The organism is Furfurilactobacillus rossiae DSM 15814, from assembly GCF_000428925.1.
GTDB classification, from domain to species: domain Bacteria; phylum Bacillota; class Bacilli; order Lactobacillales; family Lactobacillaceae; genus Furfurilactobacillus; species Furfurilactobacillus rossiae.
This window is the reverse complement of record NZ_AUAW01000001.1, coordinates 57,672-173,014: the sequence shown is the minus strand read 5'-3', so window position 1 is coordinate 173,014 and position 115,343 is coordinate 57,672. Positions and strand designations below refer to the sequence as shown.

At 42.9% G+C, this 115,343-nt stretch carries 117 protein-coding genes, 2 tRNA genes and 2 other annotated features (2 of these 121 cut by a window edge); of the genes, 20 read left to right on the top strand and 99 right to left on the bottom strand.

Annotated features, from left to right (window positions below; translation table 11 throughout):
* The 16 genes from G400_RS0100940 to G400_RS0100865 form a co-directional block, all read right to left on the bottom strand.
* Positions 1-266, bottom strand: partial view of an arginine repressor gene (locus G400_RS0100940; RefSeq protein ID WP_017261768.1) — the 5' portion only. It extends 190 nt beyond the left edge of the window; 266 of the gene's 456 nt are visible here — the first part of the coding sequence; its start codon is at positions 264-266; its stop codon lies off the left edge, out of view.
* Positions 267-280: 14 nt separating this feature from the next.
* Positions 281-1,099 carry a TlyA family RNA methyltransferase gene (locus G400_RS0100935; RefSeq protein ID WP_017261767.1) on the bottom strand — a complete coding sequence of 273 codons (819 nt, stop codon included), beginning with the start codon at positions 1,097-1,099 and terminating at the stop codon, positions 281-283.
* 14 nt (positions 1,100-1,113) lie between these two features.
* Positions 1,114-1,998: a polyprenyl synthetase family protein gene (locus G400_RS0100930; protein ID WP_017261766.1), complete on the bottom strand. Its 885-nt coding sequence runs from the start codon at positions 1,996-1,998 to the stop codon at positions 1,114-1,116.
* Positions 1,991-2,245 (bottom strand): exodeoxyribonuclease VII small subunit, encoded by a 255-nt coding sequence (locus G400_RS0100925; protein ID WP_017261765.1) that lies wholly within the window; start codon positions 2,243-2,245, stop codon positions 1,991-1,993. Before G400_RS0100925 ends, G400_RS0100930 begins: the two co-directional genes overlap by 8 nt.
* A 1-nt stretch (position 2,246) precedes the next feature.
* Positions 2,247-3,593: an exodeoxyribonuclease VII large subunit gene (xseA, locus tag G400_RS0100920; protein WP_017261764.1), complete on the bottom strand. Its 1,347-nt coding sequence runs from the start codon at positions 3,591-3,593 to the stop codon at positions 2,247-2,249.
* The gene (folD, locus tag G400_RS0100915) at positions 3,594-4,460 is read right to left on the bottom strand and encodes a bifunctional methylenetetrahydrofolate dehydrogenase/methenyltetrahydrofolate cyclohydrolase FolD (RefSeq protein ID WP_017261763.1); all 867 of its coding nucleotides are present in this window, start codon (positions 4,458-4,460) and stop codon (positions 3,594-3,596) included. It lies immediately after the preceding gene.
* Positions 4,461-4,646: 186 nt separating this feature from the next.
* Complete coding sequence (gene nusB, locus G400_RS0100910; RefSeq protein WP_017261762.1) at positions 4,647-5,078, bottom strand: transcription antitermination factor NusB; 432 nt, start codon at positions 5,076-5,078, stop codon at positions 4,647-4,649.
* Positions 5,078-5,545: an Asp23/Gls24 family envelope stress response protein gene (locus G400_RS0100905; protein WP_017261761.1), complete on the bottom strand. Its 468-nt coding sequence runs from the start codon at positions 5,543-5,545 to the stop codon at positions 5,078-5,080. The genes nusB and G400_RS0100905 overlap by 1 nt, the downstream gene beginning before the upstream one ends.
* Before the next feature lie 18 nt (positions 5,546-5,563).
* Positions 5,564-6,124, bottom strand: coding sequence for an elongation factor P (gene efp / locus G400_RS0100900; RefSeq protein ID WP_017261760.1), 561 nt, complete (start codon positions 6,122-6,124; stop codon positions 5,564-5,566).
* Positions 6,125-6,249: 125 nt separating this feature from the next.
* Positions 6,250-7,323, bottom strand: a complete 1,074-nt coding sequence (locus tag G400_RS0100895) for a M24 family metallopeptidase (RefSeq protein WP_017261759.1) — start codon at positions 7,321-7,323, stop codon at positions 6,250-6,252.
* A gap of 81 nt (positions 7,324-7,404) precedes the next feature.
* Positions 7,405-7,701 carry a 50S ribosomal protein L27 gene (gene rpmA / locus G400_RS0100890; RefSeq protein WP_017261758.1) on the bottom strand — a complete coding sequence of 99 codons (297 nt, stop codon included), beginning with the start codon at positions 7,699-7,701 and terminating at the stop codon, positions 7,405-7,407.
* 15 nt (positions 7,702-7,716) lie between these two features.
* On the bottom strand, positions 7,717-8,046 hold the full coding sequence (locus G400_RS0100885; protein WP_017261757.1) for a ribosomal-processing cysteine protease Prp: 330 nt from the start codon (positions 8,044-8,046) through the stop codon (positions 7,717-7,719).
* A gap of 27 nt (positions 8,047-8,073) precedes the next feature.
* Positions 8,074-8,415, bottom strand: a complete 342-nt coding sequence (gene rplU / locus G400_RS0100880; protein ID WP_017261756.1) for a 50S ribosomal protein L21 — start codon at positions 8,413-8,415, stop codon at positions 8,074-8,076.
* Between the two features lie 16 nt (positions 8,416-8,431).
* Positions 8,432-8,518: a sequence feature (ribosomal protein L21 leader region), on the bottom strand.
* Positions 8,519-8,691: 173 nt separating this feature from the next.
* A complete protein-coding gene (locus G400_RS16530) occupies positions 8,692-8,820 on the bottom strand; it encodes a hypothetical protein (protein ID WP_017261755.1) in 129 nt (42 codons plus the stop codon).
* A gap of 124 nt (positions 8,821-8,944) precedes the next feature.
* On the bottom strand, positions 8,945-9,454 hold the full coding sequence (locus G400_RS15585) for an LptM family lipoprotein (RefSeq protein WP_017261754.1): 510 nt from the start codon (positions 9,452-9,454) through the stop codon (positions 8,945-8,947).
* Positions 9,455-9,763: 309 nt separating this feature from the next.
* Positions 9,764-9,837 (bottom strand) — tRNA-Arg (locus tag G400_RS0100865).
* Positions 9,838-10,290: 453 nt separating this feature from the next.
* Here G400_RS0100865 and G400_RS0100860 point away from each other — a divergent pair.
* Positions 10,291-10,968, top strand: a complete 678-nt coding sequence (locus G400_RS0100860) for a TetR/AcrR family transcriptional regulator (protein WP_404825467.1) — start codon at positions 10,291-10,293, stop codon at positions 10,966-10,968.
* A gap of 90 nt (positions 10,969-11,058) precedes the next feature.
* Here the strand turns inward: G400_RS0100860 and G400_RS0100855 are convergent, their stop codons facing one another.
* The 7 genes from G400_RS0100855 to G400_RS0100825 all read right to left on the bottom strand — a co-directional run bounded on the left by G400_RS0100855 (position 11,059) and on the right by G400_RS0100825 (position 17,629).
* A complete protein-coding gene (locus tag G400_RS0100855) occupies positions 11,059-11,598 on the bottom strand; it encodes a dUTPase (protein WP_017261752.1) in 540 nt (179 codons plus the stop codon).
* A 22-nt stretch (positions 11,599-11,620) separates the two neighbouring features.
* Positions 11,621-12,748 carry a hypothetical protein gene (locus G400_RS14175; RefSeq protein WP_017261751.1) on the bottom strand — a complete coding sequence of 376 codons (1,128 nt, stop codon included), beginning with the start codon at positions 12,746-12,748 and terminating at the stop codon, positions 11,621-11,623.
* Positions 12,738-13,730, bottom strand: a complete 993-nt coding sequence (locus G400_RS0100845) for a hypothetical protein (RefSeq protein ID WP_017261750.1) — start codon at positions 13,728-13,730, stop codon at positions 12,738-12,740. Before G400_RS0100845 ends, G400_RS14175 begins: the two co-directional genes overlap by 11 nt.
* A 275-nt stretch (positions 13,731-14,005) precedes the next feature.
* Positions 14,006-15,346, bottom strand: a complete 1,341-nt coding sequence (glnA, locus tag G400_RS0100840; RefSeq protein ID WP_017261749.1) for a type I glutamate--ammonia ligase — start codon at positions 15,344-15,346, stop codon at positions 14,006-14,008.
* Positions 15,347-15,406: 60 nt separating this feature from the next.
* Complete coding sequence (locus tag G400_RS0100835) at positions 15,407-15,781, bottom strand: MerR family transcriptional regulator (RefSeq protein WP_017261748.1); 375 nt, start codon at positions 15,779-15,781, stop codon at positions 15,407-15,409.
* Between the two features lie 151 nt (positions 15,782-15,932).
* Positions 15,933-16,856, bottom strand: a complete 924-nt coding sequence (gene miaA, locus G400_RS0100830) for a tRNA (adenosine(37)-N6)-dimethylallyltransferase MiaA (RefSeq protein WP_017261747.1) — start codon at positions 16,854-16,856, stop codon at positions 15,933-15,935.
* Positions 16,853-17,629, bottom strand: a complete 777-nt coding sequence (locus tag G400_RS0100825) for a glycerophosphodiester phosphodiesterase (RefSeq protein ID WP_017261746.1) — start codon at positions 17,627-17,629, stop codon at positions 16,853-16,855. The genes miaA and G400_RS0100825 overlap by 4 nt, the downstream gene beginning before the upstream one ends.
* A 105-nt stretch (positions 17,630-17,734) precedes the next feature.
* On the opposite strand from G400_RS0100825, the gene G400_RS15980 reads away from it, so the two are divergent.
* Complete coding sequence (locus G400_RS15980; protein WP_017261745.1) at positions 17,735-17,911, top strand: DUF3042 family protein; 177 nt, start codon at positions 17,735-17,737, stop codon at positions 17,909-17,911.
* A 107-nt stretch (positions 17,912-18,018) separates the two neighbouring features.
* On the opposite strand, the gene G400_RS0100815 is transcribed toward G400_RS15980, so the two are convergent.
* The 6 genes from G400_RS0100815 to G400_RS0100795 form a co-directional block, all read right to left on the bottom strand.
* Entirely contained in the window at positions 18,019-18,447 is a 429-nt protein-coding gene (locus G400_RS0100815) for a rhodanese-like domain-containing protein (protein WP_042655394.1), read from the bottom strand.
* 46 nt (positions 18,448-18,493) lie between these two features.
* The gene (locus G400_RS0100810) at positions 18,494-18,736 is read right to left on the bottom strand and encodes a YqgQ family protein (RefSeq protein ID WP_017261743.1); all 243 of its coding nucleotides are present in this window, start codon (positions 18,734-18,736) and stop codon (positions 18,494-18,496) included.
* Between the two features lie 39 nt (positions 18,737-18,775).
* Positions 18,776-19,471, bottom strand: coding sequence for a rhomboid family intramembrane serine protease (locus G400_RS14170; RefSeq protein WP_017261742.1), 696 nt, complete (start codon positions 19,469-19,471; stop codon positions 18,776-18,778).
* The gene (locus G400_RS0100800; protein ID WP_017261741.1) at positions 19,471-20,025 is read right to left on the bottom strand and encodes a 5-formyltetrahydrofolate cyclo-ligase; all 555 of its coding nucleotides are present in this window, start codon (positions 20,023-20,025) and stop codon (positions 19,471-19,473) included. Before G400_RS0100800 ends, G400_RS14170 begins: the two co-directional genes overlap by 1 nt.
* An 89-nt stretch (positions 20,026-20,114) precedes the next feature.
* Complete coding sequence (rpmG, locus tag G400_RS15975) at positions 20,115-20,264, bottom strand: 50S ribosomal protein L33 (RefSeq protein WP_081495844.1); 150 nt, start codon at positions 20,262-20,264, stop codon at positions 20,115-20,117.
* Between the two features lie 98 nt (positions 20,265-20,362).
* Positions 20,363-22,438 (bottom strand): peptidoglycan D,D-transpeptidase FtsI family protein, encoded by a 2,076-nt coding sequence (locus G400_RS0100795; RefSeq protein ID WP_017261740.1) that lies wholly within the window; start codon positions 22,436-22,438, stop codon positions 20,363-20,365.
* Between the two features lie 170 nt (positions 22,439-22,608).
* Here G400_RS0100795 and G400_RS0100790 point away from each other — a divergent pair, with 170 nt between their 5' ends.
* Positions 22,609-25,248 carry a YfhO family protein gene (locus G400_RS0100790; RefSeq protein WP_017261739.1) on the top strand — a complete coding sequence of 880 codons (2,640 nt, stop codon included), beginning with the start codon at positions 22,609-22,611 and terminating at the stop codon, positions 25,246-25,248.
* 140 nt (positions 25,249-25,388) lie between these two features.
* Here G400_RS0100790 and G400_RS0100785 read toward each other — a convergent pair whose 3' ends face one another.
* From G400_RS0100785 to G400_RS0100740, 10 genes are all read right to left on the bottom strand, one after another.
* Positions 25,389-25,706: a HesB/YadR/YfhF family protein gene (locus G400_RS0100785; protein ID WP_017261738.1), complete on the bottom strand. Its 318-nt coding sequence runs from the start codon at positions 25,704-25,706 to the stop codon at positions 25,389-25,391.
* 114 nt (positions 25,707-25,820) lie between these two features.
* Complete coding sequence (locus G400_RS0100780; RefSeq protein ID WP_017261737.1) at positions 25,821-26,822, bottom strand: lipid II:glycine glycyltransferase FemX; 1,002 nt, start codon at positions 26,820-26,822, stop codon at positions 25,821-25,823.
* A gap of 227 nt (positions 26,823-27,049) precedes the next feature.
* A complete protein-coding gene (greA, locus tag G400_RS0100775) occupies positions 27,050-27,535 on the bottom strand; it encodes a transcription elongation factor GreA (RefSeq protein WP_017261736.1) in 486 nt (161 codons plus the stop codon).
* A gap of 186 nt (positions 27,536-27,721) precedes the next feature.
* Positions 27,722-28,402: a uridine kinase gene (udk, locus tag G400_RS0100770; RefSeq protein WP_017261735.1), complete on the bottom strand. Its 681-nt coding sequence runs from the start codon at positions 28,400-28,402 to the stop codon at positions 27,722-27,724.
* A gap of 17 nt (positions 28,403-28,419) precedes the next feature.
* The gene (gene mltG / locus G400_RS14165) at positions 28,420-29,538 is read right to left on the bottom strand and encodes an endolytic transglycosylase MltG (RefSeq protein ID WP_017261734.1); all 1,119 of its coding nucleotides are present in this window, start codon (positions 29,536-29,538) and stop codon (positions 28,420-28,422) included.
* A 244-nt stretch (positions 29,539-29,782) separates the two neighbouring features.
* Positions 29,783-32,194 carry a phenylalanine--tRNA ligase subunit beta gene (gene pheT, locus G400_RS0100760; protein WP_017261733.1) on the bottom strand — a complete coding sequence of 804 codons (2,412 nt, stop codon included), beginning with the start codon at positions 32,192-32,194 and terminating at the stop codon, positions 29,783-29,785.
* 9 nt (positions 32,195-32,203) lie between these two features.
* On the bottom strand, positions 32,204-33,250 hold the full coding sequence (gene pheS / locus G400_RS0100755; RefSeq protein ID WP_017261732.1) for a phenylalanine--tRNA ligase subunit alpha: 1,047 nt from the start codon (positions 33,248-33,250) through the stop codon (positions 32,204-32,206).
* A gap of 383 nt (positions 33,251-33,633) precedes the next feature.
* Positions 33,634-33,975, bottom strand: a complete 342-nt coding sequence (locus G400_RS0100750) for a winged helix-turn-helix transcriptional regulator (RefSeq protein ID WP_017261731.1) — start codon at positions 33,973-33,975, stop codon at positions 33,634-33,636.
* A 47-nt stretch (positions 33,976-34,022) separates the two neighbouring features.
* Positions 34,023-34,526, bottom strand: coding sequence for an HD domain-containing protein (locus G400_RS0100745; RefSeq protein WP_017261730.1), 504 nt, complete (start codon positions 34,524-34,526; stop codon positions 34,023-34,025).
* Positions 34,527-34,658: 132 nt separating this feature from the next.
* Positions 34,659-35,429 (bottom strand): TrmH family RNA methyltransferase, encoded by a 771-nt coding sequence (locus G400_RS0100740; RefSeq protein ID WP_017261729.1) that lies wholly within the window; start codon positions 35,427-35,429, stop codon positions 34,659-34,661.
* A gap of 98 nt (positions 35,430-35,527) precedes the next feature.
* Here G400_RS0100740 and G400_RS0100735 point away from each other — a divergent pair, with 98 nt between their 5' ends.
* Positions 35,528-35,803 (top strand): acylphosphatase, encoded by a 276-nt coding sequence (locus tag G400_RS0100735; protein WP_017261728.1) that lies wholly within the window; start codon positions 35,528-35,530, stop codon positions 35,801-35,803.
* An 80-nt stretch (positions 35,804-35,883) separates the two neighbouring features.
* A complete protein-coding gene (gene yidC / locus G400_RS0100730; protein ID WP_026017127.1) occupies positions 35,884-36,843 on the top strand; it encodes a membrane protein insertase YidC in 960 nt (319 codons plus the stop codon).
* Between the two features lie 196 nt (positions 36,844-37,039).
* Here the strand turns inward: yidC and G400_RS0100725 are convergent, their stop codons facing one another.
* From G400_RS0100725 to G400_RS0100645, 17 genes are all read right to left on the bottom strand, one after another.
* Positions 37,040-38,620 carry a HAMP domain-containing sensor histidine kinase gene (locus tag G400_RS0100725; protein ID WP_017261726.1) on the bottom strand — a complete coding sequence of 527 codons (1,581 nt, stop codon included), beginning with the start codon at positions 38,618-38,620 and terminating at the stop codon, positions 37,040-37,042.
* On the bottom strand, positions 38,617-39,333 hold the full coding sequence (locus G400_RS0100720) for a response regulator transcription factor (RefSeq protein WP_017261725.1): 717 nt from the start codon (positions 39,331-39,333) through the stop codon (positions 38,617-38,619). Before G400_RS0100720 ends, G400_RS0100725 begins: the two co-directional genes overlap by 4 nt.
* A 123-nt stretch (positions 39,334-39,456) precedes the next feature.
* Positions 39,457-40,323, bottom strand: coding sequence for a sulfite exporter TauE/SafE family protein (locus G400_RS0100715; protein WP_017261724.1), 867 nt, complete (start codon positions 40,321-40,323; stop codon positions 39,457-39,459).
* A 254-nt stretch (positions 40,324-40,577) separates the two neighbouring features.
* Complete coding sequence (gene rpmF, locus G400_RS0100710) at positions 40,578-40,763, bottom strand: 50S ribosomal protein L32 (protein WP_017261723.1); 186 nt, start codon at positions 40,761-40,763, stop codon at positions 40,578-40,580.
* 64 nt (positions 40,764-40,827) lie between these two features.
* The gene (locus G400_RS0100705; protein WP_017261722.1) at positions 40,828-41,379 is read right to left on the bottom strand and encodes a YceD family protein; all 552 of its coding nucleotides are present in this window, start codon (positions 41,377-41,379) and stop codon (positions 40,828-40,830) included.
* An 84-nt stretch (positions 41,380-41,463) separates the two neighbouring features.
* The gene (locus tag G400_RS0100700; protein ID WP_017261721.1) at positions 41,464-42,612 is read right to left on the bottom strand and encodes a nucleotidyltransferase; all 1,149 of its coding nucleotides are present in this window, start codon (positions 42,610-42,612) and stop codon (positions 41,464-41,466) included.
* Positions 42,613-42,616: 4 nt separating this feature from the next.
* Entirely contained in the window at positions 42,617-43,357 is a 741-nt protein-coding gene (locus tag G400_RS0100695) for a class I SAM-dependent DNA methyltransferase (protein ID WP_017261720.1), read from the bottom strand.
* Positions 43,354-43,716, bottom strand: a complete 363-nt coding sequence (rsfS, locus tag G400_RS0100690) for a ribosome silencing factor (protein ID WP_017261719.1) — start codon at positions 43,714-43,716, stop codon at positions 43,354-43,356. The genes G400_RS0100695 and rsfS overlap by 4 nt, the downstream gene beginning before the upstream one ends.
* Positions 43,717-43,742: 26 nt before the next feature.
* Positions 43,743-44,360 (bottom strand): bis(5'-nucleosyl)-tetraphosphatase (symmetrical) YqeK, encoded by a 618-nt coding sequence (gene yqeK, locus G400_RS0100685; protein ID WP_017261718.1) that lies wholly within the window; start codon positions 44,358-44,360, stop codon positions 43,743-43,745.
* Positions 44,353-44,994, bottom strand: a complete 642-nt coding sequence (locus tag G400_RS0100680) for a nicotinate-nucleotide adenylyltransferase (protein ID WP_017261717.1) — start codon at positions 44,992-44,994, stop codon at positions 44,353-44,355. The genes yqeK and G400_RS0100680 overlap by 8 nt, the downstream gene beginning before the upstream one ends.
* 37 nt (positions 44,995-45,031) lie before the next feature.
* On the bottom strand, positions 45,032-45,346 hold the full coding sequence (gene yhbY, locus G400_RS0100675) for a ribosome assembly RNA-binding protein YhbY (RefSeq protein WP_017261716.1): 315 nt from the start codon (positions 45,344-45,346) through the stop codon (positions 45,032-45,034).
* A gap of 17 nt (positions 45,347-45,363) precedes the next feature.
* The gene (yqeH, locus tag G400_RS0100670; protein ID WP_017261715.1) at positions 45,364-46,509 is read right to left on the bottom strand and encodes a ribosome biogenesis GTPase YqeH; all 1,146 of its coding nucleotides are present in this window, start codon (positions 46,507-46,509) and stop codon (positions 45,364-45,366) included.
* Entirely contained in the window at positions 46,506-47,033 is a 528-nt protein-coding gene (locus G400_RS0100665) for a YqeG family HAD IIIA-type phosphatase (RefSeq protein ID WP_017261714.1), read from the bottom strand. Before G400_RS0100665 ends, yqeH begins: the two co-directional genes overlap by 4 nt.
* A 75-nt stretch (positions 47,034-47,108) precedes the next feature.
* Complete coding sequence (locus G400_RS0100660) at positions 47,109-48,008, bottom strand: RluA family pseudouridine synthase (protein ID WP_026017125.1); 900 nt, start codon at positions 48,006-48,008, stop codon at positions 47,109-47,111.
* A 92-nt stretch (positions 48,009-48,100) separates the two neighbouring features.
* On the bottom strand, positions 48,101-48,664 hold the full coding sequence (locus G400_RS0100655) for a phosphoribosyltransferase (protein ID WP_017261712.1): 564 nt from the start codon (positions 48,662-48,664) through the stop codon (positions 48,101-48,103).
* A 461-nt stretch (positions 48,665-49,125) separates the two neighbouring features.
* Entirely contained in the window at positions 49,126-49,326 is a 201-nt protein-coding gene (locus tag G400_RS0100650) for a hypothetical protein (protein WP_017261711.1), read from the bottom strand.
* 213 nt (positions 49,327-49,539) lie between these two features.
* Entirely contained in the window at positions 49,540-49,989 is a 450-nt protein-coding gene (locus G400_RS0100645) for an OsmC family protein (protein ID WP_017261710.1), read from the bottom strand.
* A 407-nt stretch (positions 49,990-50,396) separates the two neighbouring features.
* Between G400_RS0100645 and G400_RS0100640 the strand changes: the two genes are divergently transcribed.
* Together G400_RS0100640 and G400_RS0100635 are read left to right on the top strand one after the other, a co-directional pair.
* The gene (locus G400_RS0100640; RefSeq protein WP_017261709.1) at positions 50,397-51,344 is read left to right on the top strand and encodes a glycosyltransferase family 2 protein; all 948 of its coding nucleotides are present in this window, start codon (positions 50,397-50,399) and stop codon (positions 51,342-51,344) included.
* A gap of 49 nt (positions 51,345-51,393) precedes the next feature.
* Positions 51,394-53,970: a YfhO family protein gene (locus G400_RS0100635; RefSeq protein ID WP_017261708.1), complete on the top strand. Its 2,577-nt coding sequence runs from the start codon at positions 51,394-51,396 to the stop codon at positions 53,968-53,970.
* Between the two features lie 101 nt (positions 53,971-54,071).
* Here the strand turns inward: G400_RS0100635 and G400_RS0100630 are convergent, their stop codons facing one another.
* The gene (locus tag G400_RS0100630; protein ID WP_017261707.1) at positions 54,072-54,293 is read right to left on the bottom strand and encodes a DUF5960 family protein; all 222 of its coding nucleotides are present in this window, start codon (positions 54,291-54,293) and stop codon (positions 54,072-54,074) included.
* Between the two features lie 263 nt (positions 54,294-54,556).
* Between G400_RS0100630 and G400_RS14160 the strand changes: the two genes are divergently transcribed.
* A complete protein-coding gene (locus G400_RS14160; protein ID WP_017261706.1) occupies positions 54,557-55,240 on the top strand; it encodes a YoaK family protein in 684 nt (227 codons plus the stop codon).
* A 223-nt stretch (positions 55,241-55,463) separates the two neighbouring features.
* Here G400_RS14160 and G400_RS0100620 read toward each other — a convergent pair whose 3' ends face one another.
* Positions 55,464-55,940, bottom strand: coding sequence for a nucleoside 2-deoxyribosyltransferase (locus G400_RS0100620; RefSeq protein WP_017261705.1), 477 nt, complete (start codon positions 55,938-55,940; stop codon positions 55,464-55,466).
* Positions 55,941-56,193: 253 nt separating this feature from the next.
* Here G400_RS0100620 and G400_RS0100615 point away from each other — a divergent pair, with 253 nt between their 5' ends.
* Positions 56,194-56,373, top strand: coding sequence for a hypothetical protein (locus G400_RS0100615; RefSeq protein ID WP_404825466.1), 180 nt, complete (start codon positions 56,194-56,196; stop codon positions 56,371-56,373).
* A gap of 135 nt (positions 56,374-56,508) precedes the next feature.
* On the opposite strand, the gene G400_RS0100610 is transcribed toward G400_RS0100615, so the two are convergent.
* On the bottom strand, positions 56,509-57,096 hold the full coding sequence (locus G400_RS0100610) for a TetR/AcrR family transcriptional regulator (RefSeq protein WP_017261703.1): 588 nt from the start codon (positions 57,094-57,096) through the stop codon (positions 56,509-56,511).
* Positions 57,096-58,043, bottom strand: a complete 948-nt coding sequence (locus G400_RS0100605) for an alpha/beta hydrolase fold domain-containing protein (RefSeq protein ID WP_017261702.1) — start codon at positions 58,041-58,043, stop codon at positions 57,096-57,098. The genes G400_RS0100610 and G400_RS0100605 overlap by 1 nt, the downstream gene beginning before the upstream one ends.
* Before the next feature lie 219 nt (positions 58,044-58,262).
* Here G400_RS0100605 and G400_RS0100600 point away from each other — a divergent pair, with 219 nt between their 5' ends.
* Positions 58,263-59,099, top strand: coding sequence for an SDR family NAD(P)-dependent oxidoreductase (locus G400_RS0100600; protein WP_017261701.1), 837 nt, complete (start codon positions 58,263-58,265; stop codon positions 59,097-59,099).
* A 13-nt stretch (positions 59,100-59,112) separates the two neighbouring features.
* Here the strand turns inward: G400_RS0100600 and G400_RS0100595 are convergent, their stop codons facing one another.
* The 17 genes from G400_RS0100595 to G400_RS0100515 form a co-directional block, all read right to left on the bottom strand.
* Entirely contained in the window at positions 59,113-59,514 is a 402-nt protein-coding gene (locus G400_RS0100595) for a MerR family transcriptional regulator (protein WP_017261700.1), read from the bottom strand.
* A gap of 180 nt (positions 59,515-59,694) precedes the next feature.
* A complete protein-coding gene (gene guaA / locus G400_RS0100590; RefSeq protein ID WP_017261699.1) occupies positions 59,695-61,254 on the bottom strand; it encodes a glutamine-hydrolyzing GMP synthase in 1,560 nt (519 codons plus the stop codon).
* A 31-nt stretch (positions 61,255-61,285) separates the two neighbouring features.
* Entirely contained in the window at positions 61,286-62,434 is a 1,149-nt protein-coding gene (gene guaB, locus G400_RS0100585) for an IMP dehydrogenase (RefSeq protein ID WP_017261698.1), read from the bottom strand.
* A 227-nt stretch (positions 62,435-62,661) separates the two neighbouring features.
* Positions 62,662-63,015, bottom strand: a complete 354-nt coding sequence (gene rplT / locus G400_RS0100580; RefSeq protein ID WP_017261697.1) for a 50S ribosomal protein L20 — start codon at positions 63,013-63,015, stop codon at positions 62,662-62,664.
* A 51-nt stretch (positions 63,016-63,066) separates the two neighbouring features.
* Positions 63,067-63,264, bottom strand: coding sequence for a 50S ribosomal protein L35 (rpmI, locus tag G400_RS0100575; protein ID WP_017261696.1), 198 nt, complete (start codon positions 63,262-63,264; stop codon positions 63,067-63,069).
* A gap of 26 nt (positions 63,265-63,290) precedes the next feature.
* Positions 63,291-63,821 carry a translation initiation factor IF-3 gene (gene infC / locus G400_RS0100570; protein ID WP_081495841.1) on the bottom strand — a complete coding sequence of 177 codons (531 nt, stop codon included), beginning with the start codon at positions 63,819-63,821 and terminating at the stop codon, positions 63,291-63,293.
* 32 nt (positions 63,822-63,853) lie between these two features.
* Positions 63,854-63,977, bottom strand: a sequence feature (ribosomal protein L20 leader region).
* A 49-nt stretch (positions 63,978-64,026) separates the two neighbouring features.
* Complete coding sequence (locus G400_RS0100565) at positions 64,027-65,307, bottom strand: uracil-xanthine permease family protein (protein WP_017261694.1); 1,281 nt, start codon at positions 65,305-65,307, stop codon at positions 64,027-64,029.
* Between the two features lie 247 nt (positions 65,308-65,554).
* Positions 65,555-67,204, bottom strand: a complete 1,650-nt coding sequence (locus tag G400_RS0100560; protein WP_017261693.1) for an ABC transporter transmembrane domain-containing protein — start codon at positions 67,202-67,204, stop codon at positions 65,555-65,557.
* 356 nt (positions 67,205-67,560) lie between these two features.
* Positions 67,561-69,510 carry a threonine--tRNA ligase gene (gene thrS, locus G400_RS0100555; protein WP_017261692.1) on the bottom strand — a complete coding sequence of 650 codons (1,950 nt, stop codon included), beginning with the start codon at positions 69,508-69,510 and terminating at the stop codon, positions 67,561-67,563.
* Positions 69,511-69,884: 374 nt separating this feature from the next.
* Positions 69,885-71,189 carry an NCS2 family permease gene (locus G400_RS0100550; protein WP_049973575.1) on the bottom strand — a complete coding sequence of 435 codons (1,305 nt, stop codon included), beginning with the start codon at positions 71,187-71,189 and terminating at the stop codon, positions 69,885-69,887.
* A gap of 459 nt (positions 71,190-71,648) precedes the next feature.
* Positions 71,649-72,584, bottom strand: coding sequence for a primosomal protein DnaI (gene dnaI, locus G400_RS0100545; RefSeq protein ID WP_017261690.1), 936 nt, complete (start codon positions 72,582-72,584; stop codon positions 71,649-71,651).
* A gap of 2 nt (positions 72,585-72,586) precedes the next feature.
* Positions 72,587-73,966, bottom strand: a complete 1,380-nt coding sequence (locus G400_RS0100540; RefSeq protein WP_017261689.1) for a DnaD domain protein — start codon at positions 73,964-73,966, stop codon at positions 72,587-72,589.
* A 29-nt stretch (positions 73,967-73,995) separates the two neighbouring features.
* Complete coding sequence (gene nrdR / locus G400_RS0100535) at positions 73,996-74,469, bottom strand: transcriptional regulator NrdR (RefSeq protein ID WP_017261688.1); 474 nt, start codon at positions 74,467-74,469, stop codon at positions 73,996-73,998.
* A gap of 37 nt (positions 74,470-74,506) precedes the next feature.
* Positions 74,507-75,112, bottom strand: coding sequence for a dephospho-CoA kinase (gene coaE / locus G400_RS0100530; protein ID WP_017261687.1), 606 nt, complete (start codon positions 75,110-75,112; stop codon positions 74,507-74,509).
* On the bottom strand, positions 75,109-75,993 hold the full coding sequence (gene mutM, locus G400_RS0100525; RefSeq protein WP_017261686.1) for a DNA-formamidopyrimidine glycosylase: 885 nt from the start codon (positions 75,991-75,993) through the stop codon (positions 75,109-75,111). Before mutM ends, coaE begins: the two co-directional genes overlap by 4 nt.
* Before the next feature lie 42 nt (positions 75,994-76,035).
* A complete protein-coding gene (gene polA / locus G400_RS0100520; RefSeq protein WP_017261685.1) occupies positions 76,036-78,738 on the bottom strand; it encodes a DNA polymerase I in 2,703 nt (900 codons plus the stop codon).
* Positions 78,739-79,045: 307 nt separating this feature from the next.
* Complete coding sequence (locus tag G400_RS0100515; protein ID WP_017261684.1) at positions 79,046-79,765, bottom strand: Bax inhibitor-1/YccA family protein; 720 nt, start codon at positions 79,763-79,765, stop codon at positions 79,046-79,048.
* A gap of 233 nt (positions 79,766-79,998) precedes the next feature.
* Here G400_RS0100515 and G400_RS0100510 point away from each other — a divergent pair, with 233 nt between their 5' ends.
* Complete coding sequence (locus G400_RS0100510; RefSeq protein ID WP_017261683.1) at positions 79,999-81,195, top strand: multidrug effflux MFS transporter; 1,197 nt, start codon at positions 79,999-80,001, stop codon at positions 81,193-81,195.
* Between the two features lie 83 nt (positions 81,196-81,278).
* Here the strand turns inward: G400_RS0100510 and murC are convergent, their stop codons facing one another.
* The 3 genes from murC to ytpR all read right to left on the bottom strand — a co-directional run bounded on the left by murC (position 81,279) and on the right by ytpR (position 86,065).
* Positions 81,279-82,613, bottom strand: a complete 1,335-nt coding sequence (gene murC, locus G400_RS0100505; protein WP_017261682.1) for a UDP-N-acetylmuramate--L-alanine ligase — start codon at positions 82,611-82,613, stop codon at positions 81,279-81,281.
* A 104-nt stretch (positions 82,614-82,717) separates the two neighbouring features.
* Positions 82,718-85,183, bottom strand: coding sequence for a DNA translocase FtsK (locus G400_RS0100500; RefSeq protein WP_017261681.1), 2,466 nt, complete (start codon positions 85,181-85,183; stop codon positions 82,718-82,720).
* Positions 85,184-85,423: 240 nt separating this feature from the next.
* Positions 85,424-86,065 (bottom strand): YtpR family tRNA-binding protein, encoded by a 642-nt coding sequence (ytpR, locus tag G400_RS0100495; RefSeq protein WP_017261680.1) that lies wholly within the window; start codon positions 86,063-86,065, stop codon positions 85,424-85,426.
* A 142-nt stretch (positions 86,066-86,207) separates the two neighbouring features.
* On the opposite strand from ytpR, the gene G400_RS0100490 reads away from it, so the two are divergent.
* The gene (locus G400_RS0100490) at positions 86,208-86,549 is read left to right on the top strand and encodes a hypothetical protein (RefSeq protein ID WP_017261679.1); all 342 of its coding nucleotides are present in this window, start codon (positions 86,208-86,210) and stop codon (positions 86,547-86,549) included.
* Between the two features lie 154 nt (positions 86,550-86,703).
* Here the strand turns inward: G400_RS0100490 and G400_RS14155 are convergent, their stop codons facing one another.
* The 5 genes from G400_RS14155 to G400_RS0100465 all read right to left on the bottom strand — a co-directional run bounded on the left by G400_RS14155 (position 86,704) and on the right by G400_RS0100465 (position 92,124).
* Positions 86,704-87,687, bottom strand: a complete 984-nt coding sequence (locus G400_RS14155; protein WP_017261678.1) for an alpha/beta hydrolase — start codon at positions 87,685-87,687, stop codon at positions 86,704-86,706.
* Complete coding sequence (locus tag G400_RS0100480; protein ID WP_017261677.1) at positions 87,677-89,029, bottom strand: PTS sugar transporter subunit IIC; 1,353 nt, start codon at positions 89,027-89,029, stop codon at positions 87,677-87,679. Before G400_RS0100480 ends, G400_RS14155 begins: the two co-directional genes overlap by 11 nt.
* Before the next feature lie 334 nt (positions 89,030-89,363).
* Positions 89,364-90,029, bottom strand: a complete 666-nt coding sequence (gene trmB / locus G400_RS0100475) for a tRNA (guanosine(46)-N7)-methyltransferase TrmB (RefSeq protein ID WP_017261676.1) — start codon at positions 90,027-90,029, stop codon at positions 89,364-89,366.
* Between the two features lie 144 nt (positions 90,030-90,173).
* Entirely contained in the window at positions 90,174-91,394 is a 1,221-nt protein-coding gene (locus tag G400_RS0100470; RefSeq protein WP_035143423.1) for an ABC transporter permease, read from the bottom strand.
* Positions 91,387-92,124, bottom strand: coding sequence for an ABC transporter ATP-binding protein (locus tag G400_RS0100465; RefSeq protein WP_017261674.1), 738 nt, complete (start codon positions 92,122-92,124; stop codon positions 91,387-91,389). The genes G400_RS0100470 and G400_RS0100465 overlap by 8 nt, the downstream gene beginning before the upstream one ends.
* 363 nt (positions 92,125-92,487) lie before the next feature.
* Here G400_RS0100465 and G400_RS0100460 point away from each other — a divergent pair, with 363 nt between their 5' ends.
* From G400_RS0100460 to G400_RS0100450, 3 genes are all read left to right on the top strand, one after another.
* The gene (locus G400_RS0100460; RefSeq protein WP_017261673.1) at positions 92,488-92,922 is read left to right on the top strand and encodes an HIT family protein; all 435 of its coding nucleotides are present in this window, start codon (positions 92,488-92,490) and stop codon (positions 92,920-92,922) included.
* Between the two features lie 3 nt (positions 92,923-92,925).
* Positions 92,926-93,186 carry a hypothetical protein gene (locus tag G400_RS0100455; protein WP_017261672.1) on the top strand — a complete coding sequence of 87 codons (261 nt, stop codon included), beginning with the start codon at positions 92,926-92,928 and terminating at the stop codon, positions 93,184-93,186.
* A gap of 205 nt (positions 93,187-93,391) precedes the next feature.
* The gene (locus G400_RS0100450) at positions 93,392-94,303 is read left to right on the top strand and encodes a peptidylprolyl isomerase (RefSeq protein ID WP_017261671.1); all 912 of its coding nucleotides are present in this window, start codon (positions 93,392-93,394) and stop codon (positions 94,301-94,303) included.
* Positions 94,304-94,443: 140 nt separating this feature from the next.
* On the opposite strand, the gene G400_RS0100445 is transcribed toward G400_RS0100450, so the two are convergent.
* The 13 genes from G400_RS0100445 to G400_RS0100385 form a co-directional block, all read right to left on the bottom strand.
* Complete coding sequence (locus G400_RS0100445) at positions 94,444-95,418, bottom strand: 3'-5' exoribonuclease YhaM family protein (protein WP_017261670.1); 975 nt, start codon at positions 95,416-95,418, stop codon at positions 94,444-94,446.
* Between the two features lie 61 nt (positions 95,419-95,479).
* Positions 95,480-97,990 carry an ATP-binding protein gene (locus G400_RS0100440; protein ID WP_017261669.1) on the bottom strand — a complete coding sequence of 837 codons (2,511 nt, stop codon included), beginning with the start codon at positions 97,988-97,990 and terminating at the stop codon, positions 95,480-95,482.
* Positions 97,991-97,993: 3 nt separating this feature from the next.
* A complete protein-coding gene (locus G400_RS0100435; protein WP_017261668.1) occupies positions 97,994-99,232 on the bottom strand; it encodes a metallophosphoesterase family protein in 1,239 nt (412 codons plus the stop codon).
* Positions 99,233-99,351: 119 nt separating this feature from the next.
* On the bottom strand, positions 99,352-99,696 hold the full coding sequence (locus G400_RS0100430) for a YlbF family regulator (RefSeq protein WP_017261667.1): 345 nt from the start codon (positions 99,694-99,696) through the stop codon (positions 99,352-99,354).
* A gap of 115 nt (positions 99,697-99,811) precedes the next feature.
* Complete coding sequence (locus G400_RS0100425; protein WP_026017120.1) at positions 99,812-101,944, bottom strand: PBP1A family penicillin-binding protein; 2,133 nt, start codon at positions 101,942-101,944, stop codon at positions 99,812-99,814.
* Positions 101,945-102,242: 298 nt separating this feature from the next.
* Entirely contained in the window at positions 102,243-102,695 is a 453-nt protein-coding gene (locus G400_RS0100420) for an arginine repressor (protein ID WP_017261665.1), read from the bottom strand.
* 14 nt (positions 102,696-102,709) lie between these two features.
* Complete coding sequence (gene argS / locus G400_RS0100415) at positions 102,710-104,401, bottom strand: arginine--tRNA ligase (RefSeq protein WP_017261664.1); 1,692 nt, start codon at positions 104,399-104,401, stop codon at positions 102,710-102,712.
* A 342-nt stretch (positions 104,402-104,743) separates the two neighbouring features.
* Positions 104,744-105,190, bottom strand: a complete 447-nt coding sequence (locus G400_RS0100410) for a GNAT family N-acetyltransferase (protein WP_017261663.1) — start codon at positions 105,188-105,190, stop codon at positions 104,744-104,746.
* Positions 105,171-105,713: a P-loop NTPase family protein gene (locus G400_RS14150; RefSeq protein WP_017261662.1), complete on the bottom strand. Its 543-nt coding sequence runs from the start codon at positions 105,711-105,713 to the stop codon at positions 105,171-105,173. The genes G400_RS0100410 and G400_RS14150 overlap by 20 nt, the downstream gene beginning before the upstream one ends.
* Positions 105,713-106,243 carry an isochorismatase family protein gene (locus tag G400_RS14145; protein ID WP_017261661.1) on the bottom strand — a complete coding sequence of 177 codons (531 nt, stop codon included), beginning with the start codon at positions 106,241-106,243 and terminating at the stop codon, positions 105,713-105,715. Before G400_RS14145 ends, G400_RS14150 begins: the two co-directional genes overlap by 1 nt.
* A gap of 599 nt (positions 106,244-106,842) precedes the next feature.
* Positions 106,843-107,544 carry a VIT1/CCC1 transporter family protein gene (locus G400_RS0100395; RefSeq protein WP_017261660.1) on the bottom strand — a complete coding sequence of 234 codons (702 nt, stop codon included), beginning with the start codon at positions 107,542-107,544 and terminating at the stop codon, positions 106,843-106,845.
* Between the two features lie 52 nt (positions 107,545-107,596).
* On the bottom strand, positions 107,597-108,325 hold the full coding sequence (locus tag G400_RS0100390; protein ID WP_042655402.1) for a VIT1/CCC1 transporter family protein: 729 nt from the start codon (positions 108,323-108,325) through the stop codon (positions 107,597-107,599).
* A gap of 302 nt (positions 108,326-108,627) precedes the next feature.
* Entirely contained in the window at positions 108,628-110,031 is a 1,404-nt protein-coding gene (locus tag G400_RS0100385; protein ID WP_017261658.1) for an NAD-dependent succinate-semialdehyde dehydrogenase, read from the bottom strand.
* Positions 110,032-110,344: 313 nt separating this feature from the next.
* Between G400_RS0100385 and G400_RS0100380 the strand changes: the two genes are divergently transcribed.
* The 5 genes from G400_RS0100380 to G400_RS0100360 all read left to right on the top strand — a co-directional run bounded on the left by G400_RS0100380 (position 110,345) and on the right by G400_RS0100360 (position 115,187).
* Positions 110,345-111,658, top strand: coding sequence for a Y-family DNA polymerase (locus tag G400_RS0100380; RefSeq protein WP_017261657.1), 1,314 nt, complete (start codon positions 110,345-110,347; stop codon positions 111,656-111,658).
* Complete coding sequence (locus tag G400_RS0100375) at positions 111,651-111,971, top strand: hypothetical protein (RefSeq protein WP_017261656.1); 321 nt, start codon at positions 111,651-111,653, stop codon at positions 111,969-111,971. The genes G400_RS0100380 and G400_RS0100375 overlap by 8 nt, the downstream gene beginning before the upstream one ends.
* Positions 111,964-112,350: a hypothetical protein gene (locus G400_RS0100370; protein ID WP_017261655.1), complete on the top strand. Its 387-nt coding sequence runs from the start codon at positions 111,964-111,966 to the stop codon at positions 112,348-112,350. The genes G400_RS0100375 and G400_RS0100370 overlap by 8 nt, the downstream gene beginning before the upstream one ends.
* A gap of 456 nt (positions 112,351-112,806) precedes the next feature.
* Positions 112,807-114,195, top strand: a complete 1,389-nt coding sequence (locus G400_RS0100365) for an amino acid permease (RefSeq protein ID WP_017261654.1) — start codon at positions 112,807-112,809, stop codon at positions 114,193-114,195.
* Between the two features lie 272 nt (positions 114,196-114,467).
* Positions 114,468-115,187, top strand: coding sequence for a hypothetical protein (locus tag G400_RS0100360; RefSeq protein WP_017261653.1), 720 nt, complete (start codon positions 114,468-114,470; stop codon positions 115,185-115,187).
* Between the two features lie 112 nt (positions 115,188-115,299).
* Here the strand turns inward: G400_RS0100360 and G400_RS0100355 are convergent.
* A tRNA-Gly gene (locus G400_RS0100355) sits at positions 115,300-115,343 on the bottom strand (it continues 27 nt past the right edge of the window).

Below are 115,343 nucleotides of genomic sequence, written 5' to 3'. Positions count from 1 at the left end.
ATAGTCATGTCAATAACATTGCCGTTTAAGTTTCGCCGCAACTTACTCTCACCATCAATTGGCCGATCAGTAGAAAACGTGTAATACGTGTGCCCATTTTCGTCAGGCACCTTGATCAATTGCATCTCAGTAATATCTCGCGAGATCGTTGCTTGTGTAACGTCAAGCCCCTCTCGGTCTAACAAAAGCACTAATTCCGTCTGTGTATGAACAGCATTATTAACGATAACGCGCCGAATGATTGCCTGCCGTTCCCGTTTTTTCATGAACGCTCCACCCTCTACTTTTGATTCAGTTGGGCATACGCTGACGTCAACGTTTCCTTCACGGACACATTTGGCGACAGTTTCCCCTCTCCGTCTGTATTCACAAGATGGATCAAGAACTCGATGTTTCCTTCGCCACCCTTAATTGGTGAAAAATCCAGTCCTGTCACAGAATAACCTGTTGCCAAGGCAAAGGAAACAATATCATTCAGAACTGATTCATGCACGCTTGGATCTTTAACAATGCCGTGTTTACCAACATTATTTTTACCTGCCTCGAATTGTGGTTTAATCAACGCAACCACTTCGCCTTGAGGCCGCAAAATTGATTTCAAGTTAGGTAAGATGAGATGTAATGAAATAAAGGATACGTCAATACTTGCAAACGTTGGCCGACCAAAGGTAAAGTCCGCCGGTTTTGAATAACGGAAATTCGTGTGCTCCATAACAACGACACGTGGATCTTCGCGTAACTTCCACACCAGCTGATTGCTACCAACGTCTAGCGCATATGAACGGACAGCACCATTTTGCAACATGACATCAGTGAAACCACCCGTGGAAGAACCGATGTCTAGCACCGTTTGGCCTGTGACGTCAATGTTAAACACTTTAAGTGCCTTGGCCAATTTAAAACCGCCTCGGCTCACGTACGGCATCGGATTGCCTTTAATATGCAATTCCGTATCTGTCGGAATTCGCTCTCCCGGTTTATCTAATCGTTCTTCGTTTTTTCCCAGCACCTCACCGGCCATGACTGCCCGTTTGGCCTGCTCACGAGACGTGAATACTCCCTGCTCAACAAGCAGGATGTCGACACGTTGTTTTTCCATGTGTTTTTCCCTTTCTAACCCTCAAAATAGCTCAAGAACGCGCTAAGGATGTTTCCATCGACACCACTGTCTAACAAGGCATCACAGGCCTGTCGTGCATCCTCAATACTGGCGTTTAACGCTTGCCGTGCAGCAGGTAACCCAATCAACCGTGGATAGGTGTTTTTACCCTCAACCTCATCCTTATTGGGCGTCTTGCCGAGCTGCTCGGCCGTTGCAGTTTCATCTAAAATATCATCATAAATTTGAAATGCCAAACCAAACGCTGCGCCGAAACGAGCAAAATGTTGACTTTGTTCAGCTGTTGCGTGGCCCATGGTGGCGCCCGCCATAACCGCGTATTCCAAGAGTGCACCCGTTTTACGTTTGTGCAATGCTTGTAATTGAACCAACGGAATTCGCTTGCCAGTAGTCGAAACGTCTTCCACCTGGCCTGCAACCATTCCTTTAGGACCCGCCGCGACAGCTAATTTTTGCACCAACCGAATTGTGATTGAGGCATCTAACGGTGCTGTCGCTAGCCAGTCAAAGGCCAAGGCCTGAAGTCCATCACCGGCCAAGATAGCAATGTCCTCGCCAAACACTTTATGATTTGTTGATTGACCACGACGTAAATCATCATTATCCATTGCTGGCAAATCGTCATGGATCAACGAGTACGTGTGCAATAACTCGACGGCCACCGCTGCTTGCATTTCAGCTGACGTAATTTCTTTATTCAAACTCACGATTGCCGCCAACGTCAATAATGGGCGTAACCGTTTGCCACCGGCCTTAACGGAATAAGCCATTGATTGACCTAGCAACGGCTGATTAGCACTAGTAGCTAATTTTTCATCCAATAGTTGATTAATTTTTGGCACATATTCTTGTTCGAAACTACGTAATTGTTTATTCATGATTGGTTTCCGAATCGGGAGCAGCCTCAAAGTCAACCTCTTGACCATTATCATTCATCATCTTGGTCAACGTTTTTTCTGCATTGTCCAAAGTATCCTGCAACTGCTTGCTCAACGTTACCCCTTGCTGAAATTGAGTTAGTGCTGTTTCTAGCGGTACGTCACCTTGCTCCAACTTTGTCACGATTGCTTGAAGCGCCGTAAGGTTCTCTTCAAACGTTGGTTGTGTCTTTTTTTCCTCTGCCATGTTAGTCTTTCTCCTTATCCACGCTATTGATTGTGGCCGCCGCTTGACCATCTGCTAAGTGTAACGTGACGGCCTGCTTTTCAGACAGCTGATCAACTGTTTTAACAACCTGACCTTCAACCGTCACATAACTATATCCGCGCGTCATAATTTTTAGTGGACTCAATAAATCCAATTGATTAATCAGACCACTTAACTGCGTTTTTTTCGCTTTGATCATGTTAACACTTACGCTCAGAAGCTCATGTTTTAACGCATCTGCCTGTTGACGACCGTTTTTCACACGGGCCGTTAATAAATGAGTGCTTAGGCGGGCCTGAACGGTTGCCACCTGCCGTTGTTTGCCATTCAATAACTGTCGTTGATCATTAATTAACTGGTCGGTAAGTTGTGCCACACGCTGCGTATAACCTTCGTACAGACGCTGTGGTTGCGTGAATACGTAAGATTGGCGAACTTGTTTCAATCGCTGACGATCTAACTGGATTTGGCTAGTCATCGCTTGAAATAATCGACCTTGTAATTGCGAAATGGCCAACAATGTTTCTGAAAGCACAGGTGTAGCTAACTCAGCGGCCGCAGTAGGCGTAGCTGCTCGCACATCCGCTACTAAATCGGCAATTGTCGTATCCGTTTCATGGCCCACTGACGAGACGACAGGGATTTCGCTAGCCGCAATTGCGCGAGCTACGCTTTCCTCGTTGAATGGCCACAAATCTTCTATAGAACCACCACCACGACCAATAATCAGGGTGTCAAATGTGCCAAGTTCATTCACCTGTTGAATGCGTCGGACAATATCATCTGCCGCTGCATCACCCTGAACTAGCGCTGGAAACAACACTAGCTGGACAATGGGATAACGTCGACGGGTAGTTGTAATGATATCACGAATGACAGCCCCAGATGGACTAGTAATAACCGCAATACGCTTTGGGTACTTAACCAACGGCCGTTGACGACGCTCGAACAAGCCCTCACTGGCTAGCTTACGCTTTAATTGCTCATAAGCTTGGTACAAGGCACCGACACCATCTGGTTCCATTCGCTCTACATAAATCTGATAACTACCGGATGGCTCGTACAGCGAAATCCGCCCGGTCACAAGAACTTTCATACCTTCTTCAGGTTGAAATTTCACTTTTGCAAAAGCGGATTTAAACATAATTGCATTAATTTTGGCATGGTCATCTTTCAAACTGAAATATTGATGGGCGTTCGGTCGCGGACGAAAATTGGAAATTTCTCCTGTTAGATACACACGACCAAGGTAAGGATCAGCATCAAATTTTCGTTTAAGGTAACGTGTCAACGTTGTAACTGATAGATAATCTTCACGATCTGCCATTTAATCCACCACTTGTCCGGTTTGCCATGCCGCTAACTGAATCGTTTGTTGCATTAAAGTCGCAATCGTCATCGGACCAACACCACCAGGCACAGGTGTTAAATAACCAGCAACGTCCTCAACATCCTTTGCAACATCACCAGTGAGTTGACCACTTGCGTCACGATTCATGCCCACATCAATGACGACGGCGCCCGGCTTAATCATTTCACGAGTAATTAAATCAGCCTGTCCAACCGCCACAATGACAATATCCGCAGAACGGGTTAGCTCCGCCAAATCTGTTGTATGCCGATGAGCCAATGTTACTGTGGCGTTAGCGTTATTAAGCAATGCCAATAGTGGCTTGCCAACTAATCGACTTCGTCCGACCATCACGACGCGTTTACCTGGTAGTGAAATCTGATATTGAGAAAGCAGCGTCATGATCCCCTTCGGCGTGCACGCAACAGGAAAGTCCTCACCAACCTGAGCAAACAATTGACCCAAGTTTTCGGGATGCAGACCGTCAACATCTTTGCGTGGATCAATCGCCATCACCACTGCTTCCTCATCAAGATGACTAGGCAATGGTGATTGAACCAAGATCGCATGAATTTGCGGATCCTCATTGTAGCGCTGGACTAGGGCAATGACCTCGGCTTGTGAAGCATCGGCCGGCAGATGCTTCACAACAGAATTAAACTGCAACTTGGCAGCCTTGCGTTCCTTATTTCTAACGTAAATGGCACTGGCAGGATCATCTCCCACCATAATGACAGCTAATCCCGGAATGACACCTTTTTGCGTCAACTTCCGTGTTTGCTCAGCAGACTGCGCATTTATTTTTTTAGCGGTCGCACGACCATCAATTTTTATTGCTGTCATAAAACTGCCCCTAACTTTTTAAATTCACACTTTTATTCGTTCATACTGAATAATTTTAACACATTCACTGTGTGTTTTAGATACTCATTACATACGCATTTTCATTGAGAAATTAGCGAAGAAGTACAAAAAAGATGCCATTAATTCAGACCTCATGGTCTCAATTAATGACATCGTTATTCAACTTTATTCCGCAGAAGAAGCATCTGCTTTATCAAAAAGCTTTGATAAAACCCCGTTAATGAATCGTCGTGAATTGTCATCAGAAAATTCTTTTGCCAATTCCAAGGCTTCATTAAGGGCAACACGTGTGGGAACTTCAGCAGAGTACTCCATCTCATACAGACCCAATCTCAAAATAATTAAATCAGGATTGGCCAATCGAGAAATGGACCACTTGTTTGCTAACAACGGACTAATCTGTTCGTCAAGTTCAGCTTCCTTTTCAGTCACACCATTTACCAATGTGACTAAATACTCAGGCACCACAGTAGGTTGATCTGATTGACTAGGAATTAATTGACGATACAGATCTTCCACATTCGCATCTGCATTCATATGTTTTGCAAACAACACTTGAAATGCAATTTTTCTAATCTGATGTCTATTTAAGCTCACTACAAGTCACCATCTTTGCTGGTCGTTTGTTCGTCGTCACCAGCGGCAGCGGCGCGGTCACCAAAAATGTCATCTGGATCAATATCAGAATCATTCTTTTCCGGAACGATACCAACGATGTGGACATTGACCTCACCCATTGGTAGTTCCGTCATCAAAGTAACTTGTTGTTTGACCTTATCCTGCATTTCCAAGGCTACCTTAGGCACATTAACACCATAGTCTAGGTAGACAAAGACGTCAGCAGAAATCTCGCCATCGTTAACGCTCAGTTTGACACCTTTGCTGTGTTCAGTACGGCCAAACAACTCCGAAACATTATTCGCAATCGTACCACGCATCCGGTTGACACCGTCTACTTGGCTAGCCGCAACACCAACGATAATCTCCAGAACATCCGATGCAATTTCAATGCTACCTAATGCATCAGCCGGTTGATTTAAGGTAATGTTATTGACTTCAGGCATAATGGCCTCCAATCCAAACTAAGCTCTTGAAACGTAAGAACCGTCTTGTGTGTTGATGATCAGCTTATCATCTGCATTCACGAAGAATGGCACTTGAACAACTAAACCAGTTTCCATTGTTGCTGGCTTTGAGCCACCAGTAGCAGTATCGCCACGAATGCCGGGTTCAGTTTCCTTAACCGTTAAAGTAACCGTATTTGGTACTTCAACACCCAAGATTTCGTTACCAAATGAGGTTACGCTAACTTCCATGTTTTCCAACAGGTACTTAGCAGCATTCTTCATCTGTTCATTTGGAATTGAAACTTGGTCATAGGTTTCAGTGTTCATAAAGACGTAGTTTGAACCATCGTTGTACAAATATTGCATAGTGGCTTGACTGATTTCAGCCAATTCCATCTTTGCACCGGCGCGGAAAGTCTTTTCTTGAACGGCACCTGTCCGTAAATTCTTTAACTTTGAACGCACAAAGGCGCCACCCTTACCGGGCTTAACATGCTGAAATTCAACGATCCGCCAAATAGCGTGATCAACTTCAATCGTCAGACCATTCTTAAAGTCTGCAGTAGAGATTGACATAATTGTTCCTCCTAAAGGCATATTGGGCACACAAAACGCGCTCAATATGACACTTGTTAAAATTCATTCTTGTTCAGTATACAGTAACGCATCCCGTCGTTGCAATAGTTGGCAGTTTTAAACGACTACAAAATCTTTAGGTCCTTGGAAGAGGTCGTTAACACCTCAGCACCTTTTTCTGTTACTAAAACATCATCTTCCAACCTAACCCCGCCAAGGTTTGGCAGATAGATCCCTGGTTCAACAGTGATTACCTGATTAGCCTGAATAGCGTATGGAATTCTTGGTCCGTAAACTTGGGGTTCTTCGTGAATATTTAGGCCAATGCCATGCCCCATACCGTGATTAAACTCGGCACCATACCCGGCCGCCTTAATCAAATCGCGACCTGCAGCATCCAATTGAGCGCCGGTTGCGCCAGGCTTGATTGCATCAATAACAGCTTGGTTAGCTGTCTTAGTTAGATTATAAATATCCACTAACTCGGGATCTGGTTGCCCTAACGCAAATGTGCGTGTGATGTCAGACGTGTAGTCATCAAAGTAGAAGCCAAAGTCAACAGTAACTAACTCGCCCTTAGCCAGTTTCTTTGTTGTGGCTGACCCATGCGGTTCTGCGGAACGATAACCACTGGCAACAATTGTATCAAACGAAGGCCCGGTCGAACCATGCGCGCGCATCCAAGCATCCAATTTATTGGCCACTTCAATTTCCGTCATGCCAACGTGAACATTTGGCAACAGCGCATCATAACCTTCACATGACAAACGAATCGCACGACGTAACTTAGCAATTTCGTTGGCATCTTTAATTTCTCGCAAATGATCAACCACTGCATGCAGTCCAACAAAATCAGCGGCAAGTTGCTCATCTAGCATAGACCAAATAGCATAGGGTAATGTGTCTTCAAAACCAATCACACTAAGATTTTGGTCACCAGCTAGCTTAACAACTGTTCCATAATAGTCACGCGTAATCATTAATGTGATTTGTGGATCTAATTCAGCTTTCATTTCTGTTTCATACCGAGCATCGGTAATCATAAAAGACTGATTGCCAGTAATTAATAAACATCCGTCACCACCAACATTAGCAAAACCTGTTAAATAGTGCAGATTAAACTCATCCGTGACCAAAAAAGCATCTAAATGCAACTGATCCAAAACGCCTTGAACCTTAGCAATTCGTTCTTGTCCCATGTTATCGCTCCTCATCACTAATTAAATCAAACAAAAAACGGCCACAATGCCTTAACATTATGCCCGTTTATTGATCGATTGTTATTCTGCTGCTTCAGCGGCAGGGTAAACGGACACCTGACGGCGATCCTTACCTTTACGTTCAAACTTAACGACACCATCTGTCAAAGCAAACAGTGTGTCATCACCACCACGACCAACATTCATACCTGGCAGAATGTGAGTTCCGCGTTGACGGTAGATGATGGAACCAGCGTTGATCTTTTGACCGTCGGCACGTTTAGTACCTAAACGACGACCAGCAGAGTCACGACCGTTGGCAGTAGATCCGCCCCCCTTATGGTGAGCGAAAAATTGTAAGTTCATATCCAATAACATGTGGTTACACCTCCATTAGTTAATGTGACCATCACTAATCGTAACGAATTGAGTGTATTTCTGTGCAACTTGCGTCATGCCTAAAATAAATGTGGCTAAAATTGTTTCAGCTGCTTGATTGCGATCATTGATAACCACTTCCAAGAAGCCACCATTGTCATCATCAGATGAAATCGTTGGGTGGACCCCGGCAATTTCATCCAATGCGTTAACAGTGGTAATCGCCAGCACGGAGGCTGCCGCACAAACAATATCTTCACCATAATCACCAGCACCTGCATGGCCAGTCATAACAAACCGAACCGGTTGGCGCTTAGCATTTCTCGAAATATCAACTTTAATCATAATAGCTTAGCGTGGTTTCGTAGTTGTTTACTTATCTGCGTCAGCGCTCTTTGATGAAGTTGCGCCAGCAATTTCATCAATCATGACACGCGTATAGGGTTGACGGTGACCTGTCTTAGTGTGTTGGTTCTTCTTAGGCTTGTACTTGAAAGTAACAACTTTCTTTTCTTTGCCTTGCTTTTCAACAGTTCCAGTAACTGAAGCACCATCAACATATGGTGTTCCAATCTTAATGGAACGGCTAGCAACTAACACAACTTCGTCAAAGGTAACTTTGTCGCCTTCCTTTGCATCAAGCTTTTCAACAAAGATAGGTGAACCCTTTTCAACCTTGTATTGCTTACCACCAGTTTTAATAATTGCGTACACGTTGTGCACCTCCTTAAAAGTTTCTTAGACTCGCCAAAGATAAGCGTTTCACTGCCTAGACAGATGAAAACTTAAAACTTATTTTGCGCGGTTGCAGTGTGGGAAGTCCACAAATACAACAGTAAGAGTTTACCAGAGAACGCCCGGTGCGTCAAATGCTTCAAGACCTTTTTCTGGAAAACATCTCAGTCATTGGTAATTGTAACAAAAAAAGCAGTGGAAACACACTGGTTTCACACTACGTTAAAGAGCTAATAGTCGATTTTTCAAACACAACTAATGCTGACGATGATCTGGTTGAGCGGTTGTACGGTTAGTTGACAGATGTGATGCTGACGAACGACCCATCAATTCCCACACGCCACTTCCGATTAAGACAATGGATAAAATCAATACGGCAACCATCTAAAAACCTCCCTTAACTTGATTAAGTAACTGTTTCCAGTTTATCAATCACAGATGCTCATATTCAATTTTTAAGTCTTCTTAAGAGATTTATGTCATCTTTTACCAAATCGTTAATAAACGGTTATTCCTGCGTACCGATCTTATAGAGTTCTGTGTCCGCATTGGTGTCTTTGCGCATCTGTGTTTCAATCTTGCTACGTTGCTGAGCCGAATTACCAATTGAGAATGAAGCTAGATCAAAAACGATTCGGAAATTAGCATGAAATTGAGATGCCACCTCATCGTCAAAATTGTATTGCTTGCTAACAGCTGCTTTGACAATGCCCTTCACACCTGTTGCGCCATCCCCTAGAGCAACCCCTAATTGGCTTTTCTGCGCTTCACTAAGGCCAGGACGTAATTCCTGATTCAGCTTATCAGCAGCTTTATACACGGTGTTAGCACTTTTATCATCGTCATAACGAAACTTTTGTAGCGCCGTTACCAATGTTTTGATGTCGTCATTTTCTGATTGGACCCGTTCGTACTTTTTCTCCGAAACCTGAACGCCAGCATAACTTTTTTGACCACAAGCCGTTAATGTAATCAGTAACCCTAAAACGGCAAATGTTGCCACAATTTTCTTCCACATGTGAACACTCCTCAATAAGCGAACTTCAAACTAGATTCATTGTACCAAAAAAGACGCCTTGACTGGAACTCAGCGACTTATTTTTAAAGTTCCTTTAGGGCTCAAAATAGAAATCAAGAAAAGTGCTGACCTATGTCCCCAAAATTAAAAACAATTGTTTTCTTGAATACGAGGCCAAAAAAAAGAATTGCTGTTGAGAGCAATCCCTGTTTGTACTTTAGCCAAATTTAGCAGCTTATTTTAAAACGAAAAACTATACTTATACCATTCGTCGCTTATCAGTTAGCGATAAAACCGATGATACAAAAATGCAACAGGTGGGGTTCGAACCCACGACCCTCGGTTTAGAAGACCGATGCTCTATCCAACTGAGCTACTGTTGCGAAACTTAACCTTATTAGTATAAAAAACGGAATCGACAGTGTCAATTTAAGTTTAGAAAATTACTCAATATAATTGCCAAGCCACCAGTCGTTTCTGAACACATTTTCTTAGTAGTTAAGACTAAATTCAGTCGCGTATAGTGCTGACACAAAAATAAAGACGATCACCGAAGTGACCGCCTGGAATGATCCCAAACGGATAAGTTCGGGACTAAAACAGTGTAGCACAGTTAGAACCGCAATGAAAAGGACAAAATTCTTTTTTATAAATACACATCCGCTGATCGTAGAACACTAAGCTAAAAGATTACTATACTGCACAAATGTATTCGCTTGCAAGAATGTGTAATATAGTCCCTTTATCTGTTGACGAAGCGCTTTCATTTCTTATATAATAGGCTTTGTAAACATTTATCAGAGTGCTGTCTAATAAATTGAACAACTTGGGGGTGCATCATGGTTAAACATTTGGACCCTCGGGTGATTAAAACGCGGTCAAGTCTAAAAACTGCCCTAATCAGTCTGATGCAACAATACAAAATTGAAAATATCAGTGTTCAAAAGATCACTGAAACTGCGCACATTACTCGAGGAACATTTTATTTACATTATAAAGACAAGCGAGATTTCATTTCACGTGCCATGACCGAAATTTTGGATGACTTTTTTGATGCCGTCATTGATGACGGCACTGACAGTTTACCAGAGCATTACGCCTTTCTGAACGGTCATGCAGTCAATGTCTTTTACTTAAACAACGCCTTTAATTACATTGAAAAAGACGCTCAGATGTTCAACGTTTTGTTGAATACACAGGAAAATGGGTTATTTGAACATGAATTATATGCCCGAATGACTGGCTATCTAAATCGTTTCTATGATCAGATGAAACCGGCGTTTGCTGACATCGGCGTACCAATCAACATTCAAATTGCCTTTACTGTTTCTGCTTATGTTGGTTTAATCAAAAATTGGCTCATTGAAGGCATGATTTATACACCACATTATATGACAGGATCAGTTCATAAAATGATTTCACTTGTGAGCGCTGGTTCTCCAAAAACAGTTACGTTTACCAACTTTTTCTATTCAGATCCGCAATTATTGGCTCGTCAAACTAATAACTGGTAAGTGTGCTAACGAACACAAAATAAGGCTTAACGTTGGGTTTACAGCCCAAACGTTAAGCCTTATTTTGATTGCTATATTATCACGAAAAGACTAATAGCCATTAGCCTGACGTTTTAAATTTTTCTCGCGCTTTGCTTGATAAGCTTCCTGAATTTCATCTTGTGTGAAACCAAAACCACGCAAACCCATTGTTAAGAACAAGTGCCACGCATGGCCAAAATCGCCCTGACGATGTTCTTTTAGACTGGATAAAATCATACTGTTAATGGCCAAATAGGTCTTGGTTAGATTAAGATCCGGTCCCTTTGTCAGCTTAGTCAATTCGTCAGGCGTTAAGACTGTTAAATGCGTCCATTGCTGTTTATGGAAAATCAACAAGAAGAAATCCAATGCATCGACATATTCTTCTAACAGCGTCTGATGGGATGTTTGACCAGGATTACTTTTGCCGCGATGCGTTTTCCACACCTTAAACCATTCACTCGTATTCGCAATCTCGGCCAGCTCGACGTCTAAGGCTAAATATGCGTTCTGTAGACTATCCCCACGCGACCAATGTAATTGCTTTGCATCATGTACTTGTTGATCAAACTCAATGCATTCCCGCAAGAGCATCGCTAAATCTAACATTGTAATTCCCCTAACCTGTCTATTAAGCAAAAATTAACGGATCGGACTGAATCTCTAAATCATCGCGATTAGCTAAGTACCATTGACGAATGAAATCATAGTTCAACAACACTGCCATCAAAGAAATTTGGTTCTTAGGATCCGTCGTGGTGATGACCCACTTAGGTGCCGTCTGCGTGCCAGCGTCCGCAATGCCAAAGACAAGATCATCTTCTAAGTCAATGATAGCGCCATTGCCTGCGGGGGCATTTTGCAGCATATAATGACTGTCAGCCGAGGCCACGAAGAGCTTGTCCACTGTGCCTGCTGGCAATGCTGGATGTTTCGTTTGATACTCCGCATTATTATCAGTTTCTAACAAGTTATAGTCAGCCGTAAAGTGATAATCACGCTGCAAATCCTTGGCAAACGTAATGAGCGTATCAATAGCAGCCATCTTCTTGTCTGCCGATTGGTCAGCTAACGCCACCGCAAATAGGTCAGTAAATGCCTTGCTGTTAAAACGGATTTGCTGACGTTCCAAGTTCATATAGAACAAGTGGAGACCGGAAGCCTTGTCTGTGAAGAAGGCACCTCCATTGCGACCGCCAACCAATACAAACTTAAAGTCAGGTTGTGTGCCTAACGCGTCAAACGTAACGCTTAGTTCTTCATGATCAGCCGCACTAGTAAGAATTAATCCTTTTTCTTCGTGAATCTCCAGCAAACGACTCATAAAGAGTAAATAATAGTCAGAAGCTGTGTATTGGTGTGGAAAGGTTACAAACGCGGTATCCATTTTAAAATCAAATAAATGTGTAGCCGAATCTAACAACTCATCAGTGTCTTGAGTCTCAGTCAGTTGATCCAAGTACTTAGTGAACTGAATGCCGTTTTGCAAACCATCTTTTATGTTGTTGTTGTAGATTCTAAAACGTTGACTTGGCGTTAACGTATCTAACTTTTTCTCTTTACTGGTGCCAGACTCAGCTTCTTTTTTTGTCGCACTGGCAGCTTCGGAATCTGTGGCTACTGCCGAATCAGTCCTGGAAGATTGTTGCTGCTTAGTTGCAGTTGATGCAGTCTGATCAGAATGGACGTCTTTGGCCGTGCTTGCTTCAGTAGATTCAGCACTAGCTGACGTCAAATCTCTTTTATCATCACTTGTCATCTGAAGTCACCTCACTAGTTGCTGAATTGCTTGCGCTCTCTGCGTTAGCAGCAAGTGCACTATCCTGAGAACGAATTTCACTGGATGGCATTTTTTCATCCGGGTCAGCTTGTCCCGCTTCAATTGCTCGACCAATTAGATGACTGATATAGTCAACATATAAGCTAGCATTACGATCTTTAAACGTGGCAAAATCACCAAACACTTTGCGAATTGCTTGCTTTTCGTAGCTTAGAATCGTGTCTTCCTTGGACAAAACTAACGACTCATCTTCGTTGGCTTTCATCCCTTTATAAGCGTTGTTTGCCTGATCATCCTCATCAGCTAACTTGGTTAACTGATCCAAAATATCTTGACGTTCCGCCTTCGAATGACCGCCGTTAAACAATGTGCGCGATTCCCCAACTTCTTTAAGTTGTGAACGTAATTTTTCTTTTTGCAAATCGCGTTGTTCTTGGTTCTTGACCAGTTCCTGCAATTCTTGACTTTGCCGAGCGATGTCTTTGATGCGATCCGAATTGTAGTTTTTGCCCTCTGATTCAAGTGCAAACGACTGTGTCAGTTTTTCATACTCTTCGCTGTCAAAAATGAATTGTGCGTTTAAAACGTCTAATTCACCAAACTGGCGACGATCCCACCAGTTCCCAAAGAATACATTGAATTTGCCGTTCTCCGGTTCTTCAAAATAAAAGAATGGGTATGTGTGCTTCAAATAAGCAATAAGCTCCGCACTCAAATAATGGCTGAGTTCAGGGTGTATATCATCGACCAAACGTGCTAATTGGTTGCCTTCCGTTTGTTTATTGCCCCTAATCAACGTGTTGTAACGTTGTGGGTCAACTAATTCGTAGACCCGACGATCATTAAAATCATTAATGGCGCCGGTTAATTCATCCAAATAACGTGACTTTTGTCCGAGTTTACCAGACAACTCAGGACGTACATTACGTGATCCGACTTTTTTAGTTTGTGGATTATCCATGCCGTCTTACCCCTTGTTCACTAGATTCATACACTTATATCGTACACTACTGCCATCATGTCGACAATCGCCCCGGCAGTGTTGCAAACGTTTTCTTAACATTTAAATTTAGAATTTTTTAGACAAAAAGCCGTGATGAATACCCGCAGTCGCATTTCAACTAAAAAACGACGCTATTCATCACGGTTACATATTTATTTATTTTACTATAACTTGATGACTGACCAGCCTAAACCGAAGCGCACATTGCCACTCCAAGAAACAGCCCTCAAATATTAATATTGTTCCAGATACTGATCACGTTCCCACTTAGTGACAGACTGACGATACGATGCCCATTCCAGCTTTTTGGCTTCAATAAAGCTTTGGAATAAATGATCGCCTAAAGCCGCCTTCATAACGGGATCACTTTGCAAGGCTTTCGTTGCATTGTGTAAATTGTCTGGCAAATTACTAATGTGGTTAGTATCACGCTCTTTTTCGTCCATCGAATAGATGTTGCGATCGACAGAATCATTTGGTGTGATACCATTACGAATGCCATCCAAGCCGGCTTCCAACATCGCAGCTATGGCAAGATATGGATTGGCAGCAGGATCAACTGAACGCAACTCTAAGCGTGTCGAATTGCCACGTGCACTAGGCACACGAACCAGTGGTGAACGGTTGGAACCTGACCAGGCCACATAAACTGGGGCTTCGAAACCTGGCACCAGACGTTTGTAGGAGTTCACGATTGGATTTACAACAGCAGTTAAATTACGGGCATGAGCCAGCAGGCCACCAAGAAAATGATAAGCGGTTTCGCTGAGTTGCAATTCCCCATCAGCATCGTAAAACGCATTGCCCTTAGCGGTTGATAGTGACATATTCATATGCATGCCTGACCCATTGATACCTTCAAGTGGCTTGGGCATAAAGGTGGCAAATAGTCCGTATTTTCTAGCAATTGTTTTAACTACTAGTTTAAAGGTCTGAATATTGTCGGCCGCCTCCAGTGCATCAGCATACTTAAAGTCGATTTCATGCTGGCCAGGCGCAACTTCATGATGGGCAGCTTCTACTTCAAAGCCCATTTTTTCGAGTTCAAGGGCAATGTCACGACGGCAATTCTCACCAAGGTCCATTGGTGCCAAATCAAAATAGCTGCCCTTGTCATTCAGTTTCAATGTTGGTTCGCCATTTTCATCCATCTTAAACAGGAAGAATTCTGGTTCCGGGCCAATGTTGAAAGACGTAAAACCAGCGGCCTTCATCTCATCAACGACACGAATCAAGTTGTTACGCGGGTCACCTTCGAATGGTTTTCCATCCGTCGTATAAACTTCACAAATCACTCGGGCTACCCGACCATGTTCACTACCCCACGGAAAAACCATCCACGTCGACAGGTCTGGGTGAAGATACATATCACTTTCTTCAATTCTGACGAAGCCATCGATGGATGAACCGTCAAACATTAACTTGTTATCTAACAACTTGTCCAATTGACTCGTCGGCACTTCAACGTTCTTAATTGAACCCATCAGATCAGTAAACATTAATCGTAAAAATTCCACGTGCTCCGTCTTAACCAATTCACGAATTTCATCCTTCGTGTATGTCTTCTTTGCCATGTTCCTGCCTATCCTTTCGACTAACCTCAATTGCCAACTGTTGTTTCTAAAGAAAAGCACTTATAAGTGTTGCTGAAGACCAGACTGTGGTGGTCGCATCCCTGCTAACTGTTGCATTTCAGCCTCAAGTAAATGACGTGCACGTTCGTCTGACAACCGTTTCGATTCCAATTGTGTAGACTCAACTTGATGTGTCTTTGCATACAAACGCCGCATTGTCGCAAAGTCCATCCCGCTTGCCAGACCATCCTTCACTTCTAGCAAACGATCCACATCATTCAATGAATAACGCCGACGATTACCCTCATTTCGTGCCGGATGAACCAACGACTGCGTTTCATAATACCGGATCTGTCGTGCTGAAAGATCAGTCAGCGCCATTACCGTACTCATCGGTAAAATTGCCAATGACCGACGCAACTGTTTTTCCGCCATCAGTCAGCCTCCCAAAAACTCACAAACATTTGAACAACTGCATCATCCCACCGCAAAGTATTAAAGTCAATCTTTCATGTCATAAGTTCTGACATGGAAGATTGACTTTAATTTAAAAATAACAAAATTTAGGCATATCAGTCTTGCGCAATCAGTTATTTTTGTTTGCCAGCCACACTTGTGTCTGTCTTTCTATAGCCTCAAGTTTCTCAGGCTGCTGGATCAAATCATACCAGTTAACTGGTAATTGATGACGGAACCATGTTAATTGCCGTTTGGCATAATGACGAGAGTTTTGCTTCAACGTGGTCACCGCCTGATCTAGCGATTCTGTTTTTCGAAAATAGGCAAACAGTTCTTTATAGCCGATGCCGCGGCCAGCCTGCAGGTTTTCACCGCCCTGTTCAAAAAGCCAGTGCGCCTCATCTAATAAGCCAGCCTTTAACATTAAATCAACCCGTGTATTAATCCGTTCATACAATACCGCTCGGTCCGTGTTTAACCCAACGATGAACGCGTCATAGCGATTCGGATGATCTGTTTGAACCTCAATGGATTTTCCAGTTGTCTCAAAGACTTCCAGTGCCCGGATCACACGACGGACATTGCCGGCAGGAATCTTGGCGGCCGCGATTTCATCCTGCTGTTTGAGCTGGTCCCAAACCCACTGATTGCCATGTTCAACAGCCAATGTCTGCCAATGATCACGAAATTTCTGGTTTGCCGGTGTTCCAAGTTGGAGCCCAGTTAGTAATGCTTGTAAATAAAAACCGGTTCCGCCAACAATCATTGGCAGATGACCGCGCGCAGTGATTTCTGAGATAAGCGTGGTGGCTCGTTCAACAAACATTGCTACCGTGAAAGAATCCTGAACGTCACATTCATTAATCAAAAAGTGTGGTATCCCTTGGCGTTCTTCAGCAGTCACCTTAGCCGTGCCGATGTCCAGATGACGGTAAACCTGCATTGAATCTCCGGAAATGATTTCCCCGTCAAATTTTTTCGCCAGTGTGATGGATAAATCAGTTTTACCTACAGCCGTTGGACCAACAATCATTAATACCTTTGGTTTCATTTTTTATTTTCCTTTGATTCACTTTTTGGAAATTCATTTGTCGCATAAACTGATCGTAACATTTGCGCAAGCTTAACTTCATCCGTAATAACGGCGGTCACGCCTAACTGGAAACATTTTTTGATCAATGATGGTCGATTAACCGTCCATACTCTAACGATGGCCCGATTATTGAAAATCCATCTCTTATCCATAAACAGCCACCACCACTTAAGGTGCACGCTGGTTACTGACTCACCACAATGAGCAAGTCTCACAACTGGCGTTGGCCAACGCGTGAGTAGCGCTGTTTCAACGACGGGCAAGGCGTGATGGAAAACTGCTAGTAACTGGTGGCTAAAACTAGACACCACTATGACCGGCAGTAACGTCGGAAAACTGGCTAACACGTCGGCTAAATGTTGTGCCAACAATACACCGTCATTTTTTTGAGCCTTAATTTCTAAATTGAGAACGCCGTGAAAAGCTTGTTCTTCTAAATAATCCAAGAGTTCGACCAATGTCGGTATTCTAATGTCAGATTTATGGCCGTAGAACCGCCAGCCTGCGTCTAATTGTTGAATTGTCGTCAACCGTAGCCGACTAATTTCACCAGTGCCATTTGTTGTCCGATCAACACGACTGTCATGACACAAAACCAACTCGTGATCTGCCGTTTCCTGAACATCAGTTTCGAGGCCATCAGCACCACAGCTCAAGGCTGCTTTAAACGCAGCCATTGTATTTTCAGGACGTTGACGGGCAAGACCGCGATGAGCAATAATCAGTGTCACCGAAATGTACCCCCTTTCACTGGACGTTACGGTTAAAAAAAGACATAATAAACGTGTAGTTTAAATCGCATCTTGATTATTATAAAAAATTGAGGAGGTCAAACCATGAAGAAATTTACACAAGGATTTTTGTTAGGCACATTAGCAACGATTGGTGCTGTAGCCGCTGGCGTTTTTTCATTCCACAAAACCGTTGTTTCACCCATTGAGGACGAAGAGCAACGCGTGGATGACAATCGTCGACGGGCTGTCCGTAAATCCCGTTCATCTCACCTCAACTAGTAGTTTCGCATATTCCAATTTATTTTACACAAAAAATCGGTATCCATCATGTATTCGTTTGAATTCATGATGGATACCGATTTTTTAATAACTTCAAAACACCAAATCTAATACTTGCTAGCTTTCGTTTTACCTTCCCAGTGGCCATAACCATCCGTCAAGATAAAAATCTGTTTGTAACCATTGCGAGCTAAACGAAGGGCTGCCCGTGTGCTCAACGCCTTACCTTCATCGTAAAGGTAAACCGGTAAGTCATCACGAATTTCTTTATAACGTTGACTAAAGGTTGAATAAGGCACACTGCGGGCGCCAAGAATGTGTCCAGAATCAAAGTCCTTTTTTTCACGAACATCGATAATTTGTGCCTTACGCATTCCTGCCTGAAATTCTTCCTGCGTTAACAACGTGGAAACTTGTCGACGCTTGAAAACTAAATAAACACGCCATCCGATCCAACCAAACACGATTAACAGGCCAACAACGTCAAAAATTATTTCTCCTACAGAAGCCGCAACTAACACAAACAATCCCTCCATCTTCTAAACTCAATACTCACATTGTACACATTTGTTCAAACAGTGCCTAGTGCTCATTAGTCTTTTTTGATTTTTGCTCTTCAATTCGGTGTTCATGTGTCAACACCACTTTTGCTTGTAACCACGTTGGTTTATCAATGGCGTTCATTCGATATAAATTATCCAACTCCAGCGCCATGACCTCAATATCCCACATCCGTTTGCCCACATAGACATAAATACCGAATGCTTTTAACACCTGTTGAACATCGTACAACGTCCGTAATGATTTCGGATTGTCACGATACATAAATTCTGCCTCACTTTTGACGATTTCAACTCATCCAGATTAAAACAAACGAATGAGCCCAAAGTTTGCGACAACTACACCAATTAGTCCAACCACGCGCAACCAGCGTGAAACAGCCGGATTGTTATAACGCTTTGGAACACTCAACAAAAAGGCCACAGCAATTCCGCCAATCAACCCACCAATGTGCCCCCAAATATCAATGCCAACTGCAAAGATATCAAACACCAAGTTAACGACCACTAAAATGGAAAACTGCCGAGCAATTGCATGAATTGCGGGATTATTTTGTTCAATGACATCTAATGCGATAAACGCACCAAACAGACCAAAAATGGCTGTACTTGCACCTGCAGACAGCCCTTCCGGATGAAAGAACATACTCCAGACATTACCGGTAAAACCACTGACCAAGTAAATAACCAACGTGCGCCAGTGACCAAACGTCATCTCCACGTAACGACCCAAAAAATAAAGCGTAATCATATTCAGTGCAATGTGTTCAAACGTCACGTGAATAAACATCGGCGTAATTAATCGCCACCATTCACCAGCCTGCACAGCCGTGCCAGACAACGCGCCTGATTCGTCAAGCGATTGAACGGAAAATGGACTCGCTAATGAAATGCCCTGAATGCCAAACTCAAACAGCATCCACAAAAAAACGAGCACATTGATGATAATAAGCCCGACTGTTACTGGTGACCCTCGCCGTATGCGTTGCCAAACGTTCATTAATTTACCTCCTTGAGCGAAATAATTTGTTTTATTTTTATATCAAAAGAATCGGCCGTCCACGTTCGTTTGCGGAAACGTTGGGGAGACAGCGCTAAACTAACTGTTTCACCCTTAAAAGCGGCTAAATAACGGTCATAATAACCAGCACCAAAACCAATGCGACTGCCATCATCAGCAAAGGCAACGCCGGGCACGACAATTAAGTCCATCTGATTAGGGTCAATGCTCTGACCCCCAACAGGCTCCTGAATGCCAAATGCAGATGTCTCAAAAGAAACACCCGCCCCTAAAGTAATGAACGTCATCTGACGATGTGGCAGTGTCTTAGGCACACTAACCTGTTTGCCCGCTGCCAATGCCTGAGCAATTAACGGACGTGTATCTAACTCAACTGCTGCGCTCATGGTTAAGCCGATTGATTTAGCATCTTGCCAAATTGAACTCCCAACCAGCCCATCGATGAGTTGTTGGCTATCAGCCGCTTTATCCGCTGGCGCCATTTCGTCCAATGCATTAATTACGTTTTTTCTGATTACATCTTTTGTTTGCATCATGCACCTCCATCAGCGGATAACGATTGCGATTATTTTCTATTGAAAACAAAAAAGCGCCCGAGGAATTCCCAGGCGCTAATTAGTCATTACTTAGTTTCACGGTGCAAAGTGACTTTGCGATCGTGAGGGCAGTACTTGTTTAATTCGATCCGGTCTGGATTGTTGCGCCGATTCTTTGATGACAAGTATGTTTGCCGACCACATTCGGTGCATTCTAAGGTAATGTGTACGCGCATCTTTAACCCTCCACTCTGCTTGAAATTGGCGAAGACGCCTCAACTCGAACAATTTTATCATTTTTATTCATTGTTGACCAGTATTTTCTGACAATTGACTATTTAAATCCGTCAGAACTTTGAATGTCTTTCCAGTACAAATTATAAATGTCAGCAGCAATATCCTGGTTGACAAGGTATGAAGCAGTTTCTTCCGGCAATCCGGGAACCGCAACAGCAACAGCAACTTGTGGATTATCTGTTGGTGCAAAACTAATGATACTGGAAGTAACAGTTTGCTTACCGTTAACAAATGTTTCGGCAGTCCCCGTTTTGGCAGCAATCCCAGGCTTCAATTTAGTTAGCACTTCAGCCCCAGTTTTATGTGCTGAGGAACCGTTAACCACTTGCCACATCCCTTGTTTAATAATCTTCTTGGCATCAGCACTTGCTGAAACGTAGTTCAATGCTTTTGGATGAGCCTGATATTCAACATTTCCTAGTCCACCATTCTTGTCAGTTCCACGAATTTGTGAGACTAAGTATGGCTGCATCCGATAACCACCATTAGCCAGCGTTGACACATACTGAGCTAATTGTAACGTTGTGTACGCGTCATAGTTACCAAATGCTTCAACTAAGGCTGACCCAATGTTGGCGCGACCAGACAGCCCCTTTAAGCCCGCAGACTCACCTGGTAGGTCAATCCCCGTCTTAACACCCAGTCCATACTGACTGAAATTATTTCTAAGCGTCTGGAACATTGTGCTTGGTAACCCATTGATGGATTCACCTTGCGAATATTTGAAACCAACCATCTTCATCGCAACTTGAACGGCATATGAGTTAGAGGATTCTTCTAGCGCCAGTGCAGCATCCATCGGGAAAGCACCGTTTTGGTTCCAGTCAGTTGTGATTTTCGACGTCCCCGTTAGAATAATCGGTTGATCAACCAGTGTATTGTTCGAAGGTGTAATAGCGCCACTCTCGAAACCGCCGGTCAACATAGCGGGCTTAACAACAGACCCCATAACGATTGGTTGATTGATTGCACCTAATGCATCAGTTGTCACTTTCCCAGTGTTTGGATCACGGGAATCACCGCCCATTGCTAGCACAGCTCCCGTTTGGGGATTCATGACCACTGCGTAAGCACCCTGACAGGTGCCACTTGGCAAGCGTTTATCAATGACTTTTTGGACATCATCCTGAAATTTAGAATTAACCGTCAAGACCAAATTAGAGCCCTTGGCACCAGCGTATTCTTTGGTTTCCTTGGTGATTTTGCTATTATTGCTAACTTCCACAGACGTTCTGGACTTAGTTCCGCGAAGAATTGGCTCGTACGCTTTCTCCAAGTAACTCGACCCAACGGAATCGTTACGTGAGTAACCCTGTGAGAGCAACTCATTAACCTCGTCAGCCGGCAACCCTTGCTTTTCAGTCGTGACAGTCCCTACGAAACTCTTAACGGAATTTCCTGCAGGGTACGACCGTGACCAACTGGTTGCCGTTTTCACACCAGGCATATCTGACATGTGTTCACCGATTTGTGACACTTCCGTGGGCGTTACGTCCGTCTCTTTAATGTAAGTCGTGGACAAGGCATAGGCACCATTCATCTTGGTGAAGATCGTGGCAGCGTTTTTCTGACTGTCAGATAGTTCAGGCTTGTGTTTGGCCACGTAATCCTGTTGAGCGGCCTGCAGAGCAGTTGTGCTCATAGAACTAGCCTTAGGAATTTTAGCAGTGACCGCTGCACTATGTTTGCTATCCGCCAAATAATATATTGCTGCCTGACGATCTGTTAATGTATTCGTCGGCACCGTCAGATAATCGCCAAGCTTGTTAGCCACCTTGTACATATCTTCAGCGGTAACATTGATTCCTTTAGTATAGCTAATGGCCTGATGGGCCTCGTTGCCGACCAGCACTTTACCTGTTGAATCGTAGATCATCCCACGTTGCACATTGTTAGTTTCAATCGTATTATCCGTACGGTTAATTTCTGCCTTAAACATTGAACCTTTTTTCAACTGTAAATAAGCCATTTGAAAGGCCAAGGCTGCTAACAAAAGAAACACAATGACCAGCAGTAAATTTAACCGAAACGGAATCCGCGTCGTTTGATCGTCGTGATTGGTTTGCGTTTTTCTGCGCTGAATAAACTTATTAAACACTGAATCCTCAACCATCCTTATCTAATTCATAATTGCACATCTTTTAACACGATATACGTAAAATTTCGGCAAAGCACTTTGCCAGTCGAAAAGTATCGTCTATCATTGTATAGGAAGTTATCAAAAAGCTAAAGTGGCCAAGGCAAACTTTACTTTTTTTTGAGAGAAAGGAATCCGCTAAAACAATGATCAAACACTTCATCAACAAAACATGGCCATTATTACTGAGCTTTCTTGTGCCCAGTCTTTTCATGTTAATTTATTTTGCCAGCCGTGGCATGGCACCGTTTGGCCGTAGTTCTTTATTAACTGTTGACATGGGGCAACAATACATCGATTTTTTTGCGTTCTTTAGGAATACGTTGCTACATCACCCTGGTAGTTTCTTTTATAGTTTTAGCAAAGCCCTTGGCGGAGAAACAACCAGCTTATGGGCCTACTATTTAATGAGCCCGTTTAACTTATTGCTGCTCCCCTTTAGCAAAGGTGGCCTTTCAACCGGCGTTCTCATAATGACCGTTGCCAAATACGGTTGTGCGGGTCTCAGCCTGGGCTGGGTATTAAACCGGTTGCAGATTCAATCTGGTTGGCGGTTACCCATGTTTGGTACCATCTACGCGTTGTCTGGTTGGACCATTGCCAATCAGCTTAATCTTATGTGGTTAGACGCACTGATTGTTTTGCCATTGGTGGTTTATGGTCTTGAGTGCCTCATCAAACAACAACATTGGTTGCCATACGTAAGTTGGCTAGCAGTTGCCTTCATCGTGAACTATTACATGGCTTACATGATTAGTTTGTTCACCATTTTGTACTTCATCTTTAGTGTTGTTTGGCATTGGCAATCATGGCATCGCCTGCTCATTAATGGCTTACAGTACGTCGGCGCATCCGTATTAGCCGGTGGCATCGCAGCATTTATCCTACTCCCCACATATTTCGCATTACAGCTAAGTAAGGCAAGTTACACCCTCACTAAATTTAAATGGACATGGGATTATGCGCCTTTAAAAATGTTGGGCAAACTTTATCCAGGCGGTTTTAATTTTGCTCAAATGCCTAAGGGACAGCCTAATTTATTTGTCGGCGCGGCCGTTCTTATCCTAGTTGTTGCTTTTTTCATTGAAGGCAAATTTCACTGGTCGGTTAAGCTAGTAGCCGGTCTCATCACCATTTTCTTTGTCCTCTCTGTGTCATTCACGCCATTAAATTTATTATGGCATGCTGGACAATTCCCAATTTGGTACCCTTATCGTTTTTCATTTATCGTCAGCTTCTGGCTTATTTGGTTAGCAGCAATAACGTGGCGTCCGGAAAGACACCTCAATTGGGGGTCAATTGGCGTTACAACCTTGCTTTTAGTCGCAACCGATACCTACGTTTTTATAGACAGTCACCATTTAAATTTCATCACTACAGGACAAATTATCACCGGAACTGCGATGATGCTGATTGCACTCATTTGCCTATCTCCATTAGCACACCGGTTCCACTGGTTACTCTATCTAATTCCGCTGCTGACGCTCGCTGACATGGGCACTAATGCAGTTTTATCACTCAATAAAATTAGCTATGTACCGCAAAACCAGTTTGCAATTTATACCAACATTCTCGATCAGACCAGCCAAGCGACGAAAAACTTGAATTCTGGTTTATACCGTGTTGGCACCACCTTTCAACGTACAAAAGATGATCCCATGCAGGGAGATTACTTCAGTGGCTCACACTTCGGATCAACACTAGAGCGTAAAACAACAGGATTCTACGACTTGACAGGTAATCCCGATGGTGATGGTTTCGTCACATATGCGAACGGAACCGAATTTATGGACGCGTTGCTGAATATGAAATATTTCTGGAGCGTCAATGACATTCCTCTCGTTGGTCATCATTCGGAATACAAATACTTACCAACATTAACTCGTAAGCCAGATCTTCACGACTACTCGGCTACCAAGCAATTGCCACAAACAACTATTTATCAAAATCCTAATAGCTTAGGAATGGGCTTCATGGCGGCCAGACAAACACTTGGCGTCAAACAAATTATTCATGATCCCATGACTAATCAAAATCAGTTGTGGAATGCTTTATTAGGCCAATCATCTCAAACGAAGTTATTCACCGCCGCTAATTTCAACGGTGTAACGTTTACCAACACAAACCGCTTGACCAATATCACCGGATCTACCCTGACCAAAATAAAGCCGCGGAAACCCGCGCAAATGACATTAACCTTCACACCGCAAACCGACGACGCTTACTATTTATCGCTTGGTGCTAATTTGCAAAAGGACAATGTTAAAATGCTGTTGAATGGTCAACCGCTGGCACAGTATCAAACATTCAGAAATACAGTTTTAGTCAATATCGCAAATCAACAAAAGGATGAACCACAAAAAATCACGTTTGTCCTTAAAAAAAATGCTCTCTGGCTTCAAAATGTCACTTTATACCAATTGCCGCAGCAAGCATTCCAAGAGGGAATTAAGCAATTGCAACAGCACCCACTTAAAGTTACGGATTGGGGGCAAACACACCTTAGCGGACACGTCATCGCTACTTATAAACAACCGGTATTGATGACAAGCATCCCTGCTCAAGACGGCTGGCAAGCCTTCGTTGACGGTCATCGTGTCAGCACACATACAATCGCCGATGAATTTATCGCGTTACGACTTACACCCGGTCCTCATCACATTACCCTTCGTTATCGAACACCTCACCTCGGTGCAGGTATTTTCATCTCGCTAGTTAGTCTCGTTGTCTTAGGTGCTAGCGAATGGATAAAGCGTCGCCACAATAACGCTGTTCTTGTCAAATAAGAGTCCCAGCTGTCTAACTGGTTCGTTATTGTAGCAATCAACATTAAAAAGCGTTCTGCTTTTCCGTTTGGAAAAGGCAGAACGCTTTTTAATACTCATCATTTTAAGCTAATCAACAGCATTACTTAATCTCAAGTAACCTACTTCAACCGTGAATCATGTTCTTGCGCAACATATTCATATTTAGGTTCATCATTTTTCTCATCAAAATCAATGACAAAATCGTAACCAGCGAAAAACCACGCATCTCCATAATTCACAAAATACTTAATCCCATCTTTTTCAGTCTCACCAACTGGCCGGTCAGGTTCTTTATCCGGCACCATTGCCATTGAAAAACCATCATGAATCGGTGTTTTACCATATACCTTACCGTAAAACTTCATCCCATCACCTGGTTTCAGACCTACTTCATCTTGAAACCATTTGCTGGCAGCGTCTGTAACTGTAATTTGCATACGTGGGCCTCCACTCTAATGAATTCGCTTTCATGCGTATACTTTAGCACAAATAAAGTGGAAAACCAATGAATACATTCCTGTTAAACGTTGATGTGACAGCCTTCACAAGTACTAACGGTTAACAAACTTTTGGTAGGCCTGTTCGTCATAAACTTTGTCAATTTCGCCAATATATTCAGTGGCTTCACGCACATAACCGTGCTTAAACAGCCACAAACCATCACTCTTGTCTAGTGCAAAGACGCCACCTAGATCATAACGGTCTTTATGTGCATCAACGGCTTCGTTGATCATCGCCCACTGAATTCGGTACGGCGCGAGTAGCTTCGGCTCTTCATTAATACTGCCACCGTACATATACCAGAGCTTATCACCATACTTAAACGCTAATGAGCCGGCCAAATCTTGTGTTTCAGAATGGGCGACGAAGATGCGTAAAATATCAGTGCCTTCAAAGGCCGTTACCATTCTGTCAAAGTAATCTCGCGGACGGTAAGTGATTCCTTGTCGGTGACTCATTGCCTCATAAAGTGCATAGAATCGGTCCATTTCCGCCATGCTGCTACCAGAATCTACCGTTAATTCAGGCTTAATTGAGTGACGCACATCGTGACGCGTATTCGGCCGAAATGTCATTAACACATCATCAATACTTTTATCCTGTAAATCCATCACCATGTTAAACCGCGGCTGAATTGTATCATGTATGCCGACATTACGATTTCTTACTTGGTAACCGTGTTGTTTAAACGTATCGTTTAGTGCATCGTCGTAAACAACCTCAGGGTCCATCCGCAAGACATACACATTGTTTTCTCGTAAGGTAGGCTCTGCTTCTGCTACCAATGCATCGATAGTCGCAACATCCGTTGGATCACAAACCGGTCCCTTTGAACAATAGGCGAGCTTTTCACCGTCTTCATTTGCAATCATTAAGATGGACATCGCCGCTGTAATCTTGCCATCCTTCTCAAGGGTGACATGTAACGGTTCCCAGTTGTTCTTAATTTCTCCCCAACCTGGATCCTGTGTAATTGAAGTAAAGGGTGCGCGTCGCACAAATTCTGTGTAGCGCGTCATTGCATCATGATCTTGTTCATTGATAATCGGCATGTTGTCGTTCCTTTCAAAATTAACTAATTGGTGTAAACCTGTTCATTATTTTACCGTACTTAAGGTATGACGACAAACAGCGGACGCTACCTTAAGGTAATCAAAAGAAGCTGTGAAATCACCAAGCAATATCACCAATAAAGACTAAACGGTGATACAATCTGATTTTTCACAGCCTCTGAGATAGGCCTTATTCACTATTAATGACGCTAAGCACTACTAAAAGCTTATTCAGCGTTCTTAACGGATAAAATTGAAACCTTCATTGACCCAGCAGGAATTTTAATTTCTACTTCATCCCCAACTTTGTGACCAATCAAACTGCGAGCGATTGGCGAATCGTTTGAAATCTTGCCACTCATTGGGTCAGCTTCGGCAGCACCGACAATGGTGTAACTTTCAGGTTCTTCATCAGGCAGTTCCTTAAAGCTGACCAATTTACCAATTGAAACTTCATCAGCAGCCACTGCATTACTGTCAATAATTTCAGCATTGTGTAACATTGTTTCGACCAATGAAATTCGGCTTTCAATGTTAGACTGTTCATCTTTGGCAGATTCGTATTCGGAGTTTTCTGACAAATCACCGAAACCACGCGCAATCTTAATGCGTTCAATAATTTGCGGACGGGTCACTGTTTTTAAATTTTCTAATTCTTTTTCTAGTTTAGCTTTGCCCTCTTCAGTCATTGGGTATGTTTTTTCTTCAGCCATAGTTAGAGGCTCCTTTGTAACTAATTTCGACAGTCACAAGGTTACCATGTGATCTACACCTTGTAAACGGCTTCCTGTAAAAAAACGCACATTCTCCGACTGAATTACGTAAATCACAACCTTAAAGGACCAAAAAACGACAAAACCAGATAAAGTTCCTGTCTTTGCCGTTTTAAGGTGAACTATTTATGCTTCTTTATGATTGGCCTGCTTAAACAGGTTATCCTTACCGTCACGCGCCAAAATGTCACGAATCTTCGTTGACAGAAGATCAATGGCGACCGTGTTTTCGCCGCCTTCTGGAACGATGATATCAGCATAACGCTTCGTTGGTTCCACGAATTCGTGATACATTGGTTTAACCGTTGCTAAATACTGTTTAATAACAGTGTCCAATGTTCGACCGCGCTCATTTATATCACGTTGAATCCGTCGAATGATCCGAATGTCATCGTCCGTATCCACGTAGACCTTTATATCCATTAAGTCACGTAGACGAGGATCATCAAGAATCAAAATGCCTTCTAAAATAATCACATCGCGTGGTTCCTGCCGAACAGTTTCGGCACTGCGTGTGGATTCCTTATAATCATAAACTGGCTTATCAATGGCTTGATAGTGAATCAACCGATCAAGCTGCTTAATAAGAAGATCATTGTCATACGCCAATGGATGGTCATAATTAACTGCTTTTCTTTCGGCCATGGTCATTTCAGCTTGGTCATTGTAGTAAGAATCTTGTTGCATAATCAAAATTGAATGTCCAGCAAGCTGATTATAAATTGCCCGGCTAACTGTCGTTTTACCACTACCAGACCCGCCGGTAACACCAATTACAATTGGCCGCTTTGTCTGCTCTGTCATCATTGATGCCCTCTTGCTTATTATTTTTGTTTATTATTATCGTTTTGATACTTTTGCGTGTACGCATTTTGTTCATCCAGTGTCTTGGAGAAATGAATCTTACCTGTCTTCATATTAGCTACAAAGTACAAGTAGTCTTGATCTTCGTCAGTTGGCTGAGCAATGGCTTTAATAGCATAAATACCAGGGTTATTAAAAGGTCCTGGCCCGTAACCCGTGTTGGCATACAAATTATAAGGCGAATCGACCTTTAAATCAGCCAGTGACAAGTTAGGCTTGTGCGTCTGCAAAGCATACTGAACAGATACATCTGACTGTAACGGCATCTTAGCCTTAATCCGATTGAAGAATACACCTGCTACTTTATGCATATCGCTCGGCGTGTTTGCTTCTTTTTGAGCCAATGAAGCCAATGTCATTGCCTGTTGTACAGTCAGATTTTCTTGCTGGAGCTCAGACAAGTAGGGTTGAATGCGTTGATTAGTAGCGGCAACCATCTGTTCAACTAATGCCTTTAAATTCTTCGGTTTCTTAGTATCGTATACGGCTGGGAACAAATAGCCTTCCAAATGGTAACGAACATCTGAAGCTGACATCGTGGATGACAACAGATCTGGATAAAGCTTTTGAAGACCGTTCAAGAAATCTTGGTCTTTCATCAAGTTTAGGAAATCCTGCTTTGTATATTTGGAATGCTTTGGCAAAGATGCTGCGATCTGATCAACAGATTCACCTTCGGTAATAAGAAGTGAATTTTTAGACGTCGTAATAAGTGGCGTATCTGAACCAACACCGTTCAGTTGTTTAGCCACTTGTTTGACATCCATGTTCTTTGTCACAACGAAATATCCGGCTTTAAAGTCTGCCAGATTATGGTCAGCAATGTACTTGTTAAAAGTTGACGCGCTTTTGATGGCACCAGCTTTTTGCAATTCAGAAGCAACTTGATCAGAAGTTGCCCCTTGCTGAACTTCGATTTGAACTTTCTTGTGACTCTTCGGATCAACAGCCTTCAAGTTATTGGTGTAAGCCATATTGCGGCCAACGACCACGCCAACAATAATGAGCACAATCGCAATGAAGATACCAATTAACCAGTAACGGCCAGCATGTGACCGGCGACGCCTGCGACGTTGCATAATATTAAGTTCCCCCTCTTAAAAAATCATCTTTTACATTGTAGCGAAAAACAGACTACAACACCACATTTCACATAGCAATGACATCTTTTTGACACATTTGCTAATCACAAATTGCTTTTTTGCGTCCGTACTTCCCTTAAGACGACAAAAAGTGCCATGGTGATTTCTCAAATTGAGAGCACCATGACACTTGATTTATGGAACAAGTAACTAATCCATTCGAAATCCATCTAAATTTGTATTAACGAATTTCAGCATCAAATTCCTTTTCTAAAGCAGCGGTTACTTTGTCAAACGCCTTAGTCACATCAGCCTCAACTAATGTCGCTTGGCGATCACGGTAAGTCAACGTATATGCCAGTGACTTCTTGCCAGTTGGCAAATGAACGCCTTCATACACGTCAAACAGTTGAACATCTGCCAAATGTGCGCCACCACGCTTGTTGATTAAAGCAACAACATCAGCATTAGTCACGGACTGATCCACAAGGATGGCGATATCACGTGTAACATCTGGGAACTTCGAAATCGGCTCATACTGTTGTTGATCATGTGGTGCATCAATAAGCGCCTGCAAATTCAACTCGAATACGTAAGTGTCAGGAATCTTATAATCGCTGGCTATCTCAGGGTGAACTTGACCGACAAAACCAACGGCCTGGTCACCAACGTAAATGTCGGCTGTCCGGCCCGGATGCATCTGCGCATGAGCCTGAGTCGCTTCATAATGAACCGGTTTTGAAAGACCCATGTCGTGCAAGAACAAGTCAACAATGCCTTTGATACCGTAAAAATCAACCGTATCAGCCTCTGCATGCCATGTTTTTTTAGTCAATGCACCCGTGACCGCCCCAGCGATGTGTTCAACCTCCAGTGGCCGAATTGCATCACCGTCGCGATAGAACACTCGACCTTGTTCATAAAGGGCGACATTCTTCTGTTTACGGGCAACATTATAAGCAATATCATCCAGCAATCCACTGATTAAATTCATCCGGGCAGTTGTATGATCAGTACTCATTGGAAAGGCTAGCTCAGTAGGTTCGCTATCGCGCATCATGAATTGTTCAGCCTTAGCCGTTGTTGTCAAAGCATAACTAATCGCCTGATTTAACCCAGCGCCCTCTAATAGCCGCCGTGAATCACGAATGATCCGTTGCTTGAACGTTAACGCACCTGGTGTCATTGTGCCATATGGCAATGTCGATGGAATATTATCGTATCCATACAATCGAGCAACCTCTTCAAATAAATCAGCCTCAATATGAATATCCCAACGACGGGCTGGAACAGTGACATTGAATGTCTCACCATCGTTGTCAGTTGGAAAGTTAAGATGGTCAAAGATGTTCTGAACCTGATCGACTGTCAATTGAGTACCCAACACATGGTTAATCCGCGTTAAGGTCACGCTAACCTTTGCAGGTTCAACAGGTGTGTCGCTACCAACACCAGTGCCTTGCTCCGTCTGTCCCAGTCCAAGTTCAGCCATAAGTGCTGCAGCATGGTCTAAGGCATTTTGATTATCGTCCTTATTAACACCGCGTTCGAAGCGCATTGAAGCCTCTGAATGGAGATTAAAGAATCGCGCTGTTTTACGAATCTTAATTGGGTCAAAAATGGCGCTTTCGATTGCAATTGTCGTCGTATTATCGTCAATCTCCGTGTCCAAACCACCCATCGTGCCGGCAATGGCAATTGCATGTTTGTCATCAGCAATAACCATATCGCTATCACGCAATGTGCGGTTTTCACCATCAAGAGTCGTTAAGTGTTCGCCAGCATCTGCCAAACGAACGTGAATATGATGACTAGAAAGTTTGTCATAGTCAAACGCGTGCAATGGTTGACCATACGTCAACATGATGTAGTTGGTCACATCAACGATGTTATTGATTGGCCGCATACCGGCTTCCCACAACCGTTTTTGTAGCCACAGCGGGCTATCCTGAATGGTGACGCCACTGACAACACGCATTTTATATGTCGGTGCCAATGCAGCATCTACTGAGAATTGTAATAGGTCACTGACTTTGCGTGAGCCATCTTCATTTAGCGAAAACGTTGGCATTTTGGGTGTCTTGCCATAAATGGCGCCAACTTCCCAGGCAGTTCCGTTCATCGAGTTCATGTCACCACGGTTAGGCGTTAGATCGGTCTCAACAATGTCGTCATCCATCCCCAAAATTGGAAAGACAGATGAACCATTCTCACTGTCTGCAGGCAAAATGTAAATACCCTCATCATAAGCCTTAGGTGCGATCTTCTCGTCGAACCCAATTTCTTGAAGCGCACACAGCATGCCGTTTGAAGCAACGCCACGCATCTTGCTCTTTTTAATTTTGTGATGACCGGCAATCCAGGCACCAGGCAAAGCAACGATTACTTTTTGTCCCGTGGCGACGTTTGGTGCGCCGCAAACAATCTGTAATGGTTCATCCTCACCGACATCAACCTGGCAGATATGCAAATGATCTGAGTCTGGATGTGGCTCAACGCTGAGCGTTTCACCCACCACCAGCTTACTCATGCCATCACTCATTTTATAAACTTGGTCGACTTCGACCGCTGTTCGTTCAATCTTCTCACCCAACGTCTGTGGGTCCACGTCCAGGGTGAGGTATTCATTTAACCAATCCATTGAAACTTTCATCGCTGTAGTTTACCCCCGTTTGTAAAATTGTGTTAAGAAGCGTGTGTCGTTTAAATAGAAATTACGAATGTCATCGACACCGTATTTCAACATAGCAAACCGATCAGGTCCCAGACCGAAAGCAAATCCGCCATATACGGATGAATCGACACCGGCCATCTTAAGCACATTAGGGTGCACCATACCAGCTCCTAACACTTCGATCCAGCCGGTGTTCTTGCAGACGGCACAGCCCTTGCCCATACAGTTGAAACACGTAATATCTGCTTCAACAGAAGGTTCCGTGAACGGGAAGTAGCTTGGCCGCAAACGAACGTCAAATTCATCGCCAAACAGGTTAGCGGCAACCATTTCCAACGTTCCTTTTAAGTCAGCCATGGTGACGTGCTTGTCAATCACTAATCCTTCAACTTGATGAAATTGATGACTATGCGTCGCGTCATCTGTATCCCGCCGGTAAACACGGCCAGGACTGATCATCTTCAGCGGGCCCTTACTAAAGTCATGAGCCTCCATTGCCCGCGCCTGATTAGGACTGGTATGTGTTCTCATGAGAATTTCTGGTGTGATGTAAAACGTGTCTTGCATATCGCGAGCCGGATGATCCTTAGGTAGATTCATCATTTCAAAGTTGTGATGATCATCTTCAACTTCTGGTCCATCGACAACTTGGTAACCCATTCCTAAGAACATGTCTTCCAACTGATCAATAATCCGTTGAATCACATGCGGTTGGCCCTGTGCAACCGGCGTGCCAGGCAACGTAACATCCAGCGTTTCGGATGCCAGCTTAGCATTAATCGCGGCCTTTTTAAGTTCTTGATTTCGTTCTTCAATCGCCGCCGTCAACTCATCACGAATTTGATTGGCAAAACTCCCAATCTTGGGACGTTCTTCCGCCGAAACATCACGTAAGCCACGTAACGCTTGTGTAATTGGGCCTTTCTTACCGAGTAATTGAACGCGAATTTCATTAATGCGGTCTAAGCTGTCACCTTTTTTTATGTCAGCCAGTCCTCGATCATGCAATTCTTGCAGTCGTTCTCTTAATGCCATGTGCTGCCTCCTAAAAGTTAGTATCTACTCAAATGTGCGCTTAATCTTCCTTAAACAAAAAAATCCCTTTCCTGATAAAAACCAGGAAAGGGACGACGAATCGCGGTACCACCCTCGTTGCACATTATTTACAAACGCAAACAACGTACCACTTAAAGCCGTTAACGGAGGTCCCGGAGAATTTTTTGCTTACACTATCAGATATAAGCGCCCAACTTCTGCTCAAAAAGTGAATTCGCTGTGTGCTCATGAGCGGCTTTCAATCAATGACCGTTCTTCCTGACTAACCCGACACAGTTACTCTTTTTTTTCGTCGCATTTAATTATGAGTAAGTTTACAAAAATTAATTTTATGCTAATGATAGTGCGTAGTCAATGGCAGACTAACAGCCTTCGCCATTCCATTTGTCTGACCACGCGTGAATCGTATCCATCATATCTTGCATATCGCGACCTTTATCGGTCAGTCGATATTCGATCAACGCAGAATCATCGTGCGTTGTCCGAGAAACGATGCCTGCCTCTTCCAGCTCTTTTAACCGTTCAACCAACATCCGATCAGAACATTTATCAATTGAACTGGCAATATCCTTAAAACGCAAAGCTCCCTGAGCCAACAGTGATTCAATAATCAGCCCATTCCACTTTTTACCCAAAATCGAAAAGGTGCGTTCAAACTTTGGACAGAGTTTAAAATCTGTCATTGTTGTCATTGTCTCTGACATTACGTACGCCCCCTTCCTCTTTAAATTATGCTAATTGTTCTTTTCCATTAGAAAGATGCCGCTGTTTTTACACGAGCAACAAGACCTGCAACTTTTAAACGTAAGGGCCCAAAATATTCATGAGAGGCTTCATAGTCATCGACTAGTGAAACCAACAGACTCTCCTTATATTTTGGCATCGCCATGGTTAGACCAAACATATGCTTCAAAATGATGTCTTTTTCCATGTCCGACAATTCCGTTATTTTTTCGGCATTTCGTAATGACACCCGTGGATGAATGAAGGCATGTGTGCCTAAGTCAAACTTGGTTGTCCGCCAATCGTAATAAAACAGGTCGTGAAGTAAACCAGCACGGGCAACGGCTTGGTAATTCCAGCCCCGCCGTTTAGCAATCTTATAACTGTCAAACGAAACACCTAAGCTGTGTTCCAATCGATTGCTGTGATGATGTTGGGTGAAGTTCGCTAAACGTTGCACTTCTGGACGAGCTAATAAATCACTCACTAATGCAACATACTCAGAATCCTGTTTCCACTCATTTGGTTTCATTCAATGCTTCCTTTTTAAGTTGTATGAGGTGCCCATTTGAATCTGAAAGGTATTGTAGCAGGTTTGCTTACTTTTGCATAGTCTTATGCATTAATATTTTCACTTTCGGAAAAGTCACTGTCTTGCTTGAAACTATTGTTCTTTCAATCGAAACATAAGAACACCGGCAGCGATAGCAACATTTAATGATTCCGCCTGGCCCAGAATTGGAATGTATAAATTGGCTGTCGTAACATCCCCTAACGCTGGTGTCATGCCGTTCCCCTCATTACCCATAATGAGTCCAAACGCACCTTTTGGCTTTAATTCGCGATAATTTTTAGCCTCTGGATTGAGCTGAGTACCATAGACCTCGATACCAGATCGTTTAAAATAGCGGGTTGCAGAAAATAAATCTTCGGATACCAGTTTGATGTGAAACTGGCTACCCTGCATTGCCCGAACAACTTTAGGAGAAAATTGATCTGCTGTGCCGCGACCAAATACAACACCTTCAAAGCCTGCTGCATCGGCTGTTCGCACAATGGTACCAATATTGCCTGGGTCTTGAACGGCATCCAAAAATACCCATGGTTGGTGAACAACCTCTGGCAGCGTCGTGCTTGTCTCCGGCATTTTGACTTCGGCAAAGATACCTTGTGGCGTAACCGTGTCACCGATTGCCTTAGCGACCTCATCACTAATTTCAAACGCGTTTAAATTTGCTGGCAGTTCATCACGATATTCACGCCATGCCTCATGCGTGCCCATTACCGAAACTAATGTCGTGCCGGCACCGATTGCTTCCTTAACCAGATGCCAACCATCCAACAAATACGATTGCTGTTGTTCGCGGCCCTTTTTAGTTGCTAGTTTTTTCCAGGTCTTAACCCGACCATTTTGAAGTGATACAATTTTTTCCATATTTTTTACCTCGCTGGTCAAAATTATAGCATAGTCGGCAGTCATTCATGCTAGCATGGACGTTAAAGCGCGATTAAACTTTAAGGAGGCATCGAACAATGGCTCAAACAGCTGTCCTACTTACCGCACATGGTCGTGTTCAGGGAGTTGGCTTTCGTTACTCAACTTACCAATTGGCGGTGCGTCACCACATTTACGGTTTTGCCCGCAACAATGCGGACGGCACTGTTACTATTCTGGCGCAGGGTTCAACTGGCATGGTGAACACTTTTATTGAAGCAATCAAAAAATCACCTAATAGTTGGGCTCACGTGACTCAACTTGAACAAACGAAACAAGCAATTCAGCCGTTGAAAAAGTTTGACATTTACTGACTAAGCATTGAAATCACGGTGATTATCTAGTATTCTTAGCAAGTTAATGAAGTTTAACTTGAAAGGATTCACAGATAATAATGAAAAAAAGAAACCGCCTAGCCGTCATCACGGCCCTCGGCACTCTCACCCTACTTTTAAGTGGCTGTGTGCGTACCAGTCACGGCAAACCCGTTGGCTACATCTGGAACTACCTTGGCGAGCCAATGGTTCACTTTATGGAATGGGCTGCTAAGCTACTTGGCGGCAGCTATGGTTGGGCCGTCATTCTCCTGACCGTCATCGTTCGACTCATTTTGCTCCCATTAATGGTCCGTCAATCCAGACAGGCAACGGTTCAACAAGAAAAGATGTCAATGGTACGGCCTCAAATGAATGACATTCAGGCCCGTCAGAAAGCTGCCAAAACACCTGAAGAACGTAATGCAATCAGTCAAGAAATGATGCAACTATACCGCGATAACGGCATTTCAATGACTGGCGGCATCGGTTGTTTACCATTGATTATTCAGCTGCCTATTTTTGCAGCCCTGTATGCGGCAATCCGATATGCCCCTGAATTAGTAAATGCTACATTCTATGGCATTCATTTAGGAAAGCCCAACATTATTCTGGCGATCCTGTCATTCCTAGCTTATCTATTACAAGGATACCTTTCACTACTTGGTTTGCCTGAAGATCAAAAGAAACAAATGCGTTCCATGATGATCATGAGTCCCATCATGATTCTGTTTGTTACTTTCTCCACTCCAGCAGCCTTAGGACTGTACTTCTTCGTCGGTGGTTTGTTCGCTTGTTTGCAGACACTCATCATCGCTTGGTACCGGCCTCGAATACGGAAGCAAGTGGCCAAAGAGCTCGAAAAGAAACAAGCTGAAAATGCAACTCATGTGCAACCTAAGCCTGTTCAGGCAACGGAAACACCAGTCAGTGCAGCGCCAATAACATCACGTCAACCACAAGAAAAGTCAACTAGTGACAATATGGATCATAACAATCGCAAACGTAATGCTGGGAAACAACAGCATCATAATGACTAACCGTTTGTTGCAATGATTGTGATGGCTCGCTAATAGCCCACAAAAAATAAGAGGTCATCCTTCAAATTTGAAGGATGGCCTCTTATTTGTGTTATTTAACTGAATGTTGAAAATACTGATCAGTTAGTAAGACTTATGGCAAAAAGGGAAATACTATTTTTCACTCAATTCAAACTTTCCATGATAAAAGAAAGAACTATTCAAGTAAATTGCTATCTTTAAGTGTTTCATCAAGCGGTTTACTTGGCTCTTGCGTTGCTTGCAATTCCTCCAAATGATGCCGTTCCTGATCAGTCAAAATATGCAAAGAAATTTGGAAGATTGAACCATGGCCAAGTGACGACTCAACAGAAACGTGACCGTTATACCCTTCGACCAATCGTTTAGCAATGGATAATCCGAGTCCATTACCGCCTTTTTCACGTGAGCGAGCCTTGTCAACCCGATAGAAGCGATTAAAGACCCGATCCATATTCTCAGGTGCAATGCCTTCTCCAAAGTCCTGTACGGACACCTGAGCGTTCCGACCGTCTTCTGACAAAGATACGTGGACCTCTTTGCGAGTTTGTGAATATTTGACCGCATTGTCCATCAAAATAATAAGCACCTGCTCCAAATGATCACGAAACATCGAAACGTAAGTTGGCTTACGTAAATCATCATCCAAAGAAAACGTGAAGTCCGGATGAATCATCTTGAAGTTGTTAAAGACCTGATTGACTACCATTTTGATATCCGTAACCTGATTGCGGAAGTCAATTTCCACCTGTTCAGCCCGTGATAGATCCAACATTTCTTGTACCAAACTCTTCATTCGTTTGGTTTCAGCTAAAGAAGCCTGAATGGACTCATTCAACACCTCAGGATCGTCCTTACCCCAGCGATTTAGCAGCTCCATATGGCCCTGAATGATAGCCACTGGCGTCCGTAATTCGTGAGACACATCACCCACAAATTGTTGCTGCTGATCAATATATCGTTGCATTTGATCCAGCATCCGATTCAATAATTCCGACAGATCAGACAACTCGTCATTGCGACGAGACTCCGGTACCCGCGTACTAGACTGGGGGTCTTCGCTCGCCTTAGTGATTGTCGCACTAATATCAGAAATTGGTCGTAAGAAATAGCTAGCTAAAATATAACCGAATACCGATATTGCCAGTAACCCAATCAATAACAGTACAATTAAGATGGACCCAGTTCGTTGATACGTTCGCCAATAGCCATTGAGCTGATTGGTTACCTGAACATAACCAACGACCCGTTTGGTACCATGCTGATAAATCGGAGCGCGGCCAACATACACAACATGACCATTCAAATGGCTTAACTTCAATTGGCGTTTGCTAACGGACTCAAACGGCTGTGGATCAACCCGTGATGCGAAAATTTCAGAGCCACTACGGTCATAAACGCTAACGGCCAAATTATCATTGGCCAACGTTCGAATGATCGCATCATTATACAAGTTATGTTGTTGATCTGGCTTACTTGGATCATGCGGTAAATAAGGATTTTCACGAGGACGAAGAACCGGTTCAACATCGTCACTCGTCAAGTCCTTAACATTGTCATTTAACCGTTGAGTCACGACATTAATCGCATCTGTCGTTCGTCGTTTTTCCTGACGTAAAAGAACTGAGGTAAAGCTAGAAAATAATAATCCTAATACAATCGTAAAAATGACAAAGACACCCGTACCGGTACCGAGTGCCCATTTCCATTTTAACGACATGCGTCGTCTTTTTTTGGTTGTTTGTTTATCAGTCATCATGAACGAATTACGTATCCTGTTCCGCGAACTGTTTGAATGTAACTTTCCTCACCTGGGCGATCGATCTTGTTACGCAGATAACGAATGTAAACATCCACGACATTAGTTTCAACTTCTGATTCGTAACCCCATACTTTTTGTAGTAGTACATCACGGGCTAACACAACATTGACGTTTTCCATCAGTGTCAGTAACAACTCGTATTCACGCTTAGTCAAATTAATGATTTCATCACCGCGACGAACGATCCGGTTTTCTTTTTCGATTCGCAGATCTTTATATTCAACAACGGTTTGTTTGAAGTTCTTCTGTTCACCTTCAATGTCAATCCGCCGTAATAAAGCCCGTACACGAGCCAACAGTTCTTCAATGGCAAACGGCTTAACGATGTAGTCATCAGCTCCATGATCAAGACCAGAAACTCGATCGATCACAGAGTCACGCGCTGTCATCATCACAATTGGTGTGCTCTTTACTTCCCGAACTCGCCGGCAAACCTCTAAACCATTTAATTCGGGTAGCATCAAGTCAAGCAAAATAACATCAAAGTCGGTTTCAAGTGCCGCTTCCAAACCTGTCCGACCGTTGTATTCTACTTGGGTTGTGTACCCTTCATGTTTCAATTCAAGGTCAACAAAGCGAGCTAGGTTCTTCTCATCTTCAATAATGAGAATACTATACTTCTTCGCATTTGTTTGTTCCGTGTTTTCCATTTAATTAACACTCCGCATTTTATTATCGTTCTCTAAGTCTGAACGGTTCAATTTTTAACAACGCTCTCATTTTATCATTTAAACGCCATTTCTGCTAGCATCACCGGCTGTCCGTTTGTTTCCTCAATGTCTTGTCCGAGATAGCGAATAAAATAGGTTAAACGACGTGTAAAAAAGCACGCCAATTACAAGCCAAGAAACAATCGCCACATTGAAGTGTGCAAAGACCATCAACCCGACAAGAACGCCAACAACGCCGAACAGCGATGCAATGCTGGCCACCTTACGATCATAATCACCGTAGTACACAAATAAACTACTACCGGCCGCAACCGATAGCGCTGACCCACTCATCATAATTGGAAAAGCAACCAAGGGGTTCAATCCTAGCGCGTAGATAGTGGCTGTCGTTAACGCATAAGAGCCGATACCGATATTATTCAGTGCCCCATAGAGCACCTGCAACCCACAACCAACAATCAGTGACAGTCCGCTGAGTCGCAAGGCTGTCCCATTACCGGCAATTAAATGTAATCGGCCGGCTAGAATGAATAAACCTGCAATAATTAAACCGCATGCAATCCATCGTTTGATCGTCCTTTCAGGCAATTTCACAACAAAGCGAGGACTCAACACCGCTCCCACCACTTGAGCAGCTACCAGTGCCAATAAGGTCACAGGATCGACTTTAACGACACCAATGAAGCCGACCGCCATCAAAACAAATGGCACGACGCCTTGAACATTAAGTGTTCCTGGTAGCCGTTTTACAGATACCCATTTTGTTGGCGTATAAATTGCTGTACTGACCGCAAAGTCGGATACCCCTAATGTGGATAAAAAGAAAATCAGCATTCCGCTCAATGCTACCCCAATTGTCGGCGCAGATGAGTGACGCACAGTATCCCAGTGTCGATAAAGATCAGCACCAACATATGTCGCAAAACACACACCCACGATAATTAATACTGCTAATAGTCCCGTTCGCATGGATTACACTCCGTTCATAAAGATTACAAGCAATGATTATACCGTAATTGCTACAGTGTTTTCGACCCAAAAGTAGGAATCAAATCCACATCACCACTAATATTTAATGCCAGTAAAACATCAACCTAAACGGTGTTGTATTGTCATCTTTTCCCCGTGGCTTCAACATAAAGTGAGCCTTTTAAACTGATTGATAAAAAATCGAGAAAAAAACACCTGAGAGCCTAGGCCTCTCAGATGTTTTCAATCATGAATTAAGCGTTGTTAGCAGTCTTAACGACTTGCTTGCCATCGTAGTATCCGCAACTAGGGCAGACACGATGTGACATACGTAATTCACCACAGTTTGGGCATGGAGCCAAATTAGGCGTTGCTAATTTGATGTGACCCCGACGCTTCAACTTCTTTTCTTTAGATGTTTTCCGTGCTGGTACAGCCATGTGAACGAGCACCTCCTTGAATGATTTTATCCACACATGTGTTTTTAAAATCTGCTAAGCCATCCTACCGGTCTTGGTCCTGATCAGGGAACAATCCCTTTAACTTAGCGAGACGTGGATCAATGGGTTGATTTTCTTCCTGTTCAGCCGTGTAATCGTCTTCGGAAATAACTTCCCAACCATTGCCAGTTGGCATATCCTGACCATTACGTTCTGACTCAGTTAGAATTTGCATAGGAATTTGGGCAATGATATTGTCAATCACACCCTCATCTAAGTCAACAGTTTGAGTCTCCAAGAGTAAAACCGTTTCGTTTTCCTCATAGCGATCAAAGTGACTCTCTTCCGTGATGTAAATCTCGTTCATGTCAAAGTCAAACGGAAAATCCACCGGTGCCAACGAACGACTCGAAGGCACAACAGCTTTACCGCTAACCTTGACATCTAGTAGAACATCGTCACGATCAACCATAACGGTTCCAACCACTTTAACGGGATCGATGTCGATAACCCGATCAGCGAACCGATCAAGCATCTTCACTTTCACATCTAAAGTTTCGTCGATCCGCAGTGGCTCATTACGATACTTTTCAAGCTCTTTGAGCGACCATTTCATCGATAAACCTCCTAATGCAACGAATTTTATTATACCGGCGCATTAATACAATGTCAACGTAAAATCCTTGACAGCCAAATGATTCTATTTGTTGTCTATTCGAATCGGGTCATGACGGAAGTCCTGCGCCTGCCCTGATAGCATTTCATACAACATGCCGGCACGATAGTCTAAATTTAATGTCGTTTTTTTCAAAGTCTGGTCAAACCTAGTTACGATGGGCAACCCAAACGTTTTCTTGTGTGCGTTTAAATACTGTTGACCGGCTGACGTAAAGCCAAGTAACCGTAAGTAGTCTGTTTGTCCGGGAATCATTTCGTCATCAAGCGCGTGGACTAAGGCATATAAACAAACACGTTGTAACCGTGAATAGGTATATCGTTTTGTCTTAATCGCGGCTAAAAAATCGTCCCAGTTTGCCTGCGTTTCTGCGGCTTCTTTTAAACGGTAATCTAGACCTTCAGACATTTGATAAATTTGGTGTAAAGACGCGATTGGCATCATCAATAACGTATGTCGTAACAAGGCCCACATCTTTGGCGACCACCCTTTCAATGGCGTCAGGTGACGAATATCAGCAAATGTCTCGGAAGGCACGTTTGCTGCCACATTAACACCGCGCTGATGACCGAGAACGGTCTGTCTGATGGCAGTTGCACTCGAAAAGCCCCGTGGATTCATTTGGACATCATGATACTCACTACCAACTCTTGCGACCGGTACTAACCTTAATGGCGACGATAGTTTCGAGTTCGCAACTGCGTAACCATAGCCAAGAATATCGTTGGGTTGATCCAGACGAAATCCAGTTTGTGATTCTAATTGTGCGTTAAATAACGTGGCATAAGTTTCGTTAAACGTCTTAAACGCCTGCGAATCATTGACTGTCGCATGAGCTAACGCCGCAAAGTCCGTTTGCTCATGTTCAGCACCAAAGACCAGCGTTGGCACTTGCATAGCAGACAACAACAACAAAGCCCCTTGTGCAAACAAGTGAGCCGGCTGAACGGCCCAGTGAAATGGCAATTCCACCACGAGATCAGCCCCATTGTGAAGTGCCTCCGATGCTCGTTGCCACTTATTGAATATGGCTGCTTCACCGCGCTGAACAAAATTGCCGCTCATGACAGCAATAACAACGTCAGCGCCCGTAACCGCGCGCGCTCGCTGTAAATGATAGCGATGACCATTATGAAATGGATTATACTCCGCCACAACACCTACTGCCTGCATAGTGTCATCCTTCCCGTCGACAGTCAAAGAACCAACGCGTTGTGTCCGCGTCCGGTTCAGCTTTCCCAAAGTCAGCAAACACCTGAATTTGATCAAAGCCTGCCTGGGTCAGCAATCGTCGATATGTTGCCAGTGGATACGTTCTTTCCACGTGTAGCTCAGCATGGTGGTCATAACCCTTAATCGATTCATTCCAAATGAAAAAGTTCAAATCATGTTCGACTTGATGTTCAGCATCGCCTTCGTAACTAGTCCACATGAATGCACGATGATCGTCGTGAAAATTATACATGTAACCAGGATAAACATCATCTGTTTGATGAGGTGTAATAACGTCAAAAAGATAATGCCCATTGTCAGTTAAATGCGCAGCAGCCTCGCGGAACGCCTCCGCCATCTCATCTTCATTTGGCAAGTAGCAAAGGGAATCGTCAAAACAAGTAATTGTGTTATACAGGCCAAGGTCGCCTAATGCAGTCATATCACCCTGAATCAACGGCAACTCAACACCGGCTGCTTGCGCCTTACTTGCAGCGATACTCAACATTTCTGGCGCCAGATCCAGACCAGCCACTTGATAACCCGACTGAATCATCTTGATTGCTAACCGCCCCGTACCGCACGCTAAATCCAGCACGCTATCAGTCTTCACGACTCCTTGGGAACGCACAAAACCCAGCCATGAATCATACATAGCTGGGTCAAACAGTTCGTCATAAAAATCAGCAAACTGCCCGTAAATCATGCTGTTTCGCCCAACCAATCCGTCAGGTTAACCATCGGCGCATCTGACCATAATTTTTCTAAATCATAGTAATGACGCTGTTCTTCCTGAAAAATATGAACGACAATATCGCCGAAATCTAGCAGAACCCAAGTACCCTCTGCTTTACCCTCAACGCGGCGAACTGTTACACCAGCTTCACTTTCAGCATCCAAAACAGCCTGGGTAATCGCCTGAACCTGACGTTTAGAACCCCCGTTCATAATGGCAAAATAATCCGCCACTAAGCTAACCTGCTCAACATCTAGCGCCACGATATCTTCAGCACGTTTAGCATCTCCAGCCTTTACGGCCACTTCCAACATTTGTTTACTATCCAAAATAGTTCCTCATTTCACTTAATTGATTAATAGTTATACTTCATTTGTTTCTGCGCGACCCAACGATTAAACGTTAATAAGGTTGCTGGATAAATCGGTGCATTTTTCTCGGCTAAATACAGCATCGTGTGTTTCGTCTGAAAAGCAACCCCAGCACGCAAATCTTTGTGGGTTATTCGTCTAGCTTCATCGACACCATCAAAATCACGTTCGGGTTCAATATAATCCGCCATATAAACAATTTGTGCCAATGGTGACATTTCCACAGCACCCGTGGTGTGAAAACGAACGGCATTTAAAATATCTTCATCCTCGATGCCGAGCTCATCATGAATAAATTCTGCGCCCACAATACCATGCCAAATAGCATTGCCCCAATTCAGTAGATCCGGATCCATTTGATGTTTTTTAATCATGCCGATGAACGCCTCATCACTACGCTCTTTGGCATAATCATGGACCAGACCAGCAATACTAGCCTTTTCCAAATCAACACCGTTTTCCTCTGCTAACTGAATCGCAGTTTGTTCTACGCGCAGACAATGATTGAACCGTTTGTCACGCAACTGTTGATGAACGGCTTCAACCAGTTCATCACGTGTGCCGTTATAAAGATGCTGCTGATATCGCATTGCCTTACTCATGATACAACTGATGCTCCTTAATGTATGCTTCAACTGCCTCTGGAACTAAGTAGCGAATCGATTGCCCACGTTTGACACGATCACGAATCATTGAACTACTTATGTCAATTGTCGGCACATCGACCCAAATGACTGGATATGGCGTTTGCTTCTTATAGCCAGCTCGACCAACACCAACAAACGTTACTATTTTTGCCAACTCATCGATACGATGCCATTTTGGCAGATATGCCACTTCATCCCCACCAATAATAAAGTAATACTCAGTTTTAGGATGACGCGTTTTCAAATCCACCATCGTGTCATACGTGTAGCTTTTGCCGCCACGTTGAATTTCACTCATCTCTAAGTCAAACAATGGGTTTCCGAAAATAGCACGACGAACCATTCTTGCCCGTAGCAAAGGATCAATTGCAAGTTTAGGGTCAATATGCGGAGGCTGAGCATTGGGCATAAAAAGAACCTTATTTAATCCCAATTGCTTACCCACTTGATCCGCAATAATAAGATGACCTAGGTGTGGCGGATTAAAAGTCCCACCCAAAATACCTACCCGTTGTTTAGGCATTTCTGTGACCATTTCTGTCATCACTTGAGTGCCCGTTTGTTTAGTCGTTAACGTCGATGTAATCATTGTCTATCCCTACTTATTTCACGTGTTTACCCTAACACTAAACCAATGCTGCAACCTTTTTCGATAACCGTTGATTATCTGGATCCGTTGCAGGCATAAACAACACCAGCGTATGACCGATTGTTTGGACTACAGTAATCCGCGGATTTTTTTCAATAAAGGTCTTTGCCTCCGCGACAGTTGCATCTGCACTTTGTAACAAGTTCACCTTTATAAGTTCACGTTTCTCCAAGGCCCCAGTTAATTGGTCTAACCACGTTTCTGTCAAGCCATTCTTTCCCACCGAAAACAGTGGACGTAGTGAATGTGCTTCAGAACGTAAAAAATGTTTTTGTTTACCTTTTAAATCCATATAATGTCTCTCCCGTTTTAAATCATTGCGCGCCTTAACAAGACGTTGACACCCTTTGGTGCCCAGCCAGCAATCGTTACATTGGCGGGAACTGTTACCCAGCCCAATCCTTCAATAACGAGATCACTTTTCTCCGTTGTGCGAAATTCGTGTCTTGCCAATTCAGGTAGATCTGCCAACTCATCCTGGGAAGGTGGCGTGAGTATCTCACCAGCGTGATCACGATAAAAATCATCTGCGTGCGTCAATTTTGTTCGATGGATCATCAGATTGTTCTCGAAATAGGCACTAACACCGGTTGTCCGACTATCTGTTGTTGCAGACAATAAATCAAACCTTGCTACTGCGCCCATGAACAACGTTTGTTCACCTTGTAGCTGATAAACACGTGGCTTGATTTCCTTTTGTGGGGCGACATACTTTAAAGCCCCTGCACTTAGAAAATGCGCCATCTGTTCAGGATGAATAATTCCTGGTGTGTCAACTAAGACATGATCTTCTCCAAGTGGAATTTCAATCTTGTCTAGCGTTGTGCCAGGGAAACGTGACGTTGTGATCAGATCAGCGACACCAGAGTTTTGTTTTAAAATCTGGTTAATCAACGTCGACTTACCAACGTTAGTCACGCCTACAACATAAACGTCACGATCACCACGGTATTTATCAATCAACGTCAACAGGTCATCCACGTCACGGCCATTTTTTGCACTCAGTAGCGTCGTGGCCAGTGGTCGCAACCCGTTGGCATTAGCCTGCTGACGTACCCAATCAGTCAGTTTGCTTCGTTTAAGCGAACGTGGCAAAACATCTTCTTTATTACCAACTAGTAGAATTGGATTATCACCAACAAAACGATGTAATCCAGGAATCATACTGCCATTAAAGTCAAAAATATCAACAACATAGACGATTAGGGCGTTGGCATCTCGAATCTGTGCCAGTAACCGTCGAAAATCGTCATCTGTTAATGACACTGGCACGATTTCGTTGTAATGACGTAAACGAAAACAACGCTGGCAATACAATTCACCGTTTTCAAGTCCTTTTTTTAAAGCCGATTGAGGTGTATAGCCAACGGCAGTGGAATCTGTTGTTTGAATCTTGGCTCCACAGCCAATGCAGTACAGTGGCTCTGACGTTTCATTCGTTACTGCTTCACTCATCGTAAATCCTCCTGCCATGTCATCGTCGGATAAACACGGCGTAACCGTTGCATCACAAATCGCTCAAAGAAGCGGTTAATTCGTGTATCCCATTTGTCCGTCTCAATCAGCGGCTTCACTAAAATACTCCGCACATGCGCATTATTTGCCGCCCACATGTCTGTCATCAGCTGATCACCAACCATCACAACTTCACTATTACTCAATGAGAGCCGCCGTTGCGCCTGACGAATACCGCGCGTTAATGGTTTTAGTGAACGTGAAACGAATTCAAGCCCTAAGGGCGTGACTGCTCGTGAGATGCGAGCAGCACTGTTATTTGAAACGACTACAATGCGAATATTATTTGCATGCATCGTTTGGATCCACCGTCGTAACTGCGGCGTTCCATCCGGATTATTCCAAGCAATCAACGTATTATCTAAATCTGTCAAAATAACACGAATGCCCGCTGCCTTTAATTGTTCTGGCGAAACATTATATATTGCTGAAATCATCCAAGTTGGTTTGAAATTGGCGATCATTTAAAGCTCCTTGCTTCTGACTATTTTTAGCACAAAATTATCTAAATCATTATACCAGAAAGCACTTAAAAATGCTTATTCCACCGGTTTCGAATCACGCAAATGATTCACCACCGCCTGCATATCCTCAGGTAATGGTACAGTGTAGGTCTGTCGCTGTTGAGTAACAGGATCTGTAAATGATAATTGCCATGCATGCAATGCCTGTCGTTGCATTAACTTAAGCGATCCACCATATAAACGATCACCGAGTAGTGGATGACCAATACTCTGCATGTGTACTCTAATCTGATGAGTCCGTCCTGTTTTTAAATTTAATTCAACTAATGCGATATTTTCAAACTGTTCTAACACGTTATATTCAGTAATTGCAGATTGTCCATTTGAAGTTATCGCCCTAGCAACCTGTCCATCCACTCGTCCAATTGGACTGTCAATAACACCGTGGTCATTCTCAAATCTTCCTTCCACCAGTGCGAGGTATGTTTTTCGCATTGTGTGCTGATCTACTTGAGGGGCAATCATTCCCTGAACAATGCCATTACGTGCCACCAACATGATCCCGCTTGTATCACGATCTAACCGGGTGATTAAATGTGGCACTAAATTATCAGCGTTATTAGCCACGAGCCAACCTTTGATGCGGTTAACCATCGTTGTTTGCTGATCACTTGGTCCAGGAACAGCATTGACGCCTGCGCTTTTATTGACTACCAGCCAATTTTCATCAGCCATCAAAATATCGATTGGTTCCTCATCGACAGCAATGTTCGCGTCACTGGTCTCGTTGGGCAACGACAAGGTGACAACATCACCAATAGCAACTGAATGATCCGGCTGAGTGATTTGCTGATTCAACGTTATCTTGCCTCCAAGATGCCGCTGACGAGTCCATAAATTATGGCTGATTCCTTGTGCAAACAAAAATTGTTTGACGCTGACATAAGTTGCAGCTGAACGCCAACTAAATTTCAATGTTTTGCTAACCCGCTTTCTAGTGTGTTTCTACTATACAATTCAGAATATTAATAATATTCTGCGAACAAAAGCGTAACAAATCCATCTAGCTACTGCTTCAAAACTGGATTTTTAACATACTCGGCTATTGCCGGCAGATTACGGTACGCTCCGTTTAAGTCCATGCCAAATCCGACCAGCCACACGTTAGGCACCGTAAGGCCAAGGTAATCAATCTGAACTGGTGTCACGCGCGTCATCGGTTTGTCAGCCATAACCGCTATTTCAACACTTCTGGCACCTTGAGCTAATAACCAACGTTTTAGAAAAGACAAGGTATTTCCCGTATCAATAATTTCATCCAATAAGACGATATGGCGACCTGTGAACGAAATAGTCGGTTTCTGCAACATTACTGGCTCGCTCTGCTGTTCGCCACTATAGCTAGTGACAGAAACAAAATCGAGATCAGAGGGAATCGACAGCCGTTGACTGACAGCAATTGTCCACTGAGCAGCGCCTTTCATCACACCAATAAGCAGTGGATTTGTTGTCTTATTTTTTTCACTGATCTGTTTAGCAACAGCAGACGCCATCACCTCAATTTGATCAGGTGTCGCAAAAATTTGACCAATATGGTCATCGAGTAGCGTTTTCAGAGATTCGTTGTTCACAATTAGATCCTTTCTGAGTGTCTCACTCGTTACAAAGACTGTTTAATATTCAATTGTGGTGACGATATCGTAACCCGAATTCTCTACGGGCACAAGTTAAACCAGTAATAACTAAAACAAAAAAGAAACTGGGACATAACGCCTCAACTCAATTTCTAATGAAACGTCAACAGGCAATTTTTCTTCAACCGCAAAGGGTCATGCGGATGAAAAATTGCCGCAAACGCGGGACATAACACTGACTTTTGCTCATCTAACACGAATAAGGCATTCATGGGAAAAACACCCATGAATGCCTTATTCGCGTTACCTGAGAAAGCCAAAACGTGTTATGTCCCGCTCTCTTCAATAGTCGCTTGCCCCTAAAAACGATTAATTCACTAACGTTTTTAAAATCGAAACCGGTGACTGCTACATACTGCCAAGGATGTACCATTGTCCCATCCGCATCGTAGCCCATTTTAAGCTGTTTTCGTTGAGTTGATCATGTTTTCATGTCCTAGATAATGAAGACGATAGTTGGCCTGCTGTGTAGCATTAATGCGATCCAACGCTAACTTAGCGGTATCATATGAAACGTGGTCAAGAATTGAAACCCATTGTCTTCCGTGGCGAACTTCAACATTCCATTCCCCACGTGTTTGCATTTTATAAGTTTTCATAGGTGACCTCTTTTCTGCATTCTCAAAACAATTATCGACGCCAGCCCGCCAACAATGAGAACTTGTGTTTCTTTACTGGAATATTCAGTCTAAACATTTTCGGAACAAAGTAAAGCAAAACGCTCACTCGTCAGTAAACAAACGAGTGGGCGCTTTCCAATGGAAAAATAGATTCAATTCTAAAGTAAGTGGGATCGCTGCCAGACTAGCGCATTATTCACCGTAGTTTTCAGTGTCCTCATCATTAAAAGCGTTAACAATCCTAAAATTGACATTATCATTTGCTTTTAACAATTTCGCGACTGGACACTGATTTAATGCATCATCCAAAACAGCTTGGGCATCCTCTTGATTCTCATTTGGAAACATAACCTGAGCGTCAACGATAAACTTATATCCCACTGTATCTTTAACGATATCAACCCTTGTTCGAACCTGAGTGTCCTGGGGTATGTGACGTTGCTGCTCAACAATTCGTAACGTTGCGTTAAAACAAGTGCTCAGTGCAAATCCAATAAACTGTTCTGGGTTAGTGCCCGATGCGGAAACTAAAGAGCTACTAACACCTAACGACAAACCTTCGTTACCTTCAACAAAGCTTTGCCCAACTAAGCCGTTCTCATTAACCACGTGAGTATGATAGAGCGAACCTTCTACTGCCATCGTAAAACGCCTCCTATTACCTAAAACATCTTTGCTTAACTACACAGCAAATTTACCGACATTCGTAAGGATTCGCAATTAATCATTATTCAGAAACTATCAGCAAGCTTTTTTGTTCAAGTGCAGTTGATAACGTTTCCTTACAAATCAGACGTTGAATGGACAAGTGAACTCAATTTTGCAGTTTTCTCAAACACAATTGCTATATACATTTTCTAAAATTGTCTATGACATAAAGCATATTAACAGTATTTTTATGTGATGACCCCCACTGATCGTCAGTAATGCCGGCTTTTGAGTAAGTTTATATCGTTTGTTGGACTTTGTCGTTTATAATTAAGTATAATTATCAGTAGACCATAATTTAAAAGTTCAAACTAAACACATAAGGTAAGGAAGTAAACCCGTTGTCAAAACAAGTTATCTCAATTATTGTTCCCTGTTACAATGAGGAACCAACAATTCCACTATTCTATCCGGCAGTTCAAAAAGTTTTCGTCAAACTACGCGAACAGTTCCCAGGCTTTGAGCCCGAGTATTGGTTCATTAATGATGGATCCACGGATAACACGTTAACTGAATTACGTAAATTGCAGCAACAAGATGTTGAGCATGTTCATTATGTCTCGTTTTCGCGTAACTTTGGAAAGGAATCTGCTCTTTACGCTGGTCTACAGCACGCTACTGGTGATTTTGTCGCCGTCATGGATGTTGATTTGCAAGATCCTCCTGAATTACTCATCCAAATGGTTTCAGGCATTCAGAATGAGCATTATGACATTGTCGGCTCTCGTCGTGTCACACGTAAAGGTGAGCCGCCAATTCGTTCTTTCTTCAGTCGCGCATTCTACCGAGTCATCAATCGGATTTCCCAAACGCACATCGTTGAAGGTGCAAGAGATTATCGTCTAATGACACGCCAAGTGGTCGATGCCATCTTATCAATGGCTGAAGTTAATCGTTTTTCAAAGGGAATTTTCAGCTGGGTTGGTTTCAAAACAAAGTACATTGAATTCGAAAACCAGGATCGAGTCGCTGGTGACACGCATTGGTCATTCTTTCAATTGTTTAGCTATTCTCTAGAAGGCATCATTGATTTTTCTGATGCGCCTTTATCCATTGCCTCATATACTGGATTCTTATCTTTCTTTGCCGCCTTCTTTGCGCTAATCTTCATCGTCATTCGTGCGCTTATTTATGGTGATCACACCGCTGGTTGGCCATCACTTGTATGTATCATCCTTTTAATTGGCGGGCTTCAATTATTCTGCCTTGGAATTTTAGGCAAGTATGTTGGTCGACTTTATTTGGAAAGCAAGCATCGTCCAATCTACATCGTTAAGGAGGAAAAGTAAGATTTTAAATCAATATCCACAATCGTCCAAACCTGAAATCCCTCAAACTATGAATCAGTATGGCCGTCAACGTTTTCAATACGATATGACGGCTTTTGTCGTTCCAATGATACTTGTTGGTTTAGTATTTTGGGCACTAGGAATTACGCCATTCGGTAGTCATAACCTCCTAATAAGCGATATGGGCACACAGTATGTAGCCTGGTTAACACAATTCCGGCATGCAATTACGACTGGTCAATTCTCGTTTTATTCGTTTAGTCTATCTTTGGGCGATAATGCGTTTCCATTAGTAGCGTATTACATGCTAAGCCCGTTTAATCTATTGTTGTTCTTCTTCCCGGCCAATCAGGTGCCACTGGCAATAACTTTCATTATCTTATTAAAAGTTGGCACTATTGGCTTTAGTATGAGTTATTATTTGCGCCGCGTGTACCATAATACACACTGGCAAAACCTCATATTTTCAACAATCTTTAGCCTTAGCGGTTTTGTCGCGACTTACTTTTACGATATCATGTGGCTGGATGCCCTTATTTTGTTGCCGCTGGTTATTCTGGGACTTCGCCGATTAGTTAACAACAAAGGCACTGTCCTTTACTTCTTTGCATTGTGGGCAACTATCGTCACTAACTATTATTTAGGCTACATGACTTGCCTGTTCGCGTTGACCTATTTTGTTTACTTTACAATTGATCAGCAAGCGGAAAAGCAATCATGGAAACAATGGTGGCAACACAATGCACGAGCAATCAAACGTTTTCTTATTACCTCTGTTTTGAGTGGTGTAAGTACCCTATTCGTCCTAATACCGACTCTATTAGGCATGCTTAAAACGAGCAAGCAAAGTCTATCGTGGCAGGCCTTCCTGCCTACGCCTCAGTTTGGCTTAGACGCTTTCGCACAGCTCGGGCTGAACGCAGCCGACTATCCACAACGCTTAGAACATGATCCCAGCATATTTGTGGGCAGTTTCGCACTGTTACTCGTCCTTTTATTTTTCCTAAATAAGACCATTACCAGTCATCACAAACGGACAACCGGTACTTTACTAGCCTTTCTTGGGCTCAGTATGTTTTTAACGCTGTTTAACACTATCTGGCACATGATGCAGCAGCCGAACGGATTTCCGTTTCGTGATGCCTACTTTTTCACATTCATTGTTGTAATTAGCGCATACGAAGCTTGGCAAACAGACGCTTTCAAACAAAACCGATTAGTGCTGCGTGCAGCATTGATTGCATTAGTGATGCTAGCTATCGGTTATCTGACAGCTATGATTGTTCAGCCAATCGTTCGACGCTGGGATGACTTGGCGAACTTTTACGTCAGCCCGAAGTACTGGCTAATTGCGACAGGCTTTATTGTCTGTATTGCCGGTTTGCTCGTTTTATACAACAACCAGCATTGGCGTCGTTTAGCCCTTTCTGGTATTGTTCTCGTAACTGTGTTTGAATTGTCCGCAAACTTCTATTTCGGTCTCAAACCCGCTCAATTTGGGAATCAAACCATTTATCAAAAGAATTTCACGATTGAAAAAAACTATTTCAACAAAATCAGACGTGCTAGTCATGCCTTTTATCGAGTCGACAATAGCAACTCATTAATTAACGCTGCATTTGGGGAAACCTATAATAATTACAATGACCCGTTGCTTTTCAATAGTCATGGTATAGATTTATATAGTTCCACCTTGAATGAATCAACACGTGTCATGTTAAATCGACTCGGCTTTTACAGTAAAAATGAGCGTCGAATAAGTTCCGAAGGTAGTACTCACCTGACTAATGCACTATTTGCAGTGAAATACCAGTTGCAGATGACACCCCATGACTATGATCTGATTGTTCACGATCATGCACTGCCGTTGGGATTTGCTGTAAATGATAAATTGCTGAACGTCAAACTCAAGGGCGGTGCGGCCCTAGAAAATCAAAATAACGTTTGGCAGGCCATCACCGGCCGTAACGTGCGTTATTTTAAATCAGTCAATGTCCGGCGCACCGGCTATGAATATAAAAACAAGCAGTACCGCTATCAGTTAATCATCAAACCGACTGCCACGGGTACGTTGTACGCCTACTTCCCTAATGTTAGCGTGGCAAACGCCAATATTCACGTCAACGGAACTAAGAAAACAACACGGTTAGATGTCAGCACACAGGCAGTACTATCGTTAGGGCATTTCAAAAAAGGCGAACGTGTCCATATCAATTTAACTAGTAAAACGCCGCTAACACATCTTTCACAATCGTTGCAGACACTGGACCAGCAATCCTTCAACCAGTCCCTGATTGACCTTCATAAATCGACTTTCAAACTTGATCAAGACTGGCGGCCAGATCACTTGCAAGGCACGATAACAGCCACTAAGAAGAAACCATTATTATTCCTGAGCATTCCTAAAGACAATGGTTGGCACGCTTATGTTGATGGCAAGCAGGTATCAATTGATAAAGTTGTCGGCAACCTCAGTGCCATAAAGTTGACGCCAGGTGTACATCGCGTACGTTTAACTTACCGGGCGCCCGGTTTTCGTTTAGGACTCATCATCAGCCTCTTAAGTTTTGCCCTCTACCTCCTATCCTTGTGGATACGCTTTCGTAAAAGAAGAGGATCAGTCTAAACAAACCATGAATAAATCAAATTCACAATAAACGACATTCATCAAAAAATCATCGCTAAGCAGACAAATTGCGTTTGCTTAGCGATGATTTTTTAACATGATTAACGTGTTGTAAGGTACGTATATGTTTGATCTTCATTTTGCTTAAACGTGAACTCATGATCACGATGATCGTTAGCGCGCCATTTCGACACTTCATAATGCGTCGTAGTAGACATTTGCAATCTATTCACCACAGCTTCAATCAAATATTGATCATCCGTGTAGGTTCCGCGTAAAATGTTCTTCAACTCAGTTAAAAAAGTTTCTGCATTTGTAATCACGTGCAATCGCTCCTTTTTAGTCATTGGCAATAGGATACAGATTTCACACGTCAATGTCCATTAAAATTTTGATTAAATCACTCACTTTGTAATTTTATTGTCAAACCAAACTTCAGGGTAATATGTTTAGTTCGCAAAGTAATCCTCTTCACCCTATTCATTAACTGACTCTTGTTTTAAAACAAGTATTTTTACCAGCAATAAATTCAAATTTTGGCTATAATATGCCTATTAAACTTAGAAAAAGATACAGAGGCGCAAACATGAAAAACGTACGTCAGCCGATTTATGAAACCCTCCTAATTGGCACCTTATTGGCAGGTGTCGGTGGCTACCTGGACGCTTACACCTATATCCTTCACAACGAAGTGTTCGCCAGTCTTCAATCGGGGAATGTTATCTTACTGGGATTAAATTTAGCCAACGGTCATTTTGCTAAAGCAATCACATACATTATTCCAATCTTCTGCTTCACACTGGGCGCCGGGCTAGCTAACTTGGTGGAACAATTTTTTCACCGTCCCGGAGCCGTAATTTGGCAGGAGCTTAGTATCATTGCCGAATTAGTTGGTATTTTAATAATCGATCTGTTTATTGGCTATATCCCCGGTTCATTTATTACTAGTGGCCTATCCTTATTTGCTGCTTTCCAAGTTCATACATTTCGAGTCATGAATAATCATCCATACAATACAACCATGACCACTGGCAACTTACGAACTGTCGGTGCAGCATCGTTAAATTTGCTCTTCCGACGCGGCAAACTAACCACTAACTGGATTTTACTAAGAGATAGTTTTTGGGTGGCCACTAGTTTTGGCATTGGCGCTTTCATTTCCACTAAACTGACAAATGCTATCGGACCGCAGGCATTGTTAGGCAGCGTCTTGATTCTAATTTTCGTACTCATTTTAATGATTTGGGATCAACGCGGTGGGACTGCATAAACGAGATTGGAACAAACCACCTCAGCTTGAATCTTAGCGCAACAGCAACAAGCCATTTTTCTTCAACTGTCAAAGTTCGCGCGGATTAAAAATTGCCGCAAACGCGAGACATACACTGCGTTTTGCTTGTCTAACATAAAAATGATGTTCATGGGAGAAATCATCCATGAACATCATTTTTATGACACCTGAGAAAGCCCAATCGTGTTAAGTTTTGCTTTCTTTAAAAAATTTTCATATCTGTATATTTTGTTGGCAGATTATTAAAGTCATATGTGGCAAGTCCCTGTTTAATCTTGTCACCCGTATACATTGCCGTCAATGAACGCACAAGCATCAGGTTAAGCTCATTTTCTGGGTGAAATTGAACCATGATTACTGGAATGTGCCATGCCCAGGCAGCACCAATTTCAAAAATGGTACCAGCATCAGGTTCAAGATTTTGTTCCTCATATTTATAATCTAGAATCGCAACTACGACATCGGCACGTTTGACCTGACGCATATCGCTCGCAAAGACAGAATCTTGCCATTCAAACGAGCCAAATTCTAGACTTTCCTCTTGGTGTTCTTGGGGAATAAAAATGCCATCTGCATCAATTGTTTTGTTTTGACGTAATGATGTCACCACAGTATTAATACGGTCACGTTGTTCATCAGTGAAAAACGGACTAGCAAGGTAAACACGGTTTTTATACATGAAAAATCTTCCTTTCATAAATGGCAATATTACGTTATTATACCGGATTCTATTTGAAAATGGACGATGAAATATGAATCATTTTTATTGCTGAATTGAAAACGGCTTCATTTTTTCAGCAACATGACTTTACCTCTGCCTCGACAATGCTATACTTTAGTTGTTAACAACGTAAATAGTTAACTGTCCAACCCTGACGACATTAAAAGCTGACTAATTGTGTGGAGGGATTTTCATGGATAAAGATGAAATTATGGACAAGGCTAAAGATCTTGTAAGCGGCGGCAATATCGACGACGCAAAATCATTTATCGAAGATCACAAGGACGACCTTGGCGACTACTATGACCAAGCTAAAGACTTACTTGGCGGTGGCGCTTCCGGCATCATGGATAAGCTTGGCGGCTTGTTTGGTGGCAACAACGACAATTAGGTTACACGTCAATTTAGAATTCGAATTGGCCTTATAAGCAAAAAATAGACCCGCTAATTACTAGATTAACAGTAATTAGCGGGTTCTTTATGTTACATAAAAAAACAGATAAGATAACTTGTTCAATATTCTAAGTTAGGGCTGCGGGTTAATCAGAATTGCTCGACGAGATAACATTTTGATCCGATCAAATGGAACATCCTGCTCATTAATTAGACCATTGTTAAGTGCAACCACGTATTCAATGACTGGCGTATAAGCATATGACATCAAGACTTCAAAGGTCACCGGCACAAAGACTCCGTTTTCAACACCATTTTGGGTTAATTGTTGAATCGGCTCGTAACCTAAATATGACTCTTCGGCTGTAACCCCTAATTGTTTTAAAATCGGTGATTGATTAAACTCACGTATTAACAACATATTTTCAAGATGATGTTGCGCATAGTCATACACTAACGCCATAAACTTATCCAATTCAGCAGTTGGATCTCCGTTAGGATCAAACGCAGTAATGACCCTAGCAACATCCGCTTTGCGATCCAAATAGAGCGCTTTTAACATGTCGTTTTTATCTTCAAAGTAAGTATAAAGTGTTCCTGAAGCAATCCCTGCTTCTTTCGCAATTTTACTTAGCGATACGGCAGCAATACCCTCGTTCATCATAATTTGACTCGTCGCCTGAAGAATTCGTGCTCGCTTCGTTTCATCCCTACCACGCATTACAATGTCTCCCCTACATGTTGTTTGATAAACTGCCAAGCCGCTTGACGTGTCTCAACCGCTTCTGGCAACTTAGGTTCCCAATTAAATCCATGCCACATGCCTTCCCGGATAACTGCAGTTACCTCGACATCAGCGTGACGCAACTTTTCGCTAAAACGAGCGACATTGCTGAGCATTATATCCCGAGTGCCAGTGCTCATAAAAGTCGCGGGGAACCAGTCACCAACTTCCCCGTACATGGGAGAAACGATTGGACTCTTCTGATCATTAGCTCCAATATACGCTTTTGCCAAACGAAGCGCCATTTTGGCTGAACCAACATCACGTTTTTCGTTAAAAATCGATGAATCTCCATTGCCAGAGACATCCAACGCTGGACAAAATAGTACCATTGCTGCCGGCAAACGTAGGCCTTGCGCATGAGCCTGTTCGACCACTGCCGCCGCGATGCCTGAACCTGCTGAACTACCCATCATCACAATCGGACGATTTCCAACTGTCTCTATTAAACCGCGATAAAAGCTGAGCACTTGATTAACGATTTGCGGAGCCTGTGCCTCAGGAGCTAAGTCATAATCGACCGAATAAACTGGAAACGGTGTTTCGGTTGCAGCTAACAAAGCTGTTCGTTCACGGGCCGTCCCCATAATAAAACCACCGCCATGAATATTCAGAATAACTGGGCCATCTTCGTTAACACTGGCTCCGGTTATCCTGATACCAGTAACGTCATTCAGTGCCAGTGTCGTTGTTGTTAAATTTCCATCCTTGATAAGACTCTGTTCAATAGGATCTTCACCAGACTGAAACTGTGTACGAATTCGGTTAATGAGGCGGGGCGTAATTTTAATAAACCTCGGTAAATTGAAATACTTAAAACCGGCTAACATTTTTTGTGCCGATGGCGAAACCGTGGCTGTCTGCGCTGTTTGTAATTTTGTCATAGTGATCCCTCTTTATTAATTGATTGATTAATTATTAATTGAATATATCTTAATCGATCAATCAGTTAAAAGCAAGCGTAATTTTTGTGTAGTCATAAAAATACCGCAATTTTGGTATCCTTCAAAAATTATAATAAAAAATGTTGACTTAGAGTAACTCTAACAAGCTACACTCTCACTATATTCACTAACAACAAATTTTTTGGAGGTCATTAATTTATGACAGAGACTTGGTTTATTACAGGCGCATCACGTGGCCTAGGACGAGCAATTATTGAAAAAGAACTGGCGCAAGGCAACAATGTCGTAGCAACAGCACGCAATTTAGAATCATTCAATGATTTAATAGCACAATACGGGCAGCAAATTTATCCCCTTACACTAGATGTCACAGATGTTAATGCCGTCAACGAAGCAGTTACTAAGGCAATCAAGCATTTCAACTCACTCGATGTGTTAGTAAATAACGCTGGGTTTGCCAACATGGATTCTGTTGAAGAAATGTCGTTAACGAGCTTTAAGGCACAAATGGATACAGACTACTATGGCACGCTTTACACGATCCGAGCAGTCTTGCCGTTTATGCGCCAACATAAGTCAGGTCGGATTATCAATATCAGTTCAATTGGTGGTCGCATTGGCGGACCAGGACTGGGTGCTTATCAAAGTGCCAAGTTCGCTGTCAACGGATTAACAGAGGTTGTCGCAAATGAAGTAAAACCATTTGGCATTCAAGTGACCACGGTTGAACCAGGCGGAATGCGAACGGAATGGGGCGGCACCTCAATGTCTGCCACAACAAGCAACGTTTACCAAGAAACTGTTGGTCGGGCAATTAGCTACATTCATGATGATTGGCATAGTGACGCACCTCGTTACGTTAGCGAGCCTAGCAAAGTTGCCGATGCCATTGACACTTTAAGCCAAATGAAAATTGCACCTGTCCATCTGTTGATTGGAAAAGACGCTGCCCAAATTGCAAAAAAAAATGCAGATGCATTGGCTAAATCTGATGCCGCTAATATGAAACTAACCGAATCCACCGGTGCCATCTAAAAAAACAAGCAGTTCATACCCATTTCTGGTATGGCTGCTTGTTTTTTGGTTGATCCGTTTGTGCTTCTTCATAATAATTATTAATTTTAGTATTGATAATTTCACGCTGTCGGTTGAGATGCTTGATTTTGTCATTCAACTCACTCATTTGTGTTTTTAACATCTGCAATCGTTCGTCAAACGTTTGCTGCCCTTGATAGGCTAGCTCAATATAACGCTTTACATCCGCGATAGGCATGCCAGTGCTTCGAAAAGCAATGATAAACTGCAACCATCCTACAGCATCCTCGTCAAATACGCGTCGTCCCTGCTCATTCCGACTAACTCCTGGAATCAAATCAATGTTGTCATAGTATCGAATTGTATGCTCAGATACATCTAATTTTTTAGAAACTTCCTTCATTGTTAACAGCATGGATTTCACCTCTTTAGCTGTCCAAAATATCTATGTTTATAGTTCTAACAACATAAGTAGTAAATACAGTGACTAATGATGACGCTTTATATAGACATTGTCTAGTCAAATATCAAAGTACAAAAAAAGTCGTTGCTGTAATAGCAACGACTAAAATAGTTCATTTATATTTAAAGTGTCTCACTCGTACTCAATCGTGGCAGGTGGCTTACCGGTGATGTCATACAGTACGCGGTTAACTCCCGGTACTTCATTGACGATCTTGGTCGATACCTCACCTAACACGGCCCAAGGAACTTCTGCAAACTCAGCAGTCATGCCATCAACACTAGTCACGGCACGAATAACAATCGCTTCATCATAAGTACGTCCGTCACCCATGACTCCAACACTGTGAATGCCTGGCAGTGCAGTAAAGTATTGCCAAACGGTTTGATCCAACCCGGCTTTAGCAAATTCTGCACGTAAAATCGCGTCGGATTCCCGCACCAATGTCAACTTTTCGGGCGTTACTTCTCCCAGCGTCCGAATAGCAAGTCCTGGACCGGGAAACGGTTGGCGCCAAACAAGGTCATGTGGCATGCCAAGCTGTTCACCTAATTCACGAACCTCGTCTTTAAACAGCTTGTTTAGTGGTTCAATCAATTTAAACTGAAGGTCCTCTGGTAGTCCGCCCACATTATGGTGCGACTTAATTGTCTGAGCAGTATCGGTTCCAGATTCAATGACATCTGTGTAAAGCGTACCCTGTGCTAAAAACTCCACGCCATCTAACTTACGGGCCTCTTCACTAAACACATCAATAAATTCTTTACCGATGATTTTACGTTTGCGTTCAGGATTGGAAACGCCTTTTAAAGCTCCCAGGAATCTGTCACTGGCATTCACAGCAACAATATTGATGCCAAACTTACCGTTAAGGCTATCAAGTACTTGTTGTGCTTCATCCTTACGCAATAGGCCGTGATCTACGAAGACAGCCGTTAACTGATTCCCAATCGCCTTGTGCAAAAGGACAGCGACAACGCTAGAATCAACACCACCTGAAAGACCCAACAATACCTTTTTATCACCAACAGTTTGGCGAATGTTAGCAATTTGCAGATCAATGAAATCACGCATGGTCCAGTTGGCTTTGGCACCAGCTACATCGAAAACAAAATGTCGTAAAATATCGTTCCCGTTTTCTGTCAAACGGACTTCGGGATGAAATTGCAATCCGTAAAATCCCCGTTTAACATCCTGCATGGCGGCTGTTGGGCAGTTGGCACCGGTTCCGATTTGCTCAAAACCATCTGGCACAGTTTTGACGTAATCACCATGACTCATCAAAACTTCTTGATCTGCCGCCATTCCCTTAAATAAAGGTGAATGGGTGTTAGTAATGTGCATTTCTGACTGACCGTAGTCGCCATTATCTTCAGCTGGCGCAACCACACCACCGGCAAGGTTCTTCGCCATTAACTGCATCCCGTAACAAATACCGAGAATTGGCAAACCCATATCATAAATTGCGGGATCAACCGTTAACGCATCCTCACCATAAACACTATTCGGTCCACCGGAAAAGATTACAGCCTTAGGATTCATGGCCGCAAGCTCAGTGGCTGAAATTGTGTGTGGCTTTAATTCTGAATACACACCGAATTCACGAATTCGTCGTGTAATCAGTTGATTGTATTGACTACCAAAATCTAATACAATCACCCGATCAAATTTAGTTTGGTCCACTGTTTGCATGTTTTTCTCCATTTTTAAATAGTTAACTGGTCTAATTACGCTTGTAGTTTGGTGCAACCTTTGTGATTTGAACATCGTGTGGATGTGATTCAATCAATCCAGCATTAGTGATCTGAACAAACTGAGCCTTTTCAATCAAATCATCAACAGTATGCGCCCCCGTGTAGCCCATGCCTGACCGCAAACCACCGATCATCTGGAACAAAACATCCGCTACGGCACCTTTATAGGCTGTTCGGCCTTCAATACCTTCTGGCACAAGCTTCTTTTCTTCCTTAACGCCACTTTGGAAATAGCGGTCAGAGGAACCATGTTCCATGGCAGCTAAGGAACCCATGCCGCGATATGTTTTATACTTTTTGCCGTCGTCAGCTGTGAAGACTTCGCCAGGTGCTTCATCGGTACCAGCCAACATGCTGCCTAGCATAACTGCGTTACCACCGGCAGCTAGCGCCTTAACAATGTCACCGGAGTACTTGATGCCGCCGTCAGCAATAATCTGTTTGCCATATTCAGCAGCAACCTGAGCGGCATCGAAAATGGCAGTAATTTGAGGAACACCCACACCAGCAACAACCCGTGTTGTACAAATCGAACCTGGTCCAATACCAACCTTGACCACGTCAACACCAGCGTCAAACAAAGCTCGGGTGCCAGCAGCCGTCGCAACGTTTCCGGCAATTAATGTCTGTTCGGGGTATTGCTCACGAATCTGAGCAATCTTGTCCAGCACGCCTTTTGAATGACCATGTGCTGTGTCGATGATAATTGCGTCAGCACCAGCGTTAAACAGCGCCTCTGCGCGTTCAAACGTATCTGCTGTAACACCGACAGCCGCTGCAACCAGCAAACGACCTTGAGCATCGACAGCGGCCTCAGGTGTGGCAGTAGTATCAACTGTTGTCGCTTTAACTTTGCTAACTTCGGCAGCTTGGTCATCCTTACTCATGTTTTTATGAATAACCCCTAAACCACCCTGTTGTGCCATCACTGTTGCAAGGCGTGCTTCGGTCACCGTATCCATACTGGCACTTAAAATTGGGATATTCAGCTTCAAGTTTTTTCCAAGTTGTGTATGCAATTCAACCTGATTTGGTAAAACATCACTTGCTGCAGGAATCAGCAGTACATCATCAAACGTTAATCCCTGTTTGGCAAATTTCTCGTTCCAATTGGTCATGGTGAACAATTCCTCCTAATAAAATAAATTGTTACTAATTTATCAGGTTCAGCCCATTGTCGTCAACAGCCAGACCCGAACGATAGATTATATTTTGCTGTGAATCATCCAGAGACGTTGGTCAAACTGATAACCAAGGCTTTTTTAGACAGCGGTTAATCGTCATTTCCGTACAAAAAAAGCACCCACTCTTGAACATCTTTCAAGAATGAGTACTTAATCATGGATTACTTAAGTGCTTTAGCAGCTTCTTTAGTTAAAGAAGTGAACGCACGTGGGTCGTTAACGGCCAAGTCGGCTAACATCTTACGGTTCATTTCAACGTTAGCTTCCTTCAAGCCATGCATCAACTTGCTGTAGCTCATGTCGTTTTGACGAGCAGCGGCATTGATCCGAGCGATCCAGAGTTTACGGAAGTTACGCTTCGTGTTCTTACGGTCACGGTAAGCATATTGCCATGACTTCCAAACTTGTTGCTTAGCAACCTTAAATTGAATATGCTTTGGGCCACGGTAACCCTTAGCTAATTTGATCATCTTACGGCGACGTTGCCGTGTAACACTTCCACCTTTAACACGCATAATTGCATCCTCCAATAATTGACCAAGTCTGGTCAGATTCCTGTTTAAAAACTACTTGGTCAACAATAACTTCTTGTATGTCTTAACCGTAGTTGCGTCCATCATCTTAGTTCCACGTAATTGGCGACGTTGCTTCTTTGTCTTACCGTGGAAACGGTGACTTGTGTAAGCGTTGGCGCCGATAAAGCCGCCCTTTGCAGATTGTTTGAACCGCTTAGCAGCGGCACGGTTTGTCTTTTGCTTTGGCATAAGAATGTCCTCCTAAATATTGATAACTATTTTTCTGGTTTTGGTGACAGTACTAAGAACATACTTCTACCATCCATCTTAGCTTGTTGTTGAACGTCAGCTACTTCTTTAGTAGCAGCTGCCATCTTGTTCAACACGTCGCGGCCGATTTCTTTATGCGTGATTGCACGACCCCTAAACCGAATTGAGACACGCACTTTGTTACCCTTTGACAGGAACTTTTCCGCATTCTTCAATTTAGTGTTGAAGTCATTCTCGTCAATCGTCGGACTAAGACGAATTTCTTTCATTTCGACCGTCTTTTGATTCTTACGAGCTTCACGCTGCTTCTTTTGTAACTCGAAGCGGTACTTTCCATAATCCATGATTCTGGCAACTGGTGGCTTTGCCTTAGGGGCAACCAGAACCAAATCTAAGTTTGCATCATCCGCAAGCTGTTGTGCTTCTCTGGTCTGCTTAACCCCGAGCTGGTCACCATTAGCGGCAATCAACCGAACCTCGCGGGCACGGATTGCGTTATTTACCAAAGTATCTTGAGCTATGGTATTCACCTCCATAAAATTCTAAACGAATCAACAATGGTGAGATTTAAACAGAAAAATAGCGGATGGCCATCGCCACCCGCTGTCCGCACTGAAACAGTACGGTTCAACTCATCTTTAGCCCGGCAACAAAATTACCAAGGCGAGAAGCGGGTGCTTCTGCTTTTCTCAACAGTTAATAAGTCTACAGGAGCTACTTGGCTTTGTCAAGCGTATTCGACTACGCCCTTTCACTAGCAGCTTCCTGTGGTAGCACTAAGTTTAACACAATTCCTAAAATCGTCGCAAACGCTAATCCAGTGAACTGAAAATTGCCTAGTTGCAGATACGCATTACCAATTCCAATGACCATCACGGACGATGCAATCATCAAATTCCGTTTCTTGCCCAGATCTACATGATGATCAATCATCACAGAAACACCACTGGTCGCAATCGTGCCAAATAACAAGAAACTGATGCCGCCAATTACCGGTAGCGGCATGGCCATAATCAAGACATTCAGTTTGTTAATGAAGGCAAAGATAATTGCAAACATGGCAGCACCCATCAACACATAAACACTGTGTACCTTAGTAATTGCCATCACTCCGATATTTTCACCGTAGCTGGTAACTGCCGGTCCACCAATCAGTCCCGCAACGATAGAAGCCGTGCCATCCCCAGCGAGCGTTCTGTTTAGACCTGGATCCTTGAAGAAATTTCGGTGTGTAAGATTATCCAGCACCATAATGTGCCCCATATGCTCCGTCATTGTAACAAACGCAATGGGTGCAATGGTCACAATCGCCCCCCATTCCAAGTGAAAATGATAGGTTAATCCAGGCACCTGAAATTTGGGTAACTTAAACCATGGTGCCACAGCAATCGTATGTAGATCAACGATGCCAGCAAATACACTGATCAAGTAACCACACACAATCGCCAACAATACAGGAATTAAACCCAATGATCCCTTTAAAAACATGTTAAAGAAAATTGCCAGCAATAATGTGGTCATCGCAATTGCAAAGTATTCCAAATTATAATGACCGTTTTTCATCATTGCATCTGTCGCCGCACTTCCGGCTAAAGAGAGGCCAATGACCATGACAATCGGCCCGACAACAATTGGCGGTAGTACCTTATCAACCCAATCAGAGCCAATCATGCCGATCAGTAATGCGACAATGAGATACACAGCTCCGACCGCCACGACACCTTGCCCAATGCCTGGATACCCCGTGGTCTTCATTAAGGCGAGCATTGGTGTAATAAACGCAAAGCTCGATCCCATGTAAGCCGGAATCTTTCGCTGGGTGATCATAATATGTAACAGCGTACCTACTCCAGATGAAAATAAAGCAATGCTTGGACTAAGACCAACCAGTAACGGCACAATAACAGTTGAGCCAAACATTGAAAACATGTGTTGAATCGATAAACCTACCCATGGCCAGAATTTAGGCCGATCATGGATATCCAACACTGCAGCGTCATCGTGAAATTCTTTTTGCGTCATTTAAAACGCTCCCTTCCTCACTTCACGCGAACCCGTCCCGGCCTAGACGTTTGATCATCCAAATAAAAAAGACCACTCACCCGGAAGGCAAGTGGTCTGGTTTACGTGTGAAGATGTACTAGAATTGCACAAATCGCGCTATTCTAAACGTCACAACAGCCGTTCCCTTGTTAGCCTCACAGGACTACATTAAAGGTTCATCATGTTGAGTAAATCATAAACAACTTCAATCGATCGGTCAAGTAAATTAGTCTAGTGATACCGCCGAGACACGTTTGTCGTGCACTTCGAAAACTTTATCAGCTGCTTTCAATAATGACCTGTTATAACTATGCGTAATGTAAATAAAGCCAATGTTCAACCTGAATAGACGCTTCTCGATTGTTTCAGCTGTTTTATGATCTAGCCCACTGGACAATTCGTCAAAAATCATAAACCGTTTGTGCGTTAATAAATTGCGAGCTAAGCCGATACGTTGTCTTTCACCGCCCGACAGCGGTCCACCTTGAGTATGAAGAATCATACTCAACCAAGCATTAGTGTGAGCGTGCCCATCAACCGTTTGTAGCTCAGCCCGGTTTAACGCATCGATAAGCTCTCGATCAGTGTATTGATCACTAAACATCGTTAAATTATCCCTAACTGTACCGTCAAAAATGAACGTTTGCTGGTTCTGATAGCCGATCATCTTAGCAATATCTGCGGACCGGCCAACGATTGGTGAGCGACCATCAACAAAAATCGAACCAGCCAACAATGGTCGGTAGCCAAATAGAGCGTTGATTAATGTAGACTTCCCAGATCCACTATCACCAATAATGATGACTTTATCTGATTGATTAATCTGTAAGTTAACGTCTTTCAGTAGTGGTCTTGTATCTTTATCTGCCCCGCCAATCGTCGCGTGAACATAATCGATGAACACATCGTTCTGTTCTGGCAACTGAGCAAGTCTTTCATTATTTTGGGGCACCGCTTCAATAACCAAACGTAGTTGTTGATAAGCACGTTGGCCACCGAAAAAATCAGAAAAAACATCTGCCGCCGTTTCCAATGGAAATGAAATTTGAACCGATAACTGCGTAAAAGTCATAAACGCAGCTAACGTTAAACTGTGGTTCAAAATAAAGTAACCACCAACGACCCAAGTACCAAAGTAAACTAAATCTCCACAAAACTGTGAAATACCGCTGACAACCTTACGCACCAAAATATCGTGATTCTCGCTAACCTTTACATCCGTTGATATGGACGCGTGCATGTTAATAAAGACGTGCTCACGGCCAAAATTCTTAATTGTTGTTAAACCTGAAAACCAGTTTGTAATCGCACTGGTATAACGATCTAGGTTGTTTAGCACCGGCAGTTTAGCGCGTTTTAATTGTCGCTGTGTTATAAGTGGTAATAATATTGCTGGAACATCAAGACTAATAACAATCAGTGTCAGCCGTACATCCACTATCACGCCGAGCAATATGCCTAAAACAAACTGCATGACTAACGATAAACCAAGCAGAAAATTATTGACGTAGCTCTGCTCAACGACGTCTAGCTTACTCGTCAGTAAAGCCACTTTTTCGCCAACCTTGCGCCGATCACCAAAATCCACCGTTAACATCAATCGTTCAAATATCTGCCGTCTTAAATGACACATTGCACCATTGGTAACCTTACCCTTAAGATAACCACCAATTACGTTTACTAATGCAATAAACGCCGTACATAATAAAGTGATCGTCACAACCTGACCAAAGGACATATTGATTTTACGCGTCATATAAGCCGTTAAAAAAGCAATAATTAACGTATAAGCCGTTGTCACAATCGCATGTATTATCGTCACTAAGAAAAAGAGACTAAATAACTTTTTTTGAGGTTTAACCAATACTTGCCACATTTCAATTTCTCCCTATAAAAATCATCTGTGAATTCATTCAGAGATTAAATGGCGAAATTTAGCTGCGTCAAATGGTCAAAAAATTAAATTATAGATTCGTTCGTTTCTGTGGCCATTCATCATCACACAGTCGAATTTTGTCCATTTATTAAAGGAGAAACTTACATTTAGGCTTTCGCTTCCTTAACATGTGTATCTTCGCTAAATAGACTGTCTTGCATGCAATCCGTTTAGCGAAACATTAGAATAGTATTAGAATATTACAAATCAATAAGTAAAACAATATGAAATGTTCAAATCACAAAAATAAGCGCCGCCAGATTAACGTGGCGACACTTATTGAAACTTAACTGCAATTAATTTTCACGAGAATACGAAGCGATATCGTTCAGAACGTCACTCAGGAAGTCCTTACTTGCTTCACTTGTAGACTCATCATGACCGTAACGACGAACAGAAACCGTGTCATCTTGCTTTTCCTTATCACCAACAACTAACGTGTAAGGAATCTTATGCGTTTGGGCATCACGAATCTTGAAGTTCATCTTTTCATTACGATCATCGACTGTTACGCGCACACCGGCAGCTGCTAATTGTTTACGTAACTTCTCAGCGTAATCGCCTTGATGTTCTTCACTAACTGGAATGATAGAAACCTGATGAGGCGCTAACCATGTTGGGAAAGCACCCTTGTACATTTCTGTTAAGTAAGCAGTGAAACGTTCCATCGTTGAAACCAATCCGCGGTGAATCATAACAGGTTGATGTTCTTCACCATCAGCACCGACATAATGAAGATCAAAACGATCAGGCAACATGAAGTCTAACTGAATGGTAGACAATGTCTCTTCATTGCCCAAGGCTGTCTTAGTTTGTACATCCAACTTAGGACCATAGAAGGCTGCTTCGCCTTCAGCTTCAACGTAATCAAGGCCAAGATCATCCATGGCACCCTTCAACATCTTCTGAGCCTTTTCCCACATTTCGTCGTTGGCAAAGTATTTTTCGGTGTTCTTAGGGTCACGGTAGCTCAAACGGAATGAGTAATCCTTAATGTCAAAGTCTGCATATACTTCAACCATTAAGTTCAAAATACGTTTGAATTCATCCTGAATTTGATCAGGAGCAACGAATGTGTGACCATCATTCAATGTCATTTCACGGACACGTTGCAAACCAGATAACGCGCCAGACTTTTCATAACGGTGCATCATACCTAATTCAGCAATCCGCAATGGCAATTCACGGTAAGAACGAATGTGATGTTTGTAAATTTGAATATGACTTGGGCAGTTCATTGGACGCAGTTCCAACATTTCACCATCACCCATGTCCATTGGTGGGAACATGTCCTCACGATAGTGTTCCCAGTGACCAGATGTCTTATAAGCATCCAAGTTCATGAGAACTGGCGTGTAAACATGTTCATAACCATGCTGAATTTCCTTGTCAATAATGTAACGTTCAATGGTACGACGAATCGTTGCGCCATTTGGCATCCAGTATGGCAGGCCGGCACCGACTTTAGGATCAACAAAGAACAAATCCAAGTCGTTACCAATCACACGATGATCGCGTTCACGAGCTTCCTTACGGCGAACATCGTCGGCATCCATGTCTTTTTGATTGAAGAAGGCTGTCCCGTAAACCCGTTGCAACATTGGGTTAGATGACTTACCTTCCCAGTACGCGCCGGCAACAGACAGCAACTTAAAGATCTTGACGTCACCAGTTGATGGCATTTGAACACCATCACTTAAATCAACGAAATCACCTTGACGGTAAACAGCAACCTGACCATCATTGGCAGCGGCTGCTTGCTTAACCAATTGTGTTTGATAAGGGTCCCCATCAACCAATTTAAGCGCGTCAGCCTCAGCCAACACTTCACGGGAAATTGGCAAGTTGGCCTTCACAATCTCCTTCATTTTGGCTTCAATGGCTGGCAAGTCATCTGAACTAACTTGGTGATCGGCATTGTCCGTATCAAACGAAAAACCGTCATCACTGGCCTCACCTTGACCAAAATGCATTTCTGGATAAAGTTGGTGAAGCGCGTTGGCTAACACTTGAGATGCAGTGTGGCGAAGGACAGTCAACCCTTCTGGTGTATCTTTCGTGACAATTTCAATCTTGCCATCTTCCGTTAACGGTGCTTCATAATCAACTAACTCACCGTTAAATTTTCCGGCTACAGCCTTTTTAGCGAGGCTAATGCTGATTGACTTGGCAACATCTGCCGTCGTTGAGCCATTGGCAAACGGCTTAACAGCGCCGTCTGGAAACGTAATCTTAATATCTGCCATTCTGCTTTTCCTCCTTGAAATTACACCTTGCAGTTCTGCTTATTTATGACATGAAACAAAAAACGTCCCTAACCGCAATCGCGGTCAGGGACGTCATCAACGTTGTTCCACCCAAAATTCACAGTTAGAGCATATCGCGCTCAATAACTGCCTCTAGTGACCAATAACGCGGTCAATCGGTCCAGCTTGATCACCGGACGCTTGAATCAGGGGTAACACCACTTAACACCTGCATCCTTCCACCACCGGACGCTCTCTAAGAGGTTTGTTAACTGACATCATATCTGATTGGTTTACAAAACTTATTAAACCACAAAATAATTGCTTGTCAATCACTAGACGATAAAATGACTCGGAAAAATCGGGCACAAAAATTAATGATTGACGTTTAAAATCCACATGAAGCCAATGAAGACAAAGAACAAGACGTACATTAACGGATGAACTTCACGACCACGTTTGGCAGCAATCATTGTAATTGGATAAGTGATGACACCCAGCGCTAATCCGTCTGAAATACTGTACGTCAACGGCATGCCCAAGACAATTAAAAACGATGGAATCGCAATTTCCATTTTTGTCCAATTAATTCGTGCCAACGACTGCGCCATCAGTACCCCAACGATAATAAGTGCGGGCGCTGTCACCTGACTAGTCACGACCGTCAAAAGTGGCGAAAAGAACATTCCAAGGACAAACAAAATACCAGTTGTGATGGCAGTTAAACCACTTCGTCCACCAACAGCAATCCCAGCTGATGATTCAACGTACGCACCAACCGGTGATGTACCTAACACAGAGCCTGCCAGCATCGCTGTAGAATCAGACATCAACGCTTTACCAACTCGTGGCATTTCGTTGTTTTTCATAAAGCCCGCCTGCTGGGCAAGCCCCACCAACGTACCCGCCGTATCAAAAAAGGTTACTAACAGGAACGTCAACACAACTACCCACATTTGAACGGAATTAATATCACCAATGTGCTTAATGCCAACGCCAAATGTTGGTGCCAAACTTGGTGCGCCAGCAACCAACTGATGTGGCATCGGAATCAATTTCGTTATGAGTCCAACAATTGCAGTGGCCGCCATCCCGATAAAAATACCCCCAGGGACACGCATTACCATTAAAATCGATGTCAAGATGAGACCAAAGATCGTTAGCCAAGTTGTCGCTGTGGAAAATGATCCTAAGCCAACCACAGTTGACTTGTTGGCGGCAATCAAACCACCATCATGCAGCCCAATAAAAGCAATAAACAAACCAATACCACTCGAAATCGCATACTTTAAATCCGATGGAATCGCATTAATAATCATTTCACGAAGCTTAAAGATTGTGATTACCAAGAAAATCAGCGAAGCTACAAACACCCCAGCCATTGCCGTCTGCCACGGAACTTTCATTCCGATGACAACTGAGTAAGCAAAAAATGCATTAATACCCAGCGCGGGAGCGGTCGCAATTGGATAACGTGCTAGAACTCCCATCAGAATACAGCCGATGGCACTAGCCAATGCCGTTGCCGTAAACACAGCGCCTTTATCCACACCCGCGGCTCCTAAAACACTCGGGTTCACAAACATGATGTATGCCATTGAAATAAAAGTTGTGAATCCCGCTAGCATTTCTCGAGGAACAGTCGTGTGCAATTCATCCAACATAAAATAATGATTCATTTTTTCAATCACGAGTACAGGCTCCCTTAGATAATTATTCCTAAAATTCACATAACGGCCGTTAGCGATTGTTCGGATATGATTCATTGAAGAACGAGTAATATCGTATCATTTTTATTATTAAATGTAAAACACGAACGTATTTTATTTAAAGTCGAACTTTATCTGCAAAATGTAGTACGAATTCCGTTAAAAGCTGAACTTTCTTATGATTTTGTCTTGAAATTGCGCCAAATTCCTAAAGTGAACCTCTTTTAACTGTTATTTATGATCCGTTGCAAACGAAAAAGCTGTGACATAAGTTTGTTTAGAACGAATAATGTGAGGCATATCGCGCTCCAAAATCCTGAGAATTCCGCTTAACCTAAAACTGACCCATTCCCAAAGTTCAGGAATAGGTCAGTTTTATATTAATGCTCGTTCTCAAGTCGAACTTGTGTCACAACCCTCTTAAATATTTTATTGTGGCCGACGGTTTGGTCCCTGAATCACGACCTCGTGGCTTAGGAAACGAATTCGCTGCATTAACCGCGCAGCCTTAACTTCTTCTTTTTCACCACGCTGATTAATTGAAAGATGCTGATCTGACAACTGTTGCATAGAAAAGTTTGAACTGAAGAAAGTGGGCAATTCCTCTTGCATTCGATACTCTAAAACAACGCCTAACACTTCGTCGCGAACCCATGAGCTCATCGAATCCGCGCCAATATCATCAATCATCAAGATTGGCGCCTGTTTAATGGCATCAACCTTTTCGGCAACATTATTTTTACCAATCGAATTTTTCATTTCCACAGCAAAACTGGGAAAGTGAACTAACGTTGACTGGTATCCCAATGTGGCGAGTTCATTGGCAATAGCACCGAGTAAAAATGTTTTGCCGACTCCAAAATTGCCATAGAAGTACAGACCTTGATGAAATTCATGCGGTTTTTGTGAATAGTCAGCCACAAATTGCATCGCTTGCCGCAGTGCTTTAGCACGCTGCTCCTCTTCACCGTCCACGTTGTAATCACCAAACGACGCTTGTTCAATCATTTTCGGCATGGAGACTGCATGAACGCGCTTCTTAAGCATTGATCGTTTTTGGGCAAGTAGCGTGTCTTCCGTGGGTTCGTAAGTCACTTCCACATAATGGTCACTGACCACTAATTTTGGTTCGTATCCAGGTGCAAAAACTTGGTGACCAGCACGTAATTTATCACGCTGGCTCACATATTCGTACAATTTGGACCCATTACGTTCCAAAACATCCTCTGCCAACTCATCTTGATGTGCCTTAATGAACGCTTGTACATCGGGATCATTAATCGCATTTGCAATCAACCGTTGGTAATCAGAGTTCAGATTCTGGCGATTAAGTAAATCGCGCATGGATTTTCCTAAGTCCTGCATGATTATTGATCCTCCTGATTCTTTTTAGCCTGATTTAAACGTTGACGTAATTTTTGAATTTCATTAGCGTCATCTTCAGAAGCAGCCACTTCTGAAGTTGGTGTCTGTGACTGAGCGTTCCAATCCGTCAGTTGTTCTCGTGCCCTAGGTGCTCGACCATTTTGACGTTGAATCCGTTGCGATTCCTGTTCTTCCTTGTAGTTTCGCATGTGATCAATTGCTTGCTCTGGCGTCTGCACCTTAGCCTTGGCCCAATCATTAGCGACTCGATCAACATCATTAAGATAAAGGACATTTTTATCGCGATCACTGATAAGGTAGTAAATCAGCATGTTCACCACACTGGGCGCAAACAAGTGTCGATCCATGAATTTAGCCAAAACACGTTGTTCGCCGTCGCTAACATACTGATTCTTTTCAGTCTTTAAACTGGCCAAGAAGTCAGCTGGTGCATACGCCTTAACGGCTGCTACCAATGCTTTTATTTGTGCCTGATCCTGATTGTCACCGGTTGTTGTCACTGGTTGTGTTTGAACATTCTGGGCGTCACCATCGCTTGAGTTCACAGAATTGTCCACAGCCTGAGTCGCTTGAAATTGAGCAGCAACGACTTGTTTGAAACGGTTAGCGTCAAACTGATTTGTTGTCACGCTTGTCGCCTGGACAATAAAGTTAGCTAAACTTCGCTCATTTAATCCATACATCGTCGCTTCAGTAGCAATTAAATCACGTTGATTCATTACCGAATCCAACTCAACGTACTCTCGTTTTAAATAATCACTGAGAAGTTTGAAGTCAACTTGAACCAAGCTAGATTCACGCTCAGCACGATGATTGTCGGACTGACTCGACAACTGCGCTGGTCGGTTAGTTAATTGAGCATCACTCATATGAAATACGGTTAAAAAATCAGCTGATACATTTTTCATCTGGCTTACGTTAACCGTTGGCTGTTCAAATTTCGCCAACAGTTCATCATATCGTGTTTGACCAACCGATTGTAAAAGCAACACGCTAAGTAAATCATCAGCAAAAAAGGCAGTCGCCGAAAGTGGCGACTGCAGTTGATAAGCGTAAACATCCCCTAGTGCGTCTTGCTGGTAAAAACTATCCAACAAGCCGGCCGCTTCCAACCGCTTACGGGCAGCAAGAAAATGATCCAAATCCAATCGCAACCATGTCAACAGCTCACTGTGTTGACGACGATTAGACAACTGGGGGCGCTGACTAGCAAACGTAGTCAACCCTGTGTATAAACCAAATGCTGTAACACCCAATATCGGTGCGTACAACGTTTGCCAGCTCAACAGATGCTGATCGTCACGAGGTGGCAGTGTAACCACAAATCCTGACCGCGGTGTTAAAGTTGGTGCAACATTCATGACTGACACTCCATTCTTGTATTCAGCAATTAACGTTTATCCGAGCGCTTGTCCCGTTCAACCATTTCTTTCATTTCATCCAAAAAGACACTCATGTCCTTAAACTGACGATAGACACTGGCAAACCGAATATATGCAATCTCATCAACATCAGCCAATTCATTCATAACGTACTCACCAATCAGCTGACTTGAAATTTCATTCTCACCCAGTGCGCGGACCTTTGACTCAACCTTATCAACTACGGTATTCATTTGCTGCATGGTAACCGGTCGTTTTTCTGCAGAGCGAATAATGCCGCGAAGAATCTTCTCGCGACTAAATTCCTCACGGGTGCCATCTTTTTTAATGACTAATAATGGGGCTACTTCAACCCGTTCAAACGTTGTAAATCGAAAACCACATTTTTCACACTCGCGTCGTCGACGAATCGCCTGACCCTCTGCGGTCGGACGACTATCAACAACTCGGGTATCGTTATGGTGACACCGTGGACATTGCATAGTCTGTCTGTGCTCCTTTAATCAATACTAAATCGTTTTAATCCGCAGTCTGACGGACTTTGTCAAGCAAGTTTACCACTTGTAGACGGGTTTCTTCAAGTTGTTGGGAATTATCGATGACCACATCTGCCTTGGCAACTTTGTTAGCCAAGGATAATTGACTTTCAATTCGTTCATTCGCCTCTGCTAACGACAAGTTATTACGTGCCATCAACCGAGCCTGTTGAATCTTAAGTGGAACACTGACCACCACAATCAGGTCAACGTCCTTTTCATAGTGTTGTTCTAGGAACAATGGCGCATCCAAGACAACAACGGGCGTGTTTCGATTCCTAAAACGATCAATTCGTGACCGAATTACTTTTCTAATAACGGGTTGAACAATTGCATTAAGCTCAGCTAACTTGTCGTCATCATTAAAGACTAGGTTGCCTAATTTGTGACGATCTAACTGACCCGTTGCTGTCAAAACAGTACCGCCAAACACACTCACGATATCTGCCAGAACGGTTGTGTTAGGCGCCACCACCTCGTGAGCGATTTTATCCGCATCAATAATTGGTATGCCTGCCGTTGCAAACATTTTAGAAACTGTTGATTTGCCACTGGCGATACCGCCAGTTAGTCCAATCACCGTTGTCACTTAGAAGTCTCCTTAGTCGCTGCAGCAGAATGTGCCTTAGAAGCAGCTATCTTCACAACACGCAGTTTTTGTTCCTTGGGACAAAAAGTGGTGCCCCGCTCACCAACTTTAATTTTCACCATTGTGGTGCCACACCGTTCACAAGGTTCACCGCCGTGACCATATGCGTGAAGTTCATTTTGAAATTCTCCCGCATGTCCAAACGCACTATACGTGAACACTGTCGTACCGTGATGTTCGATTGCCAATTGCAATTCATCAAAGATACTCAACCGTAATCGTTTGATTTGCGCAATGGTCACTGTATTTGCCGGTTGTTCCGGATGAATCTTGCTTAACCATAGCACTTCATCACAGTAAATATTGCCCAACCCTGCAATGTTGCTTTGATCCAACAGCCAAGTCTTGATTGCTTTACGGCTCTTTGCCATTTTAGCAACTAAATACGCCACACTTAAGGTTTCCGGTGTTGGTTCCGGCCCCAACGTTTTTAGCCCACCAACAGTGTCTTCATCACCAGTATGGATCACAATCATGCGCCCAAATTTACGTGTATCGTTGTAACACAGTAACTGACCGTCACTTAAATGAAAAACAACATGGGTGTGTTTATCCCTTGGCATGTCAGCTGGTGCCCCAAAGTATTTGCCTTCCATTCGCAAATGAGAAACCATCGTCAGCCCGCCATCGAAGCGAAACAACAAATACTTGCCACGCCGATCGACTCGGGTAACTGTCCGTCCAGTCAACAGCGTCACAAAAGCGTCGGCCCCGTTTAACACCATCTTCGGGTAATAAACGTCAATTCCAGTAATCGTTTTTCCAACAACCATCCGCGTTAGCCCACGACGCACCGTTTCAACCTCAGGTAATTCTGGCATCATTCATGCCTCCATTTTGAAATTCAAGCTTTCGATAAATCGTTATTTCGCATCATACCAAGTAGATCCGTGAGCACTTTCAACTTTCAACGGAATGTCCAAACTAACAGCTGAATCCATAATGCTTGGAACTAATTTTTCAAGAATCGGAATCTCTTCCTTGGGTGCTTCAAAGACCAGCTCATCATGAATCTGCAGCAACATAGTAGCCTTTAAATCGCGATCAGTTAAGGCCTTCTGCATTTGAATCATAGCAATCTTAATAATATCTGCTGCTGACCCTTGAATTGGCGTATTCATCGCTGTCCGTGCTGCAAACGAACGGCGGTTAAAGCTCTTCGCATTGATATCAGGCAAGTACCTACGGCGATGCGTGATTGTCTCCACGTAGCCCTGCTTCTTTGCCTGTTCAACAACATCTTCTGTATATTTTTTAACATCGGGATATTCGCGGAAATAAGTATCAATAAATTGTTTTGCTTGAGGACGGGAAATTCCCAGATTTTGTGATAATCCATAATCACTAATTCCGTAAACAATTCCAAAATTTGTTGCCTTGGCCTGCCGCCGCATTAATGGTGTCACTTCATCATTAGAAGTTAACCCAAATATTCGGCGAGCTGTTGCCGCATGAATATCTTCGTCTTCACGGAAGGCCTCTTGCAAGTTTGCATCCCCCGTAATGTGAGCTAGTACACGCAATTCAACTTGTGAATAATCTGAAGAAAAGATTTCCCAACCATCATGACTTGGCACAAACGCCTTCCGAATTTCACGTCCTTGCTGGGTTTGAATCGGAATGTTTTGTAAATTCGGGTCAACTGAAGATAAGCGACCTGTCTGCGTTAGAGTTTGTAAATAGCGCGTGTGCACCTTGTGATCATGGCTGTGGACGACTTTTAACAGTCCCTCAATATAGGTCGATTGCAACTTAGACAAGCCACGGTAGGCCAAGATATTCTCCACAATGGGCGCCTGAGATGCCAGTTGTTCTAAGACATCAACTGAAGTTGAATAACCCGTCTTAGTCTTTTTGATCACTGGCAACTTCATTTTTTCAAACAAAATTTGGCCCAATTGCTTGGTCGAATTGATGTTAAACTCTTCTCCAGCTTCGTTATAAATGGTTTGTTTCAGCGATGACAATTGTTCCTTGAACTTTTCTCGCATATTGGTCAATTGGTCAGTATCCACATAAACACCGGCAATTTCCATGTCCGCCAGTACAAACGTTAACGGCAACTCAATGTTGACGTATAAATCACGCTGCTCATTTTGATCAAGCTCTTTAAACAGCTCTTCATGGAGATTTTGAATGGCCAATGCCTTCCGCGACAAATGATCGAAGAATTGTTCATCATCGTCAGGAATCGCCCGTTTGGCACCCTTGCCGTAAACGGCTTCATCTGTTTCAACCTGGTCGTAACCATGCTGCTGAGCCAAGCTACCCAAATCATTTGAATTATCATTCGTATCTAGTAAGTAAGAAACGAGTAACAAATCGAAATCAACACCAACAAGTTTGACTCCGAGACGGTGTAGACCTACATACTGAGCCTTAGCATTAAAGACGTTCTTTTCAATATTGCCATTTTCCATCAAATTCTTAATCTGTGCAGATTGAAGCAGATCGACTTCTCGACTAACCAATGTTTGTTTGCCATCAGTCATCACAAAACCAGCAAATGCGCTGAGATGATAATTTTCATCAGGCATTTCCAAAATAAAACTAACTTCATCGGTAAAATTATCAATCAAGTTTAGATTATCTTTGGTTAATTCAGTCCAACTGACAGTTTTTAAAGCCGTGCTTGTTTCATCGTCACCTAAATCCAAAGAAAGACCGGCATTCTGTAACTGTTTCTGGAAATTGTTAAAGTCCATCTGTTGATAGAATGCAATTAATTTGTCAATATCAGGACCGTTATAATCGATATCATCCAAATGAATTGCCAACGGCGCATTGGTGCGAATCGTCGCCAAGTCTTTACTCATCAAGGCTTGATCATGATCCTCAATCAAGTGATCCTTCATCTTGCTCTGTTTAATATCATCTAGATGCTCATAGACACCCTCAACGGAATCAAACTGTGTCAGTAACTTAATCGCCGTCTTCTCACCCACTTTGGTAACACCTGGATAATTATCGGAAGTGTCACCCGTGAGTCCTTTCATATCAATAATTTGTTTGGGTTCTAAGCCATACTTATCCTGAACGTGAGCAGGTGTGTAATATTCGATTTCACTAACACCTTTTTGCGTGATTGCCACCGTTGTTTGGTCCGTCGCCAACTGAGTCAGATCACGGTCTCCAGTTACGATTATCACTTGATATCCGTCCGCTTCGCCTTCACGAGCCATGGTGCCGATGATGTCATCGGCCTCCCAATCCTTAAGTTCATAACTCTTGATGCCGTAACCGGTCAACAGATCTCGTAAGTAAGGCATTTGCTCTGACAATTCTTCCGGCGTTTTAGACCGGCCACCTTTGTAGTCAGAGAATTTACCAGTCCTAAAAGTTGTTTTACCCGCGTCAAATGCCACCAACGCCTTATCCGGTTGAACAGCCTTAACTACTTTATCCAACATCGTCTTGAACGCGTAAATGGCGTTCGTATGTAAGCCATCATGGTTAGTAAATCGATCCAACTGTTGATGCAGTGCAAAGAAGGCACGAAAGGCCACACTGTTGCCGTCAATCAGTAATAGTTTTTTCTTTGTTGATAACGTTAATTGTTCGCTCATAAAGGCCGTCGCTTTCTTTGATTTTAATGATTCCATTTTAACAAATTAAGCGCTCGCGCACCAATTTGAAGCAGAAGCGTAATTGAATGTTTAAGTGAGCTCGGTGCTGATAATTATCGACTGATTTTGACTTTGCAGGCGTAGTCCCCTTGTAGAAAAAAGATTCGAATTGTTCAAGCAACACTGACAAACAAAAAACCGTGCCGACAACAATGTCAACACGGTTTCTAGTTACAATTTATTCGAGCATTTTATTCACAATCATTAAAGCCCTGCTCATAGCATGATTTTAGTCATTCAGGTTTAATTAGTTGCGGTTGCTGCCGTAGCCAAAAATCTGCAGGATGTAAATGAAAATGTTGATGAAATCTAGGTACAACTGGAAAGCGCCCTGAACGGCTAGGCCACTCAACGAAATCTGATTGCCGTACTGTTCATAAATTTTACGCATCCGTTGTGTATCCCAAGCGGTCAGAACAACAAAGACAGCCACGATAACAAAACTAAAGATGAAACTGATAAAGGATGAACGTAAGAAGATATTAATCAAACTAACGATAAGAATCCCAATCAGTGCAAACATTGCTTGCGTACCAATCTTAGTCAAATCGCGGTGGGTCGTTGAGCCATAAAAGGCCATTCCACCAAAGATAGCAGCTGAGGCAAAGAATGCAGAGAAAATCGTCGCACTCGCGTATTGTAGGAAAATGCTGGACAGCATCAACCCGTTGATCGCCGCAAATCCAAACAACATTGTCAGTCCTGCTGCTGCACTCCGATTGGCCTTAAAACTAGTACCAATTACGAGCCCAAATTCAGCTACCACTAGAACGATTGGGAACCAGCGGTTAGCAGCAATAAAACTAAAGTATTGCTGTTGGAAAACAACGCCGGCAAGCACGGCAACGATTGCAGAAATCAGCACCGCTCCACCCATGTAACCGAAGACTTTACTCATGAAGGCTGATAAACCAGAAGCCTGTGAGTTCACCTCTCGGCGAGGTTGTTGATATTCATTGTTATTCACAAAAATCCCTCATTTCTTATTCATTAACTAATTGTCGTTTGACAAATACTGACTAATTCATGTTCAAGATGTATTCTAACAGATTTACCCAAACACGCAAGCGTTTTACCTGTGCAATACGCAACTTTAGAATTCCTTATAGATAACTGTCCTTCCCCTCTAGTTTTTTGACCACAAGACGCTTAAAATTATGTCTACCTCGTTTTATAAACTATTTAGTGTAAGGAGCCATTATGCCAGTCGAAAAACAACAGACTGTAAAACCCAGTCTGTTCTTAACACTTTTATTGGGCACGCTATCTGCGTTTGGCCCATTATCCCTAGATATGTATCTGCCGGCACTGCCCCAACTGCAAGCTAGTTTTCATACCAGTTCAGCAGCGGTTCAAGCAAGCATCAGTGCCTGTCTCATTGGAATGGCCGTCGGTCAGTTAATTATTGGTCCTTGGAGTGATCGTGTTGGGCGCCGGAAACCCTTATTAATTGGGCTGATTGTCTTCACGCTCACATCGGCAGCACTTATCTTTGTCCATAATATTGTGGTCTTTCTAGTTCTTCGTGTCATTCAAGGTCTTGCTGGTGCAGCTGGTCAGGTGCTGTCGCGGGCGGTAGCCAGAGATCTTTTCTCCGGGCACCGATTAACCACTTTCTACGCTACATTAATGTCCATCAACGGAATTTTTCCGGTTATCGCCCCCATTTTAGGAGCTGTTCTAGTAAGTTTCTTCCCGTGGGAATCAGTGTTTGTGACATTAACAATTGTTGGGATTTTGCTCGTCATTGCCAGTGCCTTCGGTCTGCCAGAGACAGCTACTAGCATTGGCGGGCCTGTTGAAAAGCTCGATTTCAAGAGCGTCTTTTCAAACGGACGTTTTATGCTCAATGCAAGTCTGTTAGCACTTGTGTACGGCGCTTTGTTTACATACATTGCAGATTCTTCGTTTATCTTTCAGCAAGACTATCATCTAAGCACAACTGCTTTCAGTATTATCTACGCCATTAATGGTCTAGGAATCGCACTGGGAAGTAAAATTGTCGGCCGTGTTTCTGAATTTCTTAACGAGCATCAAATTGCCCAAGTTGGCTTCCTAGTCCCTCTAATCGGGTGTGCTATCCTAGTCGTCAATGCATTAACAATTAATCAGCTCTGGTTGTTTGCGGTCGCTTTATGGTTTGTCGTCTCATCAGTTGGTTTCAATAGCACTATCACCACCGCTATTGCCATGGAAAGCACAACTAAAAACATTGGCACAGCCTCAGCAATCTTAGGTACTCTGTCCCAATTAGTCGGTGGTGTAGCTTCGCCGCTGGTCGGTTTATTTGGCTCCCACACCGCCTATCCAATGATTATTCTTATCTCAATTTTTGAAGCCTTAGGATTAATCTTGCTACACTTTAGTCACTCAACAACTAGCAACAAGGATCTATAAAAAAACATGGACAAACAAAAATACCGTTACGAATTTAACTTCGCGACGGTATTTTTATGTCTAAGAATCGTATTTAATAAACATTAACCATTATTCAAGCTCGTGTTACTCAGAAGCGTTTCATACTCACGTTCATACTTCTGAACGTCACCAGCCCCCATAAAGATGGCCACAGCATCATGATAGTCCAGTAAAGGCGACATATTATTCAACGTCAGCACTTCGCCACCCTTGGTAATTTTAGCCCCTAAATCAGCACTGGAGACATCCCCAGTCTTTTCACGAGCAGAACCAAAAATATTCGTTAGGTAAACTTTATCTGCCAAATTAAGACTCTTGGCAAAATCATCCATCAACGCGATTGTCCGCGTAAACGTATGCGGCTGGAAGACAGCAATTAATTCCTTATCAGGATACTTTTGACGGGCAGCATCGATTGTTGCCTTGATTTCTGACGGATGATGAGCGTAATCATCGATGATTGTCATATCGGCAACTTTACGTTCTGAGAAACGCCGTTTGACACCCTGAAAAGATAGCAATTCCTTACGTAAATCGTCCATATCCACTTTTTCAAAGTGAGCAACGGCGATAACGGCCAAACTGTTCAGCACATTGTGTTCACCAAACAGTTGAATTTCAAAGTTTCCGATAAATTCATCATGGATATAAACATCAAAGTTTGAGCCCTTCGTAGTGCGTTTAACATTACGAGCCTGAATGTCATCTGTATCATTAACCCCGTAGTAATAAACTGGGACTTTAGCCGTCAGCTTGCGCAATTCAGGATCATCACCCCATGCGAAGATTGCCTTACCAACTTGGCCAGCAAATGTTTCAAAAGCACTGTAAACATCGTCGATGCCCTTGTAATAATCTGGGTGATCAAAGTCAATATTCGTCATGATGGCATAATCTGGGTGGTAAGCCAAGAAATGACGACGGTATTCATCAGCTTCAAAGACAAAGAAACGTGAGTTAGGCGTGCCTTTACCTGTACCATCACCAATCAAATAACTGGTTGGTGCAATGCCACTCAAAACATGTGAAAGTAAACCAGTTGTGCTGGTCTTACCGTGTGCGCCGGCAATCCCAATGCTTGTGTAACCCTTCATCAACTGACCTAAAAATTCGTGATAGCGAACCACGGTCAATCCCAATTCTTTGGCACGAACAATTTCCGGATGAGTATCAGGGAAAGCATTCCCAGCGATAACGGTTAAACCGGCATGCAAATTGTCTGGATTAAATCCATAAATCTTAATGCCAGCCTGTTCCAAAGGTCGTTGCGTGAAGGTGTACTGCTCAATGTCAGATCCTTCAACACGGTCCCCACGATCATGTAAGATTAATGCCAACGAGGCCATTCCTGACCCTTTAATACCAACAAAGTAATAAGTTGTGTCTGTGTTATCCATGAATAATGGGCTCCTTAATATTACAAACTATCTATATTTTGTAATGAACAAATCTAATGTAACAACATTAATCGTTAACAATCAAGGTTCTTTACAGGTTTAAGCTAATCTTCATCACTCTTTTTTAACTTATCCGGTGTAAGGAAAACTTCTCGGGGTTTAGAACCTTGTTGAGCGGAAACATAACTGTGACTTTCTAATTGATCAACCAAATTTGCCGCACGATTATAACCAATAGAAAAGACGCGTTGCAGTTTGGAAGTAGAGACCGTCTTCTCATTCGCAACGTAACTCAGAACATCGGGCCATAAATCGTCTTGATCCTCAGCGGCAATTTCTGTTGCTAACAATTGTTTCGGTTCGAAGGCATAATGTGGCGCCATCTGCTCGCGGACAAAATCAGTTACGGTGTCAATTTCATCATCAACAAAGGTCCCCTGTAGTCGGATTGGTTGACTCTTGCCATTACCGAGGTACAGCATATCTCCTCGTCCCAGCAAACGTTCAGCACCGGCTGTATCTAAAATTGTTCGTGAATCAACCTGACTAGATACCATAAAGGCTACCCGTGTCGGAATATTGTTTTTAATCGTTCCAGTAACAACATCCACGGATGGCCGCTGGGTGGCGACCAGTAAGTGTAATCCAGCAGCACGCGCCTTTTGAGTAATTCTGGCGATGTAGTCTTGCACCTCTGAGGCGGCGACCATCATCAGGTCAGCCAATTCGTCAATGATAATCACGATATAGGGCATCTTCTGTTCAGGATGACCACTCGCCACGGCCTTCTCATTAAATTGTTCAATGTTACGGGCACCACCGGCAGCAAGCTTCTGGTAACGTTCTTCCATTTCATTAACAGCCCACTTCAAAGCGGCAGCAGCTGCTTGTGGCTCGGAAACTACTGGTGATAATAAATGTGGAATACCGTTGTACGGTGCCATTTCCACGGCCTTAGGATCAATTAAAATCAACTTAACTTCCTGTGGTGTTGCCTTGTACATAATTGACATCAGCAAACTGTTGATGAACACGGATTTACCAGAACCCGTTGCACCGGCAATTAACCCATGTGGCATGCTTCGCAAATCAGTTACCTGAGGCTTACCAAATAAATCAACCCCCAACGCAACTGTCAGCGGTGACAAACTGTTCTGGAACACGTCAGAACGCAAAACCTCAGACAGCATAACCGGTCGAGATTTTAAATCAGGGATTTCAATTCCAACCGTCGATTGACCAGGAATTGGCGCTTCAATTCGAATATCTTTAGCTGCCAGTGCAAGTTTAAGGTCATCTTGCAAATTAGTGATCTTATTTACCCGAACCCCAGGGCCAAGACTGACTTGAAATTGGGTAACAGTTGGTCCAACCGTGTAATCAACCACTTCCCCATCCACGTTAAAGGCGGACAGGGTACTGTTTAGCACATCAATTTGTTTCTCAATCCAGGCGTCCAACTTGGCTTCGTCACGCAGTACTGGCGGCTTAAGCAAGTCTAAACTTGGAAAATGATAGGTCATTAAGCCCTTATCACTTTCAGATGCGTACGTCCGACCAGAAAGTGGCGCAACCGTTTGCTCAACGGTCTGCATGCTAGTCTTCGCTTGAGCGCTCTCTGAAATAGGCCGTTGATCCGACCCATCCATCGTCTTATCAGAATCAGCATGATCATGATTAAACAAAGCCAAGTCTTTCTGACCATTTTGCTCTTCATTCAAAATATCAGCTAATCCATGACCAAGGGCCGTCTGCGAACGTGCAGCTGGTGAACTTGTTGCGACCATATCACTGTCAGTTGCATGAGAAGTAACATTGGCCATGCTCTGCGCTGAATGCTCCTTACTACTTGCGATGGATTCCTGCAGAGCGGCGGAACTATCCGAATGTTGGATACTTTTCGCCTCATAACTGTCATCTTGATGGCTAGTTTGTGTCAAGCTTACCGCATTCGTTACCTGCACTGATGTTTCAGAAACGGCAGGATGAGCCGAAGCGGCACTATTTGACGACTGACCAGAATCCTGACGGGCAACTACCTCAGTGCTCGAAGCACTATTGCTTGGTTCACGTTTCGCCGATGTTGTCGCCAAATCTGAACTTGTCGATGCATCTTCTGTTTTGTGTGACCAGTCATCTTTACCCCAACTGCTGGTTGTCTTATCAGAGGTTGCAGAATATGCTGCGGACGCTGGCGCAAATGGCTTGTTAAGTGCAGATACGTACTGCGTATCACGAGCAGCCGACTTAGGCTTGGGTTGCCAAGGTCGTCGACGAGGACGAATTGTCTGTTCAAGAGCTCGTGCCTGCTGGGAAGCATACATGCTTGCAGTTGCACGATCTATTTGAACCTCATCATTACCAAAACGAACTGGCGCACTGGTTGGCGTCCTGTCTTGACTACCATTGACAGGAGACGTCTCCTGTCGACCCTCAGTTACGCGCTGGCTACTGCTACTTTGCTGTTCGGTAGCCATAGGCGTGTGTAAGATATGATGCCGATGCTGTTTTATTCTTGTTAATTCTTCTGGATGTTGCCGGAGAAACGCCGGACCATCGTAATGTTTCATTGAATCACCTAAGTCAAATTATTGAGTATCGTTTTCAAACAGCCATCTCTGCAATCCACTAATTTCAAATCAAATTGGATTCTAAGTTAACGTCATCACTATTCGTGTAACAACGGGTCATGAACCTAACTTGAGTGAAAAATTGAACTAGCAAAAGAGGAGGCCTATGCCCCCTCGCACCCTTATCATGCAATTTCGATTTCTAAAGCATCATAAAGGACTAATTAACAATTAAATGCATTACACAAAAAGCTTATTGCCAAGTTCAAAGTCAAACGGATCCCCGACTTTCGCAAAATCATCTGGTAGAATCAACGCCCCTTTTTTCTGAGGTGCATTCTGCAAATGAAGCTCGCGACCACTAGTAATCATACCATTTGAGGAAACGCCCCGCAATTCACCAGGCCAAATGATTTCACCGTTTGGCATCACTGCACCAACTTTGGCAACAACAACATAAATGTGTTCCTGCATGTTTGGCGATCCGCTAACAATTTGCAACGTTTCATCATTGTCAACACGCGTTTTTGTTACTAACAAGTGATCAGAATCAGGATGCTTAGTTGTTGATTCCACATAACCAACCACAAACTTTGGGGTTCGATCAGCAACTAAAACCGTCGCGTCAAAGCCAGCTTGTTCAACTGCTGTTTTTAAGGCATTGATTTGATCGTCTGATAATTCAATTGGTCCGTTGCCGGCGATACTCTTGTCAATATGGCTTACACCAATAAAGTTAAAGCCCAATGTTTTATCGGTTTTAGGATCATAAATACGCGCAATGTTCTGGTTAGTTTCCACAGATTGCTCCGCCACATTGGGAGCCAAAATGACAACCAGTACATCTGGAGATGCTTTCTGGTTCATACTTGCAATTAACATGTTCTTCCTCCGAATATAATGTCGTTATTAAAGTTTAGCCTCTTGCACCTACGTGGTCAATCGTTCAGACAACATTTTCCTGTTTTCCTAAAATGGTGTACACTATGAGCAATTCATTTTGACCACAACTGGAGGGATCGCTTTGACAAACAATCAGCATTTTAGCCAATTAGCCATCTTAGCGGGACTGGGAATTTCGGCTGGCCTTGCCCTTGGTGCGCTTATTCAGGATCTACATCTAAAGCGGCCGGATCGAATTTTAACGGAGGTTAAAACTTCTTTCCGTAAATCAGGCGCCCTTGATGGTGCTTGGATTGAACATCATCCTGTGCCCTTTAAACGATTCGCTGCTCAAACACTCGTCTATCGTGGCGGTGTCATCAAACACGAGGACGGTCAACCTGTTGCTTACGAGTTTTTAGCCGATACTAAGACTGGCAAAGTGGTCGACGTTTGGAAGGTAACTTCACAGCTTCAATCCTAATCATGATTTTTATTAGCACGAAAAAACATTTACAACGTATTACTGCATATGTATAGCAAAGAAGCCACCGAGATTACTCACAATCTCGGTGGCTTCTTTGCTATAGTACTTCATCTACGAATGCATCAACCTAGTCTTACATATCATAGCAATTCTATTTTTTCTTACTGCTACCACTACTTGATTGACTTGAAGATGGTTGATTATTGTCAGGATTATTATAGTTGTTTTTCGATTTTTGATTAGTCGTTCCGTTATTCATGCGTGGCTGCCGTTCCTGGAATTGCAACAGGTTTTGTGACATTAACGACACGATCTGCTTGTTTTGTGGCAAATCCGAATGTTCCGCGTCACTGCCCGTTACCGTGAGTTCTGTAAAATGCGCGACCTGATCTTGATAAACATATTTACCGGCGTACACACTATCAACGGGCACAATCCCGTCCTTTGTGTAATTTTCCGTGCCAGCGACTAAGTACACATTTAATGAAGCTGGCAATTTATTACGGTTATCGACCATGTCATCTAACATAGCGACCCGTTTGCTCTGATCTTTTTCTTCGAGATTAAACGGTGAGCCCAGCATCATTAATTCGTGCATTTTAAATTTAGACTGGTTGAAATAGTCTTCTAAAAACAATGTGTATATCAGGCCACCATTAGAATGGCCAAACCCAGAAAAGTTGTTAAAATTATACGTTTTTGCTAAATAGTTAAAAGCGATATTAAACCATTTGGCCTGCTTTTTGATATTTGCATAGCCGTCATGGTTATTTTCAAACGCCACGACGAAAAACGGCGTGTTGTCACCGGCCCGAACTTGACCCGTGACTTGGAGGGTATCATTTTCCTTAACCGTAATTTTAACAATGCTATGTTGAACTGGCGTCGACTTTTGACCACCTTGGGCATTTTTAGCAACGCCCTGACCTGAATTGATCGTTTTAAATAAATCATCAAAACGGTTTTGTCCAGCCGACGATCCAGGAATAAAAATAACTGGCGACATTTGGGATTGTCGAATAGTTCGCGGCTTAGTGACTGAACTCTTAACCCACGGAATCGTGAAGCAAGTCACTACAATAACAAACACAAACAGACCGCCGACAAATAACCATCGTTTGATTTTATTGGTCATTTTGATCACGTCCCGTCTCTGTCTTATGATTCCGCTCACGCGTTATTAATAATGCCTGCAAACGATTTCCGTTTTTAACAAACGGAATAAAGAAAATAATGTCCAATAAAAAGAGAATAATCGCCACAATTAATGTAGCAATATCACCACCCGTACCTGCGTAACCCTGCAAAATTCCCGGTGTCGTCCACGGAATTCGATAAACTGCTGGTGGAATAATACGCGATTTAATCAGCACTGCCCCAACCAGCATATTGAACACAGGAACAATCAACATTGGTAGTAAGTAAATTGAATTAAAAATCATTGGCAAACCAACCAGGCCAATTCCAGACATATTGGATAACGTTGGTAAGAGTCCACGATAAGCGACTCGCCGTTCACGATGAACGATTCCGACTAGTAAAATCGCAATCATCAAGGCCAACATGCCACCCACGCCACTAATATTACCAAACACATCGTACAAGGTATGTAAAGTAATCGGATATGGCGCACCAAATGAAGTGTGATGTGCCTGTGAAAATTGATAATTTGCACCGGAGTATGTCGTAAAACCAGTTAATCGCGGTTGCGCGATTGGACTTGCCAGTCCAAAAAACATTAACAGATTACTAATTACAGCGGATGCCAGAATAGCAAACACATGCGTTGTCGCCTTGCCCAATGTAATGGTTGCAATCCCCTCATTGAGGATGCCAAGCGGACCAGCCGCAGTAACCAAACTCAAGCTAAAACCGATGCCCACAAACAAAATAATTACGATTGCCAACGGAAAAAACATGCGTTGAGAACGCGAAAAAAGTCGGTCATCCTCTGTTACAACTTGATGACTGGAGAAGTGATTGCTAAAAGGAATTCGGAATATTAGGCCGACAATGATACCAGTCACAAACGCCAAGAACAGAGCACGCAAGCCAAAATTATCAAATAAGAATAAGTTATCTGGGCTTCGATAATCATAATTTAAAATAATGTACGCTGCACCACTAGCGAGTCCAGTCGTCATTTTGTCTTTGTGAAAAAACTCTGCGTAATAATAACCCACAAGATAGGCCGCGCAAATACTGACAACCACATTTAGCATGATAACTAAATCACTCAGTGAGTACCCGGTCTCAATTAATGCATTGCCAGCGCGTTTAAATTGAAAGATTTGATAGTAAAAACCATCAGGCCGCAACCACGCCTCATCAATCCAGCTCAGTAAGACGTCCATTAAGACAAACGGAAATAATATGGTTAACGAATGACGAATAACAGACGTCATTGGTCGGTCTCGCAAAAATAGAGCTACTTCTGCGTTACGTATGTGAAAATCTTTTCCAAGTTGTTTCATCATTACAGTCACGTCCTCATAATATGTCACGTTCTTTATACCGCTTGCTCCGTCTACGTGCAAGCGGTAACCGTTTTTCGTAGGAAACAGAGCGGGACATAACACGTTTTGGCTTTCTCAGGTAACACAAATAAAGCGTTTATGGGTAATTTTCCCATCAACGCTTTATTTGTGTTTGTGTTAGATGAGCAAAAGTCAGTGTTGGGTCTCGCGTTTGCGGCAATTTTTCATCCGCTTGATCTTTTGCGGTTGAAGAAGGATTGCTCGTTGAAGTTTCACTATGATTTGAGTTTAGGCGTTATGTCCCAGTCTTTCGATTTCAAATTTAACGAGATCGTTATTTGGCCTTATCTGGCATTTCAACGACGAGCCGATAAATGGGTTGGCCCTTCGCCGAAAATTTTTGTTCGTACTCTGTCTCAATATTTTCCAGCTTACCGTCGCTGGCCGCAATATCCGCATGTAGATCCAGTGAAACCTCAGTCAACTGCAAACCAAATGCCGTCATGCTCATAAGTGAATACTCAAATAGATGGCGATTGTCGGTCTTAAACTGAATCTTACCATTATCGCGCAAAACGGCCTGGTAACTAGCCAGAAAAGTTTTGTACGTCAAACGACGCTTTTCGTGGCGAGTCTTCGGCCATGGATCAGAAAAGTTTAAGTAGAGTTGATCGACTTCACCTGGCTCGAAGAAAGTTTCAACGCCATCTCCATCTGCCAAGACCCACTGTAAATTATCTAATGCTTCGGGCAGAGACGTTTTTAAAGCTGCTGCCAAGACTGACTTTTGCAATTCAATACCAACAAAATTAATTTCCGGATGGGCTTTTGCCATGCCAATCAGAAACTGACCCTTACCGGTGCCAATTTCTACTTGTAACGGCTGTTGCTGTTTGAAACGATCTTGCCAATGACCACGGTGAGCAGCAGCATCTAATACAATGGCTTCAGGGTTTTCAGCAATAAGATCGTCCGCCCATGGTTTGTTTCTTACTCGCATATAAAAGGTTCTCCTTGTACTGTTTTTAACAGTTATGTGATTTTCAGATAATGAGTTGATTGTTGAGCATACCAAACTGTTCAGCATTTCGCATTGTGAATGGCGCTTTGAGTCTAGTTTTTATACTTTATCAGTAAGTTAAACCTAGCTTTTTCTCAACCGCCAACCGCTATACCAGCCTATAAAGACAATCAATTCAGCCGCCATCGCAACTATATCAATCAGAAGCCGCAGCCATGACCAGTTGACCACAACATCAACGATGACAAACAAAACGGCGCAAATTGTCAAAACGTCAGTTAAAACTGTTTTGAAAGCTGACAACTGTTGTCCTTTAGTAACTGGAAACAGATGAGTAAATACTTTTCCCTCGTACTCGCGATAGAAAGGCAACAATTGAAAACCAATCAAATAGATAGCCAACAGCATCACAACAAGGCTAGCCCATTGATTAGTCAAAAAGATTAAGATGATCATTCCCATAACTGTCAGTCGTGTAATAAGTCCAAACGTATCACTATCGCGGCCAAGTCCTCGTGTAAATAGGAATAAATATGGATTGGTCGATTGGCCAATAACAAGCTTCCACATTGGGTCTAAATAGCGTCGTCTTCTAACCGTTGCCTTAACCTGTGGAACGTCTGTAAATAGGTTAAAGAAACGATACAAAACCATCATGCGTCCATTTTCATTTGTAATTAGAGACTGCCAAGCCAACTGCCCCTGTTGCCAACGCTTTCCTAAACCGGCAATTGAGGCACTCAAAGCTAGTAAAGCTGCGATCAACCCAATCCAGACTGACACAAACAAACTGAGACCGAAAATAACAATCGCGCCCAACCAGTTTACCAACCGAACTTGTGCAATCGAATGTTTTACCTGTTGGACACCTTGTTGTAGCTGCCAGTTCATCCATGCGGCCTTAGTAATTAACTGAGTCATAATAAGGCTGGCAGCTTCAAGCAACGTCATCTGGTCACCACGAGCTAAAAACGGTAATAAAACCACGCCAACCGCAATTTGAATGAAGCTTGCCATTAACAAGCTATAATTGCGGGCATGCTTTAAATACTGATGAAGAGTTGTTTCTGCAGGTAGCAAAAAGACGGCGTCAGCAGGTTCCAACAATGTTGCTAATCTTCCCATTTGTAGTGCAATAACTAAGATCAGCATCGTTAACCATGGTCCCCACCAGACACCTAGTGTTAACGTTTTTAATTCATTTTGGTAAGCAAACCCCAAAGCACCAAAGAAGAAAAACAACGCAATGACAAAGTGATCAGTAAAGACAAGCCGTAAATATTTCAATAACTGACCGGCATGGCGCGATAAACGTTGAGAAAACAATTTCTGCAAATCAGTCATTACGTTCACCATTTGCTAGTGCCAAATAAATATCGTCCAGAGAACCACCTACGTCTGGGAAGGCAGCCCGTAACTGATCTAACGTCCCAGAAACCTTCACTTCGCCCTGGTTTAGCAAAATGAATCGGTCACAATATTTTTCAGCGTTTGCAAGCACGTGTGTCGACATGAGGACAGCCGCCCCACGGCCACGTGCTTCCTCAATCAATTGAAGCAAGTCATGCACAGCAACCGGATCTAAGCCTAAAAACGGTTCGTCAATAATAAAAACCTTCGCATTGGTCATAAATGCATTCACAATCATAACCTTTTGTCTCATTCCCTTAGAAAAATTGGCAGGAAACCAGTTCAACTTATTATCTAAACGGAATGTCTTTAATAATTCATGTGCCCGAATCCATGTTTTCTCGACATCTAAACCATAAGCCATCATGGTCAACGTGAGTGTTTCTTGAAGGGTTAGCTCATCGTATAACACTGGTAATTCCGGGATATAAGCAATTTGTTGTTTGTACGCGGCAGGATCAGTTTTCAGATCCACCCCACCTAATTGGATATGTCCTCGAATTGGTGTTAGCAAACCAATAATATGGTTTATCGTCGTCGACTTTCCGGCTCCGTTCAAACCAATGAGGCCGACCACTTCGCCGTCTGAAACGGAAAAACTGACATCCTTTAGCACTGGAACCTGTGAATAACCGCCCACTAAATGTTCAACTTCAATTCCCATAGTTATATCCTTTCGATTATTTTATCTTCATTCATATTACTTTGTTATTCTATTCCGATCATCGCACCGGGTTTAGACAAGGTTTCGACGCGAATAAACGTTAAACTGCTACAACACTATTTTCATTGGTATTGGCGCTTACGTTTAAAAATGCTGTCCCTGATTATAGCATATATCCTCCTCAAAAACGGATCGCGTGGTGCAAGTGATTAACACAATTACGTCTCACAATCCTTTCCGCAGTCAAGACAGATGTGTATAATCAAGATAAGTGAAAAGATGTATAGGTGCATATGGGTTAAATCACGAATCGTTAAATCAAACGAAACGTTTGCGTCTATACGTAAATGAGGAGGAACTGAAATGCTAGATGATAACTGCATTTTTTGTAAGATTATTAAAGGCGAAATTCCAAGCTACACGGTATACGAAGATGACGAAGTTAAGGCGTTTTTAGATATCTCCCAAGGTACGCCAGGCCATACTTTGGTCATTCCTAAGACACACGTACCAGATATCTTCGCTTATGACGAGGATTTGGCGCAACGTGTGTTTGCCAGGATTCCCAAAATTGCCCGTGCCGTCCGTGCATCAAACCCTAATATTGTTGCCATGAACATTGTCAACAACAACGGCAAGGTCGCTTATCAATCTGTGTTCCACTCACACTTTCACATTGTTCCCCGCTATAGCGATGACGATGATTTCAAAATGATTTTTAAAGATAACAGTGATAACTATGATGATGCGGCCTACCGCAAAATTCAGCAAGACATCATGGCACATATGGGGGCGTAATCCATGTTTGCTAAACTAACTGCGCCCATTCGAGAACTCGTTGCTTCAGTTCAAGGCTTCACCACCGCACTGCATCGCTTGCAAAATAGTGTTTCACAATTGTCTGAAACGGCAGCCAAAGCACAAGAAACGGTTAATGATATTCAGAAATCTGTTGAACAATTTCAGTTCAAAACAGCAGCTCACGAAAAAGTCATTCAAGAAAACTTGGACAAGTTGAATGATGACTTAGCCGCCATTAATCGTCACAAGGATAAAAAATAATGTTGTTTACATGCACTGATGCCTGCTACTTTGGCCTTAGTGCATTTTTTATTCAGTAGCTTAACGGCACCTTAACGCAAGTAAAAGTTTCCGTTAAGGCGGCAGCTTGTTTCTACATCGGCATTAATCTATGTTAATATAGCTTTTGTACGTTTCGCCATGTTGACATGGCAAACAAAAATCGAAATGGATGTGAATATTTTTTATGAAAAAATGGCTTCTTGTTCCAGCCGGTTTAGTGATGGCCTTTTCACTTGCTGCGTGTGGAAACAAAACTGTGGCAACTACCAATGGTGGTAAAATCACCCAGGACCAATACTACTCAAGTATGAAGACCACTAGTCAGGGTAAGCAAGTTCTGCAACAAATGATCATCAAAAAAGTACTTGAAAAGAATTACGGTAGCAAGGTTTCAAGCAGTAAAGTTAACAAGCAATATGACACGGTTAAGAAACAGTACGGTTCAAGCTTCAACAGCATGTTGACCCAACAAGGCATGACAGCCTCCAGCTTAAAAGACACCCTTCGCATGAACCTGTTGCTAAAAGAAGCCGTGAAGAATGACGTCAAGATTACTGACTCTGACCTGAAGAAACAATTCAAGAGTTGGGAACCTAAAGTATCGACAGCTGTTATCGTAACGAGCAAGAAAGACACAGCCACTAAGGCCATTGATGAATTGAATTCTGGTACTTCATTTACTAAAGTCGCCAAGAAGTATTCTGAAGACACCAGCTCAAAGAATAAAGGTGGCAAAGTCGGAACGTTTGACAACGCCTCTACTTCGGTTGATGACAGTATTAAAACAGCTGCCTTCAAATTGAACAATGGTGAATATACGAAGACTCCTGTGACAGACACGAATTCACAAACTGGAACAAAGAGTTATTACGTTATTAAGATGTTGAACAAACCTTCTAAGGGTACTTGGACTCAACACAAACAAGATCTTAAGGAACAAATTTGGAACCAAGACATGGACACCAGCAACGGTGGTACTGTCCTTCAATCCGTTATTGCTAAGGAATTGAAGAAAGGTAACGTTAATATTAAGGACAATGACTTGAAGGATGTGCTTTCACAGTACACTTCTACCTCATCATCTTCTGCAAACTAAGCAATTAAGTCGTTGAATTAGTTTATGCACGATAAAAGGCAACCTCATTTATGGGGGTTGCCTTTTATCGTGCATTGAAGTTTGCCATCAAATGAAGCATGGCACATGATGAACGCGTTTTAATATTCAATAATGAATCGCTAATCATCCTCTGACTGATTAGTTTTGGATGCTGTTGGTCGGTAAAAATTACGGCCATCTAAACCAAAAATTCGTTCAGAGAAATCACCAGGTTCAGTATGTTCAACTGCTGTGCTCATCATTTGAATTGAAGCATCTAGTTCATCCAAATCATGAAGAACTTCTGCTTCTAGCAAATGTGGTCGCACTGGCGAACCGTATTCCAATAAACCGTGATGCGCCAGAATCATGTGCCGTAATAACAGCATTTCTTCACTTTCGGGATCAAAATGCAGTTCCTGACAGACATTCACAATTTCTTCATCAATCAGGACAATGTGCCCAATCAAATTACCGGCCAATGTATAGGTTGTTGAAATGGGTCCCGACAATTCAATGGTTTTGCCCAAATCATGTAGAAGCGCGCCGGAGTACAGCAATGAACGATCAATATTTGGATGCAAATCGGCAACAGTCTTAGCCAGTCTCACAATTGAAATCGTGTGATAAGCTAGCCCACCTGCAAATGCATGATGGTTTTTCTTGGCAGCCGGAAAATTATAGAAATCATCTGCATGGCGCTGAAGCAGTGTTCGAACTACCCGATTCCACGTAGGTTCAGTGATTTCAAAGATAATGTTTGAAACGGATTCTTCCATTTCAGCCCGCGTCATCGGTCCGTGGGCCACATACTGAGACGGATCATTGGGTTCACTGGTATTTGCCAGCCGCAGATTCATGATTTTTAATTGCGAATTTCCCTGATAAAGTTCCTTCTTGCCTCTAACCAGGACCACTTTTCCCGGTTCAAACGTAGCAATATCTTGATCCGTTGCATCCCAAAAATTACCAGACAATTCGCCAGAAGGGTCCTCAAACGTCATCCGAATAAATTGCTTTCCGTTTTTAGCCGTTTTTACGTCTGCCCCTTTCAGTAACAAGAACAAATCAAATTGTTCATCTACCTGAAATGACAGCAATTGTTTTTCCGCCATGTTCACGACTCCTTACGTTTATTTTTTTCACTCCTAGACTACATACTCGGTCATGCTGTCGTTAGAGCTCAGTGATCTGGTTGTCATCAAACGTAGATAGTGCCCCCGCATCCGCTGTAAAGTAAATCACCTGAACCTCTTGTGAAAGTTCTTTCATCAAATTAAACATTGCATGTTTACGATGACGATCAAAGTCAACGAACGCATCATCAATAATCAATGGCATTGCAGTCCTGTCTGCCATGACACTGGCAAACCCAAGTCGAAGCGCGATATACAGTTGCTCGGCCGTACCACGAGATAATTCAGTAACGTCGAAAACTGTTCCCTGAGACGTTGTTACTGTTAACGCCTCGTTAATAAATTCAATCTTAGTATAGTGCTCAAGGGTTAACGTCGCAAAATATGTTTGCGCGCGCTTTACAATTGCTGGCAAACGGTCAGCAGACGCAGCGTTAAGTGCCCCGTCGATCCACTGTGCGCTTAGTCGATTAACCAACCATTGTTGCGCGGTTTCGACCAGTTTAGTTTCCATGTTTGCCAAACGTTGCCGCAGTATTGGCATGGTTTCATCCTCACTCTGACGAGCAAACAGTGCCTGTTGATTTGCAATGTCTTCTTGTACCTGATCACGTTGCTCAATATCACTTTGTAAATTTGTTGTCACTTCCGCCTGGCGTTGGTCAACCGCCGCTATATCCTGATATGAAGATAGCTTAGCTAACCACGCTGGTGTCAATTGATTGCCAAGTGCCCGACGTTCCGCTGTTTGATCGGCTAACTGAAGTTGTTGTTGATACAGATTTTCAAAATCATTCGGCGCTTGTACACGATAACGTTGCATTACCTGCTGTAGTGACGTCGTTATCTCACTTAATTTGGCTTGTAAGTCACTATTGTCACGGATAAGTTGCAGGCGCTGCTGTGATTGTCCCTGCACAGTTGCGACGGCCAGTTCCTTTGCCGATGTATACTGTCGGGCCTTTAATAATGCATCTGCTGCTGACAAATTCGTTAACGGCAATTGTGTCTCAGCAAATTGATAGCCTTCAAAGAAGTGATTGATATCAGCGTTCAACTGTTGAATTTTACTTTTTAATGAATCAATTTGATCTGTTAACTGGTTTAATCGTTGAATATCCGGCTGTAAAGCCAACCACGTGCCAACTGGAAAACCAGCCATGTGATGTCGCTGGGTTAATTCGGATATGCTACTTTCCTTTGTTGCCACCGTTCCATGAGCCTGTTGAGCCCGAAACCAGACAAAAACATTGAACCAGCCACCAGCTATGCCAGCAATACCCAAAAGTACAAACAGCCATTTCACACCGCTGCTCATTATCAGTCCAAGCAACAAAAGGACCAGGCCGACGCCCATCATTAGCCACTGCTCACGCGTCTTTGAACCATTTGTAACCTGTTGCTGTCCTACTTGAGTAAGTCGACTAACTTGCTCATATTCGGAATCACTTAGCGGTGTCGGCCACGGTGCATTGAATCGATGCTTTGTCACGATTTGATCCCGTTCATCACTTTGCTCAGCGACTTGCTGTCGACTATACTGACGCTCATGAATTGCCGTCTCAATCTGATCAAACGATGCAGCCTGCGACTTAAAGGCACTTTGATGATCAATATAAAATTGAACTTCTTGAGGCGTTTCCGTCGTCTGATCCTTTAGTTGCGCCACCTGACGAACTGACGTTTGCATCAGCTGTTCACGCTGTGTCTGAAGTTTTAAAAAGTCAGCATAATCCTCGGCCGTAATCAGTTTTTCATTCACGTCAGGCAGGCCACCAGACATGTCCCGGTATTTTTCAAACACTGGCCACAACTGCGTGATTCTTGCCAACTCGTCCCGCTTACTCGTTAATTCTTTAATGTGATCACCAAGTTGAGCAACTTTCTGTTTACCAGATAGAATATCGTGTTGACGTTTGACAAAATTGGGATAGCCCGCTTCTGCAGCTTTCAGTTGAGCCTGCAAATCATGATAAGCTGTTAGTTGTTGATTTAAAGCAGGCTTTTGACCACGAGGACGATATAAATCGTCTGCGTCCTTATCAAATTGCTCAGCCAGCTCAATCCACGATGTACTTCCGACTGCCCCAACACGTTGAACATTTGCCATCAACTCAGGTTGCGTCACAGTGGTCAAAAGCTGCAAACCGCTCAGGTCAAAGTTAAACGTCGCGTCGTTTAATGTTCGATCAACCGGCCCTAGCAATTGGTTCAGCAACTCAGGCGGCATCGTTTGGTTAGTGGTCAAATTTATCAGCTGAATGTCGCCACCATTCTTACCCGAAGTACGACGCAGACGATACTGTGTCTGCTGGGCATCATCCACTGTAAACGTTAAGCTACCACCATAGCCAGCACCCGTTTTTGGTAAGTATTGTTCAGCCGGATGTTTGGCCGTCGCAAAACCAAATAACACACTGCTAATGAACTTTTGAATAGTTGTCTTTCCTGCTTCATTTTCGCCATAAAAGACCTGCAGTTGCGGATTGACCGGAAAAGTTTTGTTTTGCCATTTACCGAAACCATCGATATGGATTTCTGTAATATTCATCGATTACTCATCCCTTCCAGCCGCGTTGACCTGTCGAATAACAGCCTGTTTCAGATTTCCGCCACTATGAGCCAACGCGCTCGCAATTGTCGGCTCAGCAAAAAGTTGATCAGCAGTTTTCGCAATGTTTTCTGCCGCAAAAACAGAATCTGCCGCTTGATTCCAATAATATTGATCCAATTGTGCAAAGTGTGTCGATTCACTGTCTTCATCCGTCATATGCAGGTCCACCACCAGTTGGTTAACTACATCCAATCGTGCCATTTCTTGCGATTGAAGTAGGCTTAACAGACTCCCGTTAGTCAACCGTTGCTTAGTTTCAGCGGCTAATTGATCCGTATGGATTAATTTAAGGCTCAACATTTCTAAAGACTGGTTAGAGGAATGTGTTTTCACTTGGTCAGCTAACTGACTTAACTGATTGGCAATTGCTTGTTGCAGATCATTTGTGCTGGTAATGCTGTCACAGTCCACCGTTTGCATGTTCCACACGACGGGAGCAACCGCATGAAAAGTTGGTATCAAACGACTTTGTTCCTGTCGAACCAGCATGTACCCCTTTTCACCAGTTTCGTTTATGTGGCGTCCTTGAATATTGCCTGGATAAATAATCCACGGCCGTTCCTCATGTAAGACCTGCCGTTTGTGAATGTGACCCAGCGCCCAGTAATCGTAATGTTTGGTCATAAGCTCATCAACAGTAAACGGTGCGTCGGTATCATGCGGTCCTGGTTTGCCAGAAATTGAACCATGCAACATGCCAATTTGAACATCTGCTTGAGGATCGCGATCAGGAAATGTGGCCGCCATATCTGTGGTAACAACTCGAGTCGGATACGAAAAACCGACTATTTCAACTTTTGTTTGATCTCGCGTTGTCAGCTTAAAACTAGACACCGCTTCACCAAATGAATGGACATTGGCCGGTAGTTGAAGACCATCCGTTGCCGCATCCAGATAATCATGATTGCCATAACTTAAATACACTGGGATCTGTGCCTGATTCAATCGCTCCATCTCGGTTAAAAAGGCTGCCTGAGCTTTAATCGCACGTTCCTGACGATCATAAACGTCACCGGTAATTAAAACAAAATCGATCTGTGTGTCGATGGCGTCGCTAACCAACCGTTTAAAGGCCGTTAGAGGCGATTCATAAATTCTTTGCCACAAAGCGTCCGGCAAATCTTTAAGGCCCAAAAACGGACTGTCTAAATGTAGGTCAGCCGTATGAATGAACTTCATGCTGATGTCTCCTTTACCTCGGTACTTTTGTTTAACGCATTACGCGCCTATCGCTTACTAAAAACAGTCTGGCAGTCACGGGACTAACCGTTACTACCAGACTGCGATATCGAACTTAATTATTTTCTGTATAAATCCTGAATTGGCTTAGTAATCACATTGTTGAGTTCGTTCAACAAGTTGTTAACAGCCTCTTCTTTTTGCATCAATGTTTTGATCTCTTCAAAGTTACCAACCTTCGTGGCTAACTCACGGGCGTTGTTCATTTCGTCTTCGCTCAGATTTTGACCTTGCATCTGCTTTTGTTGCAAACTCAATTGAGTTGACTGAAATTCTTGAAAAGTTTTATAAGCCTCGTCGTTTTGCTTCATTTTATCGTAGGCATCACTCAGTGCTTGAAATTCGTCGCTTGCTTCTAGGGTCGTGGCCATGGACTTTGCGTCGGCCAAAATATCTGCTGCCATAAACGGTAGCCTCCTCATTTTTTAATTCCTTATTAGTGTACCATTTCCTTCAAAAGGAAACAGCTGTTCGCTTTGAAAATCTCATCAAATTTTCAATCAATTAGTGTCTGATCGTTTAACGTCCTAGAACTCCGGTGAACTGATTCCAAAGATCGCCAGCCTTTTGAAGCAATGAATCGGCGCCCTTACCAATTGATTTACCAACTTTACCAGCGCCTTGTTGCACCTCATCCCAAACGTTGCCACTTTCCGATGAACTCTCAGTTGCTGCTAAAGTATTGGCATCTTTAACGGTAAACGCCGTTTGTTTGGTATTCGGCAACATACTCGTCATTTCAGCCTTGTAGAGCTGACTAACAGCTAATCCTTGGGGAACATCCAAATGGTTACCTTTATTCGTCTGATCGAAGCCTTCCCAGTTAACCATGACCAGGTCTGGGGTGTAGCCGTCAACCCACATATCCGTGGTTCCAGTAGTATCACCAACACCATCTGCCTCAGTGGTACCAGTCTTCCCGGCCACTTGATAACCCGCTGGTTTTGCATAGACACCGGTACCATGGGTAAAGGTTCCCAACATCATACTGGTCATTTCGTTAGCAACATTTTTGCTGATAATCCGTTTTGGCTGATCGTAATCATTGTCTACGATGACCTTTCCAGAAGCATCCACAATCTTAGTAATAAAGTGAGCCTGGGTTAACTTACCACCGTTGGCAAACGTCGTAAACGCTTGTGCCATCGTCTCAGGTGAAACACCTTTCTTAATACCACCAAGCACCATTGCCAGATTATTATCAGATTTATCCAAATTAATTCCAAAGCGTTGAACAGAGTCATAACCCTTTTGAACACCAATCTTGTTCAAAAGCCAAACCGCTGGCGCATTGTAACTATTCTGAAGTGCTTGATACATCGGCACCTCACCGCGATAAGTATCGCCGTAGTTACTTGGTGAATAATGATTAGCGCCATAGGATTGTTTCTTATCCTGCAACTCAGAATCATAATAGTAACCATTTTGAAGTGCCGGCGTATAAACAGCAAATGGCTTTATCGTTGATCCTGGTGAACGCAACGACTGTGTAGCACGATTAAAGCCACGGAAAACGTGCTCGCCACGACCGCCCATAACCGCTGACACGCCACCATTATTAGGATCCATTGCAATGCTTGCTGCCTGCACCATCGTGCCATCGCTAGCGTTAGCCGGGAAGTTGGCAGAGTTCTTAAACAAGTTCTGCATGGTTGTTTGCTGCGTTTGATCCAAGGTTGTGTAGATCTTATACCCATGGTTCATGATGTCAGCTTCCGTTAGACCATATTTAGAAATGGCTTCGTCAATCACTGCATCGAAGAAGTAAGGGTACCGGTACGAACTGTCCGGCGCATAATTATCTGTCGTCACTAGTGCTGTTTTTTGATAGGCAGCCGCGTCGGCCGATGAAATCTTTTTGTTATCTGCCATCAAACCGAGCACGACGTTTCGCCGTGCTTTCGAAGCGGCTGGCTGATCAACTGGATTATAACCGCTGGGCGACGTTAACATTCCCGCCAACACAGCTGATTCTGGTACAGTCAACTGAGCCGCATGTTTGCCAAAATAACGTTCAGAAGCATCCTCAACACCCCAAACCCCATGACCAAAATAAGCGTTGTTGAGATACATTGCCAAAATATCCTGTTTAGAATAAACGTTTTCAACTTCAATGGACAAGAATATTTCTCGTGCCTTACGGGTAACCGTCTGTTCCTGTGACAGATAAGCATTCTTAACCAGTTGCTGAGTTAAGGTCGACCCCCCACCGCTGATATAATCGCGATGAAGTAACTTATTTCGGGCTAGCAAGAAGAAGGCACGTGCCAATCCTTTTACTGAATACCCGTGCTCATGGTAAAAATTACGATCTTCCGTTGATAGCACAGCGTTTTGAATGTTAGGTGAAATCTTATCTAATGAAACATAGGTCCCTTTTTGAGAGTACAACTCCCCGGCCTTTTGGTTCTTCCGGTCGTAAATTACCGTTGGTTGTGATAATGCTGCCTTCAAATTACCAACGTGGGCGGTCTTAGCCTCGAACGTAAAGTAGGCGCTCATTACGAAAATAACACTTAAAATAGCCACAATAACCCAACGTGTGAGTTGAAAACGACGCCAGAAATGACGGATGTGCCGCCACATGGCATGCCACAAACGTCCTAACCACTGCATAAATGCAGAGTTTTTAAATTGTTTTAGGCCCTGCATAAAGGCGGAATCCCGCCAAGACTGACCGGAATCCGGATGCTGATTGCGCTTCATAAATTTGTACCCTTCTGTCTAAATTAATCCAGTGTATCGTACCACACTAAACCGTGGCGTCAGCGTTGAAATCGGCAGTTTTAACAATTTTTATTAGTCCGTTTATGAATGTAACCCGACAAACACGCATTTTATCCACATGAATGATAAAAAGGTGACGTTCAAAAACGTCGCAAACGTTCTCAAACATCACCTTTAATTTTGCTAACAACTAAGAGAGCTTTAATTACCTAACGTCCTGCTTTTAATGCTGATATGCTGCCCAACGGTTATGTAACCTGCCTGCCGCCTCACGATTAGGACTGATAACTAATATCGTATCATGACCAGCCAACGTGCCTGTTATAGCATCGTCATCCATGTCATCGATCAGTGCGGCTAATGCGTTACCATCACTGGGCGTCGTTTTAACAACATTCATAAACTCAACTTGAGTAAAGTCGATCACCACTTCACCGAAGCGTTGTTCAAAGCGATCATTCGACACGCCGTTAGTCGTTTTTAAAGCCCGATAAACTGCGTGTCCTTCCGCATTAGGTTCTTTGACAATATGCAGTTCCTTCAAATCACGTGAGAGCGTTGCCAGTGTTACATGGACATTCTGCGCAACCAACGCTTTTTGCAACGCATCTTGGTTAGTAATGTTAGCTGATTCAATCAACTTTACGATTGCCGCTTGCCGTTGTTGCTTTTGCATGCGTGACCACCGCCCTACATTTCGTCTGGTGATTCAACGCCAAGCAACCGTAAGCTTTCCTTCAACACGATGCTGACACTCTTAACAAGTGCTAGACGGGCATTTAAGCCATCATCTTCAACCAAGACTTTCGAGTTAGCGTAGTACTTGTTAAATTCACGCGCCAAATTGATCGCATATTTTGCCACAACAGATGGTTCGTACTCTGTAGCTGCCCGTTTGATAACATCACCAAACTCACTCAACGCTTTGATCGTGTTCCAAGCTGCTGGATCGTCAATACTAATGTCATCCAAATCAAACGTCGTCTTGTTGGCCTTCCGTAACATACTTTCAGCCCGCGCACGTGCATATTGAACATAGGGACCAGTGTCACCTTCAAAACGAACCACTTCTTCAAGATTAAAGTCGAAACTGTTCAGCCGTTCGTTCTTCAAATCATGGAAAATTACGGCACCCACACCAACTTCATGAGCAACCTCATTCTTGTTAGCTAATGATGGGTTCTTGGCTTCGATTTGCTTCATGGCCAAATCGATGGAATCTTTTAACACATCTTCCAGTAGGACAACCCGCCCAGAACGAGTGGATAATTTTTGACCATTCAAAGTAATGAGACCAAACGGAATGTGGTGAATCTGGTCGGCCCAGTCGAAGCCCATTTCCGTCAACACTGCCTTTAATTGTTTGAAATGGTTAATTTGTTCAGCGCCCACAACGTAAAGAGATTGGACAAACTTGTATTCACGTTTCCGATAAATGGCAGCAGCCAAATCACGTGTGATATACAACGTTGCACCATCTGATTTTTTAATTAGTGCTGGGTTTAAGTCGTACTTGTCAAGGTCAACAACTTCCGCACCCTTACTTTCATGCAAAAGATGCTTATCTTCAAGAATCTGGACAACTTCGTCCATCTTGTCGTTGTAGAAAGCTTCACCATTGTAAGAATCAAACTTCACGCCTAATTCATCATAAATCCGCATAAAGGATTTAAGTGATTCTGACCGGAACCACTTCCATAGGCGAGTTGCTTCTTCATCACCATCTTCAAGTTTTTTAAACCATTCACGGGCGTCTTCGTCCATTTCCGGATGTTCTTTTGCTTCCTTATGGAAACGAACGTAGTACTCAAGCAGCTTATTGATGGGATCTGCCTTCACTTCGGCTTCAGTTCCCCACATTTTATAAGCTTGCATTAACTTACCAAACTGTGTGCCCCAATCACCTAAATGGTTAATTTTAATTGGATGGTACCCAGTTTTGGATAAAATATTGGCAATTGCATTACCAATCACCGTGGACCGCAAGTGGCCCATCGACATTGGTTTAGCAATGTTCGGTGACGACATGTCGATGGGCACATTACCACCATTACCAAGGTTTTGAGCACCATATTGATCCTTATCAGTTAAGATGGCAGCCAAGGTAGTTGCAGCAAAGTTGCCCTTCTTTAGGAAGAAGTTAACATAAGGGCCAACCGCCTGAACCTTTTCAAAGGTTGTTTGGTTAATTTTGTCTGCCAAATCAGCGGCAATTAAATTAGGTGCTTTATGGAGTGTCTTGGCTAATACAAACGTTGGAAACGCTAAGTCACCAAGGTCAGAAGTTTTCGGCTGTTCAATTTTGACAACGATATCCTCAACTGTTAATTGACCATCTAACGCTTCACTGATAGCTTGCGCAACTTGTTCGCGATTATTCATTAAATCTCCCTTTCATGGTTCAAATTCTAAATGTCGTGTTAAAAAACAAAAAAACGTCCCTTACATGTGTATGTAAGAGGCGATTTTCCGCGGTACCACTCTTTTTGATCAGGTAATTACCCAATCCACTCATTTAATATTTAACTTTAACCGTTTGACACGCTTCGTCTGCTCTCTTGATCGCCTTCCACCAACGCGACTCGCTTAACAATACCAATACAGACTACTTCTTCAAACGTGAACGCAAGCTATTATACCAACTACGGCTGTGAAACACAATATTATTTGCTTAAGCCAAACCGCGTTTTGCTGTTCCGCTGGCATAGCCAGTCTATCGGTCAATTAATTTACTAAAGTTTGTGACATTTCCTGATGCGCAATACCAAAATCATCAAACGGTTTACTCATAATTTCAAATCCCATTTGTTCATAAAAGGCAGATAAATAAACTTGTGCTTCAATATCAATAACCTTGGCCTCTGGCTGCTTTTTAATCCAGTCCATCGCTGTTTGCACCAATTCACGCGCTAAACCGTGACCACGAGCCGTCTTGGCAACCAGAACACGTCCAATATGCCAATGATCTGTGTGCGACTCATCACGGTAAATTCGGCAGTACGCTTGTACCTGCCCGTCTGCAGTTGTTGAAAATACATGCTGGGCGGTCAAATCCACTGTGTCTACTTCGGGATAGGCACAAGCTTGTTCAACGACAAAGACATCTGTTCGTGCACGATAAATTTCAAATAATTCCCGTGTTGTTAACGCCTTAAATTCTTTTATCATCATGTTCCTGACCACCTTTTTCTGAAAAACGTAAAACTGCTTGTTGCACTTCCACAAAATTAGCACAAATTATTGGCGTTTTTGCGGCCTGAGCAATGAGCAAACGAACCTTTTGTCGATCATTTTGGTTATATTGACGCTGCCACCGATGCATATCTTTTAATCCTTGCCAAGTCGGTTGATAGTCTGCGTGTTCTAAATGCAACAACTGCTTTACAAAACGTGAGTCAATCTGCCAACGAACTTTTTTGATACTCGGTTCGAGTAATATACATAAGTCTGCACACTCAAATATTGTCGTCTTGCCAATCCAACCTAGTTGAGCGCCTTCAATGATAAAATTCTGTTGGCGACAGATTTCATTCACCATTGCAATGCGTTCTTCTTCTGACCGTTTTTGAGCAACCAGTCCATGAACCCAGGTAATATCATCCAGTGACCACGCGGGCCACCCGGTCTGACTAGCCAATTTTCGAGCAATTGTTGATTTGCCACTCCCTACTGATCCACATAAATAGATTTTCATTAATGTACCGCATTTTCAGGCGTTGTTTCCGATTCAGCTGTCGGATTCGGCAACACGTGACCAAATGTTCCTTGCCAAATCTGTTCATGATGATTGATGATTTGAGCAGCCGTCAACCCATGACTGACCATCGTCGAAGACAGTCCTTGCATGATTGACATGTCGAATCCTTGGTCATGACCAACTCTCATGGCAGTATCAACACAATATTCCGTTTGAAAACCGCAGATTTCAACAAATCGAACGGCACGATGGTGCAACAAGGATGCCAATCCTGTTTCATAAAAAGAATCTGAGTGGTACTTCAACATGACTCGATCCGTTTGTTGGCGATGTAGTTGCGGTGCCAACATCCACGGGTCAGAACCATAAACAAATTCATCATCCGTATGTTGAATGAATAATAGTGGTTTATTTTCCGCACGATAGGCATCAATCCGATCATTAATTTGATCAATGACTTGCTCATAATTGGCAGCATTGACCATTCCCTTCTGAGCATCGATCACTAATAACGCATCTTGTAACATGCTGGGCCACTTCCTAACGTTAAATTTGTTAACTATATTACCACTAGTTTTACCGCAAAATAGTGAAAGTTTGAAGCGGCGTAAACAACTCACAGATGTGTAAAGCCATTAAACCGCTAGTAATTTTTTTGGAGACAACCTTCTGCCGTTACGCTGACCAGAAACGCCGTTCCATGAGGACCAGTCTCAGCCTCCTGAGGCCCGGAGTCTTCTACCTTGATTATGAGCCGAAGTACACGTCTCATAAGTCATCCCGCAACACTAAGCGGCCAAATTCCTGCCGCCAAGTGTTGCTGACACGGAACTCTGTTTCAAGTCAGCTCCACTCCTATAGTAAACGATTATAGTAAACGGCTAAATTTGCTGGTAGTTACTGTCAACTGACCGTTACAGGCAGCTTGCCACAATTTCAGTTGGGGGGGCGGCAACATTGATATCAAACCGTGAGAGACGCTGGTTTCAGGCGGCTTGAACTGGTCCCACGGCGAGCGTATCAATGTTGCCAACCGTAGGCGTAAGTCACCTCTGTTCTAACTTTCAATTTGCAATCACAAAAAATCCCGAAAGCCATAACAGTTTTCGGGATCTAACTAATTCAATTAGAGCAGTAACCCAACACGGTAGTGAATAAACATCGTAATCAAACCGACAATCACGTTTCTAATAATCGCCGTTTTTGTCAAACCATCACCTAGTTTGGCACTTAAATAACCAGTCAAAGCAACCGATAGTGTAACGGCCAAGATGGTCATTGGCCATTGGATGCTGACCGGTGAAAAAGTCATGGCAAATAATGGGAAAATTCCACCTGTCGATGCCGCAATCAATGAGGAAAAAGCGGCGTTCCATGGATTCATGTAATGCCCTAATTCAAGGTCATACTTAATACGTGCTAGCGTTCCCAGCGGATTCTTGGTCATCAGTTCGTCAGTGATTTCCTGCGCCGTTTGCTTGGTAACACCCCGGCTAACATAGTAATCACGGACAATCGCAGCTTCCTGATCAGGTTGCGTCTTTAGCAATTCACTTTCCTGTGCAACCGCAGCCCGCTCAGTATCTTTTTGCGAACTAACTGAGGCATATTCGCCAGATGCCATAGAAAAAGCACAAGCTAATAAATCGGACAATCCGGCAATAAAAATTGTAAATTGATTCGTCGTTGCGACGGCAACAGAAAATAACACCCCGACAACGGTTAGGATACCATCATTTGATCCCAAAACACCGGCACGCAACGTATTTAAACGCTCAGCCATGGTCATTTTAGTTCGTTTCTTTGGTTTAGTTGGACTTGCTTGCATGAAACACTACCCCTTTTCTCTATCTCTTCAAACGTCATTCTTCAACACATGACTAATGTGCAAATAACAATCCGATGGCATATGTGACTGCCATAGTTAATAAGCCTGAAATGACGTTTCTCATGGTTGCCTTACCGCGGTTGGCGTGTCCCAATGAAGCAGCGATGTAACCCGTAATTGATAATGCAATAATCACGGAAATTACGGTTGCCAACACCCGAATTCTTGCTGGAAAGAACGTAATGGCAACCAGCGGTAAAATTGATCCCGTCGGAAATGAAATCATAGACGCAATCGCTGCACCAATGGCACTAGTTTTGACCTTTGGATCAAACCCGTAACGTTCACGGACGCCGGTATATAGCGGATCGCCTGACATCATCTCATGAGCAGCACGATTAGATAACTGTTCCGAAATACCCTGTGCCATATACTTATCTTTAATAAAACCAATTTCTGTATCCACGTGATTGTCAACTGCGCTTGTCTCACGTTGAATCGCACGCTTTTCAGAATCACGTTGCGTACTAACGGAGACCCATTCCCCCATTGCCATTGAGATTGTACCAGCAAGCATACCAGCAATCCCTGCTAGGAAAATTGCCCGAGGACTGTTGGTTGCACCAGCCACCCCAATAACGATACCGGCAACGGACAAAATACCATCGTTGGCACCCATGACGCTCGCCAGCATGATGTTTATCCGCTGGGCAAGCGATGCACCTTTTTTACTTTTTTGCGGTTGTGTCGTTTCCACGTGATTGCCCCTTTTCAATACCATAATCACCATTTATAATAAATGACGATTGATATGTTCTCTCTTTTTTAGAATCATTCTAACATGCATTTATATATTAGCACACTGATTGGAATCTGCAAGTAATCAGTGTGTCTTTTTTCATCTTTTTTCAATCACCTTTAACAATAGGCTATTTTGACGTTTTTTCAACATCTTTCATATTTTTATATGGCTGCCCTAACTTTAAAGATTCATTTTCTTAATCCATGTAACCTAAAACAGGTTCGTTTGATTCAGGCAATCACCTGTTTCAAACGAACCTGTTTCATTAATCAATTTAATTTTTAGAATAAGGCACCGGCTAAATTATCCAGTTCAGGATGATCTTTAGCTACAATCAATTCTTCATTAACAAATGCTTCGAGGCCTAACGTACTCATTTCACGTCCATAACCTGACTTCTTTACACCACCAAACGGTAACTCAGGCAATGTGTACATGAACGTATTGACAAATTCCATTCCCGTTTCAACTTGGCTAGCCACCTTAGCGCCATGCTCTTTGCTGCCAGCAAACACAATACCGCCAAGTCCAAACTGTGAATCGTTAGCCAAATCAATTGCCTCTTGTTCAGTAGCCACTTTGTAAACTTGTGCTACTGGCCCAAACATTTCCGTAGAATAAGCTGGATTGTCTGGTTTAATATCTGTCAAGATCGTCGGTTCAAAGAATTGCTCAGGCAAATCGATTGGTTGATTACCTTGATACAAGTTTGCCCCATTCTCAATTGCTTCATCGACTTGCTGTTGCAATTTGTGTTTGGCCTTAGCAGATGACATTGGTGCCAATGTCGTGGCATCGTCAAGTGGATCACCAGGCTTTACACTGGCAAACTCCTGCCCCAAGCGTTTCAAAAATTCGTCATACAAATTCTCTGCAACAATGAATCGCTTAGATGAGGTACAAACCTGCCCTGCATTGTACAAACGAACCTGGCGGGTAACTTTCATGACCTCGTCCAGGTTGGCATCTGGTAAGACGATGAATGAATCCATCCCACCAAGTTCCATCGTCGATTTCTTCAAGTTTTCACCAGCCGCGGCTGCAACAGCGCGACCACCGCGTTCAGAACCAGTCAACGCAACACCTTGGACACGCGGATCTGCAATCACAGTGCCAACTTGATCGTAATTCAAGAATAGGTTGATTAGACTACCCTCAGGCGCTCCCGCTTCTTTAACGAGCTGTTCAAATGCCACTGCCGAACCGGGCGTGTTGGCGGCATGCTTTAAAATCATCGGGTTACCCACGATAAAGTTTGGCGCAAAGACACGCATAATTTGATAGTAAGGAAAGTTCCACGGTTCAACCATTAAGACAACTCCGGTCGCGTGTTTTTCTACCCATGCATCACCGACACCGGATTTAATTGGGGTTGGCTTGAGCATGTCAGCGCCATGATCAGCAAAGTAATCCGCGATAATCGCACATAACTCAACTTCACCCTTAGCTTCTTTTAAGAGCTTCCCCATATCAATAACCATTGTTTTAGCCAAACTGTCTTCGTGCTTACGCATTAAATCTGCAATCCGATGTAAGGTCTCTGCACGGGATTGAATATCGGTGTGTCGCCATTCATGATAAAGTTTATCGCCACTTGCCAACGCAACTTCAATTTGATCACTGGTTGCATCAGGATATGTTTTAACAACTTCGTTTGTATACGGATTAACTGTTTGATACGCCATTGTGTTTACCTCCGAATGAATTACTGATTATTCACTAACTTTGAATTCGCTTTCATTATAGTATTTAAAAGGCTTTTCAAGCAATTAAGGACGATTGATTTTCACAAACATTTATTTTCACATTCCTCGTTATGAGCTTAATCGCCTTAAAAATGGGATTGTCAGGGTCTAAACTGTAATGAGTTTAATTACAATTTAATAAGAGTGTGTCTTAGTATACAATCACGCTAAAAAATCATAAAATTTCGCTTGACGTTACGAACGTTTGTTTGTATTATTTATTCATAGCAAACAGATGTTCGAGGTGGTCTTAATGCCCTATGATTACGATGCTTCAAAGGAACCACACGGCGTTTACTTTCTTATTGATAACAAGTCCTTCTATGCCAGTGTCGAAGCCGTCCAACGCGGTCTCAATCCTCTAAAAGAATTACTGGTGGTTATGAGTGAACAAAAAAACACCAATGGTGGCCTCATCCTGGCAACTTCGCCTGATGCTAAGAAGAAGTACCATCTCACAGCTAACGTGTCTCGCCAGCGTGACTTGCCCCAGGACGAAAAACTCATTGTTGTGCCGCCACGAATGAATTTATACATTAAAAAGAATTTGCAAATTAACGATATTTTTCGCCGTTTTGTTGCGGATGAAGATTTATGGCCCTATTCAATTGATGAATCCATCTTAGACATGACTCATTCTTATAAATTATTTGGGCAACAACCACGAGAAGTGGCTAAGCTCATTCAGCACACAATTCGTAAAGAGTTAGGCCTGTACGTCACAATTGGTATCGGTGAAAATCCTGTGCAAGCTAAAATTGCTTTGGACGTATACGCTAAACACACGCATGATTTAATCGGTGAAATCCACTACGATACCGTTCCAAGTAAAATTTGGACGATTTCCCAACTAGATTCTGTCTGGAGTATCGGCCATCGAACAGCCGCTCATTTAGAGCGAATGGGAATTCACACGATGAACGATTTAGCCCACCATAATCCCTACGATTTAACTGCCGAGATGGGAATTATTGGCGCCCAATTATTTGCTTTGGCATGGGGCATTGATCGTAGCCAACTACGTAAACGTGTCAAAGTTCGTGAGGCTAGTCTAGGAAACTCACAAGTACTACCACGTGATTATAATGATCAATTTGAAATTGAAACAGTTATTAAAGAGATTGGCGAACAAGTTACGGCCCGTTTGCGCCACCATCACAAACTAGCTGGCTGTCTTTCCCTCTCCATTGGCTTTTCCTATGCTGCTAGCGAACAAGATGGCCGCGGCGGTTTCCATCAATCGATCCGTATTGATCCAACTGACAGCAACAAAATCATTGTGACTCAACTAACCAATATGTTTCGCAACCACTGGCAGGGTCAAACTATTCGTAACATTGCTGTTTATACATCACGGTTATCCCCTAATACTGGTCAGCAACTTGATTTATTTTCGGACCCTCAACGACAAATTAAGAACGCTCGCTTTGAGGCCATTGTTGACGCTATTCGTGACCGTTACGGTTTTCGTGCCATCGTCTTTGCTCGAAGTATTATTCACGGCGGCACAGCTATTAACCGTGCCTCACTGGTGGGAGGACATAACGGAGGAAATGCATATGAATAAAGATTTAGATTTAATTTGCCAACGCATCGATGAACTATTTCTACGGCAGTACAATACCCGCTATTGGCTGCAGATTGTCGATGATCCCTATGACAAAACGTATAATTTTTTCTTTGACAGTCTAAAAAAGGCTCATCGAGAGAAATCTGTCCCCTTACATACTGTCACCATTTATGATCTAACGTATCTTGAGGAGCTTGTTGATGATATTCAAAAGCACACCCAATTGAGCATTCAGTTTGAAGGTTTTACTGGTCAACATTGGCCAAAGTCACAACGGATCATCCAAAGAAAGAAGCATTGGGATGAGTGATGAAAAGTATCCTGATTACGATCCTAAAATTGTGCAAGACTTTTTCGATAACCATTATGTCGATCGTGGCATGCTCAAGTGGCAAGGTTATTATTTATCAGATCATACTAGCGCTTTAAACAAAGAAGCAGAAGAAAAGCAGCGTCACTTTGAACCCAAGGCACTGCAATCCATGGCCGAAATAAGTCAGCGACTGGCCACAGCATACGCCAATATTTATCGTGTCAGCATCCAATGTTACGCCCACAATAGTGAGGGTAAACTCTCTGCTGACATCATCGGTCATGTGAAAGGCTACGATGATGTCAGTGTGTATATTGAAGAGAATGGTTTTCTGCGTCTTGACGATATTCGCCATGTCACAGTGTTAAAACCATAATTATCATTTTTATTCGCTGACATCATTAAAATATTGTTTTATTAAAGAAAAGACTGTTGGCACATGAGGCAACAAGTTTTGGAGTAGTCATCTTATAATTTTCGTTTGACATGTTTCTCATTGTCGTTTAATATGTTTTTAACTTAATTTTTCTGCTGAACTGATGTGGTGGATGCGTTAATTAGTGATCTAAAGAGAGCACCAACGGCTGAAACGGTGTGTTGACTGATTAACTAAAGACCCATTAGAGCGTATTTTTTATGAGAAATACCGGTGTTACCCGTTATCGTAAACTGCATATTCGTGTGCAGTAAGGAACAACTGACAAATTGCCCGTTGTTTGAACAAAGGTGGTACCACGTGTAAACGTCCTTTGAATCCATGTTGATTCAAAGGACGTTTTTATTTCTCATTTTTAAAATCAAAACAGTCAGATATAGAGAAAAGGAGTTTGCAATGACAAACAAAACCAAAAACAACGACAACGCGCATCTCCAACGATCATTAACAAGCCGCCATATTACAATGCTGGCATTAGGTGGTGCCATCGGTGCTGGTCTGTTTAAAGGCAGTGCCAACGCCGTCCATACTGCTGGCCCTTCGGTTATTTTATGTTATCTGCTTGGTGGTTTAATCCTGCTATTTATCATGCAGGGCATGGCCGAAATGGCCGCGAATAATCCATCCGCCACCGGATTTTCGGGTTTGCTACAACCAATTCTTGGTCCCTTTGCGGCCTATCTAGTGGACTGGGCCTACTTTACGATGTGGTTTGTGGATTTGACGGCTGAAGCCGTGGCCGCGGCAAGTTTTATTCAAATCTGGTTCCCGACCGTTCCTACCTGGCTAATTGTTTTGGTCATTGCAGTCGTCATTTCCGGCATTAATCTACTTTCGGTCCGCTGGTTTGCCGAAACGGAATACTGGCTGGCCATTATGAAAATTGCTGTTATTATCTTCTTCATCTTCGCCGGTATCTTCCTAATCGCCCGAAACATGATGACCACCAATCATGCGTTTGTTAATTTAACCGTTCACGGTGGCTTCTTCCCTCATGGTGCATTCGGCTTCCTAAGCGCTATGTTGATAGTAATTTATTCATTTGCCGGCTCAGAATTAATCGGAATTACATTAGGCGAAGTGAAGGATCCACAAAAAGTCATCCCGCACGCAGTTCACGGCATCATGTTCCGGATTATTTCATTCTATCTAATTCCTTTTTTCATCATCGTCACCCTATTTCCATGGGATCAATTAACGGATAAAGTCAGTCCGTTCGTCTCAGTGTTCCGGTTATTAAACATTCCGTTTGCCTCCGACATCGTTAACTTCGTGATTATTCTAGCGTTGATTTCCTCCATCAATTCTGGTATTTACTCAGCATCACGACTCTTATTCGTTCAAAACCAACGCAACAAACGTCAAACGAAGGTTACAACTGCCTTAACCCGGTTGAATAAACATTTTGTCCCTTACATGGCCGTCCTCATGTGTTCACTATCTTTATTTGCCGGTGTATTGCTTACTTACTTTATTGGTAATACATTATTTGATTATTTAGTTGGCTCTATTAGTTACACAATTTTAGTAATATGGATTTTACTTTGTCTGGGTCATATCCGCAGTCGTCGCTATAAGTTTGATGACACTACCTACCACGTCAGCTTGTATCCATGGACATCGTACTTTTCTTTGATTGCATTAGTACTCGTTTTCTTTGGTATTCTTTTTTCCACTAATATCATTGTCACAGTGCTGACCATAGCGATATACGTTGGTATCTGCGCTTACTATTATTTTACGCAGCGTGAATCGTTGTATGAAAAATCAAAAATAAATAAGTAACCCTTTCACTGACCCTGTCTGCATTTAAATCACATTGCAGACGGGGATTTTTTAATAATTCAATTATTTTCTTAGATTATCATTTTAGTAAAAAGTAAATTTCGAAAAGCTGTTGTTTAACCTATTCATAATTGTCATTGACGTACGGTGCAAGTTTTCATATCATTTCAATCATCTCCTATCTTTTCTCATAATAGTTTTCAATGCATCATATAAACTCAAGTCCAAATACTGACGACATAAAAAGCTGAATTTTATTGGAGTCTACAATAATGAACGACGCATTTGCCTTTCTCCTGTTGCTCTCTGTCATTTTCCTTTTTATCGCAATAATCCTTTGGGTCATTTTATGGTTCAAAAAGAAGTCGTTAAAGCTAATTGAACTCACCACAATATTGTTAGCCCTATTTGTAATAATATTTTTTAATGCATCGGGATTTAGTTCATCTCCGTCCAAGACGAGTTTCTCACAAGAAGATAACTGGTCGAATTCTAAAGATGAAGCACAAACTGATGATGACTCCGAAGATGATGCAGAAAGCTCGACCAATTCTTCAAGTAACGAAAACGACGAATCAAATCAGAACGATCCCCACTCTGTCACAAACGGTTCATCATCCGAAAACGATTCAAACAAAGGTTCTAACAACAAAATTTATGGTCAACTAACTGCTAAAGGTGAAAACTTATCAGATGGAGCATATAAGGACAAAAATTTAGATTACGTAACTTACGGTGTTAACAGCGATATGTCAATCAATGTAGTAAAAGAAGATTTTTCTGATCTACCCTTGGATCCCAAATTAGACGCTCATGCCATTAATGAACATGTTCACGACTTTATGGAGGACGACGCTTCAAAGGCTTCTACAATTTCCGACGAAGATTCAAGCTATTATTCAGAAATAATTGATAAAGGCTATCAGGTACATTTTGAAAAAAATGACAAAGGTGAAATAATAAACATCAAAATCTTCAAACAAGACGCTTAATTCTACCTAAATTAAGCAATTGGTCCCAATAAATCAACCAAATACCATAATGGTTTTAAAAAAATTGTACAAAAAAAGCGCTTATCACTAAGCACTTTTTAAAAACCTTTTAAGCGGGTGACGAGAATCGAACTCGCGACACAAGCTTGGGAAGCT

What these genes read in the sequence shown, in the direction of transcription:
- G400_RS0100935 (WP_017261767.1), bottom strand. Translation starts at nt 1,099, where the DNA reads ATGGAAAAACAACGTGTCGACATCCTGCTTGTTGAGCAGGGAGTATTC.
- G400_RS0100930 (WP_017261766.1), bottom strand. Translation starts at nt 1,998, where the DNA reads ATGAATAAACAATTACGTAGTTTCGAACAAGAATATGTGCCAAAAATT.
- G400_RS0100925 (WP_017261765.1), bottom strand. Translation starts at nt 2,245, where the DNA reads ATGGCAGAGGAAAAAAAGACACAACCAACGTTTGAAGAGAACCTTACG.
- xseA (WP_017261764.1), bottom strand. Translation starts at nt 3,593, where the DNA reads ATGGCAGATCGTGAAGATTATCTATCAGTTACAACGTTGACACGTTAC.
- folD (WP_017261763.1), bottom strand. Translation starts at nt 4,460, where the DNA reads ATGACAGCAATAAAAATTGATGGTCGTGCGACCGCTAAAAAAATAAAT.
- G400_RS0100905 (WP_017261761.1), bottom strand. Translation starts at nt 5,545, where the DNA reads ATGCCTGAAGTCAATAACATTACCTTAAATCAACCGGCTGATGCATTA.
- efp (WP_017261760.1), bottom strand. Translation starts at nt 6,124, where the DNA reads ATGTCAATCTCTACTGCAGACTTTAAGAATGGTCTGACGATTGAAGTT.
- G400_RS0100895 (WP_017261759.1), bottom strand. Translation starts at nt 7,323, where the DNA reads ATGGGACAAGAACGAATTGCTAAGGTTCAAGGCGTTTTGGATCAGTTG.
- rpmA (WP_017261758.1), bottom strand. Translation starts at nt 7,701, where the DNA reads ATGTTATTGGATATGAACTTACAATTTTTCGCTCACCATAAGGGGGGC.
- G400_RS0100885 (WP_017261757.1), bottom strand. Translation starts at nt 8,046, where the DNA reads ATGATTAAAGTTGATATTTCGAGAAATGCTAAGCGCCAACCGGTTCGG.
- G400_RS16530 (WP_017261755.1), bottom strand. Translation starts at nt 8,820, where the DNA reads ATGGTTGCCGTATTGATTTTATCCATTGTCTTAATCGGAAGTGGCGTG.
- G400_RS15585 (WP_017261754.1), bottom strand. Translation starts at nt 9,454, where the DNA reads ATGTGGAAGAAAATTGTGGCAACATTTGCCGTTTTAGGGTTACTGATT.
- G400_RS0100855 (WP_017261752.1), bottom strand. Translation starts at nt 11,598, where the DNA reads ATGTTAGATTTAGCGATGCTCTTGCGGGAATGCATTGAGTTTGATCAA.
- G400_RS14175 (WP_017261751.1), bottom strand. Translation starts at nt 12,748, where the DNA reads ATGACAAGTGATGATAAAAGAGATTTGACGTCAGCTAGTGCTGAATCT.
- G400_RS0100845 (WP_017261750.1), bottom strand. Translation starts at nt 13,730, where the DNA reads ATGGATAATCCACAAACTAAAAAAGTCGGATCACGTAATGTACGTCCT.
- glnA (WP_017261749.1), bottom strand. Translation starts at nt 15,346, where the DNA reads ATGGCAAAGAAGACATACACGAAGGATGAAATTCGTGAATTGGTTAAG.
- G400_RS0100835 (WP_017261748.1), bottom strand. Translation starts at nt 15,781, where the DNA reads ATGGCGGAAAAACAGTTGCGTCGGTCATTGGCAATTTTACCGATGAGT.
- miaA (WP_017261747.1), bottom strand. Translation starts at nt 16,856, where the DNA reads ATGAAACCAAAGGTATTAATGATTGTTGGTCCAACGGCTGTAGGTAAA.
- G400_RS15980 (WP_017261745.1), top strand. Translation starts at nt 17,735, where the DNA reads ATGAAGAAATTTACACAAGGATTTTTGTTAGGCACATTAGCAACGATT.
- G400_RS0100815 (WP_042655394.1), bottom strand. Translation starts at nt 18,447, where the DNA reads ATGGAGGGATTGTTTGTGTTAGTTGCGGCTTCTGTAGGAGAAATAATT.
- G400_RS0100810 (WP_017261743.1), bottom strand. Translation starts at nt 18,736, where the DNA reads ATGTATCGTGACAATCCGAAATCATTACGGACGTTGTACGATGTTCAA.
- G400_RS14170 (WP_017261742.1), bottom strand. Translation starts at nt 19,471, where the DNA reads ATGAACGTTTGGCAACGCATACGGCGAGGGTCACCAGTAACAGTCGGG.
- G400_RS0100800 (WP_017261741.1), bottom strand. Translation starts at nt 20,025, where the DNA reads ATGCAAACAAAAGATGTAATCAGAAAAAACGTAATTAATGCATTGGAC.
- rpmG (WP_081495844.1), bottom strand. Translation starts at nt 20,264, where the DNA reads ATGCGCGTACACATTACCTTAGAATGCACCGAATGTGGTCGGCAAACA.
- G400_RS0100795 (WP_017261740.1), bottom strand. Translation starts at nt 22,438, where the DNA reads ATGGTTGAGGATTCAGTGTTTAATAAGTTTATTCAGCGCAGAAAAACG.
- G400_RS0100790 (WP_017261739.1), top strand. Translation starts at nt 22,609, where the DNA reads ATGATCAAACACTTCATCAACAAAACATGGCCATTATTACTGAGCTTT.
- G400_RS0100785 (WP_017261738.1), bottom strand. Translation starts at nt 25,706, where the DNA reads ATGCAAATTACAGTTACAGACGCTGCCAGCAAATGGTTTCAAGATGAA.
- G400_RS0100780 (WP_017261737.1), bottom strand. Translation starts at nt 26,822, where the DNA reads ATGCCGATTATCAATGAACAAGATCATGATGCAATGACGCGCTACACA.
- greA (WP_017261736.1), bottom strand. Translation starts at nt 27,535, where the DNA reads ATGGCTGAAGAAAAAACATACCCAATGACTGAAGAGGGCAAAGCTAAA.
- udk (WP_017261735.1), bottom strand. Translation starts at nt 28,402, where the DNA reads ATGATGACAGAGCAGACAAAGCGGCCAATTGTAATTGGTGTTACCGGC.
- mltG (WP_017261734.1), bottom strand. Translation starts at nt 29,538, where the DNA reads ATGCAACGTCGCAGGCGTCGCCGGTCACATGCTGGCCGTTACTGGTTA.
- pheT (WP_017261733.1), bottom strand. Translation starts at nt 32,194, where the DNA reads ATGAAAGTTTCAATGGATTGGTTAAATGAATACCTCACCCTGGACGTG.
- pheS (WP_017261732.1), bottom strand. Translation starts at nt 33,250, where the DNA reads ATGGCATTAAGAGAACGACTGCAAGAATTGCATGATCGAGGACTGGCT.
- G400_RS0100750 (WP_017261731.1), bottom strand. Translation starts at nt 33,975, where the DNA reads ATGTCAGAGACAATGACAACAATGACAGATTTTAAACTCTGTCCAAAG.
- G400_RS0100745 (WP_017261730.1), bottom strand. Translation starts at nt 34,526, where the DNA reads ATGAAACCAAATGAGTGGAAACAGGATTCTGAGTATGTTGCATTAGTG.
- G400_RS0100740 (WP_017261729.1), bottom strand. Translation starts at nt 35,429, where the DNA reads ATGGAAAAAATTGTATCACTTCAAAATGGTCGGGTTAAGACCTGGAAA.
- G400_RS0100735 (WP_017261728.1), top strand. Translation starts at nt 35,528, where the DNA reads ATGGCTCAAACAGCTGTCCTACTTACCGCACATGGTCGTGTTCAGGGA.
- yidC (WP_026017127.1), top strand. Translation starts at nt 35,884, where the DNA reads ATGAAAAAAAGAAACCGCCTAGCCGTCATCACGGCCCTCGGCACTCTC.
- G400_RS0100725 (WP_017261726.1), bottom strand. Translation starts at nt 38,620, where the DNA reads ATGATGACTGATAAACAAACAACCAAAAAAAGACGACGCATGTCGTTA.
- G400_RS0100720 (WP_017261725.1), bottom strand. Translation starts at nt 39,333, where the DNA reads ATGGAAAACACGGAACAAACAAATGCGAAGAAGTATAGTATTCTCATT.
- G400_RS0100715 (WP_017261724.1), bottom strand. Translation starts at nt 40,323, where the DNA reads ATGCGAACGGGACTATTAGCAGTATTAATTATCGTGGGTGTGTGTTTT.
- rpmF (WP_017261723.1), bottom strand. Translation starts at nt 40,763, where the DNA reads ATGGCTGTACCAGCACGGAAAACATCTAAAGAAAAGAAGTTGAAGCGT.
- G400_RS0100705 (WP_017261722.1), bottom strand. Translation starts at nt 41,379, where the DNA reads ATGAAATGGTCGCTCAAAGAGCTTGAAAAGTATCGTAATGAGCCACTG.
- G400_RS0100700 (WP_017261721.1), bottom strand. Translation starts at nt 42,612, where the DNA reads ATGCAGGCAGTAGGTGTTGTGGCGGAGTATAATCCATTTCATAATGGT.
- G400_RS0100695 (WP_017261720.1), bottom strand. Translation starts at nt 43,357, where the DNA reads ATGATTTACGGGCAGTTTGCTGATTTTTATGACGAACTGTTTGACCCA.
- yqeK (WP_017261718.1), bottom strand. Translation starts at nt 44,360, where the DNA reads ATGAGTAAGGCAATGCGATATCAGCAGCATCTTTATAACGGCACACGT.
- G400_RS0100680 (WP_017261717.1), bottom strand. Translation starts at nt 44,994, where the DNA reads ATGATTACATCGACGTTAACGACTAAACAAACGGGCACTCAAGTGATG.
- yhbY (WP_017261716.1), bottom strand. Translation starts at nt 45,346, where the DNA reads ATGGATTTAAAAGGTAAACAAAAACATTTTTTACGTTCTGAAGCACAT.
- yqeH (WP_017261715.1), bottom strand. Translation starts at nt 46,509, where the DNA reads ATGAGTGAAGCAGTAACGAATGAAACGTCAGAGCCACTGTACTGCATT.
- G400_RS0100665 (WP_017261714.1), bottom strand. Translation starts at nt 47,033, where the DNA reads ATGATCGCCAATTTCAAACCAACTTGGATGATTTCAGCAATATATAAT.
- G400_RS0100650 (WP_017261711.1), bottom strand. Translation starts at nt 49,326, where the DNA reads ATGAAAACTTATAAAATGCAAACACGTGGGGAATGGAATGTTGAAGTT.
- G400_RS0100645 (WP_017261710.1), bottom strand. Translation starts at nt 49,989, where the DNA reads ATGGCAGTAGAAGGTTCGCTCTATCATACTCACGTGGTTAATGAGAAC.
- G400_RS0100635 (WP_017261708.1), top strand. Translation starts at nt 51,394, where the DNA reads ATGAATCAGTATGGCCGTCAACGTTTTCAATACGATATGACGGCTTTT.
- G400_RS14160 (WP_017261706.1), top strand. Translation starts at nt 54,557, where the DNA reads ATGAAAAACGTACGTCAGCCGATTTATGAAACCCTCCTAATTGGCACC.
- G400_RS0100620 (WP_017261705.1), bottom strand. Translation starts at nt 55,940, where the DNA reads ATGTATAAAAACCGTGTTTACCTTGCTAGTCCGTTTTTCACTGATGAA.
- G400_RS0100615 (WP_404825466.1), top strand. Translation starts at nt 56,194, where the DNA reads ATGGACAAGGCTAAAGATCTTGTAAGCGGCGGCAATATCGACGACGCA.
- G400_RS0100610 (WP_017261703.1), bottom strand. Translation starts at nt 57,096, where the DNA reads ATGCGTGGTAGGGATGAAACGAAGCGAGCACGAATTCTTCAGGCGACG.
- G400_RS0100605 (WP_017261702.1), bottom strand. Translation starts at nt 58,043, where the DNA reads ATGACAAAATTACAAACAGCGCAGACAGCCACGGTTTCGCCATCGGCA.
- G400_RS0100600 (WP_017261701.1), top strand. Translation starts at nt 58,263, where the DNA reads ATGACAGAGACTTGGTTTATTACAGGCGCATCACGTGGCCTAGGACGA.
- G400_RS0100595 (WP_017261700.1), bottom strand. Translation starts at nt 59,514, where the DNA reads ATGCTGTTAACAATGAAGGAAGTTTCTAAAAAATTAGATGTATCTGAG.
- guaA (WP_017261699.1), bottom strand. Translation starts at nt 61,254, where the DNA reads ATGCAAACAGTGGACCAAACTAAATTTGATCGGGTGATTGTATTAGAT.
- guaB (WP_017261698.1), bottom strand. Translation starts at nt 62,434, where the DNA reads ATGACCAATTGGAACGAGAAATTTGCCAAACAGGGATTAACGTTTGAT.
- rplT (WP_017261697.1), bottom strand. Translation starts at nt 63,015, where the DNA reads ATGCGTGTTAAAGGTGGAAGTGTTACACGGCAACGTCGCCGTAAGATG.
- rpmI (WP_017261696.1), bottom strand. Translation starts at nt 63,264, where the DNA reads ATGCCAAAGCAAAAGACAAACCGTGCCGCTGCTAAGCGGTTCAAACAA.
- infC (WP_081495841.1), bottom strand. Translation starts at nt 63,821, where the DNA reads ATGGAGGTGAATACCATAGCTCAAGATACTTTGGTAAATAACGCAATC.
- G400_RS0100565 (WP_017261694.1), bottom strand. Translation starts at nt 65,307, where the DNA reads ATGACGCAAAAAGAATTTCACGATGACGCTGCAGTGTTGGATATCCAT.
- G400_RS0100560 (WP_017261693.1), bottom strand. Translation starts at nt 67,204, where the DNA reads ATGTGGCAAGTATTGGTTAAACCTCAAAAAAAGTTATTTAGTCTCTTT.
- thrS (WP_017261692.1), bottom strand. Translation starts at nt 69,510, where the DNA reads ATGGCAGATATTAAGATTACGTTTCCAGACGGCGCTGTTAAGCCGTTT.
- G400_RS0100550 (WP_049973575.1), bottom strand. Translation starts at nt 71,189, where the DNA reads ATGAATCATTATTTTATGTTGGATGAATTGCACACGACTGTTCCTCGA.
- dnaI (WP_017261690.1), bottom strand. Translation starts at nt 72,584, where the DNA reads ATGCAGGACTTAGGAAAATCCATGCGCGATTTACTTAATCGCCAGAAT.
- G400_RS0100540 (WP_017261689.1), bottom strand. Translation starts at nt 73,966, where the DNA reads ATGAATGTTGCACCAACTTTAACACCGCGGTCAGGATTTGTGGTTACA.
- nrdR (WP_017261688.1), bottom strand. Translation starts at nt 74,469, where the DNA reads ATGCAATGTCCACGGTGTCACCATAACGATACCCGAGTTGTTGATAGT.
- mutM (WP_017261686.1), bottom strand. Translation starts at nt 75,993, where the DNA reads ATGCCAGAATTACCTGAGGTTGAAACGGTGCGTCGTGGGCTAACGCGG.
- polA (WP_017261685.1), bottom strand. Translation starts at nt 78,738, where the DNA reads ATGAGCGAACAATTAACGTTATCAACAAAGAAAAAACTATTACTGATT.
- G400_RS0100510 (WP_017261683.1), top strand. Translation starts at nt 79,999, where the DNA reads ATGCCAGTCGAAAAACAACAGACTGTAAAACCCAGTCTGTTCTTAACA.
- murC (WP_017261682.1), bottom strand. Translation starts at nt 82,613, where the DNA reads ATGGATAACACAGACACAACTTATTACTTTGTTGGTATTAAAGGGTCA.
- G400_RS0100500 (WP_017261681.1), bottom strand. Translation starts at nt 85,183, where the DNA reads ATGAAACATTACGATGGTCCGGCGTTTCTCCGGCAACATCCAGAAGAA.
- ytpR (WP_017261680.1), bottom strand. Translation starts at nt 86,065, where the DNA reads ATGTTAATTGCAAGTATGAACCAGAAAGCATCTCCAGATGTACTGGTT.
- G400_RS14155 (WP_017261678.1), bottom strand. Translation starts at nt 87,687, where the DNA reads ATGACCAATAAAATCAAACGATGGTTATTTGTCGGCGGTCTGTTTGTG.
- G400_RS0100480 (WP_017261677.1), bottom strand. Translation starts at nt 89,029, where the DNA reads ATGATGAAACAACTTGGAAAAGATTTTCACATACGTAACGCAGAAGTA.
- trmB (WP_017261676.1), bottom strand. Translation starts at nt 90,029, where the DNA reads ATGCGAGTAAGAAACAAACCATGGGCGGACGATCTTATTGCTGAAAAC.
- G400_RS0100470 (WP_035143423.1), bottom strand. Translation starts at nt 91,394, where the DNA reads ATGACTGATTTGCAGAAATTGTTTTCTCAACGTTTATCGCGCCATGCC.
- G400_RS0100465 (WP_017261674.1), bottom strand. Translation starts at nt 92,124, where the DNA reads ATGGGAATTGAAGTTGAACATTTAGTGGGCGGTTATTCACAGGTTCCA.
- G400_RS0100460 (WP_017261673.1), top strand. Translation starts at nt 92,488, where the DNA reads ATGCTAGATGATAACTGCATTTTTTGTAAGATTATTAAAGGCGAAATT.
- G400_RS0100455 (WP_017261672.1), top strand. Translation starts at nt 92,926, where the DNA reads ATGTTTGCTAAACTAACTGCGCCCATTCGAGAACTCGTTGCTTCAGTT.
- G400_RS0100450 (WP_017261671.1), top strand. Translation starts at nt 93,392, where the DNA reads ATGAAAAAATGGCTTCTTGTTCCAGCCGGTTTAGTGATGGCCTTTTCA.
- G400_RS0100445 (WP_017261670.1), bottom strand. Translation starts at nt 95,418, where the DNA reads ATGGCGGAAAAACAATTGCTGTCATTTCAGGTAGATGAACAATTTGAT.
- G400_RS0100440 (WP_017261669.1), bottom strand. Translation starts at nt 97,990, where the DNA reads ATGAATATTACAGAAATCCATATCGATGGTTTCGGTAAATGGCAAAAC.
- G400_RS0100435 (WP_017261668.1), bottom strand. Translation starts at nt 99,232, where the DNA reads ATGAAGTTCATTCATACGGCTGACCTACATTTAGACAGTCCGTTTTTG.
- G400_RS0100430 (WP_017261667.1), bottom strand. Translation starts at nt 99,696, where the DNA reads ATGGCAGCAGATATTTTGGCCGACGCAAAGTCCATGGCCACGACCCTA.
- G400_RS0100425 (WP_026017120.1), bottom strand. Translation starts at nt 101,944, where the DNA reads ATGCAGGGCCTAAAACAATTTAAAAACTCTGCATTTATGCAGTGGTTA.
- G400_RS0100420 (WP_017261665.1), bottom strand. Translation starts at nt 102,695, where the DNA reads ATGCAAAAGCAACAACGGCAAGCGGCAATCGTAAAGTTGATTGAATCA.
- argS (WP_017261664.1), bottom strand. Translation starts at nt 104,401, where the DNA reads ATGAATAATCGCGAACAAGTTGCGCAAGCTATCAGTGAAGCGTTAGAT.
- G400_RS0100410 (WP_017261663.1), bottom strand. Translation starts at nt 105,190, where the DNA reads ATGATGATAAAAGAATTTAAGGCGTTAACAACACGGGAATTATTTGAA.
- G400_RS14150 (WP_017261662.1), bottom strand. Translation starts at nt 105,713, where the DNA reads ATGAAAATCTATTTATGTGGATCAGTAGGGAGTGGCAAATCAACAATT.
- G400_RS14145 (WP_017261661.1), bottom strand. Translation starts at nt 106,243, where the DNA reads ATGTTACAAGATGCGTTATTAGTGATCGATGCTCAGAAGGGAATGGTC.
- G400_RS0100395 (WP_017261660.1), bottom strand. Translation starts at nt 107,544, where the DNA reads ATGCAAGCAAGTCCAACTAAACCAAAGAAACGAACTAAAATGACCATG.
- G400_RS0100390 (WP_042655402.1), bottom strand. Translation starts at nt 108,325, where the DNA reads ATGGTATTGAAAAGGGGCAATCACGTGGAAACGACACAACCGCAAAAA.
- G400_RS0100385 (WP_017261658.1), bottom strand. Translation starts at nt 110,031, where the DNA reads ATGGCGTATCAAACAGTTAATCCGTATACAAACGAAGTTGTTAAAACA.
- G400_RS0100380 (WP_017261657.1), top strand. Translation starts at nt 110,345, where the DNA reads ATGCCCTATGATTACGATGCTTCAAAGGAACCACACGGCGTTTACTTT.
- G400_RS0100375 (WP_017261656.1), top strand. Translation starts at nt 111,651, where the DNA reads ATGAATAAAGATTTAGATTTAATTTGCCAACGCATCGATGAACTATTT.
- G400_RS0100370 (WP_017261655.1), top strand. Translation starts at nt 111,964, where the DNA reads ATGAGTGATGAAAAGTATCCTGATTACGATCCTAAAATTGTGCAAGAC.
- G400_RS0100365 (WP_017261654.1), top strand. Translation starts at nt 112,807, where the DNA reads ATGACAAACAAAACCAAAAACAACGACAACGCGCATCTCCAACGATCA.
- G400_RS0100360 (WP_017261653.1), top strand. Translation starts at nt 114,468, where the DNA reads ATGAACGACGCATTTGCCTTTCTCCTGTTGCTCTCTGTCATTTTCCTT.